Origin of the sequence: Pseudomonas sp. A34-9 (assembly GCF_029543085.1) — a bacterium.
In the GTDB taxonomy this organism is placed as follows: Bacteria; Pseudomonadota; Gammaproteobacteria; order Pseudomonadales; family Pseudomonadaceae; genus Aquipseudomonas.
Genome location: NZ_CP119967.1, coordinates 4,947,054 through 5,061,900 on the forward strand (window position 1 = coordinate 4,947,054; position 114,847 = coordinate 5,061,900).

Genomic DNA, 114,847 nt, shown 5'->3' on the forward strand with positions numbered 1-114,847 from the left:
AAAGCTACTTACTTTTTCTGTCAGCCGTATTGAAGCTATCTTTCGCCGCCTCCGCCAGCCCCCTTGGCCATCGAATCTCAAGCAAGAGGCAAATCTGCATGCAAGGCGTCAAACGCAAACTGGTCTATGTGTCGCTCTATGAAGTGATCGGCATGACTTTCTCCGCCCTCGGCCTGGCGTTGTTGTCCGGCACCTCCCCGGGTAGCACCGGGCCGCTCGCGGTGATCATCACCACCATCGCGGTGACCTGGAACTTCATTTACACCTCGCTGTTCGAGCACTGGGAGAGTCGGCAAATTTCGCGCACTCGCACAGTTAAACGACGTATCGCCCACGCCGTCGGCTTTCAACTGACGCTGATCGTGTTCCTGATTCCGTTGATCGCCTGGTGGATGAACATCAGTCTGGTGCAGGCATTTCTGCTGGATCTGGCGCTGATCATTTTCATCCCGTGCTACACATTCGCGTTCAACTGGTTGTTCGACCGGATCTTCGGTTTGCCAGCCTCGGCGCTACCGGATTCGGCGGCAGCGGCATAAATCGTTAATTCGTAAACAGATATTGCAAGAAATCAGCGGTTTACCCGAGTAATCCGCTGATCTTCACAATCCATAGACTCCGATAGCAGGCTAAGCTTTTCCATCAATAAAAAATGGACCCGCCCATGACTGCTCACACCCCCGCCGCCGCGCAAAGCGACGGTATCGACCCGGTACGCGCCGCCGAGATTTCCGCCCGCATCGACCGTCTCCCCGCCGTCGCGACGATTTGGCGGCTGGTGGCGCTGCTGTCGATCGGTGGTTTTTTCGAACTCTACGACCTGTTCCAGACCGCCTACATCAGCCCCGGCCTGATCCGCGACGGCATCTTCGCCACCGGCAATCAAGGCGTGTTCGGCTTCTCCGATCAGGCGGCGTTTGCCTCGGCGACGTTCCTCGGTCTGTTCCTCGGTGCCAGCCTGCTCAGCCCGTTGGCTGATCGCTTTGGTCGTCGCGCGATCTTCACCTTCGCGCTGGTCTGGTACACGGTGGCGACGGTGCTGATGGGCATTCAGAGTTCGGCGTTGGGGATCATCTGCATGCGCTTTCTGGTGGGTATCGGTCTGGGCATCGAGCTGGTAACCATCGACGCCTACCTCTCGGAACTGGTGCCCAAACGCATGCGCAGCTCGGCGTTTGCCTTCGCGTTTTTCGTGCAGTTCCTGTCGGTACCGGCGGTGGCGTTGATGTCGTGGTGGCTAGTGCCGCAGGCGCCGTTCGGCATCAGTGGCTGGCGCTGGGTGGTATTGGCCAGTGCGGTGTTTGCGCTGTTTATCTGGTGGCTGCGCAAGCGTCTGCCGGAATCGCCGCGCTGGCTGGCTCAGCATGGTCGCTTTGATGAGGCCAACCGGATTCTCGATGGCATCGAAGCACGATGCGAGAAAGATCACGGCCAACCGCTGGACGCCCCCGAAGCCGTTCCGGTCGACGTCGAAGGCAAGGGCCGTTTCGCCGACATCTGGCAGCCGCCCTACCGCCGCCGCGCGTTGATGCTGATCGTTTTCCACATCTTCCAGGCCATCGGTTTCTTCGGTTTTGGCAACTGGTTGCCAGCGCTGCTGTCCGGTCAGGGCGTCAGCGTCACCCACAGTTTGATGTACGCCTTCATCATCACCCTCGCCTACCCGCTCGGGCCGTTGCTGTTCGTCAAGTTCGCCAACCGTTTCGAGAACAAATGGCAGATCGTCGGTTCGGCCCTCGGCGCCATGACCTTCGGCACCTTGTTCGCTCTGCAGACCAGCGCATTCGGCCTGATCTTCTGCGGGGTGATGATCACCTTCTGCAACGCCTGGCTGAGCTTCAGTTATCACTCGTACCAGAGCGAACTGTTCCCGACCAACATCCGCGCCCGCGCCGTCGGCTTCTGCTATTCGTTCAGTCGTTTGTCGACGGTGTTCAGCAGTCTGTTGATCGGCCTGTTTCTCGACCACTTCGGCACGCCCGGGGTGTTGGCGTTTATCGTCAGCAGCATGCTGATCGTGATGTTGACCATCGGCTGGTTCGGCCCGCGCACACGCAATCTGGCCCTGGAGAACATTGCCCATCGCTGACGGGCGCAACGGTCATCCTCTGCCGCTTATCGGCAAGGGATGACCGCTGGAAAACCTTTATGGCTGTCTAACGCCTTGAAATAACAGCGATCAGCTGACAGGCACGGTAATTGCTCCGATTCAGCAGTCAGCAATTACCTACAGGTCCAATCATCATGTTGGTCAGTGCCAAACAACAGCCAATCATTCACCTGCCCAAAGCGCTGAATGACGATGCCACCACCACGGCCGCCGCCGGTCTGCAGGGTGGTCTGCACGGCGCCATGCTGCAAACCCTGCAAAACCAGACCCAGGCGCAAACCGCCGAAGCCACCGCCAAAGTGCAGGACTCGGCCACGCAGATCGCCACCCAGCAAGTCAGTGAAGCCACGCGCATCAGCGACAACGTCGATGAGGCGTTTGCCAAGACCCGCGTGGGCCTGCAATCGACCGACGCCACCACGGCCTCGGCAAAATCCGCCACCGACGAATTCAAGGATTACATGAGCAAGACGCCTGAACAGCGTCTGCGCGACAGTATCCTGCAGTCGATGGGGCTGACCGAAGACGACATCAAAGCCATGCCGCCGGAGAAACAACTGGCCATCGGCAAAGAAATCGCCGAGCGCTTGCAGGACAAGATGAAATTGGCACAGGCCGAGAAAGACAACGATGTGAAGGACAGTGACAAGCAGGCGGGCAAGTTTCTCGCTGCGCTCTGAGAGTCCTGAATTCCTGGCCTCCGCACGGTATCCCTGTAGGAGCTGCCGAAGGCTGCGATCTTTTGATCTTGCTTCTAAAAGATCGCAGCCTCGTTCCACTCGACAGCTCCTACAGGTCACTGTGGAGTCAGTTCAGTTGCAGGGTCTCATTGAACTGGCTGATCGCATCCACCACATGCCGGGAGCCCTGCTGAATCTCCAGAATCACCTCCCCCGCTTCATTCGCCAGTTCCACCCCAAGTCCGGTACGGCTCAGGCTTGATTGCATGCTCGACACCGCGCTCAGCGACAGGTCGTGGTTCTTGCGCACCACCTCGACAATCTCCAAAGTCGCCTGACTGGTTCGCGCCGCGAGGCTGCGCACTTCATCCGCCACCACTGCAAACCCCCGCCCGTGTTCACCGGCGCGCGCTGCTTCAATCGCAGCATTGAGTGCCAGCAGGTTGGTCTGGTCGGCAATCCCGCGAATGGTCTGGACGATGGTGCCGATGATGTCCGATTGTTTGCTCACCGCATCGATGCTGGCGGCGGCTTCGTTGAGGTCGCGGGAAATGTCCTGAATGATCTGCACGGTTTGCTGCACGACCTGCGAGCCCTTTTGCGCACAGGCGTCGTTTTGCACCGAGGTGCTGTGGGCCGACTCCGCGGCGTTCTGCAACGTGGTCATCTGATAGGTGATATCACTGGCGAACTTGACCACTTTGTACAAGCGACCCTTGGCGTCGAACAGCGGGTTGTACGACGCTTCGAGGTAAACCATTTGCCCCGACTTGTTCTTGCGCTCGAAACGGTGCGAGTGATATTCGCCACGATTGAGCGAGGCCCAGAAGGCCTTGTACTGCGCAGACTCGGCTTCGGCACGGTGGCAGAACAGGCTGTGATGATGGCCGACGATTTCGTTGAGCGAGTACTGCATGGTCTTGAGGAAGTTGTCGTTGGCGGCAATGACGTTGCCTTCCGGGGTGAATTCGATCACCGCCATGGAACGGCTGATCGCTGCCAACATGCTTTCTTCTTCATGTTCTTTATGCACCCGAGCGGTGATGTCGGCAGCCACTTTGATCACACTTCTGACTTGCTTGTCCGGCCCATACACCGGCATGTAACTGGCTTCGAGCCAGACTTCCCTGCCGGCCTTGTTCAGGCGCAGAAACGTGCCGCTGATCGGCTCACCGCGAGCCAGGTCGCGCCACAACTTCGCGTATTCCTCGCTACGGTAAAAGGCCTCTTCACAAAACACCCGATGATGTTTGCCGCGCACTTCATCGGCGCTGTAGCCCATGGTCTTGCAGAAGTTATCGTTGGCATCGAGAACGATGCCGTCAGGGCTGAACTCGATCATTGCCATGGAACGGCTGATCGCAGCCAACTTGGCGTTGGCCTCGGTCAGGGCGCAGCTGAAGCGCTCGATTTCCTGCAGGTCAGCCTTGTGATGTAGGTTGAACATGGTTGTATCACCTTCCGCGCGGACTTTTGATTTGATGAAAGTTCAGTTCTTTCAAGATCCACCACTACGTTCCACAGAACAGGCACACGCATTCCTCCACGGGAGGAAGTTGTCAGGTGATAAATGATGATCAATCGGAGAGTCCATGCAGCGACGCTCTAATCAAGACATCCTTCTCTTGATAGCCCGCACGCGGGCCAGCCCTAACGTGTTGAAGAACTTCCATTTAAGTGACGCTCCTTGTTGGTTCAGTGTCGGTGCCTCGGGTTGCGCACTCTGGCAGCATGAATTCACGGACCAACCCTGCGTTTCATCCATGTTTTGACATGACGGTCGACATAGTTAGTTACGGGAAGCATAGCCAGCGGCAGGCCTTGCGCAAGGCCACTAGTCGGCCAGTATCTGGCACTTTTTGCACAAGAAACGGTTCAGCGCGGGGCGTTGTATCGGGGGATGGCCATCGCGAGCAGGCTCACTCCTGCATTTGACCTGCGATGTTCACACGATCAAATGCAGGAGTGAGCCTGCTCGCGATAGCAATAGTCGTCGCACTACCAAAACATCAGGAAAAATCTACAAACCTGCACTCACCTTGGCCGCCACCTCCCCCGGCACCCAAGGCTTCCAGACCTGCGGCTGATCACGCAAAAACGCCTCTGCCACCAACCTCGGCTGCAAACGTTTTTCACTCATGCCAGCCAATGTCTGGTTCAACAGATCAATCGGCAGATCGACCTTTTCAAAGAACGTCACCAGCTCCGGATACTGCGCCTTGAACGGCGCTGATACGCCAATGGCCAGGCTCGCCGGCATCGAGCGGGTGCCCCTAGGGTTCGGGTTGTTGGCATCGGCCAGGGTCTTCCAGGCTTCGGCATCGAACGGCGGCTCATCCAGTTTGACCAGTTTGAATCGGCCAAGCAGCGGCGTCGGTGACCAGTAGTAGAACAACACCGGTTTACCGCGTTTGATCGACGACGCCACCTCGGCATCCAGCGCGGCGCCGGAACCGGTGCGGAAGTTGACGAAGCTGTCATTTAGCGCATAAGCCTTGAGCTTCTGACTGTTGACGATCTCCGAGGTCCAGCCGGTCGGACTATTGAGGAAACGCCCGCGCGACGGGTCTTCCGGGTCGCGGAACACGTCTTTGTAGCGCGGCAGGTCCGCCACTGATTTCAACTCCGGCGCCAACGCTTTGATCCCGCGCTCAGGGTCGCCCTTGATCACATACTCCGGCACCCACCAGCCTTCGGTAGCGCCTTTGACCGTGTCGCCCAAACCAAACACCTTGCCTTCGGCGGCCGCCTTGACCCACGCCGGACTGCGCCCGGCCCACTCTTCGCCGATCACCTGAATATCGTTTTTCGCCAGCGCCGCCTCTAGGCTGACCGTGCTGCCCGGCAGTGTATCGGTTGGGTAGCCATAGCCTTTCTCAACGATCAGGCGCAGCACTTCGGTGATGAAACTGCCGCTCTCCCAGGTGATGTCGCCGAAGTGGATCGGCGCGGTTTTCTCCGTAGCCGAAACAGCGCCAACGCTCAGGCTCAGAGCCAGCAACGATGTGCCGAGCAGGGTTTTGATCGATCTCATGCAGACCTCTTGTTTTCCAGAAATTGGTTGGCGCTGTGGCGATCGCACAGCGCTTGGGAACGGCTCATGTACACGCTGACCGAACGCTGGGAGATGCCCAGTTCACTGGCGATCTGCGGGTAGGTGAGGCCGTCGATGCGGGCGAGCAGAAACGTCGCGCGGACTTTGCCGGGCAAGCGCTGCAAGCTGTGATCGATGCGGTTGAGGGTTTGCGACAGCGTTACGAGGTCTTCAGGCGAAATGGCGTAATCGACATCGATGTGCTGGCGATGGTGACGCTCCAGATCACCGCGTCGCCAGCGCTGATAAAGCAGGCGTTGGGCAATGGTCGTCAGCAAGGCGCGGGGTTCGCGGATGGCTCTCAGCGCTGGGGCTTCGAGCAATTGAGCGAAGGTTTCGGCGGCGATGTCTTCGCTGCTGGCCGCGTCATGCAGATGACGGCGCAGATAAGCACAGAGCCAGCGATAGTGGGCGCGAAACAAGTCGTCCACGGTTTTGCGATGGGAAATTTCGGCGCCGGACATAGGGGCTCCTTGATGAGGGGTCGCTGAATGTCCGGTGTTCCGGTGGCGCGATCGTAGCAAGGCGCCTTATGCATTAATAATATTTAAATCTTATTCTTATATTTCTTTTTGGAATTTAAGATCAAAAGATCGCAGCCTTCGGCAGCTCCTACAGGTTGAATGCATTGCCCCCAATGTAGGAGCTGCCGAAGGCTGCGATCTTTTAGCGCAAGCGGCTGTAGCCGATTTCTTCAGCCTCACGCTGATAATCGAGCAGGATCTGATAATCGCTCTCGCTGGCCGCAAGCACCTCAGGCAATCCCAAGGTCTGCACCACATCAGGGAGTTCACCCAACGCCTGATTCATCACCTGGCGCAATGTCTCAACCTGCTCATCCGAAGCACTGGCGACCGTAATGAACGGCAGGGTCGGACTGAACGCGCTGCGCGCGACCACCCGCAAGGCGCAGACTTCTTCAGGTACATGCCGGGCGAGGTAGGCGTAGGTGACGCTATCGATAGCGGCCAGATCAGCAAGGTTTTCGCGCAACCAACGCAGGCTCTCGCGATGGCCGCCGCTGATGCCGACCGAAGCGAAGAACTGCCCGTTTTGCTGCAACGGCGCCAGACGCTGACGCAGCAGGTTCATGCCACTGTTGGAGTCTTCGCTGTTGATCACCCCACGACTGTTGTGAAAGTCCGCCAGCGTTTTGCGTGAGTCATCAGCGCGGCCGAGAATCAGGCTGCAATGGTTGCCGGCGCTGGCATCGGGGAGTTCGTAGCGTGGACGGCCGACGATCCGCACCTGGCCGCGCAAGGCGGTCATCAACGGGTAGCCGCAAGTTTGTGTGAGCAGTAGATCGGGGGAAAGCCAGAGTTCGGGCAGTGACAGGCCTTCTGCACTCAGGCGACTGTGGCCAAGTTGCTCAAGAATGCGCGCAATCCAGCGCTCATTGGCGGCGCGGATCGGCTCGGGGGCGACGTACATCAGGAGTTCGGTGTGGTGTCGGGTCATACATTTCCCCCCGGGCTACACATATCCAATGTAGGAGTGAGCCTGCTCGCGATGGCGGTGTATCAATGACATCTTCGCTGCCTGACACACCGCTATCGCGAGCAGGCTCACTCCTACAGGGTATTTTTGTGTTCTTGGGTTAATGATAAGGATGCTCGGGACTGTCGATCGGCTTGAAGCCGTTGCGCCGCCAGAACTCGCCATACCCTTGCACCAGAAACCCGCCACTGCGCGCGATCCATTGCTCGCGATGCATCCGGTAAACCGTCGGCAAGTCGTACCACGAAAGCTTCGGCAAGTCGTGATGCACCAGATGGAAATTCAGATTGAGAAACAACCAGCGCCATGGCCAACCGGCCTCATTGAGCACCGTGCGTTGTTCCGGTTGCGCGTGCGGGCGATGTTCGTAGTAGGAGCGAATCATCGCGATCGACAGCGCCGGCACGCTGATCAGCAGCAGGTAATGCCAGACCGGCAGCACGCTGACACGGGCGACAAACCACAGCATCAATAATGTAAACGCACCATGAGTCAACCACATCAGCCAGGCCTGGCGCTCGCCGTTTTTAAGCCGCAGCAACTCTTCTTTGGCCAACGCTATCAGCGCCAGCGGGGCGCCAATCAGGAAGCGGCCGAGCACGGTTTTGTTCAACCAATGCAAGCTGCGCTCGAACAGGGAACGGCCCTGCCAGCCAACGCGGGTCAGATAGCGGCTTTCCGGATCGACGCCGGGCACGGTGAGATCCTCATCACGGTGATGCAGCAAATGGCTGTCGCGATACAGCGTGTACGGATACCACACTGCGAATGGCGCATAGCCGAGGATTTTGTTGAGCACGTTCCAGCGCGTCGGGTGCCCGTGCAGCAACTCGTGCTGCACCGACAGCCACAACACCAGCAGCGGGATCAGTAACAGCGTGCTCAAGGCACGGCCCAGCCAATCACTATTGAGAACAATGGCAAACCAGGCGCCGTAGACGCCGATCAGCAACAGCCAGGTCGGCCATTCCGTGCGGGCGGTAAAGCGTTGGCGCAGGGTTTCGATCTGCTGACGATGGGCGGCGTCGAAGTAATGGGACATGGCATTGCTCGGAACGGGATTCTTCCCCTTCTGTGCAACGACGACGCGCAATCTTGCAGATTATTTCCAGGTAAAGGCAGGAGCCCGAGAACCGGGCTCCGGAGAGGCCTGATCAGTGACCGAAGATGTCGACCTTTTTGGCTTTCTTCTCTGCGCGCTTTTCAATCGCGGTCTTGGCCGGTTTCTTCTTCGCGGCTTTCTTTGAATCCATACCTTTGGACATGATGGGTACTCCACTCACAGGGATGTAGGCTCAGGTATACACCTATCCTGTTGCGCGCGTTCTTTTATAATCGCCGCTTTCAGCGCCGACAGTCCGATCCCATGCCCGACACCCAATACAGCCTGCTCGACGAGTCGTTATGGCCGTTGATGAACAAGTTTTACCGCAGCCACCAGTCCTCGATGAAAGCGGTTCGCGATGCGCAATTGTGGGTCGCGCGGCGGGGCGAGATTGTGGGCGCGTTGTGCTTGCGGCCAGTGTCCGGCGGGCAATGGTTGACCGGGCTGTTTGTTGATCCCGGGTGTCGTGAACAGGGCGTTGCCGCGCAGCTGATCGCGGCGGCGGTGCAGGATGTGAGTGAGCCGGTGTGGCTGTTCTGCCATCCGGATTTGCGCGAGTTTTATGAGCGGCGCGGGTTCACGTTCGACCCGGCACTGCCCCAGGCGATGGCCGAGCGGTTGAGCCGGTATGCGCGGAGCAAGCCGATGATTGCGATGGGGCTTGTTTAAAGATCAAAAGATCGCAGCCTTCGGCAGCTCCTACATCGATCCCTGTAGGAGCTGCCGAAGGCTGCGATCTCCTGATTTTGATCAATCGTCGGCGCTTGGATCAAGATCCGGAAACATCACTTCGGTAAAACCGAACTTGCTGAAGTCGGTGATGCGCGACGGGTACAACCGGCCGATCAGGTGATCGCATTCGTGCTGCACAACCCGTGCGTGGAAACCCGCAGCGATGCGCACAATCGGTTCACCCTTCGGATCAAACCCTTCGTAGCGAATCTGCTGATAACGATCCACCGCACCGCGTAAACCCGGCACCGACAGACAGCCTTCAAAGCCCTCTTCCGTCAGCGGACTCAACGGTGTGATCAGCGGGTTGATCAGGATCGTCTGCGGCACCGCTTCAGCGTCCGGGTAACGTTCGCTGTGTTCGAAACCAAAGATCACCAATTGCAGATCGACACCAATCTGCGGCGCAGCCAGGCCGACACCACCGACACTTTCCATGGTCTGGAACATATCGTCGATCAATTGCCACAGCTCAGGGCTGTCGAACATTTCGGCCGGCACGGGCGGGGCGATGCGCAGCAGGCGCTCGTCGCCCATTTTCAGAATTTCACGAATCATGATCAGACTTCGTCAGTGTCCGGCTTGAGCGAATGATCGCGGCCCAGGCCCGAGACGTGTTGTTTGGGATGTTCATCGAGTTCGCCGGGGACTTTCTCGCCCTCGTCTTTGCCTTCGCTGGACATATGCTCGATCACCGCGTTCATCTCGGCGCCGAGCAACAGCACTGCGGCGGAAATGTAGAAGTACAGCAACAGCACGATGATCGCCCCGATGCTGCCATACATTGCGTTGTAGTTGGCGAAGGTTTTCACGTAGAACGCGAAACCCAACGAAGCGATGATCCACACCACCACCGCCAATACCGAGCCGGGTGTGATGAAGCGGAATTCCTGTTTGACGTCCGGCATCACGTAGTAAATCAGTGCCACGGCCACCATCATCAGGATCACGATCACCGGCCAGCGCGCGATGGTCCATACGGTGACGATGACCTCCTCCAGCCCGACCTGCGCGGCGATCCAGCCCATCACCTGCGGCCCGAGCACCATCAATGCGGCAGCCACCAGCAGCATGCCGGCAATGCCGACGGTGTAGAAAATCGACAATGGGAAACGCTTCCAGACCGGTCGCCCTTCGACCACGTCGTACGCCGCGTTCATCGCACTCATCATCAAGCGCACACCGGCGGATGCGGTATACAGGGCAATGACAATACCGACCGAGAGCAAGCCACCCTTGGACTGCTGCAACTGATCGATCACCGGGTTGACCTGCTCCAGCGCCTGTGGCGGCAGGACCAGTTCCGATTGCAGGCGCAGCCAGGAGAAAAAGTCCGGCAGGTGCAGGAAACCGATCAGGGCGATCAGAAACAGAATGAACGGGAACAGCGAGAACAGCATCTGGTAGGCCAGTGCCGAGGCGTAGGTCGACATCTCGTCGTCGACGAATTCAGTGACCGTGCGCACCATCACCCGGTGCAGGGGCAGACCTTTCATGTCCGGGAAAATCATTCGCGTCTCCTTTCGCCGCAATACAGGTTGAAGTCGTGGCGACTCAGGGGCCGTTTTTTACATCAAGGTAGCCTGTTTGGCGAACCTTGCCGGGTCTCAGCAGAATTTCGATACAAAAACGGCCATCCTTGGATGGCCGTTCGTGTCTTTCGTTCAAGGCTGAATTACGCCTTGTCGACGCCTTTCTTGATCGCGTCTTTGGCTTTGCCGACTGCTTGCTGGGCTTCGCCTTTTTTCTCTTGAACCTTGCCTTCGGCCTGCAGCTTGGTGTTGTCGGTGGCTTTACCGACGCCTTGCTTGACGTTGCCGACCGCTTCGTTGGCCATGCCTTTTACTTTATCGCCTGTGCTACTCATGGTGTTTCTCCTTGGTGCAATTAGGGGGAAAAGTCAGTACGTAATGATTGACTGGTCGGGTTTGCGCCAAGTTTCATTTATTTTCAGCGGCTCATTTCGTCGCTGCGTGCAGGTTGGGCTTTATGTTTGCAGCCCAACCCACGAGAATGCCCACCATATGGGCGCCAAGCGCCAGGAACCGATCCCGCAGGAATGTTATGAAACTCGATAAAAAGCAGGCCATCGCCCGTCGTAACCAGGAACTGGGCGGCGCCGTGCTCGGCACCAACAACTGCCACTTCGCCGAACTGAATCGCAACCGCAACATCTGGTGGTTCGACCTGCCGGTGACGCGTCTGGCCGTTGGTCAGTACGAGTGGATTCACTTGCTGATGCACACGCCGGCCACTGACGAACTGCTGCACCTGAAAGTGCCGACGGTGTTCCTGCGTGAAAAGCTTGAAGGACTGGTGATTCGCAACGAAGGCAAGCGCAAGGCGGCGTTGAGCCTGGAATTGAGTGCGGACAAGGATTCCTATCTGCAGGACATGCGTCCGGCGGGGACCAACGTGAATTTTGCGCCGTTCCGTCAGTAATATTGGCGGCGCCCCTTGCCCTCACCCTAACCCTCTCCCAGAGGGAGAGGGAACTGACCGAGGTGTTTGGGCAAGGTACGCCGACCTGAGATTCCTGAGTTGAACTCAGGTTCTGAACTGCGTGAAGATCTGCTCCCTTTCCCCCTCTCCCATTGGGAGAGGGCTGGGGTGAGGGGCTGGTTTAACCGAACAACAGATATCTCAAACCCTGCTGCACCAACAAAAAGCCCCGCATCTGCGGGGCTTCGTGTTTTTAGGCGGCGGACTTGGCCTTGATCTTTTTCAGCTCTTCATCACGCAACTCGCGGCGCAGGATCTTGCCGACGTTGGTGGTCGGCAGCGCATCGCGGAATTCCACCGAACGCGGCACCTTGTAGCCAGTGACGTTGGCGCGCATGTGCTCCATCACCGTTTCCTTGGTCAGCGTGACGCCCGGTTTGGCGACGATAAAGATCTTGATCGCCTCCCCCGACTTCTCGTCCGGCACGCCGATGGCCGCGCACTGCAACACGCCCGGCAGAGTGGCCAACACGTCTTCCAGCTCGTTCGGATAGACGTTGAAACCGGAGACCAGAATCATGTCTTTCTTGCGATCGACAATGCGCATGTAGCCGTCCGGCTGGATCAGCGCGATGTCACCGGTCTTCAACCAGCCTTCGCTGTCGAGCATTTCGTCGGTGGCTTCCTGACGCTCCCAGTAGCCTTTCATCACTTGCGGGCCCTTGACGCACAGCTCGCCGATCTCCCCCAGCGGCTGCTCGACACCGGCATCGTCGATGACTTTGCACAGGGTCGATGGCACCGGAATACCGATGGTGCCGATCTGGATGTTCTGGATCGGGTTGACTGTGGCCACCGGGCTGGTTTCAGTCATGCCGTAACCTTCGCAGATGGCGCAACCGGTGACCGCTTTCCAGCGCTCGGCAGCGGCCAGTTGCAAGGCCATGCCGCCAGACAAGGTGACTTTCAGCGCAGAGAAATCCAGCTTGCGGAAACCTTCGTTATTGCACAGCGCCACAAACAAGGTATTCAAACCGACGAAACCGCTGAACTTCCACTTCGACAGTTCCTTGACCATTGCCGGCAGGTCGCGCGGGTTGCTGATCAGGATGTTGTGGTTGCCGATCAGCATCATCGCCATGCAATGAAAGGTGAACGCATAGATGTGGTACAGCGGCAGCGGCGTGATCAGGATCTCGCAACCTTCATTGAGGTTGGAGCCCATCAGCGCTTTGCACTGCAGCATGTTGGCGACAAGGTTGCGGTGGGTCAGCATCGCGCCTTTGGCCACACCCGTGGTGCCGCCGGTGTACTGCAGCACGGCAACGTCGCCGCTGTCCGGATTGGCTTCGGCCACCGGCTGGCCCTGGCCCTTGCTCAGCACGTCGTTGAACTTGACGGCTTTGGGCAGATGATAGGCCGGCACCATCTTTTTCACGTACTTGATGACGCTGTTGATCAGCAGGCGCTTGATCGGCGGCAGCAGGTCGGCAACTTCGGTGACGATAACGTGTTTGACGCCGGTTTTCGGCACCACGGCTTCAGCCAGATGCGCCATGTTCGCCAGGCAAACGAGGGCTTTGGCACCGGAGTCATTGAATTGGTGTTCCATTTCCCGCGCGGTGTACAGCGGGTTGGTGTTGACCACGATCAGCCCGGCGCGGATCGCACCGAAGACGGCCACCGGGTACTGCAGAACGTTGGGCAGTTGCACGGCGATTCGATCACCGGGCTGCAAATCGGTATGCTGTTGCAGATACGCAGCAAACGCACCGGACAATTCGTACAATTCACCGTAGGTGATTGTCTTGCCCAGGTTGCTGAATGCCGGTTTGTTGGCGAAGCGTTGGCAGGATTGCTTCAACACTGCCTGAATGTTCGGATACTCGTCCGGATTGATGTCGGCAGCAATTCCAGCCGGGTATTTATCCTTCCAAAAGTCTTCGATCATGGAAGCCCACTCCTCAGCAACGCGAATTCTTCACCGCATTTGATGCGATTATTATTGGTGTGTGTTTGGTATTGGTGAATCTGGCTTTTACAGAGGCCGAGAAGTCACAAAGCGCGCCGAGAGTAGCAGCTTTGCCAAGGGTCGACTAGAGCCAAAAGCGGCCCCTACAGTCATATTCATGACTCAAGACCACCTAGCAGTCATTTTAGAGCAAAAATCCTAGAGCACCTTGAAAGCCCCGGTTTTCGGGGACTCAAAGCAAAAGATCGCAGCCTTCGGCAGCTCCTACCTTGGAATGCGTTCCCTGTAGGAGCTGCCGCGGGCTGCGATCTTTTCGCTTCTGATCTTCAGGCGATATCGCGCAACTCACGCCGCAGAATTTTCCCGACAGGCGTCATCGGCAATGACTCACGCAACACGATGTGCTTCGGCACTTTGTACGCGGTGAAATTCTCCTTGCAGTAGGCCTTGAGTTCTTCGAGGCTGACCCCGGTTTCCCGCGCCACCACAAACAGCTTCACCGCCTCCCCCGAACGCTCGTCCGGCACACCGATCACCGCACAGTTGGCGACTTTCGGGTGCGCCATCACCACGTCTTCAATTTCATTCGGATACACATTGAAACCGGAGACGATGATCATGTCCTTCTTGCGGTCGACGATTCGCACAAAACCGTCCGGATCGATCACCGCAATATCGCCGGACTTGAACCAACCCTCGGCATCCAGCACTTCGGCAGTGGCTTCAGGTTTGTGCCAGTAACCCTTCATGATCTGCGGGCCCTTGATGCACAACTCGCCACGCTCGCCCATCGGCTGCTCGACACCGTCATCGTTGATGACTTTTAGCAGTGTGCCCGGCACCGGCAAACCGACCGTGCCCAGCCGCGACTGATCGCCATACGGGTTGGTGCAGGCCACCGGAGAGGTTTCGGTCAGGCCGTAGCCTTCGGTGATGCGGCAACCGGTCATCTGCTCCCAGCGCTCGGCGGTGGCTTTGACCAGCGCGGTGCCGCCAGAGTTGGTGAGCTTGAGGCTAGAGAAATCGAGGGTCTTGAAATCCGCGTGATCCATCAGCGCCACGAACAAGGTGTTCAAACCCAGCAACGCCGAGAAGCGCCAGTTCTTCAGCTCTTTGATGAAACCGGCAATGTCGCGCGGGTTGGTGATCAGCACGTTGTGGTTGCCGGAGACCATCATGCACATGCAATTCGCGGTGAACGCATAGATGTGGTAGAGCGGCAGCGGCGCGATCATCACTTCCTGACCTTCGCGCAACAGCGGCTGGCCGTCCGGGCCGAGTTGCGCCAGGCAGGCGCGCACTTGCTGCATGTTCGCCACCAGATTGCCGTGGGTCAGCATCGCGCCTTTCGCCAGCCCGGTGGTGCCTCCGGTGTATTGCAACACCGCGATGTCGTCGAGGCTGACCTTCAGCGGCTTGATCCCCAGGCCGCGACCCATGCGCAGCGCACTCTTGAAGGAGATCGCCTGTGGCAGCGAATAGGCCGGGACCATTTTCTTCACTTTGCTGACCACGGTGTTGACCAGCCAGCCTTTGGCGGTGGGCATCAGGTCGCCCATCTTCGCTTCGATGAGGTATTGAATGTCGGTGTCGGGCAGCACTTCCTGGACTTTCTGGCCGAACATGTTCAGGTACACCAGCGCCCGTGCGCCGGAATCCTTGAACTGGTGGCGCATCTCCCGCGCGGTATACAGCGGGTTGGTGTTGACCACGATCAGCCCGGCGCGCAACGCACCGAACACGGCGATCGGGTAATGCAGAACATTGGGCATCTGGACGGCAATGCGATCCCCCGGCACCAGATCGGTATGCGCTTGCAGGTAACCGGCGAACGCAGCGCTGTGGTGCTCTAGTTCGGCGTAAGTCAGGGTGATGCCCATGTTGCTGAATGCCGGGCGGTCGGCGAATTTTTTGCAGGAACGTTCGAACACCTCGATCACCGACTTGAACTCAGCCATGTCGATGTCCAGCGGTACGCCGGCCGGGCGCTTGTCGTTCCAGAAATCAGGTTGCATTGTTCTTGTCCTCTTTACCTGAGCCGATCCGGGGCCGCTTTCTGTCATTTCTGAAAAAGCGGAGCTTCACGGACACTAGCAGCTATGGCCATTGAGGCAAATATGGACAAAGCCGTCATTGATCGTGTGAATCTTCCTGCCGTGGCGTGGGCTGATCAGACGCGCTATACAATGATCCGACTCTGAGCAAAGGAATCGCCATGATCCACGACACCCTATGGCTGGACGCGAGTGACCGCAGCCGCCTGTTCGTCAGTCAATGGCTGCCGGCGGCGCCGTTGAAAGCGGTGATCCTGCTGGCCCATGGCATGGCGGAACACAGTGGCCGCTATGCGCGACTGGCCGACACGTTTTGCGACAAAGGATATGGCGTGTACGCGCCGGATTTACGCGGACATGGCAAAACCGCCAGTCACGGTAGCCTCGGCCACTTCGCCGATGACGACGGCTGGTGCAAAGTACTCGGCGATCTGGCCAGCCTCAATCAGCACATCGGCCAGCAGCACCCCGGCGCGCCGATCATCCTGCTCGGGCACAGCATGGGCAGCTACATCGCCCAGGGTTATTTGCTGCATCACAGCGCCAGTCTGCACGGGGCGATTCTCAGTGGTTCAAACTTTCAACCCGTTGCGCTATACGGCGCCGCGCGGCAGATCGCCCGCCTGGAAAAACTCCGTCAGGGCGGCAAGGGGCGCAGTGCGCTGATCGAATGGCTGTCGTTCGGCTCGTTCAACAAAAAATTCAAACCGGCGCGCACGCCATTCGACTGGCTGAGCCGCGATCCGGTGGAGGTCGACAAGTACGCAGCAGATCCGCTGTGCGGCTTTCGCTGCACCAATCAACTGTGGATCGATCTGCTCGGCGGCTTGCAGCAGATCAGCAAAGCGTCCAATCTCGCCCAGATCGACCCGGGCCTGCCGCTGCTGGTAATCGGCGGCGAATGTGATCCGGTGAGTGAAGGCAAGCGTCTGACAGATCTGGCCAATGCCTTGCGCACGGCCGGCAGCCAGCACCTGCAACTGAAGATCTACCCGCAGGCGCGGCACGAATTGTTCAACGAAACCAACCGCGACGAAGTGATCGCGGATGTGCTGGCCTGGATCGACCAGGCCTTGAGCCATCCGCGCCCTCAACGCAGCGAATAATTTTTTGTGGATTCACTGAATCCGTCACAGGAATCGAGACCGATGACCCAGGTTACCAACATCCCTTACGAAGCCCTCGAAGTCGGCCAGACCGCCAGCTACAGCAAGACTGTCGAAGAACGCGACATTCAACTGTTTGCCGCGATGTCGGGCGACCACAACCCGGTGCACCTGGACGCCGAGTTTGCTGCCGCGAGCATGTTCAAGGAGCGCATCGCTCACGGCATGTTCAGCGGCGCGCTGATCAGTGCCGCTGTTGCCTGCGAACTGCCTGGGCCGGGGACTATTTATATCGGCCAGCAGATGAGCTTTCAGAAGCCGGTAAAGATCGGTGACACGCTGACCGTGCGGCTGGAGATTCTCGAGAAGCTGCCGAAGTTTCGTGTGCGTATTGCCACTCGCGTGTTCAACCAGCGTGATGAGCTGGTGGTGGATGGCGAGGCTGAGATTCTGGCGCCGCGCAAGCAGCAGACCGTGACATTGCCGACGTTGCCGGCGATCAGCATTGGCTGATTGATTTTGTTGGGTGTCAGTGGGAGCGTTTCCCCCTCACCCCAGCCCTCTCCCCCAAGGGGTGCGAGGGGGAAAGGGAGCCGATCTTCGTGCTTTTCAAAACCTGAGTTCACCTAAGATCGCTCAAGTCGGTGCATCTCCAACATCCACCTCGGTCAGTCCCCTCTCCCTCCGGGAGAGGGTTAGGGTGCGGGGCTCTTGCTTCGGCTTTCCCCCAGACATAAAAAAACGCCAGACTAGCTGGCGTTTTTTCTACCCGACGAACGCTTACGAACGAGCGCGAGCCTGGTTACGCAGGGCTTTCACCTGGTCGTGGTTGCGCTGTACGCCGTGGTATTGGCGTTCAACCAGATCACGAATACCCACCAGATTGTGCTTGGTGATTTTCTCGAGGGCTTCTTTGTAGGCCTTCAGTGCATGGTCTTCACCGCGCTCGGCTTCGTTCAGCACAGCCTCTTCGTCTTTGCCGGTGAACATGGCTTTGACGTCGACCCAGCGGCGGTGCAGGTCACCGCTGACGCTGGTGGAAGTTTCCGGATCGCCGCCCAGCTTGCGAACTTCGGCTTGCAGTTCAGCAGCAGCGGTGGCGCAATCGGCGGAACGCGTCACAAACAGGGTTTTCAGTTCTGGATGTTTGATGTCTTCAGCGCAAGTCTTGAACCCTTCCTGACCGTCCTTGCTGGTTTCAATCAGGTCATTGAGTACAGAGATGGCTTCTTTGTTTACGTCGGTCATTTTCCAATTCCTTGCGGTTGGTTAAAGATGCAAGGAGTATTGCAGTGTGCGTGCCAGCTTTTTCCAAAGAATAAAAACGTTATTAATCAATAGGTTAAAGTTAAATGAACTATCTGTATCGCGGTAATTTGCATGATCTGTCATTTGGCCTGCATGCAGAATGCCTGTATTTTCCCAGTTGATTTGAAGACAGACGATCTCACTGATGAATCCCGAAAAACTCGAACTGCTGATCACCCGCGAAATGCCTTTCGGCAAGTACAAGGGCCGGATCATTGCCGACCTGCCGGGGCCGTACTTGAACTGGTTTGCCCGCGAAGGTTTCCCGCACGGCGAACTCGGTGGCTTGCTCGCGCTGATGCAGGAGATCGACCATAACGGCCTGTCGGACTTGCTCGAACCACTGCGCGCCAAACACGGCAAACCTGCCCCGCGCCACTGAAGTGCCCTCCTCTCTCAGAGTCAGCCGACCATGCCCGATAACACCCGCCGTGCCCGTGACGAAGCCTTTTGGCAAACGTTCGCCGACCGTTACGACGTTCAATCCGGTCCCGTCAACCTGGAAAACGGTTACTTCGGGCGCATGTCGCGCACGGTGATCGAGGAGTACCAGCGCAATATCGAGCTGATCAACACCAGTAACTCGGTGTACGTGCGCCAGCGTTTCGAACAGCACGACAATCTCGATATCCGCGCACAGCTGGCCGAGCTGATCGGCGTACGCGCCCAGAGCGTGGCGTTCACCCGCAACGCCACTGAAGGCCTGCAATCGCTGATCCGCAACTACAACCGGCTGGAGCCGGGCGATCAGGTGCTGATCAGTGACCTGGAATACGACACGGTCAAAGGCGCCATGCGCTGGCTGGCCAAACATCGCGGTGCCGAAGTGATCGAGATCGCCCACGCGCACCCGGCGAGCCACGACAGCCTGGTGGAGACTTACCGCGAAGCCTTCGTCGGTCATCCGAAGATCAAGCTGATGGCCCTGACGCACGTCACTCATCGCACCGGTCTGGTTATGCCCGTGCAAGCCATCGCCGCGCAGGCCAAAGCGCATGGCGTCGATGTCATCCTCGACGGCGCCCATGCACTCGGCCAGATCGAGTTCGACCTTGACGCCCTCGGCATCGCTTTCGCCGGGTACAACCTGCACAAATGGATCGGTGCACCGCTCACCCTCGGCTTCCTCTATATCGCGCCGCAACGCCTGGCCGACATTGATCCGGACATGGGTGAAATGCATTACCCGGTGAATGACATCCGTGCGCGCACCTCGTACAGCACGGCTAACATTCCGGCGCTGATGACCTTGCCGTTGGTGTTCGAAGAGCACCGCTCCCTCGGCGGCGCACCGGCCAAAGGCGCTCGCCTGAATTATCTGCGCAACCTGTGGGTCAGCGCGGTGCGGAACTTGCCGGGTATCGAGGTGATGACGCCCGACGACCCACGACTGTATTGCGGTATCACATCGCTGCGCTTCACCCGGCACGGCGATCAACAAGCGATGGCCGAGCGCCTGCTCAACGATTACAACCTGTTCACCGTGGTGCGTAACGGCGCCGCCAGCGGACCGAGCATCCGCATCACGCCGGGGCTGACCACCACCGCCGCCGATATGCAGTTGCTGGTGCGCGCGCTGAACGAGATGCGCTAAAACACGGTGATCAGGTATTTGTCGTAGCCCGCCACGCCGATCTGCGATGACAGTGCAAAGGTGTCGACGCCGATCGTCAGGTTGCCGAAGAAACCGTCCTCCGGGCCATCGTCCGTGATCGGGCGTAACGCCAGCCGAACGGCATCGTTATCGACGGCTGTGCAATTGCAGACACCGGGCAAATGCAGGCGCCCTGCCCAGGCCTCTTGGTACAACTGCGGCTGTTGATCGTCATTGGCGATGGCGACGCTCAGAGCGATGCACGAAAAGGCAGTTTGCCGATCCGGGTAAAGGCTGGTGAAACGAACGATGCCTTTACTGTCGGTCGACTGACTGCCGCACAGTGTGTCGGTGCCGATGTGCTGCTCGATGCGGACCACGGCGCCGCTGACCGGCTCGCCGGTCATGGCATCGACCAAGGCCAGCCGCAATAGAAGAGGCAAGCCTTCGATGCCCGCACTGATGTTGCGCACCTTGCCCTTGCTGTTGTGCCAATCGAAACTGCCAACCACGGGCAACTGCCGCGGGCGCACAGCGTTGATTGATAAAGCGACAGATTGATGGTCGTCCATGAGGCGTTCTCTCTTCCGTAAGATGAACGCAGATTAGCGCCACGCAAACGCGGCTGTGCGGTAACTATGTATCGCGTCGTAACGGTGACGATGCAGGTGCTGCCGAAGGCTGTGATCTTTTGATGTTGGCGCTCAAGAGTAAGGTCAAAAGATCGCCGCCTCTTTTTTACTCGACAGCTTCTGCATAGCGTCTACACAGCCATTTTCAGGCAAAAAAAAACGGTGCACCGACCAAGCGCACCGTAAAGCCGTAGAACACACAACGAAGTGTCTGGTAACAATCAGTCCAGCAGCGCCAAGGCCTCGGCGGTGCATTCCTGAATACGGGCCCAGTCGCCGTTCTTGATCCACTCCGGATCGAGCATCCAGCTACCGCCCACGCACATGACGTTTTTCAATGCCATGTAGCTCTTGATGTTGGCCGGGCCGACGCCGCCAGTCGGGCAGAATTTCACTTCGCCGAACGGGCCGCCGAGGGCCTTGATTGCCGCCACGCCACCGCTGACTTCAGCCGGGAACAGCTTGAAGCGGCGATAACCCAGACCGTAGCCTTCCATGATGCCGGAGGCGTTGCTGATGCCCGGCAACAGCGGAATCGGGCTGTCGACGCTGGCTTCGAGCAGGTCACGGGTGATGCCCGGGGTGACGATGAATTGCGAGCCAGCGGCTTCGGCAGCCGCGAGCATGTTGCGATCGAGTACGGTGCCGGCACCGGTCATCAGTTCCGGACGCTGCTCGCGCAGGATCTGGATCGCCTTGAGGCCGAATTGCGAACGCAGGGTCACTTCCAGCGCGGTCAGACCACCGGCGGCCAGGGCGTCGGCCAATGGCAGCACGTCCTGCTCGCGAGCGATGGTGATCACCGGCAGGATCCGCGCCTTGGCGCAGAGGCTGTCGATCAGGGCAACTTTGTCCGCCATGGAAACGGTCGGGGATGGGGTTGTCATAGCGGCTGTTCCTTGGCTCATGGGCACCAGTAAATCTCTAACGTAGGTTGCAGAAACGCGCGAACCGGCATGGCCGCGACGTCGTCGGATGCCAGTGCGGCATTCAGGGTGGTCAGTTTCGACTGACCGGAAATCGACAGAATCTTGTGCTTGGCCGACGCGAGCAGCGCACGGCTCATGGTCAGGCGCTGACGCGGCACGCTCGGTGCCAGCATCGGCCAGCAACGGCGAGTGCCATCGGTTTGCAGCGCTTCGGTGAGATTCGGGCTGTCGGGGAACAACGACGCGGTGTGGCCGTCATCGCCCATGCCCAGCACCAGTACGTCAATCGGCGGCAATTCGGCAAGCAAGCGGTCAGCCTGTTCAGCCGCTTGTTCAACGTTGGCCGCTGCGCTGTAAAGGCTGAGGAACTGCGCTTTCGCCGCCGGACCTTTGAGCAGGTATTGCTTGAGCAGGCCGGCGTTGCTGTCGGCGTGTTCAACCGGTACCCAGCGCTCGTCGGCGAGGGTCACGATGACCTTCGACCAATCCAGTTCCTGCTTGGCCAGGTGCTGGAAAAACGCTACCGGGCTACGGCCGCCGGACACCACCAGCACCGCGTTGCCGCGTGCTGCGATGGCATCACTCAGTTGCTTGGCCACATTCAGCGCCAGACCTTCGGCCAACAGCACCGGACTCTTGAACTCGTGGGCATTTACGCCCGTGGGCAGTTGCACATTAGATATCGCCATACCACGACCTCCCGTCCCGCGTGATCAATGCAATGGAGCTCATCGGCCCCCACGACCCGGCCGCATACGGCTTGGGCGCGTCACCGGATTTTTTCCATCCGGCGATCAGCTGGTCACACCATTTCCACGCGGCTTCGATTTCATCTTTACGGACAAACAGGTTCTGATTGCCGTTCATCACTTCCAGCAACAACCGCTCGTAGGCATCGGGGATTCGCGCGCTACGCCAGGTGTCGGAGAAATTCAGTTGCAGCGGGCCGCTGCGCAGTTGCATGCCTTTGTCCAGGCCCTGCTCTTTGGTCATCACACGCAAGGAAATGCCTTCGTCCGGCTGCAGGCGAATGATCAGTTTGTTGCTGATCTGCAAGCGCTGTTCAGGGGCGAAGATGTAGTGCGACGGTTCCTTGAAGTGGATGACGATCTGCGACAACTTTTGCGGCATGCGTTTGCCGGTACGCAGGTAGAACGGCACACCGGCCCAGCGCCAGTTGCGGATGTCGGCACGCAGGGCAACGAAGGTTTCGGTGTCGCTCTGGGTGTTGGAATTCGGTTCTTCGAGGTAACCCGGTACGGATTTCCCTTCGCTGTGGCCAGCGATGTACTGGCCGCGCACCACTTGCGTGGTCAGGCCTTCCGGGCTGATCGGCGCCAGCGCCTTGAGCACTTTTACCTTCTCGTCACGGATGCTGTCGGCGGACAGGTCGGCCGGCGGGTCCATGGCGATCAGGCAGAGCAACTGCAACAGGTGATTCTGGATCATGTCGCGCAGCTGGCCGGCCTTGTCGAAGTAGCCCCAACGGCCTTCGATGCCCACCTTCTCGGCCACGGTGATTTCCACGTGGGAGATGTAATTCTGGTTCCACTGGGTTTCGAACAGACTGTTGGCGAAACGCAGGGCGATCAGGTTCTGGACGGTTTCTTTGCCCAGGTAATGGTCGATGCGGTAGGTGCGGTTCTCCGGGAAGAACTGCGCCACGGCATCGTTCACCTTGCGCGACGATTCAAGGTCGGAACCGATCGGTTTTTCCAGCACCACACGGGTGTTCTCCGCCAGACCGACTTTCGCCAGGTTCTCGCAGATCGCGCCGTACACCGCTGCCGGTGTGGCGAAGTAAGCAATCATGCGTTGCGCGCTGCCGGCCAGTTCGGCCAGCGCCACATAATCTTCAGCCTTGAGGAAGTCGACGTGCAGGTAGGTCAGGCGTGCGAGAAAACGCTCGGCGACGGCTTCGTCCAGCTCTTTGCCTACATAGCGGCGCAGTTCGGCGGCGATGAACGCCATGTGCTGCTGCTGGGAACCTTCTTCACGGGCCAACGCGATGATGCGCGTGTCCTCGTGCAGCAGGTCGGCGCCATCGAGGTGATAAAGGGCAGGAAACAGCTTGCGCAGGGCCAGATCGCCAAGCGCGCCGAACAAGGCAAAGGTGCACGGTTCAACCGTAATCGAAGGCATGATGTTTGTTCTTTTATCAAGTTAAGCTACAAATACCTTTTTTCAAGGCATCACTCAAGGGAAAATGTAGTAATAACCACAACATTTTCGCAAAATACAGATTCCGAGTGGTGGTCGGTCGGAGCCATCAGTAGGATAGGCCACCGTTACGGGCCATATCAAAGGCCCAATTTGCATAGCCCGGCGCACCTTTGCGCAGGTGAATTAGGAATTCCATATGGACCGCGTGCGAAATTTACTGGAACAGATCCAGAGTCGCCTTGAAGACCTGAACAAGGCCGAACGCAAAGTCGCCGAGGTGATCCTGCTCAACCCGCAGCAGGCCACCCGCTTCAGCATCGCCGCCCTCGCCCAGGCAGCCTCGGTGAGCGAGCCGACGGTCAACCGTTTCTGCCGTTCGTTCGGTGTCAGCGGCTATCCCGAACTCAAGCTGCAACTGGCGCAGAGCCTGGCCAGCGGCGCGGCGTATGTCAGTCGCGCGGTCGAGGCCGATGACAATCCCGAGGCGTACACACAGAAGATTTTCGGCAGCGCCATCGCGTCGCTGGACAGTGCTTGCCAGGCGCTCGATCCGAACCTGATCAGCCGCGCTGTCGACCTGTTGATTCAGGCGCGGCAGATCCACTTCTTCGGCCTCGGCGCTTCGGCACCGGTGGCGCTGGATGCGCAGCACAAGTTCTTCCGCTTCAACCTCGCCGTCACCGCGCACGCCGATGTGTTGATGCAGCGAATGATTGCTTCGGTGGCGCACACCGGTGAGCTATTCGTGATTATTTCCTACACCGGCCGTACCCGTGAACTGGTGGAAGTGGCGCGCATTGCTCGCGAGAATGGCGCTTCGGTGCTGGGTCTGACGGCGGAAAATTCGCCGCTGGCCAAGGCGAGTACCTTGAGCCTGAACATTCCGCTGCCGGAAGACACCGACATTTATATGCCGATGACGTCGCGGATCATTCAGTTGACGGTGCTGGATGTGTTGGCGACCGGGATGACCTTGCGTCGCGGGGTGGATTTCCAGCCGCATCTGCGCAAGATCAAAGAGAGCTTGAATGCCAGCCGGTATCCGGTTGGGGATGAATTCAACTAAAGATCAGAAGCACCCTCACCCCAGCCCTCTCCCGGAGGGAGAGGGAGCCGACCGAGGTGTCTTGCGCGGTACATCGACCTGAAACACCGAGTCGATTATGGATTCACCGACATTCGTTCAGGTCGGTGAATCTCTCGAATATCCCCGATTCGGTCCCCTCTCCCTCCGGGAGAGGGCTAGGGTGAGGGGCTACGAGGTGAGTGACACACTCAAGCCGCCGCCCACGCCTGCAAACTCAAATGCGCCTTCTCCCCCGGCGCCAGATGCAAGCTGTCAGTCCCACCCGCCGCCGCTTCCACACAGACAAACTCGGAAATCTCATCCCACGTCACGCCCAACAACGGCCGCGCTCCCGGATGCCACACCACCGTGTCCGCGCTGTCACCGGTATCGATGCACAACTCGCGCTGCCAGGCGTGATCCTTGAGCTGCAATTCGCCGTCATGCTGGAATACCCGCTGACAGCCGCCATCGACCCGCAACTCGCCTTCCTGCTGGCAAACCTGCCGATTCAACTGGTCATAACCCTGCGCACCTTCGAGCCCAGACAGCGCTATCTCGCCGACATCGCCAATACGCCAGTAAGCATGCAAAGCCTGGCTCAACTGGCAAGGCATGTCGTCCTGATGCTCGGTGCTCAGGCGTAACTCCATGCGTTCGCCCAGATGTGCATGCAGATCAACCTGCCAGTCGCACAGCTGCAATTGCCAGTGCAGGCGCACGCCGTCGTCAGCGGTGCTGCTGTCGAGCAACTTCCAGTCGAGCAGCCGCGCCCAACCATGGGACGGCCAGGCGTTTTCGCTCGGATGACGGCCATACCACGGCCAGCACACCGGCACGCCACCGCGAATGGCACCCACGTGCGGCCACTTCGCCGCACACCACAACCACGGCTTTTGCCCACGCGGCTGAAAATGCAGCAACTGCGCGCCCTGACGACTGAACACCGCCTGACACAGCGGGTGATCGATCACCAACACGTCGCGCATCTGATAGCGCTCCCAGGCGAACACCGGTTGTTCACGCAGGGATTTGAAGAAGCGTTGTAGCGGATGCTCATGCATTTGCCACGATCCTGAACTCGACTTTCACAGGGCGGCGCTTGCCCCAAAAAAAAGCGGACAGCCTAGGGGGCGTTCTCAATTGTTTTTCCCACCGCGCCGGGTCTGCTGTTGTGCAGGGCAAGGCGCGAGAAGCGTAGTTTGGTCATTCCAAATAAGCTTCGAGCAACGCAGCCCTGCACAACAGCAGGCCCGGCCCTTCGGGTTGTGCCTTAAAGCGAGCCAGGCTGCGTTGCAGGCCTTGGAAAGGGAAAACCATTCCCATCGGCCTGCGCCTTGCCTGGCTCGCTTTAAGGCGACAACGCGGCGGGTAAAACAATTGAGAACGCCCCCTCGCTGTCCGCAAATATGCGCACATAGAGAGGAGCTTATCGCAGACGCGTTAGAACGTAGACTGAATTTTCAGGCCTGCGACCAAAGCGTTGTCCACTTCATCCACACCGCCCGGATGAGTGATGTATTGCAGGTTAGGACGTACGGTCAGCCAGTTGGTGACATGGAAGCCGTAGTTGATCTCGTAGTTGTATTCGGTTTCACGAATCGGCGAGAACACCGGGTTGTCGTAGTCCGAGACACCGTTGGAAGCATTCAGCAGTTCGGCGTTTTTCTTCACGTCATCGTTAACGTGGATACGTGCCGCGCCAATGCCGACGTCATCCTTCGGACGCGCGTCGAACGGGCCTTTGTAGACAAACATTACCGACTGGTAGTTGTCGATGAAGTTGGTGTCTTTGTCGTGGAACGTGGCGTTAGCCGCGATGTTCAGACCGCGCGATGCATCACCGTTGTGGCTGGTAAGTTGCTGTTGCGCGACGAACCAGTAGCCGTGTTTGCTGCTGTGAGTTTTGTAGGCGTCGCCAGTGGTAGCAGCATCGAAGCCGTTGACGTCTTCACGGACGTCGCTGGCATCAGCGGTGCTCTTGTAGTAACCGACACGGTATTCGCCCGGCAGGCTATTGACCTTCGGCGACCAGACCAACTCGACCGGCAACACAGTACCGGCGGTGCCGCTGCCGCTGAGTTTGAAGCCGTTGCCATGTTCCAGCTGCGACGGGTTCTGGTTGTACGCACCGATCTGCGCGTAAAGCTCGTCGTTGATGTTGTATTTGACGCGGATCGCGGCCTGGCTAACCGGCCAGTTGTACCAGATGTTGGTTGCCCAGTTACCCACTTGCGAGCCGCAGAACGCCAGGTTCTGGAAGTCGCACGGGAAGGTGTTGAAGTCTTCGCCTTCACCGAAGTAACCGGCCTTGACGTCAAGTTTGTTGTCGAAGAACTGGTGCTGAATCCACAACTGGGTCAGACGCACCATGTGGCCACGGCCATACACTTCTTGCGAGGAGCTCAAGGTGCCGGCACGCGGATCGCCAACGCGGTCGTTGGAGATGTTGTAGCCGTTACGGTTGGTCAGCTGGATCTTCGCCTGGGTGTTATCCCAGCCCCACAGCTTTTGCAGATCGAGTGCCACGCCCAGACCGAACTGGTCAGCGTAACGCGCGGTCTTGTCGTCGTTATAGCCACCGTGCAGGTTGCCACCGACTTCCCCAACGTAGTCAGCCTTGATGTCGATACCCTGCTCGATCAGCTTGGTACGCTCGCCACCCCAGTCGCCGGTCATCCATTTCGAATCGGAACTGAAGGCATCCGCCGCCATGGCGTTACCGGCCAGCACCAAGGCCGCCGCAGCCGACACTTGGCAGATCAACCGGGCATTGACGTGTTTCTTTTTCATCCCTACATCCTCGTCTTTATTGTTATTAACTGTTTTTATCTAACGCGGTTTACATAAAGTGCGATGGATTACAGGCAATCCACCGCGTGCTCCTTTGTGAGAGTGAGCCTGCTCGCGATGGCGGTTTTACATTCAACATCTCTGTCGACTGATACACCGTCATCGCGAGCAGGCTCGCTCCCACATTTATTTCTCAGCGGCCTTTGAACTGCGCCACGTTCGCAGACCGCGCATCGGTCTGTGGTTGCCCGGCAGTGCCGAGGCGCTCGCCAGTCTTGGCATCGAACAACAACACTTTCGACGGATCGAATTGCAGCGTCAGGTTCTCGCCCACCTGCGGCGCCACGTCCGGCGCCAGACGGCAGCAGACTTTGGTGTCATTCAGGTTGACGAACACCAGGGTGTCCGGGCCGGTCGGTTCGGTAACCTGCACTTCGGCACGAATGCTCGGCAGGCCATTGCCCTCGCCGTTCGCCAGCACAATTTGCTCAGGGCGCAGGCCGAGGATCACTTCGCGATCTTCGAGGCCGGCGTCCTGCATGCTCATCGGCAGCTCACAACGCGCCTGGCCGCTGTCGAGCAGTGCCAGCAGACGACCGTCCTTGCGTTGCAGGCGCAGCGGAATGAAGTTCATCGGTGGCGAACCGATGAAGCTCGCCACGAACAGGTTGGCCGGGTCGTTGTAGATCTCTTTCGGCGTGCCGAACTGCTGGATGATGCCGTCCTTCATCACCGCCACCTTGTCGCCCAGGGTCATCGCTTCGATCTGGTCGTGGGTCACGTAGACCGTGGTGGTTTTCAGGCGCTGGTGCATCAGTTTCATTTCGGTGCGCATCTCGACGCGCAGCTTGGCGTCGAGGTTGGACAGCGGTTCGTCGAACAGATAAATCTTCGGTCGACGCGCCAGCGCACGGCCCATCGCCACACGCTGTTGTTGACCACCGGAAAGCTGACCCGGCTTGCGATTCAGCAGGTGTTCGATTTGCAGCAGTTTGGCCACGCGCGCGACTTCTTCGTCGATCGCCGACTGCGGCATCTTGCGAATCTTCAGGCCGAACTCGATGTTCTCGCGCACGCTCATGGTCGGGTACAGCGCGTAGGACTGGAACACCATGGCGATGTCGCGATCCTTCGGGCTCATACCGCTGACGTCCTGGTCACCGATCATGATCGCGCCGCCGGTGATGGTTTCCAGACCGGCGATGCAGTTCATCAACGTCGATTTGCCGCAGCCCGACGGGCCGACGAGGATCAGAAACTCACCGTCCTTGATCGACAGTTCAATGTTCTTCAGGGTGTCCGGCAGGCCGGCACCGTAGGTCTTGTTTACGTTGCGAAGTTCGAGCGTTGCCATGATTACCCCTTGACTGCGCCGGCCGTCAGCCCGCGCACGAAATACTTGCCTGCGACCACATAGACCAGCAGGGTCGGCAGGCCGGCGATCATCGCCGCTGCCATATCAACGTTGTATTCCTTGGCGCCGGTGCTGGTGTTGACCAGGTTGTTCAGCGCTACCGTAATCGGCTGCGAATCTCCGCTGGAGAACACCACGCCGAACAGGAAGTCGTTCCAGATCTGGGTGAACTGCCAGATCAGGCAGACCATGATGATCGGCGTCGACATCGGCAGAATGATCCGGCGGAAAATCGTGAAGAAACCCGCACCATCCAGGCGTGCGGCTTTCACTAGCGCATCGGGAATGCTCACGTAGTAGTTACGGAAGAACAGCGTGGTGAACGCCAGACCGTAAACCACGTGGATAAACACCAGACCGGTGGTGGTGCTCGCCAGGCCCATTTTGCCGAGGGTGAACGAGGCCGGCAGCAGCACGGTCTGGAACGGCAGAAAGCAGCCGAACAACAGCAGACCGAAGAACAACTGCGAACCGCGGAAGCGCCAGAACGACAGCACATAACCATTCAACGCGCCGATGGCGGTGGAGATGACCACAGCTGGAACGGTGATCTTGATCGAGTTCCAGAAGTAACCGTCGACCGTGGCCCAGGCCTTGACCCAACCGATGCCGCTGACCACGGTCGGCCAGCTCAACAGGTTGCCGGTGCTGATGTCTTCCGGGGTCTTGAAGCTGGTCAGCAACATGACCACCAGCGGTACCAGATAAAGCAGTACGGCGAGGATCAGCACCGCGTAGATCGCGATGCGACTCAGGCTGATAGCAGGTTTGGCAGCGAGACTAGTCATTGCGCTTGGTCCTCAGCTCGGAATACAGGTAAGGCACGATGATCGCGAGGATCGCACCGAGCATCAGAATCGCACTGGCCGAGCCCATGCCCATCTGGCCGCGACTGAAGGTGAAGGAATACATGAACATCGCCGGCAGGTCGGAGGAATAACCCGGGCCACCGGCGGTCATCGCCGCGACCAGGTCGAAGCTCTTGATCGCGATGTGCGCCAGAATCATCACCGCACTGAAGAACACCGGACGCAGGCTTGGCAGCACCACTTTCCAGTAGATCATCGGCATACTCGCACCATCGATCTGCGCAGCACGGATGATCGATTGATCGACGCCACGCAGGCCGGCGAGGAACATCGCCATGATGAAGCCCGAGGCTTGCCAGACAGCGGCGATCACCAGGCAGTAGACCACGCGATCAGGGTCGATCAGCCAGTCGAGACGGAAGCCTTCCCAGCCCCAGTCACGCAACAATTTGTCCAGGCCCATGCCCGGGTTGAGCAGCCATTTCCACGCGGTACCGGTGACGATCATCGAGAGCGCCATCGGGTACAGGTAAATGGTGCGGATAAAGCCTTCGCGACGGATGCGCTGGTCGAGGAACACCGCCAGCAGCACGCCGATCACCAGCGTGATACCGATGAACATGCCACCGAACACCGCGAGGTTTTTGCTCGCAACCCACCAGCGGTCGTTGTCGAACAACCGTGCGTATTGCGCCAGACCCGCCCACTTGTAAGTCGGCAGGAAGGTCGAGGTGGTGAACGACAGCACGAACGTCCACAGGATGTAGCCATAGAAGCCCACCAGCACGATGAACATGCTCGGCGCCAGCACCAGTTTGGGTAGCCAGCGCTGCAATGCATCGAACGGCGAGGCCTTGCTGAACACAGCAACAGAACTCATGGGGAAATCCAGTACAGGGAATTAGGGTTGCAAACGGGTTCCCTGTGGGAGCCAGCCTGCTGGCGATTGCGGTGTGTCAGCCGACGGATGTAGCAACTGACACAACGCCTTCGCGAGCAGGCTCGCTCCTACAGGTCCAAGGATTACTTGGACGACTTGACGGCCGCACCCAGTTTCTTGGCCGTGTCGGCAGGGTCGGCTTTCGGGTCGTTGATGTAGTTGGTCACGACATCAAAGAACGCGCCTTGCACCGCCAGCGTGGTCGCCATGTTGTGCGCCATGCTCGGCTGCAGGCCGCCGGACTTGGCGTCCGCCAGGAAATCCTTGGCAGCCGTTTGTGCGCAGGAGTCGAAACCGAGCTTGTCCATGTTGTTCAACATGTCGTTGCGAACCGGGATCGAGCCTTTGTTGATGCTGAAGACTTTCTGGAAGTTTTCACCCAGCACGACTTTGGCGATGTCCTGCTGACCGGCCGCAGTGCCTGCGTCCTTCTGCTTGAACACGGCCAGCGAGTCGATGTTGTAGGTGAACGCCTTGTCGGTGCCCGGGAAGGCGACGCACTCGTAATCCTTGCCGGCGACTTTCTTGGCGGCAGTCCATTCGGACTTGGCCCAGTCACCCATGATCTGCATGCCGGCCTTGCCGTTGATGACCTTGGCCGCTTCCAGATTCCAGTCCTGGCCTTTGCCGTCGGCGTCCATGTAGGTCGCGACTTTCTTCAGCTCGGTCAGCGCCTTGACCATTTCCGGACCGGTCAGCGCGCCGTTGTCCAGGTCAACCAGGGCTTTCTTGTAACCATCGACACCCATGACCGAAAGCACCACGGCTTCGAACACGGTGCTGTCCTGCCAAGGCTGACCGCCGTGAGCCAGCGGGATGAAGCCCGCAGCCTTGAGCTTGTCGCCAGCGGCATAGAATTCTTCGAGGGTGGTCGGGTTCTTGGTGATACCGGCTTTCTTGAACACTTCCGGGTTGATCCACAGCCAGTTCACGCGGTGAATGTTCACCGGTACCGCCACGTAATCACCGTCGTACTTCACGGTATCGGAGACTTTCTTGTCGAGCAGGCTGTCCCACTTTTCCGACTTGGCGACGTCTTTCAAAACGTCGGTGTCGAGCAGGCCGGTCGACGCCCATTCCTGGATGTCCGGGCCTTTGATCTGAGCGACGCCAGGCGGGTTGCCGGCGACTGCGCGGCTTTTCAGCACGGTCATGGCAGTCGCACCGCCACCACCGGCGACAGCGCCGTCTTTCCAGGTGAAACCGTCTTTTTCGACTTGGGCCTTGAGCACATCAACAGCAGCTTTTTCGCCACCGGACGTCCACCAGTGCACGACTTCGACCGAACCTTTGGATTCGGCAGCGGAAACACTGAGAGGCAGAATTGCGAGCGGGAACAGGGAGGCGACAGAAATGACAGTAGCGAGGCGAGAAATCGCATTCATCTGAGATGTACCTTTCTTGTTGTTATGCATGCAAGTCTGGTGCTTGCGCTGCACAGGAGTTTAAACAGGACGTTTCCCTTCGCAGGTAACGAAGGGACGCGCGAATGTCACCACATGGTTACACAGGAACGCTCTGGGACAAGTGCGCCAAGGCAGTCGCCATACTGGGTGACAAGGGTAGACGAGGAATCAACACCGCTTGCCAGGCGTGATACAGGTCGGGCTTACCCGCCCAGATATCGGCGCTTGGAACGTTTTGCGGATTGAGTTCGTGGTGCCAGCTGCCGTCGCAACGGTCGATGAAATTCATCTCGCAGAATTCCCAGAACAGCCGGTACCAGGTTTCGTATTGCGCATCGCCGGTGCGTTTGAGCAAGGCACTGGCAGCAGCGCTGGCTTCGGCGTGCGTCCAGTGCAGGCGATGGCGGACGATGGCCTTGTTGCTCCAGTCGAGGGTGTAGACGATGCCCGGCAGACCATCGACGTCCCAGCCGTTGCGGCAGTTGTTTTCGAACAGTTTCTGCGCGTCGGTCGCCAGCCAGCCGGGGGTCAGCATGCCCGCCTGCACCCGCGCCGCTTCGAGGTGTAACAGCAACCGCGCCCACTCGAAACCGTGGCCCGGCGTGGTGCCGAACGGGCGAAAACCGTCAGCAGGTTTGTCCTGGTTGTATTCGCGCAGCGGTTGCCAGTCGCGGTCGAAGTGCTCGATGACCATGTAACCGTTGGCGGCGGCGTGACCATGGATGAGGCGCTCGACGATGCGTTGCGCGCGCACCAGCCAGCGCGGATCCTCAGTGACATCAGCCAGTGCGAGGAATGCTTCAGTGGCGTGCATGTTGCTGTTGGCGCCGCGATAGGCTTCTTCTTCGCTCCAGTCGCGGTTGAAGAATTCGCGCATGGCGCCCTCTTCTTCGCTCCAGAAATAGGTGTCGATGATGTCGATGGCGTCGTCCAGCAACGCTTGGGCGCCGGGGCGCTGTGCAACCACGGCAGAGCTGGCGGCCAGTGCGACAAAGGCATGCAGATAGGCGTTCTTGCCGGTGTTGCCGTCGCGGTGTTCGGCGACGGCGAACCAGCCGCCGTGCAGTGCATCACGCAACGGCCCGCGCAGGGCGGCGATGCCGTGATCGACCAGTTCGGCAAAACCCGGCAGGCCCTGAATGTGGGCCATGGCGAAGCTGTGAGTCATGCGCGCGGTGTTCATGGTTTCGGCTTGTGCGTTCGCCCGCAGACGGCCGCGTTCGTCGAGGTTACCGAACCCTTCGGGCAGCTTTGATGCCTTGGCGAAATCCAGCAGACGCAGGCCTTCGGCGGCGAGCCAGTGCTGGTGGGCAGGGGCGTTCAGCCAACTGCTGAAGCCTGGGTGAAAGGTGTCCATGGAGTGGCCCTTTTTTGTTGTTATGACTGCGGGCAGTCTAAACAACGGGCCGGGGCGGGCTTGTAACGAAGGGGGCGGGGTTTGTCACCAGTTCGTGACAAAGAGCAGCCCTCACCCCAGCCCTCTCCCGGAGGGAGAGGGGGCCGACCGAGGTGTAATAAGCCTTCCGCCGACCTGAAATACCGAGTCGATTATGGATTCGGCGCAACACTTTCAGGTCGGCGTATTTATCCAGCATCTCCCAATCGGTTCCCTCTCCCTCCGGGAGAGGGCTAGGGTGAGGGGCTCTTCTGATCGTCAATCCGCCGAACGCGGCAGCTGCAAGGTGACCCGCAACCCACCCTCACGCAAATTCTGCAACGTCACTTCCCCACCATGACTGTGGGCAATATTGCGCGCGATGCCCAAACCAAGCCCATATCCCTGCTGCTGCCCGGCCAGCCGAAAGTGCGGCTCGAACACCTGCTCCAGGCGCTGCTCCGGCACACCCGGCCCTTCATCATCAACGTGCAGGACAAACGCGCTGTCATCGTCATCGATGTGCAGATGCGCGTTCTGTCCGTACTTCAAGGCATTGTCGATCAGGTTGCCAATGCAACGCTTCAACGCCAGAGGCTTGCCCGGATAGGCTGCCAGCGCACGCCCGTGCTGAGTCACGCGGCCATTGCCGTTCGGCGCCAGATACGGCTCGACCAGACAATCGAGCACATGGTTGAGATCCACCGGCTCGATGTTCTCGTGGATGTCAGTGTCCTTCACGCATTGCAGCGCACCTTTGACCAGCAACTCCAGCTCATCCAGATCGCGGCCGAACTTGGCTTGCAGTGTTTCGTCTTCCAGCAATTCGACGCGCAAACGCAAACGGGTGATCGGTGTGCGCAGGTCATGGGAGATCGCGCTGAACAACTGGCTGCGCTCGGTCAGGTAGCGGCTGATGCGCTCGCGCATGGTGTTGAAAGCACGGCCCACTTCCACCACTTCGCTGCCACCCCCCTCGGCCACCGGCTCGACGTCGGCGCCCAGCGACAGATCCCGCGCTGAGCGCGCCAGACGTTTGAGCGGCCGGCTTTGCCAGTGCACCAGCAGGCCGATGAACAGCAATAGAAAAGCACTGGTGAGAACGATGAACCACACCTGCTGCGAGGGCAGGCCTTGTTCTTCAAGACTGGTGTACGGCTCGGGCAACAGCGAGGCGATGTACAGCCATTCGCCCGGCGCCATTTGAATCTGCGTGACCAACACGGGTGGATTCACCGGCTCCAGGGTCAGCGCGTAATGCGCCCACGAGCGGGGCAGCTCATCGAGCTTCAGCCCGGCGTTGAAAATCCGCAGATCTTCGGGGCTGACAAAGGTCACCGAAATATCCGTGTCATTGCCCAAGGTCTGACGCAGCACTTCGTCGACCGCTTTCATCACCGCCGCCTTACGCGGCGTGACCGGCAGCACGTCCATGCCCAGCGGCTTGTCGTTGAGCGTCACAACGAAACGGGTGCCGCCCATGCTGCGCAACTGGTCGAGCACCAATGGTCGATAAGCCACCGGCAATGAGCGGAAATAGCTGACGCTGGCGGTCATTGAATGGGCGAGGCTGCGGGCACTGGTGACCAGGCCTTCGAGCTGCGTGGCGCGTAATTGCGAGACCCAGATCACGCTGGATAACGTCTGCGCGAACAGCACCGCGAGCAAGGTCAGCAGCAACATCCGCCCGAGCAGCGAACGCGGCACAGGCACCTTGGCAGCGAATCTGCGCAGGGACTCAATGACCATTGCCGGCAACCACATTGGCTGCCAGTTGGTAGCCGCTACCGCGCACGGTACGGATCAGCCTTGGCGGTTTTTCCGTGTCGCGCAGACGCTGGCGCAAACGGCTGACGGCCATGTCGACAATACGATCGAGCGGCATCAGGTCGCGGCCACGGGTGGCGTTGCCGATGGTGTCGCGGTCGAGGATTTCCTGCGGATGATCGAGGAACAGCTTCAGCAGGGCGAAGTCGGCACCGGAGAGAATCACTTCTTCGCCGTCAGTGTGAAACAGCCGGTGGCTGACCATGTCGAGCCGCCATTCATCGAAGGCCAGCACGTCACTGCCACTGCGCTCCTGGCCGAATTGCGCACGCCGCAGCAGGGCTTTGATCCGTGCTTGCAGTTCGCGTGGGCTGAAGGGTTTGCCGAGGTAATCGTCGGCGCCGAGTTCCAGACCGATCACGCGGTCGGCTTCGTCGGAACTGGCGGTGAGCATGATGATTGGCACCTGCGCCTGACGCGGATGCTGACGTACCCACCGACACAGGCTGAAGCCGTCTTCGTCGGGCAACATGACATCGAGGATCACCAGATCGCTCGGCGCCTCGTTGAGGGCCTGGCGGAAACTGGCACCATCGGCGGTGGCCCGCACCTGAAACCCGGCGCGGGTCAGGTAGGTTTCCAGCAACTCGCGTATTTCCTGGTCGTCATCGACCAACAATATCGACTTGTTGACTGAGCTCACTTCGAAGGCATCCTTGTTGTTGGAATTGGGGCGGATTATGCCTTAAGCATCGAACTTACAAACACCACAGAACCACTGTGGGAGCGAGCCTGCTCGCGAATCGGTTTAAACATTCAACAGATCTGTTGACTGACACACCGCTTTCGCGAGCAGGCTCGCTCCCACAATTGGATTGCATTTCAGGTTGGGGTTGATTGGTCCAGGGCTACGCCGGCGCCAACGAGGCCGGAATACGGCGCTGTCACCAGCCACACCGGGATCCCCTTGAAGTAATCGCTCATGCAGCCCTTGTCAGCAAAGCTGCGGGCAAAACCGCTTTCGACGAAGAAATCGGCAAACCGCGGAATCACCCCGCCAACGATATACACCCCGCCACGCCCACCCGTGGTCAGCACATTGTTACCCGCCACACGCCCGAGCCAGCAGCAGAACTGCTCAAGCACTTCCAGCGCAATCGGATCACCCGCCAGCCCGGCGGCGGTAATCGCTTCCGGCGTGTCGAGTTTGGGCTCATGCCCGTCCACCGCGCAGATCGCCCGATAAACCCGTGGCAGACCGCCGCCGCTCAATGCGGTTTCGGCGCTGACATGGCCGATCTCATTGTGGATGTGCTGCCACAGCTGCGTTTCACGCGGGCTGCTCAGCGGCAGATCGACGTGACCGCCCTCCCCCGGCAACGCCGCGAAACGCCCCTCGCCCAAATCGAGCAAGGTGCCGACGCCCAGGCCAGTGCCCGGGCCAATCACCACGGCAGGACGCAACGGCTCCGGCGTGCCCTCGCAGACCACGCGAAATTCGCCCGGCTGCAAACGGGTCATGCCCAGCGCCATCGCCGAGAAGTCGTTGACCAGCAACAACTGCTCGACCTGCAAGGTTTGGCAGAACGCGGTGCGACTCAGCCGCCAATGGTTGTTGGTGAACTTGAATTCATCACCACTGACCGGCCCCGCCACCGACAGGCACACCGAGCCGATCGAACCCGGCGCCAGACCGAGCCCGCTCAGGTAGAGGCTGATGGCCTCTTCCGGGCTGGCGTGGTCGGCGGTGGCCAAGACCTGAACCGATTCCAGTTGCTGGTTTTTCCACAACGCGAACCGTGCGTTGGTGCCTCCGATGTCACCGACCAAAGCCAGTTTCAATTAAGCGTCTCCAAGGCGGAAGTGAAGGCGCTGGCGCCCTGCTCCGCCGAGCTGAAGGCCATGCGCATGAAGCCAAACAGTTCGCGACCGCTGCCGATGTTGTTGCCCAACAGGCCTTTGGCGGGTTCGCGCGCTGCAAATTCTGCGGCGTCGACCTTGAGTTGCAAAGTGCCTTTGACGCCATCGACGCGGATGATATCGCCCTCTTGCACGCGCGCCAAAGCGCCACCGACATAAGCTTCCGGGCTGACGTGAATCGCAGCGGGGATTTTCCCCGAGGCGCCGGACATCCGTCCGTCAGTCACCAGCGCCACTTTGAAGCCGCGGTCCTGCAGCACGCCGAGGAACGGCGTCATCTTGTGCAGCTCGGGCATGCCGTTGGAGCGCGGGCCCTGGAAGCGCATCACCGCAACGAAATCCTTTTCCAGCAGACCGGCCTTGAACGCGTCGGCCAGATCCTGCTGATCCTGGAACACCATCGCCGGTGCTTCGACGATCTGGTTTTCCAGCGCCACCGCAGAAACTTTCATCACACCGCGACCGAGGTTGCCTTCCATCACACGCAGACCACCCTCCTGCGAGAACGCACGGGCGACCGGGCGCAGGATGTTTTCGTCGAGGCTGTCGGTCGGACCTTCACGCCAGACCAGTTCGCCGTTATCGAGGAACGGCTCTTTGGTGTATTGGCTCAAGCCGTGGCCGAGCACGGTGTTGACGTCTTCGTGCAACAGACCGGCGCCGAGCAGCTCACGGATCAGGAATGACATGCCGCCCGCGGCCTGGAAGTGGTTGATGTCGGCTTTGCCGTTCGGGTAGACGTGGCTCAGGGTCGGCACGACTTCGGAAAGGTCGGCCATGTCTTGCCAGGTCAGCTGAATGCCCGCGGCCATGGCGATCGCCGGCATGTGCAGGGTGTGGTTGGTTGAACCGCCAGTGGCGTGCAACGCGACGATCGAGTTGACCAGCGATTTCTCGTCGACGATTTCGCCGATCGGCATAAAGTTGCCGTTCTGCTTGGTCAGGCGCGTCACTTGATGCGCGGCTTCACGGGTCAGCGCATCACGCAGCGGCGTGTTCGGGTTGACGAAAGAGGCGCCCGGCAAGTGCAGGCCCATGACTTCCATCAGCAACTGGTTGGTGTTGGCGGTGCCGTAAAAGGTGCAGGTGCCCGGGCTGTGGTAGGACTTCATCTCCGATTCCAGCAACTCTTCGCGGGTCGCTTTGCCTTCGGCGTATTTCTGCCGCACGTCGGCTTTTTCCTTGTTGGAAATCCCCGAGACCATCGGCCCGCCCGGGACGAAAATCGTCGGCAGGTGACCGAAACGCAGCGAACCCATCATCAGGCCCGGGACGATCTTGTCGCAGATGCCGAGCATCAGTGCGCCGTCAAACATGTTGTGCGACAGCGCCACCGCCGTGGACATGGCGATCACTTCACGGCTCGGCAGGCTCAGTTCCATGCCCGGCTCGCCTTGGGTCACGCCATCGCACATCGCTGGCGTACCGCCGGCGAACTGGCCGACCGAGCCGATTTCGCGCAGGGCATTCTTGATCTGTTGCGGGAAGACTTCGTACGGCTGGTGCGCCGAGAGCATGTCGTTATACGAAGAAACAATGGCGATGTTCGCCGAGTTCATCATCCGCAGGCTGTGCTTGTCTTCGCTGCCGCACCCGGCCACGCCGTGGGCAAAGTTGGCGCATTGCAGCTTGCCGCGCATCGGCCCGTCGGTTGCGGCCCCGCGAATCAGTGCAAGGTAAGCCTGACGCGTGGCGCGGCTGCGGGCGATAAGCCGTTCGGTGACCTCAAGAACGCGGGGATGCATGTGTAGAACTCCAGGCTAACGGATGTGGCGACCTGATTGTCTATGCTGATCAAACGCCGTTGTTGTTGGAATGACAGACGGCTTTTTTGACCATTCGGACCAGTTGATTCAGGTCACTCGTTGTAGATAAAACAAAATATTGCCACTAAAAAGGCTTGTTTTCTATTTTTATGCGAATAATCTTGTAATTCCAACAACAAAACGACGGCGGCGCTGTTCCATGACTCTTCGAATCGCAATCAATGGTTTTGGCCGCATCGGCCGTAATGTCCTGCGCGCACTGTATACCCAAGGCTATCGACAGGATTTGCAGATCGTCGCCATCAACGATCTGGGCGACAGCTCGATCAATGCTCATCTGCTCAAATACGACACCGTTCACGGCACGTTCGACGCTCAGGTCGAGCATGACAATGAAAGTCTCACCGTCAACGGCGACCGCATTGCGGTCAGCGCAATTCGCAACCCGGCCGAGTTGCCATGGGCGGCGGAAAAGATTGATGTGGTGTTTGAATGCACCGGTCTCTTTACCGATCGCGCCAAAGCGGCCGCGCATATTACTGCCGGCGCACGCAAAGTGATCATCTCCGCCCCGGCCAAAGGCGCCGACGCCACCGTGGTTTATGGTGTGAACCACGACATTCTGCGCCAGTCGCACCAGATCATCTCCAACGCTTCGTGCACCACCAACTGCCTCGCACCGGTGGCGCAAGTGCTGCACCGCGAACTGGGGATCGAAAGCGGTTTGATGACTACCATCCATGCTTACACCAACGATCAGAACCTCACCGACGTCTATCACACCGACCCGTACCGCGCGCGTTCGGCCACGCAGAACATGATCCCGAGCAAGACCGGCGCCGCTGAAGCGGTAGGCCTGGTGCTGCCGGAACTGGCGGGCAAACTGACCGGCATGGCCGTGCGGGTGCCGGTGATCAACGTATCGCTGGTCGACTTGACCGTGCAGCTGAAGAAAGAAGCCAGCGCCGAAGAAGTCAACGCGCTGCTCAAGGCTGCGAGCCAGCATTCGAAAATATTGGGTTACAACACGTTGCCGCTGGTTTCCAGCGACTTCAACCACAATCCGCTGTCGTCGATCTTCGACGCCAACCACACCAAATCCAGCGGCAAACTGCTGAAAGTGCTGGCCTGGTACGACAACGAGTGGGGCTTCTCCAACCGCATGCTGGATAACTGCCTGGCGCTCTGCAACGCCGAGTAAGTTGTCCCGTCCCCCCTGTAGGAGCTGCCGGAGGCTGCGATCTTTTGATCTTGTTTTAAAAGCAACATCAAAAGATCGCAGCCTGCGGCAGCTCCTACATTTCGATCCGCACAAGACCTTTACCGTTCTTTGACAAATCAAGGCTTGACCATACGACTAGATGATAAGCATTATCATTCGCTCAAAATGGATCAGGTCCTCCCGTGAGTCAATCGCGCTTCAACCACGTCTTCCTCACCCAGCGCACGTCCTTGCTGCGAACGCTGGAACGGATGGTCAACAATCACAGCACCGCTGAAGACCTGCTGCAGGAGACCTACCTGCGCGTGACGCGGGCGTTGAGCGAGCGGGCCATCGATCACCTCGAACCTTTTGTCTTCCAGACCGCGCGCAATCTGGCGCTGGATCATTTGCGCGCGCGCAAGATCCATTCGCGAACCATGGTCGATGACGTGCCGCAGGAAGTCGTGCACAGCGTCGCCGCCCCTGCCAGCAGCGCCGAAGATGCCGCCCACGCCGAACAGATGCTGGAGCGCCTGAACGTGAGCCTCAGTCAACTCAGCCCCCGCCAGCAGCAGATTTTCATCCTCAGTCGTTTGCACGGGAACAGTTATCAGGAAATCGCTGATGAGCTGAACGTCTCCCTCAGCACGGTGCAGAAAGAATTGAAGCTGATCATGACCATTTGCATCGGCGTCGCCGAACGACACGACAGCAGCGGCAAGCTGTAAGCTTCAAGCTCCAAGCTCCAAGCTCCAAGCTCCAAGCTCCAAGTAAAAACGAAAAGCAGTACACGCATCAGGCTTGCAGCTTGCAGCTTGACGCTAGAAACTGCTTCGCCAGAAGCCCGAGGAAACACCGTGACGGACACCCACCGCTCGCCTTCGCCGGATTCGGTGCAGGACGCTGCAAACGCAATGGACCAGGCTCTGGACTGGCTCATCGTGCTCGGCAGTCCGGACGAGGAGCAGACCCGGCAGTTCCATGCCTGGCTGGCGGCCGACCCGCTGAATGCCGAGGCGTTTGCCAAGGCCCAGGCGATCTGGGACGGCCCGCAAGTCGCCCAGTGCGCACAAAGCCTGGCGGCCAAGCCTGCGAAAGTCACCGTGCTCAAGCGTCTGCGTCCGCACTGGAAACCGTTGGCTACTGCAGCGGTGCTGATCCTCGGTCTGTTCAGTTTCAGTAACTTGCCGATGCGGATTCAGGCCGATCATCTGACCGTCGTCGGCGAGCGCCAGCGTCTGCAACTGGAGGACGGTTCGAAAGTCCTGCTCAATACCAATTCGGCATTCTCCAGCACCATCAATGATCAGCAGCGCGTTGCCCGGTTGTTTCAGGGCGAAGCGTTTTTCGAGATCGCCAGCGGCCGCAGTCAACCGCTGGAAATCGATGCCGGCCCGGTTCGCGCCAGCGTGCGCGATACTGCGTTCGCGGTGCGTTATCTCGATGGCGTGGCGCAGGTCAACGTGCAGCGAGGTGATGTCGATCTACAGGCAACGCATAACGACGCTCGCGTACGTCTGACGGCGGGTGAGAGTATTCGTATCGGCCCCAACGGCTTCGACCGCCCGGCCAAACTCGACGTCAACACTGACCTGGCCTGGGTGCAAGGTCGGTTGGTGTTCGAGAACTGCCCGTTGAATCAGGTGCTGGCCGAATTGCGCCGCTACTATCCAGGCTGGATCATCAACACCAACGAGCAATTGGCCGACGTCGCCGTGACCGGCAATTACCGCCTCGATCAGCCGCTCGACGTGGTTCGCTCCCTTGCTCACATAACCTCGGCGCAACTGAAAGAATTCCCTGCCGTGGTCATCCTGAACTAAATGAGAATTATTTTTACTCGATAGCCCGCGTCAGTACGTCTCGTTATAGCCAATGCAATTGATTCGCAACACGCGAAGCCAATCAGCCCCTATAAAGATTCGTGCGACACGGAGCGCTATCGATGTCCTCACGCCTTACCCGCCAGACTGCTTCCCCTTCCCGCGTATTGTCGCTGTTGACCGCTGCCATTCTGATTGCCGGCACTGCACCGCTGATGGCTGCCACCGAGCAGCCCGCGCGGAACATGGGTGATTACTCGTTCTCCATCGGCCAGCAGCCGCTGGTGTCGGCACTCAATGCCTTCACCGCCGTAACCGGCTGGCAAGTCGGCTTGCCGGCAGAACTGGGTCAGGGCGTGTCGTCGCCGGGCGTGCGTGGCTCGCTGCCAGCGGAAAAGGCCCTGGAGCGCCTGTTGGTGGGGACCAACCTGAGCTTCCGCAAAATCAGCAACAACAACGTCGTACTGGAAAAGCGCAACGCCAGCGGCACGCTCAATCTGGATCAGGTGACCATCAGCGCCACCCGTCAGGAGCAGTCGGTCAACAGCGTGCCGGCCACCGTCACCGTGCAGACCCGTCAGGACCTGGACCGCAACAACGTCAATACCATCAAGGATCTGGTGCGTTATGAGCCGGGTGTTTCCGTCGGCGGCGCCGGTCAGCGTGGCGGTATCAGCGGCTATAACATTCGCGGCATCGACGGTGATCGCATCCTCACCCAAGTCGACGGTGTCGAAGTGCCGGACGGTTTCTTCAACGGCCCGTACGCCAAAACCCAGCGCAATTACGTTGACCCGGAAATCGTCAAACGCGTGGAAATCCTCCGTGGCCCGGCCTCGGTGCTGTACGGCAGCAACGCCATCGGCGGCGCCGTCAGCTATTACACCCTCGATGCCGACGACATCATCAAGCCCGGCAAAGACGTCGGTGCGCGTCTGAAAACCGGTTACAGCTCTGCCGATGACAGCTGGCTGAAGTCCGCCACCGTGGCCGGTCGTGCCGAGCAGTTCGACGGCTTGCTGCACTACAGCCAACGCGACGGCCACGAAACCGATTCCTACGGCAGCAACAACGGCACCGGTCTGGAACGCACCGCTGCCAACCCGGAAGACGTCAACGCCTACAACGTCTTGGCCAAGATCGGCTGGAACTACAACGAAGACTCGCGTCTGGGCCTGACCTACGAAAAGTACAAGGACGATCGCGACACCGATCAGAAAAGCGCCTACGGCGGCCCATACTTCAACGGCGCACCGACCATCCCCGACAGCGTACTGCCCGGCGGCATGTACCAATGGCGCACCGGTAACGACACCATCACCCGTGAGCGTTTCGGTATCGAACACCGCTTCGCCCTCGACAGCCTGCTGGTCGACAACGTGAAGTGGAGCCTCAACCACCAGATCGCCAAGACCGACCAGAGCACCACCGAGTTCTACTACCCGATCACCCGTAAGGTGCTGCGGACTCGCGACACGATCTACGAAGAAAAACAGTGGGTGTTCGATGCGCAACTGGACAAGGCGTTCGCCATCGGCGACACCGATCACGTGCTGACTTACGGCACCACCATCAAGCAACAGAAAGTCACCGGCTCGCGCAGCGGCGACGGCACCTGCCTGGCCGTCGGTCGCGGCTGCACGGCCATCGGGGCAACCAGTACCGCTGACGTGTTGGCCAAAGCCACCGACTTCCCGGACCCGACCATCAACACCTACAGCGTGTTCGCGCAGGATCAGATCAGCTGGAACAACTGGACCTTCCTGCCGGGACTGCGCTACGACTACACCCAGCTCAAGCCGCACATCACTCAGGAGTTCCTCAACACCGTAGCAGCTGATGGCCAAGGCACGGTCAGCGACGAGAACAAGACCTGGCACAAAGTCTCGCCGAAGTTCGGCCTGACCTACGCCCTGACCGAGCACTACACCTGGTACGGTCAGTACGCCGAAGGCTTCCGCACGCCGACCGCGAAAGCCCTGTACGGCCGCTTCGAAAACACCACCACCGGCTACAGCGTGGCGCCGAACCCGGACCTCGAACCGGAGAAAAGCAAAAGCTACGAAACCGGTCTGCGCGGGAACTTCGAGCAAGGCTCGTTTGACGTAGCAGTGTTCTATAACAAGTACCGCGATTTCATCAATGAAGACGCCGTGACCCCGGGCCGCAACGAGCTGACTTTCCAGTCGGCCAACATCAAGCACGCCACCATCAAGGGCGCGGAAATCAAAGGTCGTCTGAACCTGGACGCGTTCGGCGCTCCGCAAGGCCTCTACACCCAGGGCTCGATTGCCTACGCCTACGGTCGCAACAACGATAACGGCGAGCCGATCAACAGCGTCAACCCGCTGACCGGCGTGTTCGGTCTGGGTTACGACCAGGACAACTACGGCGGCCTGCTGAGCTGGACTGTGGTGAAGAAAAAGGATCGCGTCGACGACAGCAACTTCAAGTCGCCGGATGGCGTCAGCAGCCAATTCAAAACCCCGGGCTTCGGCATTCTTGATCTGGCCGGGTACTACAAAGTCACCGACGACGTCACCGTCAGCGGCGGCATCTACAACCTGACCGACAAGAAGTACTGGCTGTGGGATGACGTGCGCGGTTACGACAGCGTCGGCGAAGCCTCGGTGACGCAACCGGCCAACCTCGATCGCCTGACCCAACCGGGTCGCAACTTCGCGATCAACCTGATCTGGGACATCTGATCCGGTCGACCTCACTGCGCCTGTTCAGGCACCGCGTAGTGAGGTTTTTTTACGCTTGAACGGCGTCTGGTTCGTCTCGTTATCAAGCGCCTCTTTTATCAAGGACATGTCATGACCACTTCGGAAAAAGCCCTGCGTTCACAACGCCTGAACCAGATTACCCATGAGCCGCACAGCAAACTGGATGCGCTGGTGAAGGCTCACGCGCCGTTCGAGACTCGCGCCAACTTCGCCCGTTTTGTCGTCGCGCAGTACCTGTTCCAGTCGGAACTGGTCGACCTGTACAACAACGCCGAACTGACCGCCATCGTCCCTGACTTGCCGGCCCGCTGCCGCGCCGAAGCGGCCAAGGCTGACCTCGCGGACCTGGAAACCGAAGTGCCGGCCCCGGTAGCCGGCGCGGTGAAGAACCCAAGCAAGGCCCGTGCACTGGGCTGGATCTTTGTCTCCGAAGGCTCGAAGCTCGGTGCGGCGTTCCTGATCAAACGCGCCGTGGCCCTGGAGCTGAGCGAAACCTTTGGTGCCCGTCACCTGGGTGAGCCACAAGGTGGCCGTGCCGAAGGCTGGAAGAGCTTCGTGCGCACCCTCGATTCGCTGCCGTTCAGCGCTGAAGAGGAAGCCGAAGTGGAGCAAGGCGCGATCGATGCGTTCAACCGCTTCACCGTGCTGCTGGAACAGGCTTACGCGATAGAAGCCGAAACGGCCTGAAGCAACACATACCCTCCCTGTAGGAGCTGCCGCAGGCTGCGATCTTTTGATGTTGCTTTCAAGATCAAAAGATCGCAGCCTGCGGCAGCTCCTACAGGGGAACTGCAACAACCTGTAAGATCTCCATTCCGCTTCAGAAGCCACCGCTGAGCCCATGCCGCAACCCGCCTCCTCGAAACTCGCCCGCGTGCTGTTCGGCCTGCTGGCCTACGTCAGCCTCGGCATCGGCTTGATCGCCATTGTCGTGCCCGGCCTGCCGACCACCGAGTTCATCCTTCTCGCCGCCTGGGCCGCGACCCGCAGTTCGCCGCGCCTGAGTGCCTGGCTGGAAAACCATCGCTTGTTCGGGCCGATCCTCAGCAATTGGCGCAACGGCAAGATCATCGCGCGCAAGGCCAAGGTCAGTGCGACGCTGAGCATGCTGCTCTGCGCGACGTTGATGCTGGTGATGCTTGATCACGGCTGGCCGATCTATCTGGCGATTGCCGGGATGAGCCTGGGCAATCTGTGGATCTGGTCGCGCCCGGAATCGATCACTGTGCGCATCGATCCTTCTTCACGCTGAAACATCCCTGTAATTAATCCATTTTTCAGCACATTCTCCTGCGCAAACGTTTAGCGGTGACCGTCCGTCGGCACGCGCCTCATGCCCTCTGCTTCCACGCCGATGAGCATTGAATGGCGCTGAATGGATTTGGCGAACCGGATAGTTCATGTCCGCATGCCACCCGTTTATTCATTCGCGAGATCGCCCCATGTTCGACGCTCTGTCCATACGCCTGAAAATCGTCCTGCTCTCCGGCCTGTGCCTGCTCGGTGTGGTTGCGCTGATCGTCGGCATGAACATCTACCAGACCAATCAGAACGACGAACTGGTCAGTGACTCCAGCAACAAGCTGCTCACCGCCAGCGTCGAGAATCTGTTGCAAGCCAAAGCCGCCGAACAAGCGGTACGGGTGCAGAAAACCTTTGGCGAAAGCCTGTTGGTGATCACTGCCCTGGCCGACCAGATCAAGGACATGCGGGTGATGGCCGCCAAGCGTTCGCTGGACGCCGGTGCCTTGCGGGAAGAGTTGAACCTGAGCCTGAAAACCGCCTTTGAGCGCAACGACAAAGTGCTCGGCATCTGGCTCGCCTTCGAGCCGAATGGCCTCGACGGCAAGGACAGCGAGTTCGTCAACGACGCCGCGCGCCAGTCCAACGAAGCCGGACGCTTCGCCACGTACTGGAGCCGTGCGGCCGGCTCGGCGCTGAACACGATCATGGTCGAAGAAGACATGACCAAGACCACCCTCAGCCTCAGCGGCACGCCGTACAACAGCTGGTACACCTGCCCTCGCGACAACAAGCGCACCTGCCTGCTCGACCCGTATGCCGACACCGTGGGCACCAAGGAAATGCTCATGACGACCATTTCCGTGCCGTTGATCGTCGACGGCAAGGCCATTGGCGTGGTCGGTGTCGACATCGCCCTCGACGCCCTGCAAGCGGCAGCCGTGGACTCCCAGCGCAACCTGTTCAACAACGCCGGGCACATGCTGATCGTTTCCGGCAGCGGCGTGCTCGGTGCCGACAGTTCTGACGCCAGCAAGGTCGGTAAAAAAATCAGCAATACCCTCGGCGCCGATGGCCAGGATGTACTGCAACTGCTGACCTCCGGCACACCGAAAATTCTCGAACAGGGTGATTTGATCCGTGCCGTTTACCCGGTCGACCCGATCGGTAACTCACGCGCCTGGGGTGTGGTCATCGACCTGCCGAAACAAGTGCTGCTGGCCGACTCGGTCAAGCTGCAAGCGGTACTCGATGATGCTCAGGAAACCGGCGTGCTCACCGCGCTGCTGGTCGCCGTGGTTGCCGGTCTGGTTGGCCTGTTGTTGATCTGGCTGACCGCGTCCGGCGTTACTCGCCCGATCAATAGCGTTGCCGAGATGCTGAAGAACATCGCCAGCGGCGAAGGTGATCTGACCCAGCGCCTGAACTACAGCAAAAAGGATGAACTGGGCGAACTGGTCAACTGGTTCAACCGCTTCCTCGACAAGCTGCAACCGACCATCGCGCAGATCAAGCAGAGCATCACCGAGGCGCGCGGCACCGCCGACCAGTCTTCGGAAATCGCCCGCCAGACCAGCGAAGGCATGCAGGTGCAGTTCCGCGAGATTGACCAGGTGGCCACCGCCTCCAACGAAATGAGCGCCACCGCTCACGACGTCGCCAACAGCGCATCGAACGCAGCCAATGCCGCCAAAGGTGCCGATCAGTCGGCCAAGGACGGCATGTCGATCATCGAGCGCAGCACCCGCGACATCAACCAACTGGCCGAGGAAGTCAGCAAAGCGGTCACCGAGGTTGAAGCGCTGGCGGTCAACAGCGAGCAGATCGGCTCGGTGCTGGAAGTGATCCGCAGCATCGCCGAACAGACCAACCTGCTCGCCCTCAACGCCGCCATCGAAGCGGCCCGCGCCGGTGAGAGCGGGCGTGGGTTTGCCGTGGTCGCTGACGAAGTGCGCAACCTCGCCAAGCGCACGCAGGATTCGGTGGAAGAAATTCGCGTAGTCATCGAGCGGATTCAGACCGGCACCCGTGGCGTGGTCGCGACCATGCATTCGAGCCAGACCCAGGCGCACAACAACGCCGGGCAGATTCGTCAGGCGGTCGATGCGCTGGGCAAGATCAGCGATGCGGTGACGGTGATCAGCGACATGAACCTGCAGATTGCCAGCGCGGCCGAACAGCAAAGTGCGGTGGCTGAAGAGGTGAATCGCAACGTCTCGGCGATTCGCACCGTGACTGAAACCCTGACCGAGCAGGCCACCGAGTCGGCGGCGATCAGCAGTCAGCTGAATGCTTTGGCCAGCCAGCAGATGAAATTGATGGATCAGTTCCGCGTCTGACGCGAAGAGATCGTTCCCACGCTCTGCGTGGGAATGCAGCCCGGGACGCTCCGCGTCCCAATCGGAAGCTGGAACGCGGAGCGTCCCTTGATGCATTCCCACGCGGAGCGTGGGAACGATCCTCCTCGTGCTTTTTTGCACTATCATCGCCCTCTCTCCCGGAGGGCCTTCGATGAACGATTTGCTCACGTCCATTCAAGCCGCACTCGGCTTGCCCCACACGTCGATTCCGTTCACCAGCAGCGGCGCCCTGCCCTCCGCGTTCGCCGTCACCGACCTGGCCTGCGCCAGCATTGGCGCAGCCGGGCAGGCCGTCGCCGAGCTGCTCCGCCACCAGACCGGGCACGTGCCCGCTGTCGAAGTCGACCGACGACTGGCCTCGTTCTGGTTCTCGAGCTCGCTACGTCCGATGGGCTGGCAGGTGCCACCGCTGTGGGATCCGGTCGCTGGCGATTACGCGACCCGCGATGGCTGGATCCGCCTGCACACCAATGCCGCTCATCACCGCGCGGCTGCCGAAAGCGTGCTCGGGGCCTGCGCCGACCGCGCGGCGATGGCGGCGAAAGTCGCGCAATGGGCGAGTACGGATCTGGAGCACGCGGTGGTCGAGGCCAAGGGCTGCGCTGCCGAAATGCGCAGTTGGGCGCAGTGGCAGCAGCATCCGCAAGGGTTGGCGGTGAATGCCGAGTCGCTGGTGCATTTCCTCGCTGCGCAGGATGAACGCAGCCAAGCGTGGCAAGGCTCGCTGGCGCAACCGTTGGCCGGGCTCAAGGTACTGGACCTGACGCGCGTGCTCGCCGGCCCCACCGCCAGCCGTTTTCTCGCTGGCCTTGGCGCCGATGTATTGCGCATTGATTCACCGACCTGGAACGAGCCCGGTGTCGTTCCGGAAATGACCCTCGGCAAACGCTGCGCGCGGCTGAACCTGCATGATCAGGCTGATCGCGCGGTGTTCGAAGGGTTGTTGAAAGACGCCGATATTCTGCTGCACGGTTACCGCGCCGATGCGCTGGAGCAACTCGGTTTCGGCGTTGAGCGCCGGCGCCAGCTCGCACCGGGGCTGATCGATGTCGGCCTCAACGCCTACGGCTGGAGCGGCCCGTGGCAGAACCGCCGTGGCTTCGACAGTCTGGTGCAAATGAGCAGCGGCATCGCCGAGGCCGGACAGCGCTGGAAGCAGGCCGATAAACCGACCCCGTTGCCGGTGCAGGCGCTGGATCATGCGACCGGTTATTTGATGGCGGCGAGTGCGCTCCGCCTGTTGACCGAGCGTTTGAACACGGGTCGAGGTGGCTCGGCGCGGTTGTCGCTGGCGCGCACGGCAAAGTTGTTGGTCGAGCATGGGCCGGGGACAACGCAAGCGCTGCGTGCCGAGGATGAACAGGATCAATGTGCGCGGTTGGAGCAGACCCCGTGGGGGCCGGCACATCGGTTGCAGGTGCCGGTGGAGATCAGCGGCACACCGATTCAGTGGGCGTTGCCAGCTACAGAATTGGGTTCCCGTAACCCACAGTGGGCCTGAAAAGCCCCTCACCCTAACCCTCTCCCAGAGGGAGAGGGGACTGATTGGGGGATCTTCAAGAAATTCACCGATTTGAAAGATTGGCTGTGAATCCATAATCGACTCGGTCTTGCAGGTCGATGCACAGCGCATGACATCTCGGTAAGTCCCTCTTCCAGAGAGAGGGGACTGATTGGGGAATATTCGAGAAATTCACCCAACTGAAAGATTGGCTGTGAATCCATAATCGACTCGGTCTTGCAGGTCGATACACAGCGCATGACATCTCGGTAAGTCCCTCTTCCAGAGAGAGGGGACTGATTGGGGAATATTCGAGAAATTCACCCAACTGAAAGATTGGCTGTGAACCCATAATCGACTCGGTCTTGCAGGTCGATGCACAGCGCATGACATCTCGGTCGGCCCCCTCTCCCTGCGGGAGAGGGCTGGGGTGAGGGCTGCCATTTCAAGCCGAGCGATGATGTCTCAATCAGCCCGGTTCAGGGATGTCCGCTACTCAAGCGCCAACCTCACAACGACAGCAATCCGCTGTACAAACCATAAGCCGCCAGCCCCGCGCCGATCACCACGCAGGTGAAAATGCCCTTCTCAACGTGGGTGAACAACGGCTCGCCCGCCTCATGCTTGGCCTTGGCAAACAAAATGACCCCCGGCGCATATAAAAGCGCCGACAGCAGCAAATACTTCACCCCGCCGGCATACAACAACCACACCGCATAGCACAGGGCGATGCCACCAATCAGCAGATCCTTGGTGCGTTCAGCCGAGGCGTGTTCGTAGGTTTCGCCACGTCCGCTGAGCAACACCGCGTAGGCCGCCGACCACAGATACGGCACCAGGATCATCGACGAGGCCAGATAAATCAGGCTGGTGTAAGTCCCGGCCGAGAACAGCGTGATCAGCAGAAAAATCTGGATCATCACGTTGGTCAGCCACAACGCATTGACCGGCACATGGTTCTTGTTTTCCTTTTTCAGGAACGCCGGCATGGTCTTGTCCTTGGCCGTGGCGAACAGGATCTCCGCACACAGCAGCGCCCAGGACAGCAACGCACCGAGCAGTGAAATCGCCAGACCGATGCTGATCAGCAACGCACCCCATGGCCCGACGATGTGTTCCAGCACCGCCGCCAGCGACGGGTTCTGCAGGGTGGCCAGTTCCGGCTGGCTCATGATCCCCAGCGACAGCACGTTGACCAGCACCAGCAACGCCAGCACACCGATAAAGCCGATCACGGTGGCGCGGCCGACGTCGCTGCGTTTCTCCGCCCGCGCCGAGTACACGCTGGCGCCTTCGATGCCGATGAACACAAACACGGTGACCAGCATCATGTTGCGCACCTGATCCATCACCCCGCCGAAACTCGGGTTGCTGCGGCCCCAGATGTCGCGGGTGAAGATGTCAGCCTTGAACGCCACGGCGGCGATGACGATGAACATGATCAGCGGCACGATCTTCGCGACCGTGGTGACCTGGTTGATGAACGCCGCCTCCTTGATCCCGCGCATCACCAGAAAATGCACGGCCCACAACAGAACCGAGGCGCAGCCGATGGCGATCGGCGTATTGCCTTGGCCGAACACCGGAAAGAAGTAGCCAAGGGTGCTGAACAGCAACACGAAATAACCGACGTTGCCCAGCCAGGCGCTGATCCAGTAACCCCACGCCGACGAAAAACCCATGTAATCGCCGAACCCGGCCTTGGCATAGGCGTAAACGCCGGAGTCCAGCTCGGGTTTGCGATTGGCCAGGGTCTGGAACACGAACGCGAGAGTCAGCATGCCGATGGCCGTGATGCCCCAACCGATCAGGATCGCCCCGGCATCGGCGCGCGCGGCCATGTTCTGCGGCAACGAGAAAATCCCGCCGCCAATCATCGAACCCACCACCAGGGCGATCAACGCACCAAGGCGCAGCTTTTGCGTGGTTTGCGACATTCCAGTCTCCCCGGAAACAACTGCTGAAGTTTATTTACAGCCCGTATTAACTAAACGGATAAAGCGCCACGACGTTTATTGGATAACACCGAAAAACGCCAACTTATATATAGCCGATGACGCTAACGCGTAGCACGTTAAGACAGTTTTGTGCGCTGATCCTAATAAATCAATTCTGTACTGAAAACAGATGGCGAAAATTTGCCAAACCCGGAAAAAGAACTAGCGTGATAATTCGAAAGTAATAATAGCCATTCCCAAAAACTCATAGCAAACCCTTCTAGGACGGGGCTTCCAGACAATAGCCTTATGCCTGCACCCGAGCCCTAAGTCATTCATTAACAATGGAATGTGGCCATGCACTGATCTATGTCAGTTGTTCGAACAGTAAACAGTCCTACGCTGTGAACTCTTCTCTCCTGCAATGGAGTCATGCAATGTCTGAAGCTCCCGGAAAACTACGATTAGGTGCACTGGTTGCATTGGTAGTCGGCTCGATGATCGGTGGCGGGATATTCTCTTTGCCACAAAACATGGCCGCCAGCGCCGACGTCGGCGCGGTGCTGATCGGTTGGGCCATCACCGCTGTCGGCATGCTCACCCTCGCTTTTGTCTTCCAGACCCTCGCCAACCGCAAGCCTGACCTGGACGGCGGTGTCTACGCCTACGCCAAGGCCGGTTTCGGCGACTACATGGGTTTCTCGTCCGCCTGGGGTTACTGGATCAGCGCCTGGCTGGGCAACGTCGGTTACTTCGTGCTGCTGTTCAGTACTCTCGGCTACTTCTTCCCGGTTTTCGGCGAAGGCAACACCGTTGCTGCGGTGATCGGCGCATCGGTGCTGCTCTGGGCCGTGCACTTTCTGGTGCTGCGCGGAATCAAGGAAGCGGCGTTCATCAACCTTGTGACTACGGTGGCCAAGGTCGTACCGCTGCTGCTGTTCGTGTTGATCGCGCTCTTCGCCTTCAAACTGGACATTTTCACCGCTGACATCTGGGGCGTGAAAAACCCCGATCTGGGCAGCGTGATGAACCAGGTGCGCAACATGATGCTGGTCACCGTGTGGGTGTTCATCGGCATCGAGGGCGCGAGCATCTTCTCCGCCCGTGCGGAAAAACGTTCGGACGTCGGTAAAGCCACCGTGATCGGTTTCATCACTGTGCTGCTGTTTCTGGTGCTGGTGAACGTGCTGTCGCTGGGCATCATGACTCAGCCGGAACTGGCGAAATTGCAGAACCCGTCAATGGCAGCCGTGCTTGAGCATGTGGTCGGTCACTGGGGTGCAGTGCTGATCAGTGTCGGTCTGATCATCTCGTTGCTGGGGGCGCTGCTGTCGTGGGTGCTGCTGTGCGCGGAGATCATGTTCGCTGCCGCCAAAGACCACACCATGCCGGAGTTTCTGCGCAAGGAAAACGCCAACCACGTACCGGTCAACGCCCTGTGGCTGACCAACGCGATGGTGCAGATTTTCCTGATCATCACGCTGTTCTCGGCCAGCACTTATCTGTCGCTGATCTACCTCGCCACCTCGATGATTCTGGTGCCGTACCTGTGGTCGGCGGCGTATGCCCTGCTACTCGCAGTGCGCGGCGAGACCTACGAAGGCTTCGCCGCCGAGCGCCGCAAAGACCTGATCATCGGCGGCATCGCGCTGATCTACGCGGTGTGGCTGCTGTATGCCGGCGGGGTCAAGTACTTGCTGCTCTCGGCCCTGCTCTACGCACCCGGCGCGATCCTGTTCGCCAAGGCCAAGCTGGAACTCAAACAAGCGGTTTTCACCAACGTCGAGAAGCTGATTTTCGCCGCGGTGGTCGTCGGTGCCCTGGTGGCAGCCTACGGTCTCTACGACGGCTTCCTGACCCTGTAATTGCCCAAAGTTTTATCTCTGGAGGATCACTGCAATGACCACGGAAAAAGTTAAGTACGGCGTCCATTCCGAAGCCGGCAAACTGCGCAAAGTCATGGTCTGCTCCCCTGGTCTGGCCCATCAGCGGCTGACCCCGAACAACTGCGATGAACTGCTGTTCGATGACGTCCTGTGGGTTGCCCAGGCCAAGCGCGACCACTTCGACTTCGTCACCAAGATGCGCGAACGCGGGATCGACGTGCTCGAAATGCACAACCTGCTGACCGACATCGTCGCCATCCCTGAGGCGCTCGACTGGATTCTTGATCGCAAGGTCACCGCCGACTCGGTAGGCCTGGGCCTGATCAGTGAAGTGAAATCCTGGCTGAAAAGCCTCGAGCCACGGCACATCGCCGAATACTTGATTGGCGGCGTGTCTGCCGATGATCTGCCGGACAGCTTCGGCGGCAAGACCATCCAGATGTTCCGCGACTTCCTCGGCCACTCCAGCTTCATTCTGCCGCCGCTGCCGAACACCCAGTTCACCCGCGACACCACCTGCTGGATCTACGGCGGCGTGACGCTGAACCCGATGTACTGGCCGGCGCGCCGTCAGGAAACCCTGCTGACCACCGCGATCTACAAATTCCACCCACAGTTCACCAACGCTGATTTCGAGATCTGGTACGGCGACCCGGACAAGGACCACGGCAGCTCCACCCTTGAAGGCGGCGACGTCATGCCAATCGGCAACGGCGTGGTGTTGATCGGCATGGGCGAGCGTTCGTCCCGTCAGGCCATCGGCCAACTGGCGCTGAACCTGTTCAAGAACAAAGCCGTGGAAAAAGTCATCGTTGCCGGCCTGCCGAAATCCCGCGCGGCGATGCACCTCGACACCGTGTTCAGCTTCTGCGACCGCGACCTCGTGACGATTTTCCCTGAGGTGGTCAATCAGATCGTCGCCTTCACCCTGCGCCCTGACGAAAGCAAACAGGGCGGCATCGACATCCGCCGCGAAGAAGGCACTTTCCTCGACACCGTGGCCAAAGCCCTCAACCTGCCGAAACTGCGCGTGGTGGAAACCGGCGGCAACAGCTTCGCCGCCGAACGCGAGCAATGGGACGACGGCAACAACGTGGTGGCTGTGGAGCCGGGCGTGGTCATCGGCTACGACCGCAACACTTACACCAACACCCTACTGCGCAAGGCCGGTGTGGAGGTCATCACCATCAGCGCCGGTGAACTGGGCCGTGGCCGTGGCGGCGGCCACTGCATGACCTGCCCGATCATCCGCGACCCAATCGATTACTAATCTTTGAGCCTTGGCCGTGACTTATCGAGCGCGGCCAAGGGGATAACCGAAACCCAAGGAGATCCATCATGGCTTTTAACATTCACAACCGTAACCTGCTCAGCCTGGAACACCACACCCCACGTGAGCTGCGTTACCTGCTCGACCTGTCCCGCGATCTGAAACGCGCCAAGTACACCGGCACCGAGCAGCAGCACCTGAAGGGCAACAATATCGCCCTGATCTTCGAAAAAACCTCGACCCGTACCCGTTGTGCCTTCGAAGTCGCCGCCTATGACCAAGGCGCCAACGTCACCTACATCGACCCGAATTCCTCGCAGATCGGCCACAAAGAAAGCATGAAAGACACCGCCCGCGTGCTGGGGCGCATGTACGACGCCATCGAGTACCGTGGTTTCAAACAGGAAATCGTCGAAGAGCTGGCGAAGTTCGCTGGCGTACCGGTGTTCAACGGCCTGACCGATGAATATCACCCGACGCAAATGATCGCCGACGTTCTGACCATGCGTGAACACGCCGACAAGCCGATCCATGAAATCAGCTACGCCTACCTCGGCGACGCGCGTAACAACATGGGCAACTCGCTGCTGCTGGTCGGCGCCAAACTCGGCATGGACGTGCGCATCTGCGCGCCCAAAGCCCTGTGGCCGCATGACGATCTGGTCGAGCGCTGCCACAAATACGCGGAAGAAAGCGGTGCGCGCATCACCCTGACCGAAGACCCGAAAGCCGCAGTCAAAGGTGTCGACTTCATTCACACCGACGTTTGGGTATCGATGGGCGAGCCGGTTGAAGCGTGGGCCGAGCGTATCCAGCAATTGCTGCCGTACCAGGTCAACAAAGAGCTGATGAAAGCCACCGGCAACCCGCGCACCAAGTTCATGCACTGCCTGCCGGCGTTCCACAACAGCGATACCAAGGTCGGCAAACAGATCGCCGAACAGTATCCGCACCTGGCCAACGGCATCGAAGTCACCGACGACGTGTTCGAGTCGCCGGCCTGCATCGCCTTCGAGCAAGCGGAAAACCGCATGCACACCATCAAGGCGATTCTGGTCTCGACCCTCGCTGATCTGTAACTGCAACAGCTCCCACTGAAGGAACCGGTACCAAAGGTGGGAGCTAGCCTGCTAGCGAAAGCGGTGGGTCATTCAACAGAGATGTCGACTGATCTGACGCCTTCGCGAGCAGGCTCGCTCCCACAGGGGATCCCGGTTCCGACAGGAAGATCGAGTTGTTTGCCTCTTCTCTGATTAAAAGGACATGCACCATGCGTATCGTCGTAGCGTTGGGCGGTAACGCCCTGCTCCGCCGTGGTGAACCGATGACCGCTGACAATCAGCGCGCCAACATCCGCATCGCCACCGAGCAAATCGCCAAGATCCATCCCGGCAACCAACTGGTCATCGCCCACGGCAATGGCCCGCAAGTCGGCCTGTTGTCGCTGCAAGCGGCGGCCTACACCTCCGTCACCCCTTACCCGCTGGACGTGCTCGGTGCTGAAACCGAAGGCATGATCGGCTACATCATCGAACAGGAACTGGGCAACCTGCTCGACTTTGAAGTGCCGTTTGCCACCCTGTTGACCCAGGTTGAAGTCGACGCCAACGACCCCGCGTTCAAGAACCCGACCAAGCCGATCGGCCCGGTCTACGACAAGGCCGAAGCGGAAAAACTCGCCGCCGACAAAGGCTGGGCGATTGCCCCGGACGGCGACAAATTCCGTCGTGTGGTGGCCAGTCCACTACCAAAGCGCATCTTCGAAATCCGCCCGATCAAGTGGCTGCTCGACAAGGGCAGCATCGTGATTTGCGCCGGTGGCGGCGGCATTCCGACGATGTACGACGAGAACCGCAATCTCAAAGGGATCGAGGCGGTGATCGACAAAGACCTGTGCTCGTCGCTGCTCGCCGAGCAACTGGAAGCCGACTTGCTGGTAATCGCCACCGACGTCAACGCGGCGTTCATCGATTACGGCAAACCAACGCAACAAGCCATCGCCGAAGCGCACCCGGATGAACTCGAACGCCTCGGTTTCGCCGCCGGTTCCATGGGACCGAAGGTGCAGGCAGCCTGCGAATTCGCGCGCCATACTGGCAAGGTCGCGGTGATCGGTTCGCTGGCGGACATCGAAGCCATCGTTCAGGGCACCGCCGGTACTCGCGTGAGTACGGCGAAGCCGGGCATCAGCTATCGATAATTAGAAACTGCGGGGGCAGGCCAAAGGTCTGCCCTTCTCCCATGCCTTGAAAGGAGAAAACCATGGCCCAGTTTGAACCTGGTCATTTGCATATTGAGCGGCACGCGTTGACCGACGATGACGTCAATTACAACGTCTGCCTCGACTATGAAGTGTTCACCGATCCGCAAAAAGGCAAAGGGATACAGTTCACCCTGCACGGCAATATGCAGGGCAAGGACATGAACGAAACGTTTTTCCTGCCCAAGGAAGAGGCTTACAACTTCGCCCGCGACGTGACCCGGATCGCCGAGAAGTACGGGATTCCCAAGGCTCACAGCCAGATCGGTTCGGTGCACAAGCATTACGACTTGATGTTTGAAGACATCCGCAAGCAGTTGAATATGCAATCCGGGGATCCGGTCAATCCTGAGCATTTCGAATAACCCGCAAAAGCCCCTCACCCTAGCCCTCTCCCAGAGGGAGAGGGGACTGACCGAGGTGTACGCCGGCAGACATCGACCTGGAAGACCGAGTCGATTATGGATTCACAGCCGTATTTTCAGGTCGGCGTATCTCATGAGCATCCCACAATCGGCCCCCTCTCCCTCCGGGAGAGGGTTGGGGTGAGGGTGTTTTTGATTTAAGGCATACTTGCCACCCTCCGCAATCCAGAACCCAAAACCGCCCCATGCGTATCCACGTCAGCTTCATCGACCGCGTCGGCATCACCCAGGAAGTCCTGGCTATCCTCGGTGGGCGCAACCTCAATCTGGATGCGGTGGAGATGATCCCGCCGAACGTCTACATCGACGCGCCGACCCTGAGCCCGCAAGTGCTCGAAGAGCTGAAGGATGCGTTGTTTCGTGTGCTCGGCGTGGAAGCGGTGACGGTGGTCGACATCCTCCCTGGCCAACGTCGGCACTTGCAGCTCGATGCATTGCTGGCGGCGATGACCGACCCGGTGCTGGCACTCGACAGCGCCGGCAAGGTGCTGCTGGCCAACCCGGCGTTGATCGCGTTGTATGGTCGCGAACCGGCCGGTGAAAGCGTTTCGGAATTGTTCAACGATTCAGCCCTGCTCGACACCCTGCTCGAACACGGCTTCCGTCTGCCGCTGCGCGAGATCACCGTCAACAGTCAGACCTGGTTGCTCGACGCCACGCCGATCACCGACGCCGGCGCCCTGCTGACCTTGTATCAACCGAACCGTATCGGCGAGCAACTCTCGGCATTGCACCACGACCACGCCGAAGGTTTCGATGCGCTGCTCGGCGAATCCCCGGCGATCCGCACCCTCAAGGCGCGTGCGCAAAGAGTTGCCGCCCTTGATGCACCGCTGTTGATCCAGGGCGAAACCGGCACCGGCAAGGAACTGGTCGCCCGTGCCTGCCACGCCATCAGCGCTCGCCACAGTGCACCGTTCCTCGCCCTGAACTGCGCGGCCCTGCCGGAGAACCTCGCCGAAAGCGAACTGTTCGGCTACGCCCCCGGCGCCTTCACGGGAGCAGCGCGCGGCGGCAAACCGGGGCTGATGGAACTGGCCAACCAGGGCACGGTGTTTCTCGATGAGATCGGCGAGATGTCGCCGTACTTGCAGGCCAAGCTGCTGCGCTTCCTCAACGACGGCAGCTTCCGCCGGGTGGGCGGTGATCGTGAAGTAAAGGTCAACGTGCGCATCCTCAGCGCGACGCACCGCGATCTGGAAAAAATGGTCAGCGAAGGACTGTTTCGCGAAGACCTGTTCTATCGCCTCAACGTGCTCAACGTTGAAGTGCCGCCACTGCGCGAACGCGGGCAGGACATTTTGCTATTGGCCCGCTATTTCATGCAGCAGGCCTGCGCGCAGATCCAGCGCCCGGTCTGCCGCCTCGCCCCGGGCACCTATCCGGCCCTGCTCGGCAACCGCTGGCCGGGCAACGTGCGGCAATTGCAGAACGTGATCTTCCGCGCGGCGGCGATTTGCGAGAGCAGTCTGGTGGATATCGGTGATCTCGACATTGCCGGCACCTCGGTCGCGCGTCAGACCGACAGCGATGTCGACAGCCTTGAACAAGCGGTCGAGTCCTTCGAAAAAACCCTGCTGGAAAAACTCTACGTCAGCTACCCCTCGACCCGGCAACTGGCCAGCCGCCTGCAAACCTCGCACACCGCGATCGCGCATCGCCTGCGCAAGTACGGCATTCCCAACAAACCGTAAGCCGAACGCGGTTCCCTGTAGGAGCTGCCGAAGGCTGCGATCTTTTGACTTTGGATGGGTATTGTCCGGGACAAGATCGCAGCCTTCGGCAGCTCCTACAGTCCGGGTTTCCAATCCGACATTGGTATTTCCTGCTTAAAAGCGACCTTAACCTGTACTGAAAGCGCTACAGTGGAACGATATCGCTACACCCTCCTCCGATCACTGCTGTGCAAGGCTTTGATCCACTTCAGCTTTTATCCGCGCCCCATGCTGTAGCGATTTCGCTACACATGCAGTCTGAACAGACCTTCGATAACGATACAAGCCATTGATTTATAACGATAAATCAACATTGGCCGCGTTCTTGCTAATCATCCCCTCATAAATAAGGGCCTTCGCGCCCGACTATTCCACCGCGTCCACCAGACGAGTCTGGCCCCCTGAGGAGTTTCCATGAGCGAGTTGCGTTTTACTGAAGATCACGAATGGCTGCGCACCGAAGCTGACGGCAGCGTTACTGTCGGCATCACCGCTTTCGCGCAGAACGCCCTGGGCGACGTGGTGTTCGTGCAACTGCCTGAGCTGCAGGCTTACGAAAAAGGCGCCGAAGCCGCCACCGTGGAATCGGTGAAAGCCGCCAGCGGCGTGTACATGCCTCTCGACGGCGAAGTGCTGGAAACCAACCCGGCGCTGGAAGACGCTCCGGAACTGGTCAACGAAGATCCGCTGGGCGAAGGCTGGTTCTTTCGCTTCAAACCTAGCGACGCCGCCGCTGTCGGCAAATTGCTCGATCAAGACGCGTACGACCGCCTGATCAAAGCCCAAGCCGAAGCCTGAGGAACACCGACATGACTCAAGTAAACCTTGGCACCGCCAACGAATTCATCGCCCGTCATATCGGCCCGCGCGCCGGTGACGAGCAAGCCATGCTCAACAGCCTCGGCTTCGATTCGCTCGAAGCCCTGAGCGCCAGCGTCATTCCGGAAAGCATCAAGGGCACCAGCGTGCTCGGCATGGACGACGGCCTGAGCGAAGCCGATGCCCTGGCGATGATCAAATCCATCGCCGGCAAGAATCAGCTGTTCAAGACCTACATCGGCCAGGGCTACTACAACTGCCACACACCGTCGCCGATCCTGCGCAACCTGCTGGAAAACCCGGCCTGGTACACCGCTTACACCCCATACCAGCCAGAAATTTCCCAGGGCCGTCTCGAAGCGCTGCTGAACTTCCAGACGATGATCAGCGACCTCACCGGCCTGCCGATCGCCAACGCATCCTTGCTCGACGAAGCCACCGCGGCTGCCGAAGCCATGACCTTCTGCAAACGCCTGAGCAAGAACAAAGGCAGCCACCAATTCTTCGCCTCGATCCACAGCCACCCGCAAACCCTCGATGTGCTGCGCACCCGTGCCGAGCCGTTGGGCATCGACGTTGTTGTCGGTGACGAGCGCGAGTTGACCGACGTGACGCCGTTCTTCGGTGCGCTGCTGCAATACCCGGCGAGCAACGGTGATGTGTTCGACTACCGCGAACTGACCGAACGCTTCCACGCCGCCAATGCACTGGTGGCCGTGGCCGCTGACCTGCTGGCCCTGACCTTGCTGACCGCGCCGGGCGAATTCGGCGCTGACGTCGCCATCGGTTCGGCGCAACGCTTCGGCGTGCCGCTGGGCTTCGGTGGCCCGCACGCCGCTTACTTTTCCACCAAAGATGCATTCAAGCGTGATATGCCGGGCCGTCTGGTCGGTGTTTCGGTGGACCGTTTCGGCAAACCGGCGCTGCGTCTGGCCATGCAGACCCGCGAGCAACACATCCGCCGCGAGAAGGCCACGTCGAACATCTGCACCGCACAGGTGCTGCTGGCCAACATTGCCAGCATGTACGCCGTGTACCACGGCCCGAAAGGCCTGACGCAGATCGCCAACCGCGTGCATCACCTGACCGCCATTCTGGCCAAGGGCCTGACCGCGCTGGGCGCGCAAGTCGAACAAGCCAGTTTCTTCGACACCCTGACCGTCGCCACCGGCGCGCAAACCGCCGCGCTGCACGACAAGGCGCACGCTCAGCAGATTAACCTGCGCGTCATCGACGCCCAGCGTCTGGGCCTGTCGGTCGACGAAACCACCACTCAGGCGGACATCGAAACCCTGTGGGGCCTGTTCGCCGACGGCAAGACCGTGCCGGACTTCGTGGCGCTGGCCGCTTCGGTGCAAAGCACCCTCCCGGCTGCGCTGGTTCGCCAGTCGCCGATCCTCAGCCACCCAGTGTTCAACCGTTATCACTCGGAAACCGAGCTGATGCGCTACCTGCGCAAACTGGCGGACAAGGACCTGGCACTGGATCGCACCATGATCCCGCTGGGCTCGTGCACCATGAAACTCAACGCCGCCAGCGAAATGATCCCGGTGACCTGGGCCGAATTCGGTGCCCTGCACCCGTTCGCTCCGGCCGCACAAAGCGCCGGTTACCAACAACTGACCAACGAGTTGGAAGCGATGCTCTGCGCCGCCACCGGTTACGACGCGATCTCGCTGCAACCGAACGCCGGTTCGCAAGGTGAATACGCTGGCCTGTTGGCGATCCGCGCCTACCACCAGAGCCGTGGCGATGAGCGCCGCGACATCTGCCTGATCCCGTCGTCCGCCCACGGCACCAACCCGGCCACCGCCAACATGGCCGGCATGCGCGTAGTCGTGACCGCGTGCGATGCCCGTGGCAACGTCGACATCGAAGACCTGCGTGCCAAAGCCATCGAGCACCGCGAACACCTCGCCGCGCTGATGATCACTTACCCGTCGACCCACGGCGTGTTCGAAGAAGGCATCCGCGAAATCTGCGGGATCATTCATGACAACGGCGGTCAGGTGTATATCGACGGCGCCAACATGAACGCGATGGTCGGCCTCTGCGCGCCGGGCAAGTTCGGCGGCGACGTCTCGCACCTGAACCTGCACAAAACCTTCTGCATCCCGCACGGTGGTGGCGGCCCGGGCGTCGGCCCGATCGGCGTCAAGTCGCACCTGACCCCGTTCCTGCCGGGCCATGGCCAGATGGAACGCAAGGAAGGCGCCGTCTGCGCGGCACCGTTCGGCAGCGCAAGTATTTTGCCGATCACCTGGATGTACATTCGCATGATGGGCGGCGCGGGTCTCAAGCGTGCTTCGCAACTGGCGATCCTCAACGCCAACTACATTTCCCGTCGTCTCGAAGAGCACTACCCAGTGCTGTACACCGGCAGCAACGGTCTGGTGGCGCACGAGTGCATTCTCGATCTGCGTCCATTGAAGGACAGCAGCGGCATCAGCGTTGATGACGTCGCCAAGCGCCTGATCGACTTCGGTTTCCACGCGCCGACCATGTCGTTCCCGGTGGCGGGCACGCTGATGATCGAGCCGACCGAAAGTGAATCCAAGGAAGAACTGGACCGCTTCTGCGACGCCATGATCCGCATCCGCGAAGAAATCCGCGCAGTGGAAAACGGCACGCTGGACAAGGACGACAACCCGCTGAAAAACGCTCCGCACACCGCGGCAGAGCTGGTTGGCGAGTGGACTCACCCGTACAGCCGCGAGCAGGCCGTGTACCCGGTAGCGTCGCTGATCGAAGGCAAATACTGGCCACCGGTCGGTCGCGTCGACAACGTGTTCGGCGATCGCAACCTGGTGTGCGCCTGCCCGTCGATCGAAAGCTACGCTTAAAAGAATGAGGGGCGGTTCGTCGGCCCCTCCGCTCGACCGCTTTATCGCTTTACCTGTAGGAGCTGCCGAAGGCTGCGATCTTTTGATCTTGATCTTGTTTCTAAAAAACCAGGATCAAAAGATCGCAGCCTTCGGCAGCTCCTACAGGGGAATGTATCAAGCCTGATATTCCGCCAATTCCTATAACAAGAAACCGGAGAACCACTCATGTCGTTAAGCGTGTTCGACCTGTTCAAGATTGGCATCGGCCCCTCCAGTTCCCACACCGTCGGCCCGATGCGTGCTGCTGCGCGTTTCGCCGAAGGTCTGCGACGTGAAAATCTGCTGAGCAGCACCGCCAGCGTTCGCGTTGAACTCTACGGTTCTCTCGGCGCCACTGGTAAAGGTCACGGCAGCGACAAAGCCGTGCTGCTCGGCCTCGAAGGCGAACATCCGGACACCGTCGATACCGAAACCGTCGCCGCGCGCCTGCAAGAGATTCGCGGCAGCGGCCGACTGAATCTGCTCGGCGAGCACAGCATTGCGTTCAACGAGAAAGAACACCTGGCAATGATCCGCAAACCGTTGGCCTATCACCCCAACGGCATGATCTTTCGTGCCTTCGATGCGGCGGGCCTGCAGATTCGCAGCCGCGAGTACTACTCGGTCGGTGGTGGTTTTGTCGTCGATGAAGACGCGGCCGGTGCCGACCGCATCGTCGAAGACGCCACGCCGCTGACCTTCCCGTTCAAAAGCGCCAAGGACTTGCTCGGTCATTGCGCCACCTACGGTCTGTCGATCAGCCAGGTGATGCTGACCAACGAAAGCGCCTGGCGCCCGGAAGCGGAAACCCGCGCCGGCCTGCTGAACATCTGGCAGGTGATGCAAGACTGCGTGGCTGCAGGTTGCCGTAACGAAGGTATTTTGCCGGGCGGTTTGAAGGTCAAACGTCGTGCGGCAGCGTTGCATCGGCAACTGTGCAAGAACCCGGAATCAGCGCTGCGCGATCCGTTGTCGGTGCTCGACTGGGTCAACCTCTACGCCTTGGCGGTCAACGAAGAAAACGCCAACGGCGGGCGTGTGGTTACCGCACCTACCAACGGCGCGGCGGGGATTATTCCGGCGGTGCTGCATTACTACATGCGCTTTATCCCCGGTGCGAATGACGACGGCGTCGTACGGTTTCTGCTGACGGCGGCGGCCATCGGCATTCTCTACAAGGAAAACGCCTCGATCTCCGGCGCCGAAGTCGGTTGTCAGGGTGAAGTCGGCGTGGCCTGTTCGATGGCGGCCGGCGCGTTGTGCGAGGTGCTCGGCGGTAGCGTGCAGCAAGTCGAGAACGCGGCGGAGATCGGCATGGAACATAACCTCGGCCTGACCTGCGATCCGATTGGCGGACTGGTGCAGGTGCCGTGCATCGAGCGCAATGCCATGGGTTCGGTGAAAGCCATCAACGCGGTGCGCATGGCCATGAGAGGCGACGGCCAGCATTTCGTCTCCCTCGACAAAGTCATCCGCACCATGCGCCAGACCGGCGCCGACATGAAAAGCAAATACAAGGAGACCGCCCGCGGCGGTCTGGCGGTCAACATTATCGAATGCTGAACCTTATATAACTCCGCCTCCCTCAGGGAGACGATCGTACTTAGCCCCCTCTCCCTCCGGGAGAGGGCTGGGGTGAGGGGCTTTTGATCTTGATCTCAATCTTGCCCCTCAGCCCAAACTCAAATTTTCAAGGAGCCACGCATGTCCACCGAACAACTGTCGAAAACCCCGCTGCACGCTCTGCACCTCGAACTCGGCGCCCGCATGGTGCCTTTCGCTGGCTACGACATGCCGGTGCAATACCCGCTCGGCGTGATGAAAGAACACCAGCACACCCGTGAGCAGGCCGGGCTGTTCGACGTCTCGCACATGGGCCAGATTCGCCTGACCGGCGCCAACGCCGCCAAAGCCCTGGAAACCCTGGTGCCGGTGGACATCATCGACCTGCCAGTGGGCATGCAGCGCTACGCGATGTTTACCAACGACAACGGCGGCATCCTCGATGACCTGATGGTCGCCAACCTCGGCAACGATGAACTGTTCCTGGTGGTCAACGCCGCCTGCAAGGATCAGGACCTGGCTCACCTGCAAAAACACATTGGCGATCAGTGCACCATTACGGCGCTGTTTGAAGAGCGTGCCCTTCTGGCGTTGCAAGGTCCGGCAGCCGTCACCGTGCTGGCGCGTCTGGCGCCGGAAGTAGCGAAGATGACCTTCATGCAATTCAACCGCGTGTCGTTGCTGGGCGTGGATTGCTTCGTCAGCCGCTCGGGCTACACCGGTGAAGACGGTTTCGAAATCTCGGTGCCGGCCGCCGCCGCAGAAAAACTCGCCCGCGCCCTGCTCGCCGAACCGGAAGTCCAGGCTATCGGCCTCGGTGCCCGCGACTCGCTGCGTCTGGAAGCCGGCCTGTGCCTGTATGGCCACGACATGAACACCGAGACCACACCGATCGAAGCCAGCCTGCTGTGGGCAATGTCCAAGCCTCGCCGCGCTGATGGCGCGCGCGCTGGCGGTTTCCCGGGTGCAGAACACATTTTCGCCCAGCAACAAAATGGCGTCGCACGCAAGCGCGTCGGCCTGCTGCCTCAAGAACGCACGCCAGTGCGTGAAGGCGCAGAAATCGTCAACGAAGCCGGCCAAATCATCGGCAGCGTGTGCAGTGGCGGTTTCGGTCCGACCTTGGGTGGGCCGTTGGCAATGGGTTATCTGGACAGCGCTTATGTAACGCTCGACACACCGGTCTGGGCTATCGTTCGTGGGAAAAAGGTGCAAATGCTTGTAAGCAAAATGCCATTTGTTCCACAACGCTACTATCGTGGTTGATTGACTGTTTCTATAAGTAACGCGATTGCGTTATGCGTGCACTAATGTGTAACGCAATCGCCACAAAAAAGTGCATTTTCTAACAATCGATTCGAATATGAACTTTGCTTATAACGTTCGAAAACAATTGAACAAGGCATTCGTCTAAGCCCGCACTAGTGGACCGACTAACTGGCTCAACCTCAGTAAAACCGGGGACTTCACGGGGCTTGTTTTTTCTCCTGTAGTTGGCGTAGAGTTTGTCCACTGTGTTTGCATGGGTCAGCTTGGAATCGTGACCTGGGCAGTAGCCTACAAGTTAGCTACATCCCGTTCGACGTCTTCTTACTCTCCTGCAACCAGCCCCAGTACTCTTTCATGAGAAAGAGACTGTCATCAATTTATTGCGTCAAAGGAAATAAGAAATGTCCCAACGTCAGAGCGGTACCGTCAAGTGGTTTAACGACGAGAAAGGTTTTGGTTTTATCACTCCAGAAAGCGGTCCGGATCTGTTCGTACATTTCCGCGCCATTCAGGGCAACGGCTTCAAAAGCCTGAAAGAAGGCCAGAAAGTGACCTTCGTTGCTGTGCAGGGCCAGAAAGGCATGCAGGCTGACGAAGTACAAGCAGAAGCCTGATTTTCTGTTACGAAAAAGCCCCTGATATTGATATCAGGGGCTTTTTTGTGCGCGCGAATCCGTAAAATGGCGCTTCATTCTGCGTCCAGAGGCTGCCATGTCGAAAAACCTGCTCACGCCCCAAGGGGACTTTCCTCCCGTTGGCCTAGGTCGTCGCCTGGCAGCGATGTTCTATGACTTTCTGCTGTGTACTGCCCTGCTGATCGTGACTGGCTTCGTTTACAAGCTGATCCAGGCCGCAATCATCGGCGAAGAACGCCTGCGCGTGATGACCGATGCCGGCAAGCTCGACGGTGATCCGCTCTACTCCACCGTACTACTGTTGGTGCTGTTTGGGTTCTTCGCCAAGTTCTGGACCCACGGCGGGCAGACACTGGGCATGCAGGTGTGGGGCATTCGGGTGCAAAACGCCAATGGCACGGCGATCAGCCTGTGGCAGTCGCTGTTGCGGTTTATGGTGTCGATTGCGTCGTGGCTGTGCGTGGGGCTTGGCTTCTTCTGGTCGCTGTATGACAAGCAGAAGCGCACGTGGCATGACATCTATTCCGATACCCGCGTCGTGCGGATCCCAAAACGACAAAAGTAAGCACCCATAAAAAAAGATCGCAGCCTTCGGCAGCTCCTACAGAGATCAGTGTAGGAGCTGCCGAAGGCTGCGATCTTTTGCTTTTAGGCGTTGCCGGCCAGTTTCATCCGCGCTGCCTGGGTGAAATCGAGCATGCGCTTCAACGGACGGATCGCCTGCGGAATCAACGCCGGATCAACAAAGATCTCGTTCGTCCCTTCCTTCAAGCTCTTGAGCGTGCGCTCAAGGGTGTTCATGGCCATCCACGGGCAATGCGCGCAACTGCGGCACGCTGCGCCGTTACCGGCGGTTGGCGCCTCGATGAAGACCTTGTCCGGGCACAGCTGCTGCATCTTGTAGAAGATGCCACGGTCCGTCGCGACGATCAGCGTCTTGTTCGGCAACGACTGTGCAGCGGCAATCAGCTGGCTGGTCGAGCCCACGGCGTCTGCCAGCTCAATCACCGAAGTCGGCGACTCCGGGTGCACCAGAATCGCGGCGTCCGGGTACAGCGCCTTCATGTCTTCGAGCTGCTTGGACTTGAACTCCTCGTGGACGATGCAGGCACCGTCCCAGAGCAGCATATCGGCGCCGGTTTTGCGCTGAATGTACGTACCCAGATGCTTGTCCGGCCCCCAGATGATGGTCTCGCCGTTGTCCATCAGGCTTTCGACGATTTCCAGCGCGCAACTCGACGTTACTACCCAGTCAGCACGAGCCTTTACCGCTGCGGAGGTGTTGGCGTAGACCACCACCGTGCGCTCCGGGTGCTGATCACAGAACGCCGAGAACTCATCGACCGGGCAACCCAGGTCGAGCGAGCAGGTCGCGTCCAGCGTCGGCATCAGCACGCGTTTTTCCGGGTTGAGAATCTTCGCGGTCTCGCCCATGAACTTTACGCCGGCGACCACCACGGTCTTGGCCGGATGGGCGTTGCCGAAGCGGGCCATTTCCAGGGAGTCAGAAACGCAGCCACCGGTTTCTTCGGCCAGAGCCTGAATCACCGGATCGCAATAAAAGTGGGCCACCAACACCGCGTCCTGAGCCTTGAGCTCGGCGGCGATGGCAGAACGGTAATAAGCCTCTTCCTCGGCCGTCAGCGGTTTGGGCTGTTTGGCATCGAGGTGGGCTTGAACCAGAAGGCGTTCGGAAATCTGCGTCATGTTCGCAAGACCTGCAGGCGCTTTCGCGCGAAAGTCGAGTATACACCCGGCTCCGGACCGCTTGAGGGTACCGCCGGGAGAGTGAGTATTATCAGGCACGGACAGCATTGAAGCTGCGCAAGGCTACAGAATATCCCGTTGATACAAAAGATGATTCTGACCTGCGTCAGCGCTGTTCGCACTGAGACAGCGCATGGCCGAATTGCGGGCAAAAAAAAACCCGGAAATCCTCACTTTCGTGGGCCTTCCGGATTTTCTAAACCGCCAAATATGGTGGGTCGTGTGGGATTCGAACCTACGACCAATTGGTTAAAAGCCAACTGCTCTACCAACTGAGCTAACGACCCGCTGTGTGGTGGCGCGTATAATACTGATTTTTAAGGACTATTCAACACCTTTTTGAAAATAATCAAAAATAAGGTGTTGGATCGTCTACACCAGCTGCCGCGAAGCCTTCTGCGCGCAGGCGGCAGCTGTCGCATTTACCGCACGCACGGCCTTCATCGTCAGCCTGATAGCAGGACACGGTGAGGCCATAATCAACACCGAGCTTCACGCCAGCCTGAACGATTTGCGCCTTGCTGAGGTTTTGCAGTGGCGCCTGAATGCGGAAGCCATTGCCTTCGACGCCCGCCTTGGTCGCCAGATTGGCCATGCGCTCAAACGACTCGATGAACTCCGGACGGCAATCCGGGTAGCCGGAATAGTCCACTGCGTTCACGCCGATAAAGATGTCGCGCGCGCCGAGCACTTCTGCCCAGCCCAACGCCAGCGACAAGAACACCGTGTTACGCGCTGGCACGTATGTCACCGGAATGCCTTCGCCCAGCTCTTCTGGAATGTCGATGCTGCTGTCGGTCAATGCCGAGCCGCCCATACCATTCAAATTCAGGCCAATCACCTTGTGTTCGATCACACCCAGGTCGCGGGCGACGCGGGCAGCGGCGTGCAATTCGGCATGGGAGCGCTGGCCGTAGTCGAAGCTCATGGTGTAGCAGCGGTAGCCTTCGGCGCGAGCCATGGCCACGACGGTGGCCGAGTCCAGACCACCGGACAGCAGAATGACCGCACGTTTTTCGGTGGTGTTCAGTTGTTCGGTCATATCAGCGCCCCGGCTCGTCATTCCATAGATATTTATGCAACTGCAATTGCAACCGCACCGGCAGGTTGTCCGCCACCACCCAGTCCGCCAGATCCCGAGCATTGAGATCATGGTGACTTGGGGAAAACAGCACTTCGCCGGCACGCCGATCGAGACCGTACTGAATCAGTTTGGAGACGGCCCAGTCATAGTCGTCGCGCGAGCAGATGACAAACTTCACCTGATCGTTAGGCGTCAGCAGTTCGATGTTCTCGTAACGGTTGCGATGGGCTTCTTTCGAATCCGGCGTCTTCAGGTCGACAACGCGACTGACGCGCGGATCGACAGCCGAGACGTCGAGGGCGCCGCTGGTTTCCAGCGAGACCTCGTAACCGGCATCACACAACTGTTTGAGCAAAGGAATGGCATTAGGCTGTGCCAGCGGCTCACCGCCGGTGACACAGACGTAGCGCGGACGGAATCCGGCCACTTGCTCGAGGATGTCGTCGAGGGTGCGCACGGTACCGCCACTGAAGGCATAGGCGCTGTCGCAGTATTGGCAACGCAATGGGCAACCGGTCAGGCGCACAAAAACCGTGGGCAGCCCGGCAGTCCGCGTTTCCCCCTGCAACGAGTAGAAAACTTCGGTGATTCTCAATGTGTCTTGCATAGTCGCCACGGGCGTAACAGCTAAACAGGCTGTCCGCCTCCGTCAGGCACTTCAGGCAATCGCGCCAACGCGCGGACCACAAGAAGCGTGTTTCAGAAAAAGGGCGTGAATTCTAACGAAAAAACCCGCGACAAGCGCGGGTTTCTTCCAAACGGGTCAAGCTTGCTTACATGCGTTGCAGATCGCGTTGAGCCAACTGAGCAGCCGAGGTACCCGGATATTGGGCCACGACCTGCTGCAGAATGCCTTTGACCTTGTCGGTATGACCCAGGCGGCGCTCTACATCAGCCAGCTTGTACAGCGAATCCGGCACTTTGGCGTGCTTTGGATACAGTTGCGAAACCTTGGCGAAAGCCTGACCTGCACCTTGCAGATCGCCTTTGGCCAGATTCACTTCACCCAACCAGTACTGGGCGTTGCCCGCGTATTGGCTGTTCGGGTATTTGCGCAGGAAAGCGGCAAAAGCCTGGCTGGCCTTGTCGAAATCCTTGGCTTTGATCAGGTCAAAAGCGGCATCGTAATACAGCTTTTCCTTGGCCGGATCACCCGGTTCACTGCTTGCAGCAGGTGCCTGGGCAGCAGCCCCGGCGCCAGCGGCAGCACCGGCAGCAGCACTTGCATCGCCACCGGCAGAAGAATTCTCAGGAGTCGCGGCAGGTGCAGCACCGGATCCTATGCGCCGATCAAGATCCTGGTATCGCTCCAGGGATTCTTGCTTCATGCGCGCAACCTGATTCTGCAGTTCTTCAATCACACCTTGCTGGCGCGATATCTGATCCTGCATTTGTTGCAGTTGGTTGAACAGCATGCCTTGTGCCGAGGCAGGGGCCGAAGCCGCTCCCCCGGCATAGGCGCCGTTCGTACCGTAACCTGCAGGCGGATAACTGCTCCCGCTATTGTTATAACCGGAGTTGTCATCGACCACAGGAACCGCAGCCCACGCCGCAAGCGGCGCAAGGCTGAGAGCCAGAACAGTTACAGCACGACGGCACGTTCGCATATCGAATTACTTACGCAGTTCGACGCGACGGTTTTGAGCCCAGGACTGCTCGTCGTTGCCGGTAGCAACTGGACGCTCTTCGCCGTAGGAAACCAGTTCCAGCTGAGCTGGGGAAACACCTTGCAGTACCAGGTAGCGTTGAACGGCTTTCGCACGACGCTCGCCCAGTGCCATGTTGTACTCACGAGTACCACGTTCGTCGGTGTTGCCTTCCAGAACAACGCGAGCGCCGTTTGCTTTCAGGTCTTTGGCGTGAACGTCCAGAGCGCGCATGGCTTCTGGCTTCAGGTCCGAGCTGTCGTATTCGAAGTAGAAGGTGGTGATTGCGCGCAGAGCAGCTTCTTCGCTCAGGGAACCGTCAACGGCACCGGTGTTTGCGCCGTAACCAGCGTTTGGATCAACAGCGCCTTCACCGGCGTTGTCGCCGCCTTTGGACGAGCAACCTACAGCTACAGCCATGGCCAGAGCCAGCGCAGCAAATTTACCAAACTTCAGCATTTCCATCGTGAAACTCCTAATGAACCCCAGTGTGTTAAGTAAAACGTGTAGCGCCCGCTCACTTCAGGTAAGGGGACCAGGACGGTTCTCTGACTTCGCCTTGAGCGGTAGGAAGCGGGAGCCTAACGCGTCCATTAATGGACACGAGCATCAAGACTCCCCGGCCCTGTTGGCGGGTGGCGTAGATTACCATGGTGCCGTTGGGCGCAACAGTAGGTGACTCGTCCAGAGTGCTATCAGTGAGGATCTTTACACTACCTCGCTGCAGATCCTGAGCTGCCACCTTGAAATTGGTGAAGCCATCCTGACGATGGATCATCACCAAAGTCTTTTCATCAGCCGAAAGTTTAGGGTTGGCGTTGTAGTTACCCACAAACGTCACACGCTCGGCACCACCGCCACTGGCGCTGGTTTTATAGATCTGAGGCTTGCCGCCGCGGTCCGAGGTGAAGTAGATGGTGGAACCATCCTTGCCCCAGTACGGTTCGGTGTTGATACCAGGACCTGCGGTTACGCGGGTGATCTGACGCGAGGCCAGGTTCATCACGTAGATGTCCGGGTTACCGTCTTTGGACAGTACGAACGCCAGGCGATCACCATTCGGCGACCAGGCTGGCGCACCGTTCAGGCCTTCGAAGTTGGTGATCTGCTCACGGCGACCGGTGTCGATGTTCTGCATGAAGATGCGCGGACGCTTCTGCTCGAACGACACGTAGGCGATGCGTTTGCCATCCGGTGCGAAGCGCGGCGACAGAATCGGCTCACGCGATTGCAACAGTGTCACGGCGCGAGCACCGTCGTAGTCCGAACGCTGCAGGGTGTAACGGGTGTTCTTCTCGGAGAAGCGCTCAGCCGTCACGTACAGCAGACGCGTCGAGAACGCACCTTCAATACCGGTCAGTTTCTGGAACGACTGGTCGGAGATGAAGTGCGCCATGTCGCGCAATTGCTCGGTGGTACCGGAAACACTGCCGTCTGCCACTTTTTGCTCGGTGGCCACGTTGAACAGTGCCCACTGCACCTGCAGGCGACCGCCCGCTGGCGCAATGCTGCCGACCATCATGTATTGAGCACCCACCGCCTTCCAGTCACGGAAGATGATTTCGCTCGGCTGGCTTGGCTGGCTGATCATGTTTTGCTTTGGAATCGGCGAGTAGTAGCCCGAGTTGCGCAAATCGTTACCAATGATTTCAGCCATGTCGTCCGGCAACACGGCACCGCCCTGCATGCCGAACGGTACAACGGCGATCGGAGTTGCCCGATCGCTGCCGCTGGTGACCAGAATGTTCTTTTCATCTGCCATCGCGATCCCTGCCATGCAGCAGATCACGACCAGCATTCCTCGAAGAAGGTTTCTCACAAGGCTAGATCCTCAGGTGTGAATGTCATCTTGAATGAACGATACGGAGCGAAATCGCTCGGCTTCATTCCCTGCATTTCTGTCAAACGTCCAATATTTTTGACCGCTGCCACTGCCGAAGCATCGAACGGACCGTCGCCACTGGACTTGGCCACGCTGACCGAAGTTACCGTACCGTCCGGCAACATGCCGATCTGCAACACAACCGTCATGCCTTTGCGTGCCGAAGGTGGACGCGCCCAGCCTTCTGCAGCTCGTGCACGAATCAGGTCATCGAAACTGCCCGCGACTTCGTCGCCCTGCTCATCGGCCAAGGCCTGCTGACGCTGCGGCGTATCGGAAAGCAAATCGGCCAAGGCCTGAGCCTTTTTGTCTTCGGTCGATTTACGTGCTGCATCCTGCGCTTTCTTCTTCGCAGCATCGGCAGCAGCTTTCTTCTTCGCTTCATCGGCGATTTTCTTCTTCGCCTCTTCAGCTTCAGCTTTCTTCTTGGCGTCTTCGGCGGCTTTCTTCTTCGCGTCTTCGACGATCTTCTTCTTGGCTTCTTCAGCGGCTTCTTTCTTGGCCTCTTCCTTAGCCTCTTCTTCAGCCTTCTTCTTGGCTATATCAGCCAATTGTTTCTCTTCGGCCTTCTTGGCTTCGGCTTTCTTCGCGTCGTCAGCTTTCTTGGCGTCATCCGCCTTTTTAGCTTCATCCGCTTTTTTCGCCTCATCGGCCTTCTTGGCTTCCTCGGCCTTTTGAGCCGCTTCTTCTTTCTTTTGTTCCGCAGCCTTCACCGCTTCCTGCTCGACCTTCTTCTGTTCCATCTGCTCGACTTCAGTCTGGCGCGCGGCGGATTTCTTCGCCTCACCCGCAATCTTCTGATTGGTCTGGGTGGTTGCCTGACTTTTCGATTTCAGTTGGTACAGGGTCGCCTGGACAATCGGTTTGGCCGGCGGCAGCTCTGGTGTGAAGGCAAAACTGACGAACAGCATGCCGAACACCAGCACGTGCAGGACAATTGCCAGAACACTAGGCCAGAAGTAGCTTTCCGAGGCGGACGGCTCTCGCTGTTGCTGCATCAGGGGGCCTCGGTAATCAAACCAACATTACCGACCCCGGCTTTCTGCAACCCGCCCATGGCGCCCATGACGGAACCATAGTCGACGGTCTTGTCACCGCGGATGAAAACCTGGGTACGCTTGCCGCCTTCGGTGCCGGCACGAATGATCTTGGTCACCGCGTCGGTCATTTGCGGCAGGGTCATGGCCCTGTCCTGTTGCTTCTCGGTGTCGACTTCGCTGCCAAGGTTCCAGTAGTAGGTCTTGTCAGCCTTGATCGAAATGGTCAGGACCTGCGTGTTGTTGTCCTGCGGCAAGGCTTCGCTGGAAACCTTGGGCAGATCAACTTTCACGCCCTGATTGAGCATCGGCGCGGTCACCATGAAGATGACCAGCAGTACCAACATCACGTCGATGTAAGGCACCACGTTCATCTCGGCGACCGGCTTGCGCTTTTTGCGAGCTCGAGCGATTAAAGCCATTGGAAATTACCTGCTTATTCTTCGCTGGTGTGCACTTTGCGGTGCAGGATCGCCTGGAATTCATCGGCGAAGGTGTAGTAGCGGCTCAGCAAGGTTTCGCTGCGGGCAGAGAAACGGTTGTAAGCGATAACTGCCGGGATTGCCGCGAACAGACCAATCGCGGTGGCGATCAGGGCTTCGGCGATACCCGGGGCCACAGTGGCCAGTGTCGCTTGCTGGGCGCTGGCCAGACCGCGGAAGGAGTTCATGATGCCCCACACGGTACCGAACAGACCGATGTACGGGCTGACCGAACCCACGGTGGCGAGGAACGGCAGGCTCTGCTCCAGCTTCTCTTCTTCGCGGGAAATGGCGACGCGCATGGCACGGGCCACGCCTTCCATCACCGCTTCAGGGTCGACGCCTGGCTGCTGACGCAGACGGGAGAATTCCTTGAAGCCGGCACGGAAGATCTGCTCCACGCCCGAATCCGGATCCGGGTTGCTGCCCGCCTGACGGTACAGCTTGGACAGGTCGATACCCGACCAGAAGCGCTCTTCGAAGCTCTCCAGGGCGCGTCGACCGGCGCGCAGCAGATTGCTGCGCTGAAAGATCATGATCCATGAGGTCACCGATGCGGCCACCAGGGTCAACATTACCAACTGCACCACGATGCTGGCATTGCTGACCAGGCTCCACATGGAGGAATGGTCGACGACGTTAGCTTCCACGCTTTATCTCCTGCTTTGAGTGTGTACCCGGGCCGACCGCGTCGGCGAAGGCCGCACGCAAGTCTTCGGGAAGGGCCCGGGGTTTCAAACTGTTAGTGCGCACACAGGCCACCAAAAACTGCCCCTCACAGAGCAGCACATTATCCGTTGCCCGCCTGACCTGCTGCTTGAAACGCAGGCTGACCCGGTTCAATTCGATTACATCAGCGCTTACCAGCAGTTCGTCGTCCAGTCGCGCCGGCGCGTGATAGCGCGCTTCGCTGGAGTGCACGACAAACAACAGGTCCTCCCCTGCCAGCTGCGATTGGGCAAAGCCCAGCTCGCGAAGCCGCTCGGTTCGAGCCCGTTCCATAAACTTGAGGTAATTAACGTAATACACGATGCCGCCCGCATCGGTGTCCTCGTAATAAACGCGACAACGATGTGCGAACGGCTCAAGCCCGTTTTGCGCGCGCATACTCTAGTGCTTACTCCTCAGGTTGCCAATCCGGCCAGGCAACTGTTTTTCATGGTTTCAGGGCATTACGGCAAAAGTACTGTCCTCTGACCGTACAAACCCTGAATAAATCGACAACAAATGTGTATTAGTCGTCCACAGCATCAAGAAACTCGTCTGCCACGGGCATTTCGCCCATTCGTGACGGAATGTTTAAACCGAAGTGCAGATACGCATGCCGCGTCACCACCCTGCCCCGTGGCGTGCGCATGATGTAACCCTGCTGGATCAGGTACGGCTCCAGCACATCCTCAATCGTGTGGCGCTCTTCGCTGATCGCCGCGGCGAGACTGTCGATGCCGACCGGACCACCATCGAACTTCTCGATCATGGTCAGCAGCAGACGTCGGTCCTGATGATCAAAACCGTGTTCGTCGACATCCAGCAGGTTCAACGCCAGGTCCGCCACCGCTTTGGTGATATGGCCTTTGGCACGGACCTCGGCGAAATCGCGCACCCGGCGCAGCAGACGATTGGCGATCCGCGGCGTACCACGGGCGCGACGCGCGATCTCGAACGAACCTTCCGGATCCAGTGGCAGACCGAGAATCGCCGCCGAACGGCTGACAATCGTCGCCAGGTCAGCCGTGCTGTAGAACTCAAGACGCTGGACGATACCGAAGCGGTCACGCAACGGGTTGGTCAGCATGCCGGCGCGAGTGGTGGCGCCAACCAGCGTGAACGGTGGCAGATCAAGCTTGATCGAGCGCGCTGCCGGCCCTTCGCCAATCATGATGTCGAGCTGGAAATCTTCCATCGCCGGGTACAGCACTTCTTCAACGATCGGCGACAGACGATGGATTTCGTCGATGAATAGCACATCGTGCGGTTCAAGATTGGTCAGCAACGCGGCCAGATCACCCGGACGCTCCAGCACCGGGCCGGACGTGCTCTTGATCGACACGCCCATTTCCTGGGCGATGATGTTGGCCAGCGTGGTCTTGCCCAGACCCGGCGGGCCGAAGATCAGCGTGTGATCGAGGGATTCGCTTCGGCCACGGGCGGCCTGGATGAACAGCTCCATCTGCTCGCGCACGGTCGGCTGGCCGATATAGTCGGCCAGACTGACCGGGCGAATGGCCCGGTCCTGGACTTCTTCGCGCTCACGCGGGCTGTGCGCGGCGGTGATCAGACGATCAGCTTCAATCACTTAAATCATTCCCTTCAGGGCACGGCGGATCAGGTCTTCACTGCTCAAATTCTTATCCTTGATGGCGGTAATCGCCTTGCTCGCTTCCTGTGGTTTGTAACCCAGGGAGATCAGTGCGCTGACCGCATCGTTCTCGGCGGTGTTGACCGGCGCCGGGCCATCAGGCTGATTCGGCACCAGCGCAAACATCGCCGGCGAAGTTTCCCAAGCCTTGAAGCGGTCTTTCAACTCAACCAGCAAGCGCTCTGCGGTTTTCTTGCCGACTCCCGGCACCTTGGTCAGCGCCGAGGTGTCTTGCGACTGCACACAGCGGATCAGCTCGTCGACTTCCAGGCTCGACATCAACGCCAAGGCCAATTTAGGCCCGACACCATTAAGACGGATCAACTCGCGAAAAAAGTCTCGCTCCCGCTTGCCGGCAAAACCATAGAGTAACTGCGCGTCTTCGCGTACGACCAAATGGGTGTGCAGGGTCAGCGGTTCACCGACCGACGGCAGACGATAAAGGGTGGTCATGGGCACTTCCAGCTCATACCCGAGGCCGTTTACATCGAGAATCAGGTGCGGCGGCTGTTTCTCAGCCAGGGTGCCGCGCAAGCGTCCAATCACGTTTCAGATCCTTGAGCGTTGGCCAGCCGTGGGCTGGCGACTGTCGAAAGGCGAATTTCGCGCCGACGACTCAGGCACAGGAAATCCGCTTTCAAGAAAATTGATGCTGATGCTATCAGAGACGCAGGCGCCCGCCACGACTGCGTGCCGTTCCCAAGCCGTGCGGCAACAGACTGGAGCGTGTGTGTGCGTGACAAATGGCGATAGCGAGGGCATCCGAGGCATCGATTTGCGGTTTGCTGGTGAGCTTGAGCATGTGCATGACCATCATCTGCACTTGTTCTTTATTGGCGGCGCCGGTACCCACCACGGCCTGTTTGACCTGAGTGGCGGTGTACTCGGCAATCTCCAGGCATTCTTCAGCGCCGGCGACAATCGCCGCGCCGCGCGCCTGCCCGAGCTTGAGCGCCGAGTCGGCATTTTTCGCCATGAAGACTTTTTCGATACCCATGGTCACCGGGCCGTAAGTCTGAATGATTTCGCGCACGCCGCGATAAACGATTTGCAGACGCTCGTGTAGCTCGCCAGCACCCGTGCGAATACAGCCTGAAGCCACGTAGATGCAGCCACCCCGCCCGGTATCACGAACAATTCCGTAACCGGTAATGCGCGAACCGGGGTCGATACCAAGAATTAAAGTCATAACGCCTGCAGAAATTGGTGCGAAAGCTGAGGGTACAGGGAGGAGCTGCCGAAGGCTGCGATCTTTTGCTCTTTTAAAAACACAAAGATCGCAGCCTTCGACAGCCCCTACAGGTGAAGTGTAGAGCCAGCAAAAACTGCGACCTTTCTATTTGCATCAACCGAGCTGGGCGGCCACGTCTTCTGGAATGTCCGCGTTGGAGTAAACGTTCTGCACGTCATCCAGATCCTCAAGCATGTCGATCAGCTTGAGCACCTTCTCCGCACCTTCCAGATCCAGTTCGGCGCTGGTGGTCGGCTGCATGACGATTTCCGCGTCATCGCCTTTGAAACCGGCAGCTTCCAGCGCGTTACGCACCGCGTAGAAACTGGTGAACGAGGTAAACACGTCAATCGAACCATCTTCATGGCTGACCACGTCGTCGGCGTCGGCTTCCAGCGCCGCTTCGGTCAGTGCATCTTCATCGACGCCCGGCGCGAAGCTGATCTGGCCCTTGCGTTCGAACAGGTACGCCACCGAACCATCGGTGCCGAGGTTCCCGCCACACTTGCTGAACGCATGACGAACGGCTGCCGCCGTGCGGTTGCGATTGTCGGTCATGCACTCGACCATCACCGCGACACCACCCGGGCCGTAACCTTCGTAGGTCAGCTCTTCAACGTTGTCCGCTTCGGTGGCACCGGCGCCACGCGCGACGGCGCGGTCGATGATGTCGCGGCTCATGTTGGCGCTCAGCGCCTTGTCCAGCGCCAGACGCAGACGCGGGTTGGAGCCGGGATCACCGCCGCCCTGACGGGCCGCAACGGTCAGTTCGCGAATCCACTTGGTGAAGATCTTGCCTCTCTTGGCATCCTGACGTTCTTTGCGGTGCTTGATGTTCGCCCACTTGGAATGACCTGCCATAACTCGCTCCGAATTCTCTTTGAAACGTTGCCCGCCCTGCTCATGCAGCGGCCAGCACACAAAAAATCTCGACCTGCTCTCTATAGAAAGAAAAAAGGCGCATCCGAAGATGCGCCTTCAGGCCCGTCTTACTCAGCCTTTGGCGTTTCGCGCAAACGAATGTGCAGCTCGCGCAGTGCCTTGGCATCTACCACACCCGGGGCTTGCGTCATGACGTCCGCAGCGCTCTGGGTTTTCGGGAAAGCGATCACTTCACGGATCGACTGGGCGCCGGTCATCAGCATCACCAGGCGGTCCAGACCGAAGGCCAGACCACCGTGTGGCGGTGCGCCGTACTTAAGGGCGTCGAGCAGGAAGCCGAACTTCTCTTCCTGTTCCGCTTCATTGATACCCAGCAGACGGAACACCGCTTGCTGCATTTCCTTGCGGTGGATACGGATCGAACCGCCACCCAGCTCGGTGCCGTTCAGGACCATGTCGTACGCACGGGACAGCGCGCCGGCCGGATTGGCTTCCAGCTCTTCAGGAGAGCACTTCGGTGCGGTGAACGGGTGGTGCAGCGCCGAGAAGCTGCCATCGTCGCTCTCTTCGAACATCGGGAAGTCGACGACCCACATTGGCGCCCACTCGCAGGTCAGCAGCTTCAGGTCGTGACCGAGTTTGATACGCAGCGCGCCCAGGGCTTCGCTGACGATCTTGGCCTTGTCGGCGCCGAAGAACACGATGTCGCCATCGACTGCGCCAACGCGATCGAGGATGGCGTTGAGGTTTTCCAGCGGGATGTTCTTCACGATCGGCGATTGCAGACCGTCAACACCGGCAGCACGCTCGTTGACCTTGATGTACGCCAGGCCCTTGGCACCGTAGATGCCGACGAACTTGGTGTAATCGTCGATCTGCTTGCGTGGCATGCTCGCCCCGCCTGGAACGCGCAGCGCAGCGATACGGCATTTCGGATCGTTGGCCGGGCCGCTGAACACTTTGAAATCGACTTCCTTGAGTTGATCGGCAACGTCGACCAGTTCCAGCGGGTTACGCAGGTCTGGCTTGTCGGAACCGTAGCGGCGCATGGCTTCTTCGAAAGTCATGTGCGGGAAGTCGCCGAATTCCAGACCCAGCACTTCCTTGAACAGGTTGCGGATCATTTCTTCGGTCAGGCCCATGATCTCTTTTTCATCGAGGAAGCTGGTCTCGATGTCGATCTGGGTGAATTCCGGCTGACGGTCGGCACGCAGGTCTTCGTCGCGGAAGCACTTGGCGATCTGGTAGTAACGGTCGAAACCGGCCACCATCAGCAGTTGCTTGAACAGCTGCGGCGATTGCGGCAGGGCGAAGAACGAACCGGCGTGAGTACGGCTTGGCACCAGGTAGTCACGCGCACCTTCAGGGGTGGCACGGGTCAGGATCGGCGTTTCGACGTCGAGGAAGCCGTTCTCGTCGAGGAAGCGACGGATGCTGGTGGTCATGCGCGAACGCAGACGCAACTTCTCGGCCATTTCCGGGCGACGCAGGTCAAGGAAGCGATAGCGCAGGCGGGTTTCTTCGCCAACGTCGGAGAACTCGTTCAGCGGGAACGGCGGGGTTTCCGACTCGTTCAGCACTTCCAGTTCGTAGCCCAGTACTTCAATCATGCCCGACGCCATGTTGGCGTTGGTCGCACCGGCCGGACGCAGACGCACCTTACCGGTGATTTTCACGACGTATTCGCTGCGCACGCGATCGGCAGCGGCGAAGCTTTCGGCGCGATCCGGATCGAATACCACTTGGGCCAGACCATCACGATCACGGATATCGAGGAAAATCACCCCGCCGTGGTCGCGACGACGGTGAACCCATCCGCAAAGGGTAATTTCCTGGCCTTCCAGGCTTTCGTTCAGTTGGCCGCAATAGTGGCTGCGCATCATGATAATGGTTCGCTTCTCGTCATTCGATATTCGGTGGAGATTCCGCCGCACTGAAGCGGTCCGGAAACTCACGCGTGTCGTTCAACCCGGGGTTGAACCCTAGTCAGATTTGTCGCCACCGGCCAGGTTCTTCTTGGCGCCGGTCTTGAAATCGGTTTCGTACCAACCGCCGCCACTGAGGCGAAAGCCTGGCATCGACAGTTGCTTCTTGAGCTCTGGCGCCTGACAGGCAGGGCAGTCGACCAGCGGTGCCTCGCTGATCTTTTGAATGGCTTCCAACTGATGACCACAGGAAGCACATTGATAATCGTACATCGGCATGGGGGGTGTCTCGGCGATCAGATTGCCACCGCGCGCAGGGCTTTGCGGCGAAAGAGCGGGATTATATCGATTAAATGCGGCCTGTGCAGCCGTAAGACTGCACAGGCCGCGACCTCGTTTGCAAACGCCGTTTCAGAGCGATTCGGCAGGTGTAGCTTGCTTGACGCCGCTCATGACGCACACCACCCGCACCAGCGCGCTGAAATTTCTCACCCCGCCATGGCGCAGATGCACTTCACGGTCGACGTGGGACAACAGCGAACTGATCGAACAGCCGTTATCGGCAGCCATATTGCCGAGGATGTTCCAGTAGACGCGTTCCAGCCGCAGGCAGGTCGCATAACCGTTCAGACGCACGGATCGTGACGATGGCTGAACCAATGCCATGTCGAATTCGTTGACGAACGGATCGACTTTCAATTCATGTGGCAAGCCGACAATCCTGTCGCCTCGCCTGTCTCCCTCTACCATATCGGTGACACTCCTTTGCCATCTTTGCTTGTTTGAAAAGTCACATCCTGTGGCTTTCATAAAAGCGCAGACACAAAGTTATAGCCAGACGACTTATTGACCGACAACGTAGGATAAGCCAACGGCACAGGTAGGAATGCGGACAACGCGCGAGCCTTGTGCTGCTGGCCCGCGCCCCCGGATTTTTACGCTTCCAGCAAGGCGCGCAGCATCCACGCGGTTTTCTCGTGAACCTGCATGCGCTGGGTCAACAGGTCTGCGGTCGGCTCATCGCTGACCTTGTCGAGCAACGGGAAGATGCCACGCGCCGTGCGGGTCACGGCTTCCTGGCCGTCGACCAGTTGTTTGATCATGTCTTCGGCGCTCGGCACCCCCACTTCTTCCTTGATCGAAGAAAGGCGTGCGTAGGTGGCGTAGGCGCCTGGCGCCGGAAAGCCCAAGGCGCGAATACGCTCGGCAATCAAATCAACGGCCAGCGCGAGCTCGTTGTATTGCTCTTCGAACATCAAGTGCAGCGTCCGAAACATCGGACCGGTGACGTTCCAGTGGAAGTTGTGGGTTTTCAGATACAGCACGTAGGTGTCCGACAGCAGACGCGATAAGCCTTCGACGATGGACTTGCGGTCTTCTTCACTGATACCGATATCGATTGCCATGTTTACCCCCTAACGGCGATTGAATTCATCCAACAGGTGCAGACCCACTCTAGCAAGGCTGTCGACACCCCGCAGCCCCGATCAGGTGCACACGCTGCGACAAATCGACCGAGGCGATGCCGCTGGCCGGGCTGATTTGAGTAGCTGCAGGCTTTGCTGTTAAATAGACAGTGTGTCGCCATGCCCCATTTTTCGGGGCGTTGCGCATAGGCTGATGCCGTGAACGTGTCCACCGCCTCTTATTTTGTTCCGAAGCGAACCGTGCGCCTTCAGCTCTTCCTTGTGAGCCGTCATAAACGTGAGCCAATCAAAATGTTGAAAATCGTCCACCTGCTAATGGGCGCAGCGGCCTTGCTGCTGTCGTTCATACCCAGCTTGAAATCCGAAGCCGTTCCTTACCTGCAACAACCCGATGCACTTTACCTGGCCTTTTTCGGCCTGCTGAACCTGGTGATTGCCCCAGTGATTCCTTTCTGGAACAAAGGCCCTCGTCAGCATCTGCAAAACCTGGTCAGCGCTCTTCTGGTACTGACCGTTGTCCTGCAAACCTTGACCCTGATCGCCCCGATGCCGGTCATCGCCGGCCAGCCAGCCGTACTGTTCACCCTGGTGATCGCGCTGGTTGCCGTGGTCCTGCACCTGGCCGTCAGCTTCTATCGTTCTTCACCGGCTGCCGCTCCAACCAGCTATGACATGACCAATCGTGATACCGGTACCGTCAAGTGGTTCAACACCTCCAAAGGCTTCGGCTTTATCTCCCGGGATTCCGGCGATGATATTTTCGTGCACTTTCGCGCGATCCGTGGCGAAGGCCACCGCGTCCTGGTCGAAGGCCAGCGCGTGGAGTTCTCGGTGATGAACCGCGACAAAGGCCTGCAGGCCGAGGACGTGATCGCCGCTCTGCCGCGACGCTGATCCAAGGCATAAAAAAACCGCGAGCAGCGTGCTGTTCGCGGTTTTTTTACGCCTGATGAAAAGTGCCGCCTCAGTAGTGCGGCGGTGGCGCCTCATCCTCGAAGGACTCGAACTGGCCGACCATCTCTTCCTGACGCTTGAGCAGCGCCGCCATCTGCAATTGCAGGCGCTCGACCACGCGCTGCTGGGCCACCAGAACATCGTTCAGCGCCTGAATGGTGTCATCCTGGAACGCCAAGCGGCTTTCCAGATCGGTAACGCGTTCTTCCAGACTCATGACTCAGCCCTCCACAAAGGTGAAATGCTCGGTCAGGACCAGTCGCAACCGTTCGCGAATGGCGGCGACCTGCTCGGCACTGTAAGGCCTGGCCGGGTGCTTGCCCCAGACCGGCGCGGGCCAGGCTGCGTCATCACGTTTGCGCACAATCACATGCATGTGCATCTGGCTGACGACGTTACCCAGTGTTGCAACGTTGAGCTTGTCGGCGTCAAACAGATCCTTGAGCAGCTCTGCCAGCGCGGTGGTTTCCTGCCACAGCTGCTGTTGATCGGCGACATCCAACTGAAACAACTCGCTGATATCGTCGCGACGCGGCACCAGGATGAACCAAGGGTAGTTGGCGTCATTGGACAGCAGCAGTCGGCAGAGAGGGAAATCACCGATGGTCAGCGTGTCCTGTTGAAGTCGTGAATCTAAAGCAAACACTGCGCGCACTCCCGGCTGATCTTCATTATTCAGCTTAGCGGCGATCCCTAGAGACAGCGTACCAAGCGACAGGACGGCAGCATACCTGCGAATGCGCCCGCCTTCACGACGACGGTGTACCCCACCGCCCTGCGAACGCCCCGACATGTGACATTTGCGAGCACAACGCACCAGCATCGACAATCAACCCGACAAAATGACCGAAAACAGCGGAGACGTTCAGCATCATCGCCCGCGCAAGCTGTATGAATTCAGAACAGCTGTAAATTTTTTTGCACCAAAACCGCACAGTGCGTCTACGCTCACTGCGTCGGGCATCCGCCAAATACTCACTGACGGGGTGAACCGGTAACGTTTTTGGTTGTCACGCGCGCTTTTCGACGTGGCAACACCATAGGAGAAATGGCGTCAAGCATTGAAAAAATCAGGCTTGAAGCCCAGCTTTCACGAGGTTTTCACAAGCTCAGGCGGGTGTTCAGAAAAATAACCGCAACGAAATTGCGGTTTGTGCACGCTTGTTGCATTCGTACCCATATGGACTATAAGCGCACCACTGGAAGTGGATGCCTTAAGCCCCATAAGAACAGTGGCAGGGTTGCCCGATGGAGATTCAAGTGTTTTGCCAGGGACTCTTTTTTACCGATGCAAAAAGGCCCAGAAACAGCGAGAAAGTTGTCAGTCCGGCTGCGTCGGTACTGTGAATTTGCGACATCCACCACGCCATTTGCGACACCGTCGTAAAGATGCTGAAAGGTTGGATTAGCAAGTATCGCCAACATTGTCGGCGTGATATAAGTTTGCGCCGACACAAAAAGAAAGAGCCGCCCAGATAATAAAACAGGTGGGACGGCAGTACTCTTCTAAAACCAAAGGAGCAAATCACGATGCGCGTGATGAAGTGGAGCATGATCGCACTGGCAGTTGCTGCAGCCGCCAGTACTCAAGTGGCTACGGCCGCACCGTTTGTAAGTGACCAGTCTGAAGCCAAAGGTTTTGTTGAAGACGCGAAACTCACCGAGACGTTGAAGAACTACTACTTCAACCGCGACAACAAGAACGGCGGTCACGACCAGAAAGACTGGACTCAGGGTTTCCTGGGCAACTTCACCTCCGGGTACACCCAAGGTACCGTTGGTGTTGGTATTGATGCATTCGGTTACCTGGCCTTGAAACTCGATGGCGGTGACGGTACTTCCGGTTCGGGCAACATGAGCCGTAGCGATACCATCAAAGCCAACGGTTACGCCCGCGACGTCAATGACAGTCAAGGTAAAGCCGGCGCAGCCATCAAGTTCCGCGTATCCAAAACCGAGTTGAAAGTCGGCGATATGCAGCCAAGCACTGCACCAGTGTTCGCTGTTGGCGGTTCCCGCATCCTTCCGCAAACGGCCAGTGGCTTCCAGCTGCAAAGCAGCGAAGTCAAAGACCTTGACCTCGAAGCCGGTCACTTCTACTCGGCCACCAGCCAGGACAAAAACGCCCGTGATGGCGAGTTGTGGGCCACTTACGCCGGCGTCAAGGCTGACTCCATCGACTACTTCGGCGGTAAGTACGGTATCACTGACAATCTTTCCGCTTCGCTGTATGGCGCCAAGCTGGAAGACATCTGGAACCAGTACTACGCCAACCTGAACTACACCATCCCGATGGGTGGCGATCAGTCGTTGAACCTGGACGGTAACATCTACCGCACCACCGACACCGGTCGTGCTGAAGCAGGCGAGATCAGCAACACTGCGTTCTCCCTGGCTGCTGCGTTCTCGTTCCTGAAAGCTCACACCTTCACCCTCGCCTTCCAGAAGGTCAACGGCGATACTCCGTTTGACTACATCGGTGTCGGCGGCCACGGTCCTTCGAACCGCGGCGGTGACTCGATCTTCCTCGCCAACTCCATCCAGTACTCTGACTTCAACGGTCCTGGCGAGAAATCCGTTCAAGCCCGTTACGACCTGAAAATGGCCGAATACGGCGTTCCTGGCCTGAGCTTCATGGTCCGTTACGTCAATGGCTGGAACATCGACGGCACCAACACTCCGACCGTCAGCTCTTATACCGGCGCTTACGGCGAAGACGGCAAACATCACGAAACCAACTTTGAAGCCAAGTACGTTGTTCAAAGCGGTCCGGCAAAAGACCTGTCTTTCCGCATTCGCCAAGCGTGGCACACTGCTAACGCTGACGAAGGCGAAGGAGATGTCAAAGAGTTCCGCCTGATCACCGAATACCCACTGAACATCTTGTAATCGTCAGTGGTTAGTTTGGAAGCATAAAAAAAGGCCCATCTTGCGATGGGCCTTTTTTATTGCCTGTCACTTGCAATAGTTGCCTGACCGACAAGTCAGGCAATTAATTAGCAACCTATCATTGTGTTACCGAATCCTGCACCACACGAATCACGCGTTGCGGAAAAGGAATATCAATGCCGGCAGTCTTTAAACGATCACGCGACTGTTCGTTAAACATGAACATCACGTCCCAGTAATCTGCAGTTTTAACCCACACACGCAGCGAAACAGTGATCGAACTGTCGCCCAAGGTCGAAATCACGGCCTGTGGCGCCGGGTCCTGCAGCACGCGTTCATCCTTGGCCAAATCCAGCAACACCTGACGGGCCTTTTGCAGATCGGCCTCGTAATCCACGCCGACATCAAACACAACCTTGCGAGTCGGCTGACGGTTGGTGTTGGTAATGATGCCGTTCGACAGGTTGCCGTTTGGCACGATGATGGTTTTGTTGTCGCCGGTACGCAGCACGGTGTGGAAAATCTGAATGCTGTCGACCGTACCCGACACACCTTGCGCTTCGATCCAGTCGCCGATCCGGAACGGACGGAACAGCAGAATCAGCACGCCACCGGCGAAGTTCGCCAGGCTGCCCTGCAAGGCCAGACCGATGGCCAGACCGGCAGCACCGATCGCGGCAACGAACGAAGTGGTTTCGACACCGATCATCGAAGCGACGCTGACGATCAGCAGCACTTTGAGAATGATGTTCGCCAGGCTGCTGATAAAACCTTGCAGCGCCAGATCGGCGTTACGCAGGGCCAGCAGACCACCGAGTTTTTGCGTGACCTTGTTGATCAGCCACCAGCCGATGGCCAGGGTAATCACTGCCAGCAGCACGCGGCTGCCGTATTCCATGATCATCGGGATCCACGCCTGGGATGCCTTGACCAGGTTGTCCACCTCAGCATTCAAATCCATGTTCTATCTCCTGATTTCCGGCTTCCCGGGCTGTAAAAAATCAGCGGCAGAAAGACCGAACCCACTGGGGCTCAATCGTTTCTGCCGTTGCTTGGGCCTCGGACGCTGAAAACGCCGAGAGGTTCCCCGACCGGAAAGCTTAGTCGCGGAAGTTGTTGAACTGCAGTGGCATGCCGAACTCTTTGGCCCGCAGGGCAGCGATGGCCTCTTGCAAGTCATCACGCTTCTTGCCGGTCACACGCACTTGCTCGCCCTGAATGGCGGCCTGCACTTTGAGTTTGGCGTCTTTGATGTGGCCGACGATCTTCTTCGCCAGCTCCTTGTCGATGCCTTCCTTGAGGATGGCGTCCTGCTTCATCAGCTTGCCCGAAGCGTACGCATCTTTGACTTCAAGGCACTGCACGTCGATCTTGCGCTTGACCAGCGCCAGCTTGAGGATTTCGATCATCGCTTCCAGCTGGAACCCGGCTTCGGCAGTCAGGCTGACGGTCAGGTCCTTTTCCTTGAACTCGAAGCTGCCTTTGCCTTTCAGGTCATAACGACGATCGAGTTCCTTCACGGCGTTCTCGACCGCGTTGGTGAGTTCGTGTTTGTCCAGTTCGGATACCACGTCGAACGACGGCATGTAATCTCTCCAATAAAAAGGCGCGCTCGATGTGGATGGAGCGCGCTTGGCTTGCGGTTAAAATCGGGCTCATTATAACGGGTCTTTTCCCACCGATACGGCGAGCCGCACATGCCTGTACGCAATCGAGCAAAAAACTGATGTCCACTCCCTGGCATGTATTGGGCGCCGGCAGCCTCGGCACGCTTTGGGCCACACGTCTGGCCCGGGGCGGTTTGCCGGTCAGACTGATCGTGCGTGACACCGAGCGCTTGCGCAGCTATGAGGCGGCGGGCGGATTGACCCTGGTCGAACAAGGGCAGGCCAGCACCTATGCGGTGCCGGGCGAGACACCGGACAGCCCCGAGCCGATTCGCCGTTTACTGGTCGCGTGCAAGGCCTACGACGCCGAAAGCGCCGTCGCACGCCTCGCCCCGCGCCTGAGCGCCGACGCCGAGGTGATCCTGTTGCAAAATGGCCTCGGCAGTCAGGACGCCGTGGCCACGCGAGTGCCACAGGTGCGCTGCATCAGCGCCTCCAGTACTGAGGGTGCGTTTCGCGATGGCGACTGGCGTGTGGTGTTTGCCGGCCACGGCTTCACCTGGCTCGGCGACGCTGGCCATCCCGTCGCGCCGATCTGGCTGGACGATCTGGATGCCGCGAAAATCCCCCATGAATGGAGCACCGATATCCTCACGCGGCTGTGGCGCAAACTGGCGCTCAACTGTGCGATCAATCCGTTGACGGTAGTGCATAACTGCCGCAACGGCGGATTGCAGGAACATCACTGCGAAGTCGCCACGCTGTGCGGCGAACTGGCCGAGCTGCTGGAGCGTTGCGGCCAGCCGGCCGCCGCCGACAATCTGCAACAGGAAGTCGAACGGGTGATCCACGCGACCGCCGCCAACTACTCGTCGATGTATCAGGACGTCGCCAATCAACGCCGCACCGAGATCAGCTATTTATTGGGCTATGCCTGCAAAGTCGCCGCGCGCCACCAGTTGAACCTGCCGCACCTCAATCAATTGCAGCAGCGCCTGGTCACTCATCTGCACAGCCGCGGATTGCCCAGCGACTGAGCAGCGGCTACGCTGGCCACTTGTTCCTTTGTTGCGATAAACCTGATGCCATTGCGCCAGCGTCTCGAAAACCTGCCGGTCGGCCAGAAACTGCTGGCCGCCCTGTTGGTGCTGTTGACCACTGTTCTGCTGGTCGCCAACCTGACCTTTATCAGCGCCGCCTATTACATCTCTCAGGAAAGCATGGCCCCGCAGGCCTTGCAAACTATCGGCCGGCTGATTTCCAACCCGAGCCTGGTCAGCGAAGCCCTGCAATCACCGCAAAGCGCCGAGCGTCTGCTCAAGGAACTCGACAGTTACTCGCCGCTGCGCGCCGCCGCGCTGTATGACGGCAAGGGCGAACGGCTGGCGCAAGTCCAGCGTGGCGAGAAGCTCAACCTGCCGGAGCGCTATCGGCACATTGAAGCCTGGCAACTGACTGAATTTCGCAGCAACCAGTTGATCACCCTGCCCCGCCCCGGCACCGCGCCGGGCCATCTGTTGCTGGTGGCCAGTAGCGAACTGCCGATGGCGTTCTACACCGGCACCCTGACGGCGAGCCTCGGCATCCTGATTTTCAGCGTGCTGTTGTGGCTGGTGATTGCCCGGCAGATCAAACGCCTGATCACCCGGCCGATTCATCAACTCGAGGAATTGTCGCGCCAGGTGACCCGCGAGGAGAACTACGCCCTGCGCGCTTCGCGCGGCAACCATGACGAAATCGGCAGCCTCGCCGAAGCGTTCAACACCATGCTGTCGCGCATCGAAGCCCGCGAGCAGCAGCTCAAGCGCGCCCGCGATGACTCGCAAGCCGCTTATGATCAGGCGCAGGGTCTGGCCGAGGAAACCCGCCACACCAACCGCAAGCTGGAACTGGAAGTCCAGGTGCGCAGCAAGATCGAGAAGAAGCTCACCGGTTTCCAGAACTACCTCAACAGCATCATCGACTCGATGCCCTCGGCGCTGATTGCCCTCGACGAGCAACTCTACGTCACCCAGTGGAACCAGGAAGCCAGCGCCCTCTCCGGCACGCGACTCGACGAGGCGCTGAACCAGCCAATTTTCCTTGCCTTCGAACCACTCAAGCCGTTTCTGCCGCAGCTCAAGCAGACCGTCGAGCAGCACACCGTGGCGAAAATCGAGCGAGTAACCTGGCTCAAAGACGACGAGCCCAAGCATTACGCGCTGACGTTTTATCCGCTGATGGGCGGTGCCGGGCGTGGCGTGGTGATCCGCATCGATGACATCACCCAGCGTCTGTCGCTGGAAGAAATGATGGTGCAGTCGGAGAAAATGCTCTCGGTCGGCGGTCTTGCCGCCGGCATGGCCCACGAAATCAACAACCCGCTAGGCGCGATCCTGCACAACGTGCAGAACATCCGGCGGCGCCTGTCCGCCGATCTGCCGAAGAACCTCGAAACCGCCGAGCAACTGGGCATCGAACTGGACACCGTGAACCGCTACCTGCAGGGCCGGGAAGTGCCGCAACTGCTCGATGGCATTCAACAGGCCGGCGCCCGCGCGGCGAAAATTGTCACGCACATGCTCAGCTTCAGCCGTCGCAGCACCCGACAAATGGCGCCGTGCGATCTGCCGGCGCTGATCGATCAAGCCGTGGAAATCGCCGGCAACGACTTCGATCTGGCCATCGGTTTCGACTTCAAGGGGCAAGCGATCATCCGCCAGTTCGACCCGGCGCTCGGCCCGGTGCCGGGCACTGCCAATGAACTGGAACAGGTGCTGCTCAATCTGCTGAAGAACGCCGCGCAAGCGATCCACCAGCGCGAAGATAGCCGCGAACCGGGGCGGATAATCCTGCGCACCCGGCTCAATCCGCCCTGGGCCGAAATTCAGGTCGAGGACAATGGCATCGGCATGAGCGAGAACGTGCGCAAGCGCACCTTCGAGCCGTTCTTCACCACCAAGGAAATCGGCCAGGGCACCGGGCTTGGCTTGTCGGTGTCGTACTTCATCATTACCAACAATCACAAAGGGCAGATGGAGGTGCAGTCAGCACCGGGCCAGGGTACGTGTTTCACCTTGCGCCTGCCGCTGACGCAACCGCTGCCCATCGCTGCCGAAACCAATCCATTATCGAGGTAACCCATGGGCTTTCGCCTGTCGAAAATCTATACCCGCACCGGTGACAAAGGCGAAACCGGCCTGGGCGATGGCCGCCGCGTCCCCAAGGACCACCCACGCATCGAAGCGATTGGTGAGGTCGATACGCTGAACAGTCAGGTCGGCGTGCTATTGGCCGGGTTGATTGCCGAGCGTGAGGCCTATCCGGGACTGAATGAACTGATCGAGGTGCTGGCGCCTTGTCAGCATCGGTTGTTCGATCTCGGTGGTGAGCTGGCGATGCCGGAATATCAGGCGTTGAACGCGGCGGAAATCGAGCGGCTGGAAACGGCGATCGATGTGTGGAATGAAGAGTTGGGGCCGCTGGAGAATTTCATTTTGCCGGGCGGGTCGATGTTGATTGCCCAAGCGCATGTGTGTCGCAGTCTGGCGCGCAGTGCCGAGCGGCGTTGTCAGCATTTGAATGCACTTGAGCCGTTGGCAGGCGTTGGGCTAGCGTATATCAATCGGTTGTCGGATTTGTTGTTTGTCGCGGCGCGCTTGATTGCGCGGCGGCAGGGGGTTGCGGAGATTCTCTGGCAACCGGCGGCCAGGCCCGCAGAAAAGTAGCGTCTGACAGGCCGCCTTCGCGAGCAAGCTCGCTCCCACAGTGGATTGCGTTCCTTCAGCTTGAATGCAGTCGAATGTGGGAGCGAGCTTGCTCGCGAAGAGGCCAGCAGCCTTTACAGTGATTCAGGCCAGAAGGCGCGAATCCCGGCTACACCTTGAGCGCCATGATTCCAGGCCTTCTCCCGCTCCGCCGGACCAACCCCGCCCAACAGAAACACCGGCTTACTGAAGCCCTCGATCAACGCCTCAGCCTGCTCCCAGCCCAAGGGCTGCGCATCCGGGTGAGTCAAGGTTGGTTGCACCGGCGACAGCGTGACGAAATCCACGCCCATCTGCTCGGCCAGCGCCAACTCTTCAGCGTTGTGGCATGAAGCCGCCAACCAGCGTTCCGCCGGCAGCGGGCGCCCGGCCGCCGCATATTTGCGCAGTTGCGCGGCAGTGATGTGCCAGCCGGCAGACGGGAAATCGCCAAGCCATTCGAATGGCCCCTTGATCATCAACTGCGCCTTGCCCGCACACAGGCCGGCCGCATCGACCGCCAGGTCGCGATACTTGGGGTCATAACCATTCGGCGCACGCAGCTGAATCAACTTGATCCCGCCGGCAATCGCCTTCTGGATACCGCGCAGCAACGCCGGGGTTTCCAGGTCCTCAGGGGTGATCAGGTACTCCGCCGGCAGACGCGCTGCTGCGACGATGGGCTGGTTGGCGGCCGGGAACTCGTAGTTCGCCAGTTCTTTCGCCGTGACCCAGACCAACGGCTGCCCTTCGGCACCGTGGGGTTCACCGGTGAAGGTCGACACTTCCCAGACATCCAGCAACACCTGTTTGTCGGGGTAATCGTGACGCACTTTGATCAGCGGTCGGGCGGCTCCAACGACGATGCCCAACTCTTCGTGCAGCTCACGGGCCAGTGCACTTTCGACCGACTCGTCGGCCTCGACCTTACCGCCGGGGAACTCCCACAGACCACCCTGATGCTGGGTGTCGGCGCGGCGGGCGATGAGGATTTTGCCGCTGTCGTCACGAATGACAGCAGCGGCGACGTGTACACGTTTCACGGATTCAACTCCTCCAGTCCAGCCTTTTGCCACGCCTTGAAGGCAGGCCATTGGTAGACGGTTTCAACATAGGCTTCATCGGCGGCCGGCAGCTTCACCTGATAAGTGCGCAGACGCACGGCAATCGGCGCGAAGAAGGCGTCGGCCAGACTCACACGGCCAAACAGGTAGGGGCCGCTTTCGGTGGCAGCGGCACGGCACTCGGCCCACAGCGCGAGCATGCGCTCGATATCAACCTTGACCTCCGGCGGAACCGGATTCAGTGGCGCGTCATGGTTGAGGTTGAACGGCATGTGATTGCGCATGGCGAAGAAGCCGCTGTGCATTTGTGCGCAGGCGGATCGGGCCTGGGCGCGGGCGAATATATCCGTCGGCCAGAGCTGCTCGGACGGGAACTGCTCGGCGAGGTACTCGGCGATGGCCAGCGAGTCGGCAATGGTCCCGCGTGCGGTTTGCAGTAGCGGCACCTTGGCGGTCGGCGAATGTTTGAGCATCAGTTCGCGGGTGTCGGGCCTGCCGAGTTTGATCAGCTCTTCGGTGTAGGGCGCACCGGTCAGCTCAACGGCCAGGGCGGCGCGCAGGGACCAGGAGGACAGCAGTTTGTCGCCGATGATCAGGTGCAGGGACATAAATGTGGCGCCTTTTCGTCAGGAGAATCAGGCCAGAATTCCTGGTGCCTGATGGGTCGTCATCGCGAGCAGGCTCACTCCTACAAGGGATCTGTGGCGTTCACAAAACTCCTGTAGGAGTGAGCCTGCTCGCGATGGCATCGACTCGGTCTCAGGTTAGATCAAGTGCGGTACTCAGCGTTGATCTTCACATACTCATGCGACAGGTCGGTGGTCCAGATGGTTTCGCTGCAGTCGCCGCGACCCAACTCGATACGGATGGTGATCTCTTCCTGCTGCATCACCGCCGAGCCCTGGGCTTCAGTGTAGGTCGCTGCGCGGGCGCCACGGCTGGCAATGCACACGTCGCCAAGGAACACGTCGATCTTGCTCACGTCCAGATCCGGCACGCCGGCACGGCCGACAGCGGCGAGGATGCGGCCCCAGTTCGGATCGGAGGCGAACAGCGCGGTCTTGATCAGCGGCGAGTGCGCCACGGTGTAGCCGACGTCGAGGCATTCCTGATGATTGCCGCCGCCATTGACTTCAACGGTGACGAACTTGGTCGCACCTTCGCCGTCACGCACGATGGCCTGGGCCACGTCCATGCACACTTCGAACACCGCTTGCTTCAGTTTGGCGAACAACTCGCCTTCAGCGCGGGTGATTTCCGGCAGTGCAGCCTTGCCCGTGGCGATCAACATGCAGCAGTCGTTGGTCGAGGTGTCGCCGTCGATGGTGATGCGGTTGAACGATTTATTGGCGCCGTCGAGCATCAAATTGTGCAGCACGTCGCGGGAGACTTTGGCGTCAGTGGCGATGTAGCCGAGCATGGTCGCCATGTTCGGGCGGATCATGCCCGCGCCTTTGCTGATGCCGGTGACGGTGATCGTCACACCGTCATGCTCGAACTGGCGGCTGGCGCCCTTCGGCAGGGTGTCGGTGGTCATGATGCCGGTGGCTGCGGCTTCCCAGTTGTTTTCCGACAGATCATCCAGCGCCGCTTGCAGTGCGCCTTCGATCTTCTCGACGGGCAGCGGCTCGCCGATCACACCGGTGGAGTACGGCAGGATCTGACTGGCATCGACGCCGGTCAGCTCAGCCAGTTTGGCGGTAGTGCGTTCGGCAGCGGCCAGGCCCGGCTCGCCAGTGCCCGCGTTGGCATTGCCGGTATTGGTCAGCAGATAACGCACGGCGTTCTGTACACGCTTCTTGGCCAGAATCACCGGCGCAGCGCAAAAGGCGTTCAAGGTGAACACGCCCGCCACGGTCGAACCTTCGGCGCAGCGCATCACAACGACATCTTTGCGCCCGGGGCGCTTGATGCCGGCCGAGGCGATACCGAGTTCAAAACCGGCAACCGGGTGCAACGTTGGCAAAGGACCAAGACCAACAGCCATGAATGCGCTCCTTACTCAATGATGTCAGCACCGCCACGCGCAGCGACGGTGGTTTAAATGGCAAAACGCCGCGACGGCAGAAGCCGGTCGCGGCGCGGGTATTTCAGCGATTGAAACGGGTTTTACTGGATCTGCCCGTGGCAATGCTTGAATTTCTTGCCCGAACCGCAGTAGCACAGTTCGTTGCGGCCCAGCTTCTGCTCGTTGCGAACCGGCGCGGTGGCGAGGGCCACATCGACCTCTTCACCGAGTATTTCCGGTTGCTCGAGACCTGGCGCTTCGGCGTGTTCGAACTGCATGCGGGCGGCCAAAGCTTCAGCTTCCTGACGCAGACGTTGCTCCTCGGCTTCCGGATCTTCGCGGCGCACCTGAACGTGCGACAGCACACGGATCGAGTCGCGCTTGATCGAATCGAGCAGTTCGGAGAACAACGTGAACGACTCGCGCTTGTATTCCTGCTTCGGGTTCTTCTGAGCGTAGCCACGCAAGTGGATACCGTGACGCAGGTGATCCATGGTCGACAGGTGGTCTTTCCACAGATCGTCCAGCACGCGCAGCACGATTTGTTTCTCGAAGGAGCGCAGTGCGTCGGCACCGGCCTGATCTTCTTTCTCGTTGTACGCCGCCATCAGCTCGGTCATGAGCTTCTCGCGCAGGGTTTCTTCGTACAGGTGATCGTCTTCGTCGAGCCATTGCTGGATCGGCAGTTTCACGCCGAAGTCGCTGGCAATCGACGCTTCCAGACCGGCTACGTCCCACTGCTCAGGCAGCGATTGCGGCGGAATGTGCGCGCTGACGGTGGCGTTGAGCACGTCTTGACGGAAATCGGCGATGGTTTCACCGATGTTGTCAGCGGCCAGCAACGTGTTACGCATGTGATAGATCACTTTACGCTGTTCGTTGTTGACGTCGTCGAACTCGAGCAGTTGCTTGCGAATGTCGAAGTTACGGCCTTCAACCTTGCGCTGCGCCTTCTCGATCGCGTTGGTCACCATGCGGTGCTCGATCGCTTCGCCCGGCTGCATGCCCAGGGCTTTCATGAAGTTCTTCACCCGGTCAGAGGCGAAAATGCGCATCAGGCTGTCTTCCAGCGACAGGTAGAAGCGGCTCGAACCGGCATCACCCTGACGGCCGGCACGGCCACGCAGCTGGTTGTCGATACGACGGGATTCGTGACGCTCGGACGCGATCACCTGCAAACCGCCGGATTCCAGCACTTGCTGGTGACGCTTCTGCCAGTCGGCCTTGATCTGGGCGATTTGCTCAGGGGTAGGGTCTTCCAGCGACGCAACTTCCACTTCCCAGTTACCGCCCAACAGGATGTCGGTACCACGACCGGCCATGTTGGTGGCGATGGTCAGGGCGCCCGGACGACCGGCCTGCGCGATGATCTCGGCTTCTTTTTCGTGGAACTTGGCGTTCAGAACCTTGTGCTCGATGCCTTCTTTCACGAGCAATGCGGACATGTGCTCGGAGGTTTCGATGGTGGCAGTACCCACCAGCACCGGACGACCGGCCGCCATGCTTTCCTTGATGTCCGCAACGATCGCCGCGTATTTCTCTTCGGCGGTCAGGAACACCAGGTCGTTGAAGTCTTTACGCGCCAACGGTTTGTTCGGCGGAATGACCATCACTTCCAGACCATAGATCTGGTGGAATTCGAACGCTTCGGTGTCAGCGGTACCGGTCATGCCGGACAGCTTGGTGTACAGACGGAAGTAGTTCTGGAACGTGGTCGAGGCCAGGGTCTGGCTCTCGGCCTGGATGTTCAGGCCTTCTTTGGCTTCGATGGCCTGGTGCAGGCCTTCGGACAGACGACGACCCGGCATGGTACGACCGGTGTGTTCGTCGACCAGTACGACCTGGCCGTCCTGCACGATGTATTCGATGTTGCGATTGAACAGCTTGTGCGCACGCAGCCCGGCATACACGTGGGTCAGCAGGCCCAGGTTATGTGCCGAGTACAGGCTCTCGCCTTCAGCCAGCAGGCCGACGCGGGTGAGCATGTCTTCGATGAACTGGTGACCGGCTTCGTTGAGTTCGACCTGACGGGTCTTCTCGTCAACGGTGTAGTGGCCAGCCTTGGTGACTTCGCCTTCGACTTCTTCAACGTGCAGTTCCAGCTGCGGGATCAGTTTATTGATCTCCATGTACAGCTTGGAGCTGTCCTCGGCCTGACCGGAGATGATCAGCGGGGTACGCGCTTCGTCGATGAGGATGGAGTCGACTTCGTCGATCACGGCAAAGTTGAGTTCGCGCTGGAATTTTTCTTCCATGCTGAACGCCATGTTGTCGCGCAGGTAGTCGAAACCGAATTCGTTGTTGGTGCCGTAGGTGATGTCGGCGGCGTACGCCAGACGTTTCTCTTCCGGCGGCTGGAACGGCGTCACGACGCCGACGGTCAGGCCGAGGAATTCGTACAGCGGGCGCATCCAGTTGGCGTCACGACGCGCCAGGTAGTCGTTCACCGTCACAACGTGCACGCCCTTGCCGGACAGTGCGTTGAGGTAAACGCCCAGGGTCGCTACGAGGGTTTTACCCTCACCGGTGCGCATTTCGGCGATCTTGCCTTCGTGCAAGGTCATGCCACCGACGAGCTGCACGTCGAAGTGGCGCATACCCATGATGCGCTTGCCGGCTTCGCGGGCGACCGCAAAGGCTTCTGGCAGCAGCTTGTCGAGGGTTTCCCCTTTGGCGATGCGGGCCTTGAACTCATTGGTCTTGGCGCGCAATTGATCGTCCGAAAGGGCCACCATTTGCTCTTCGAAGGCATTGACGAGCTGCACCGTCTTGAGCATGCGTTTGACTTCACGCTCGTTCTTGCTTCCAAAAAGTTTCTTTAACAAAGGCGCAAACATATCGGCAGGATCTTCCACACTAAAGGGATGGAGGGCGGCCCCGTGAGCGTCGCCCGTGCAGCCCTCATGGCCGCATGCGAACGAGCATTCTACCCGGAAACGGAAGTGAGGAAAGTGGCGATATTCCACGATGCTGGCACTGCGCTTTGACGGGGCTCACTTAAAATAGGGGCGTTTTGCTCAACTTCAAGTCATACAAGGCAGAAGTTAGTCGTTGATTTAATGGGTAAAGCGGGGGCAAAAGCAATGGGCGAGTGAGTTTGGCCTTTCTGCTACCATGGCGATTCTGTTACTTCAGGTGTTCGATCATGGCATTTCGCCCTCTTACGGCCAAAGCACCCGCCGTTCTCTTGCGCGAAGCCAAGCCGCTCAAAGCCATCCTCGGCCATGCCCAGCGCCTGGGCCATTTACAACGCCTGCTCGAAAGCCAATTGCAGCCCGCCGCCCGCGAACATTGCCATGTAGCGTCGTGGCGTGAGGGCAGTTTGTTGCTGATCGTCACCGACGGCCACTGGGCCACGCGTCTGCGTTACCAGCAAAAACGCTTGCAGCGGCAATTGCAGATGTTTGATGAGTTCGCCAGTCTGACGCGGATTCTGTTCAAGGTGCAGCCGCCGACGGTGCAGCGCGGCGCGACCGGGCATACGATGGATTTGTCGACGGATGCAGCGGCGACCATTCAGGCCACGGCGGACGGAATCACTGATCCTGGGTTGCGCGCGGCGCTTGAGCGCCTGGCCGCGCACGCGAAAGACAAATCCTGAAAGCAAAGTCAAAAGATCGCAGCCTGCGGCAGCTCCTACAGGAGAAATGCATCCCAACTGTAGGAGCTGCCGAAGGCTGCGATCTTTGCTTTTAGCGGCGCTTGCTGCCGCCGAGCAAGGAGCCCATCAGGCCACGCACCAATTGTTTGCCCAGGTTGTTGGCAGCCTGGCGCATGGCCGATTTCAGCGCCTGCCCCGCCGCCGTACCGAGAAACTCTCCTGCCCTGTCGGCCAGGCTTGGCTCCTCAGCCGCAGGCTTCCCTGCCGGTGCTTCGGCCTCCGGCGCCAGCCCTTTGCGTCCCATCAGAATTTCATACGCCGACTCCCGATCGATCGGTTTGTCATAGCGCCCCTTGAACGGCGAACCGGCAATCAACACCGTGCGCTCGGTTTCGGTCAACGGCCCGATCCGCGATTGCGGCGGCGCGACCAGCACGCGCTGAACCATTTCCGGCGTGCCTTTCTCGGTCAGCGTGCCGACCAGCGCCTCGCCAATCCCCAGTTCAGTCAACACCGACAGGCTATCGAACGCCGGATTCGGCCGGAAGCCGTCCGCCACCGCACGCAGGGATTTCTGTTCTTTAGCGGTGAATGCACGCAAGCCATGCTGGATGCGCAGGCCAAGTTGCGCGAGCACATCATCGGGCAAGTCCGCCGGCGACTGCGTGACGAAATACACGCCAACGCCTTTGGAACGGATCAGGCGCACCACTTGCTCGAGGCGCTCCTGCAAGGCCTTGGGCGTATCGCCGAACAACAAATGCGCCTCATCAAAAAACAACGCCAGCAGTGGTTTGTCGGCATCGCCGCGCTCCGGCAACTGCTCGAACAGCTCGGCCAGCAGCCACAACAGGAACGTCGCATAAACCTTCGGCGCCTCGTGCACCAGACGACTGGCATCGAGCAAGTGAATGCGCCCGCGGCCATCGGCAGTCGGTTGCAGAATGTCTTCGAGTTGCAATGCCGGTTCGCCAAACAAGGCTTCGGCGCCCTGCTGCTCAAGGATCGCCAGGCGGCGCAACAGCGCCTGACTGGAACCGGTGGTCATCAACGCCGCATCTTCGCCCAGCAGTTGCGGATTGTCCTTGAGGTGATTGAGCAGCGCTTTCAGATCTTTCAGATCCAGCAGCAACAGGCCTTCGCGATCGGCGACCTTGAAGGCTGCATAGAGCGCGGACTGCTGACTGTCGGTCAGTTCCAGCAGGCTGCCGATCAGCAGCGGGCCCATTTCGCTCAGCGTGGTGCGCAACGGATGGCCGGACTCGCCGTGAATGTCCCACAACGTCACCGGATACGCCTGCGGCGTGTAGTTGAGCCACGGCATCCCGGCAATACGCTCGGCGACCTTGCCTTGCGGGTTACCGGCAGCACCGAGGCCACACAGATCGCCCTTGATGTCAGCGGCAAACACCGCGACCCCGGCGTCGCTGAACGCCTCGGCCAAACGCTGCAAGGTGACGGTTTTCCCGGTACCGGTGGCGCCGGCGACCAGTCCGTGGCGGTTTGCCAGACGCATGGCCTGAGCAATCTGCTGGCCTGCGAGGTCGGCGCCGATTACGAGTTGCGAGGAGTCAGGCATTTTGTCACCCAATGGTTAATCTTTGATTGCGCATGGCCGATAAAGAGGAGTGAGAGCCCCCGACCACAAGTCAGGCCGGACATTTCCCTAAGGAGAGACGGAAATATCAGCTTGTTTTCACCCTTGCCCATTTTGCGCGCTTCTATAAAAGCACGCCCTGGACATTAAGACCTTAGCGGAACCCCAAGCCATGAACAAAAATCTGCGCTTCAGCCATAAAATTTTGCTTGCCGCCGCCCTCATCGTCATCGCTGCCTTCGCCTCCTTTACGGCGTACAACGACTGGTTGCAGCGCAATGCGATCCGCGATGACCTGAACAACTATCTCAACGAGATGGGCGAGGTCACTGCCGGCAATATCCAGACCTGGCTCAGTGGCCGCATTCTGCTGGTCGAGAATGCCGCCCAGAACATCGCCATCAACCCCGAGCCCGCCAACGTCGCCAGTCTGCTGGAACAGAAAACCCTGACTTCGACGTTCATGGCCACCTATCTGGGCGATGCCACCGGGCACTTCACGATCCGCCCGGACACGAAGATGCCGGACGGTTTCGATCCGCGCGTGCGTCCTTGGTATAAAGGTGCCGAGAGCAGCAGCACCTCGACCCTGACCGAGCCGTACATCGACGCCGCCACCGGCCAGTTGATCATTTCCATCGCCACCGCCTCGAAAAAAGCCGGTCAGAGCGTGGGTGTGGTCGGCGGTGACCTGAGCCTGCAATCGCTGGTCGACACCCTCGCCGCCCGGGATTTCGACGGCATGGGTTATGTGTTCCTGGTCAGCGCCGACGGCAAGATCCTCGTGCACCCGGACAAGGCCTTGGTGATGAAATCACTGAAAGAAGCCTATCCGCAGGACACCCCACGCATCAGCAGCGACTTCAGCGAAGTCACCGTCGATGGCAAGACCCGCATCGTCACCTTCGCGCCGATCAAAGGTCTGCCATCGGTGAACTGGTACATCGGTCTGTCGGTGGATAAAGACCAGGCTTTCGCCATGCTTAGCCAGTTCCGCACTTCTGCGGTGATTGCCACGGTGATCGCGGTGGCGATCATCATCGCGTTGCTCGGCATGCTGATCCGCATTCTGATCCAGCCGTTGCACGTCATGACCCGCGCCATGGAAGACATCGCCGACGGTGAAGGCGACCTGACCAAACGCCTGACCATCGTCAATAACGATGAATTCGGCATCTTGGGGACCGCATTCAACCGATTCGTCGAGCGCATTCACGGTTCGATCCGCGAAGTGTCGTCGGCGACCGGCCAGGTGAACGAGGTCGCCCTGCGTGTAGTCGCTGCGTCGAACTCATCGATGTACAACTCCGACCAGCAAGCCTCGCGCACCAGCAGTGTCGCCGCAGCGATTAACCAGCTCGGCGCCGCCGCGCAGGAAATCGCCCGCAACGCCGCCCAGGCCTCGAATCAGGCCAGCGACGCTCGCGGTCTGGCTGAAGACGGCCAGCAAGTGGTGGATCGCAGCATCAAGGCGATGAATCAACTGTCGAGCATGCTCAGCGCGTCGAGCAGCAACATCGAGTCGCTGAACAGCAAGACCGTGAACATCGGCCAGATTCTCGAAGTGATCACCAGCATTTCCCAGCAAACCAACCTGCTGGCACTCAACGCGGCCATTGAAGCGGCGCGTGCCGGTGAGGCCGGCCGTGGTTTTGCCGTGGTGGCCGATGAAGTGCGTAATCTGGCGCATCGCACCCAGGAGTCGGCGCAACAGGTGCAGACCATGATCGAGGAACTGCAGGTCGGCGCTCGTGAATCGGTAAGCACCATGAGCGACAGCCAGCGCCACAGCCAGGACAGCGTGGAGATTGCCAACCTCGCCGGGGAGCGCCTGAACAGCGTGACGCAGCGTATTGGCGAGATCGACGGGATGAACCAGTCGGTGGCCACTGCGACCGAGGAGCAGACTGCTGTTGTTGAGTCGATCAACGTCGATATCACCGAGATCAACACGCTGAACCAGGAAGGCGTGGAGAACTTGCAGGCGACGTTGCGAGCGTGTTCGGATCTGGAGCAACAGGCTTCGCGTCTGAAACAACTGGTTGGCAGTTTCCGCATTTAAGATCAAAAGCCACCCCCTCACCCCAGCCCTCTCCCCCAGGGGGGGCGAGGGGGAAAGGGAGCCGATCTTCAAGCCTTTCAAAATCCGAGTTCGACTCAGGTCTCTCAGGTCGGCGTATCTCCAGCATCCACCTCGGTCAGTCCCCTCTCCCTCCGGGAGATGGCCAGGGAGCCGATCTTCAAGCCTTTCAAAATCCGAGTTCGACTCAGGTCTCTCAGGTCGGCGTATTTCCAACATCCACTTCGGTCAGTCCCCTCTCCCTCCGGGAGAGGGCTAGGGTGAGGGCGCTCTTCAGCTATACCGCGCAATCCCGACCGAACATCTATTCTTGATAAGGGTCAACCAAGGGAGAACCACGCAGCGGAGGGTTGATCACCGTGCATATCGCCGACATCACCATGTTCTACGCCCCGGCCAGCGGCGGCGTGCGCACTTATCTGGACGCCAAACACCGCCGGTTGAGCGTCAAACCCGGCATTCGCCACAGCCTGTTGATTCCCGGTGCCCACTTCGGCGAACACGACGGCATTTACACGGTTCCCGCCCCCGCCCTGCCCTTCGGCAAAGGTTATCGCTTCCCTCTACGACTCGCACCTTGGCGAAATGTCCTGCAAGGTTTGCAGCCCGATCTGATCGAAGTCGGCGATCCTTACCTGACCGCCTGGGCGGCACTGGATGCCCGGCGGCAGCTGGATGTGCCGGTGATCGGCTTTTATCACTCGGACTTGCCGCTGCTGGTCGGCAATCGCATGGGCCATTGGGTCACGCCGAATATCGAGGCGTATGTCACCAAGCTGTACGGCAACTTCGACCGGGTGCTCGCACCCAGTCAGGTCATGGCCGACAAACTCACTGGCCTCGGTGTGCGCAATGTCTTCGTGCAACCGCTGGGCGTCGATCTGCACACCTTTCACCCCGCTGCCCGCAACCCGCAACTGCGTGCCGAACTGGGCATCGCCGAAGATACCCGGCTGCTGATTTTTGCCGGGCGCGGCTCGAAAGAGAAAAACCTGCCAGTGCTGCTCAAATGCATGCAACGCCTGGGGCCGCGCTATCACTTGTTGTTGGTCGGTTCGTCGATGCCGGCCGTGGTGCCGGACAACGTCAGCGTGATCAATGAGTTCTGCCCGGCGCCACGCGTTGCGCAGTTGATGGCCAGTGCGGATGCATTGCTGCATGCCGGTGATCAGGAAACCTTTGGTCTGGTGATCCTCGAAGCCATGGCCTGCGGCATTCCCGTAGTGGCAGTGGCCGCCGGGGCTTTCGAAGAGATCGTCAATGAGTCCTGCGGCCTGCTCTGCGCACCGAATAACCCGCAGGCGATGGCCAATGCCGTGCGTGAATTGTTCAGTCGCGGCTGTATGAAACTCGGCGCACAGGCGCGCCAGCATGTCGAAACACACTATGCGTGGGACACGGTGGTCGACAGCCTGTTGGGCCACTATCACGCCGTTCTCGGGCATACACTGCCACGGGTGGCCAATGGTTGAATCGATGAATAACCCCGCCGTCTTGTTGGTGCTGCACGACGTGGCACCGTCGACGTGGGCGGATTACCAGCCGTTTGTCGAGGCCGTCGCCACATTGGGCAACGTGCCGATGACGTGGCTGGTCGTGCCGGACTTCCACCGGCACAACGCCCTCGACGCTCACCCGGCGTTTTGTCGGATGCTCGGTGAGCGTGTCGCCCGTGGCGATGAGTTGGCGTTGCATGGTTACTTCCACGATGACCAAGAACCCGGCCCGACAACCCCGCGCGACTGGTTCATGCGCCGGGTCTACACCCATGAAGGCGAGTTCTATCGTTTGTCCCGCGAGTCCGCCCTCGCCCGCCTGCGCGCCGGCATCGAAGTGTTCCAACGCCACGACTGGCCACTGCACGGTTTCGTTGCCCCGGCATGGTTGATGAGCGACGGCACCCGCCAAGCCCTGCGCGAATTGCCCCTGAGTTACACCAGTGATCCGCAGCATCTTTATCGTTTGCCGGATTTCACCGCGATTGATGCCCCGGGTCTGGTCTGGAGCGCCCGCAGCGGCTGGCGCCGAGGCCTGTCGAAGCTTGTCAGCGATCAACGCCAACAGCGCTGGCGGCAGGCGCCGGTGATTCGGCTAGGCTTGCACCCTGTGGACATGCGCCACCGCTTTTCCCGCGATTACTGGCTGCACACTCTTGAACAACTGCTGGCGGAAGGACGCGTACCGATGACTAAAATCGACTGGCTGGCGCAACAGCGCAGGCAATTGGAGCGCGCCGCATGAGTCGCGGCATTCTGTTGCTGATCGGCCTGCTCGCGGCGGTGCTGATTCCGGTTGTGCTCGGCGGCAGCGAAACCTGGGCGCGCCTGCAAAGCTTTCCGCTGCACTGGCTGTTGGTGATGTTCGGCATGATCCTGCTGTGCTGGGGCATCAATACCCTGCGTTTACGCTTGTTGCTCGGCGATCAGTGCGATCGCGTCACGCCGATGAACAGTCTTGGCGTGGTCATGGCCGCCGAATTCGCCTATTGCGCGACACCCGGTGGCAGCGGCGGGCCATTGACCATCATGGCCTTGCTGGCGCGCAGCGGCGTACGCCCGGCGCGCGGCAGTGCGGTGTTTGCCATGGATCAGCTCAGCGATTTGCTGTTCTTTCTCTGTGCCCTCAGCGGCATCCTGATTTATGCGTTGTTTCAACACCTCAGCGATCGGCTGGAGTGGCTGCTGATGGTCAGCGCCGTTTCGTTGTTCGGTGGCTTGTTCAGTTGTGTATTGCTCGCGCGTTATCACCGCGCATTGATTCGCCTGAGCGGGCGCCTGTTAGCCCGGATGAACGTCGAGGCCAGCACCCGACGCCGCTGGGCGCGCAAGTTGCTGCACTTTCTCGCCGCGTTCACCGATACGCTGAAGTTGCCCTGGCAGACGCTGAGCAAAGTCTTCGCCCTGACATGTGTGCATTGGCTGCTGCGTTACAGCGTGTTGTATCTGGCTTTGCGCGGCCTCGGCGCAGACTTGCAATGGGCCTGGAGCTTTCTGGTGCAGATGCTGTCGCTGGGCGCCGGGCAATTCAGCCTGCTGCCGGGCGGTGCGGGGGCGGCAGAGCTGACTTCGGCGGCGCTGTTGGCGCCGATGGTGGGTAAATCCACCGCAGCGGCGGCAATTCTGATTTGGCGGGTGGTGACGTTTTACTTCTATCTGGTGGTCGGTGGCCCGGTGTTTCTGTTGATGCTGGGTCGGCCTTTGCTAAGGAAAATCATGAAAGTGCGTCAAGCTTAAAGATCGCCGGGTTCATCGTCCGACTCTGGCTTCACCTGCTCCCACAACTCGGCAGCGCCGGGAAACTCGGTGCCATCCTCCGGGCTCATATCGTCGGGATCATATCGGCTCAAACAGCCCTCGCCCAAAGTCGCCGGCGCTTTGGAAGTGGCTTTGTCCAGTGGATCACTCATGAAGGTTTCCTCGGGGCTGAAATGACAAAGGGTCTGGGCGATTGAACGCCCAGACCCTTCGTTTTTCAAGCCTGCGTGATTTGAATCAGAACACCACAGTCTTGTTACCGTGCACCAGCACGCGATCTTCAAGGTGATAACGCAGACCGCGCGCCAACACCATCTTCTCGACGTCACGGCCGAAACGCACCATGTCTTCGATGCTGTCACTGTGGCTGACGCGGACCACGTCCTGCTCGATGATCGGGCCGGCGTCCAGCTCTTCGGTCACGTAGTGGCAGGTCGCGCCGATCAGCTTCACGCCACGCAGGGAAGCCTGGTGGTACGGCTTGGCGCCGACGAACGACGGCAGGAAGCTGTGGTGAATGTTGATGACCTTGTGCGCGTATTCGCGGCACATGTCCGGCGGCAGGATTTGCATGTAACGCGCCAGCACCACCACTTCGGCGTCGTGCTGTTTGACCAGGCGCGATACTTCGTCGAAGGCCGGTTGCTTGTCCTGCGGGTTGACCGGGACGTGGTAATAAGGAATGCCGTGCCACTCGACCATGCTGCGCAGGTCGTCGTGATTGGAAATCACGCAGGAGATCTCGCAGTCCAGTTCATCGCTGTGCCAGCGGTGCAGCAAGTCGGCGAGGCAGTGAGACTCGCGGCTGGCCATCAGCACAACGCGTTTTTTCTGCTCGGTGTCGGTGATGCGCCAGTCCATCGAGAACTCTTCGGCGATCGGCGCAAACTTCTCGCGCAGCACTTCAATACCGAAAGGCAGCGAATCGGCACGAATTTCGTGACGCATAAAGAACCAGCCCACTTGATTGTCCGAGTGGTGGCTCGCTTCGGTGATCCAGCCGTTATGGGCTGCCAGAAAATTACTGACTTTGGCAACAATGCCAACGCGGTCCGGGCAAGAAATCACCAGCCGAAAAGTGCGCATGAGGGGGAAACTCCAGAACTTCGCAAAGGCCGCTATTCTAGCGGCTGCGCAGGAAAACTGCAGTATTGATCAGCACGCACCCGCGCCAGGCCCCGCCCTACGAATGCTTGATGGAGTCATCGTCGCCTGGGGCTGATCCTGCGGCAACGTTTGATCAGACAACTGTGAATATCTGTGATGACTCGATCACACTATTTAACTGAATATTCAATAGAGGGCAGTTTCTCGTAACTAATTTAAATAAAAACCCCGGTTAAATGTTTACTTGATGAAACAGCCTGACTATTATTGCGGCACTGTGTCCCTGTCATCCCGCACTCTACTAAGGTAGTAATCATGTCCTTGATCAACGAATATCGCGCCACCGAAGAAGCTATCAAAGAGCTACAAGCCCGTTTGAAGAACCTGTCGCAAGACGACAAACTGCAAGCCGAGCTGGAATTCGAAGGCAAACTGCGCACCCTGATGGGCGAATACTCCAAATCCCTGCGTGACATCATCGCGCTGCTGGACCCAGAAGCAAAAACCAAAGCAGTACGCGGCGGCGCAGTAAAAACTACCGGCACCAAGCGTGCTCGCAAAGTTAAACAATACAAAAACCCGCACAACGGTGAAGTCATCGAAACCAAAGGTGGCAATCACAAAACGCTGAAAGAGTGGAAAGCCAAGTGGGGCGGTGACGTGGTTGAAGGCTGGGCTACCCTGCTGGGCTAAGCCGCAACGCCTTCGCAGAGCGATCAGCGAAAAAAATAAACGCCAGCGAATGCTGGCGTTTTTTTATGCCCGGCATTTAAGCCCGGTCATGTTCGATTTCAAAGATTCAAACGTTTGCGCAATGCCTGGACATAATTCTGCCATTCATTGAGCACCTCACTCTGCATCGGCGTGGCATTAACCGCCCACTGCTCTGCCGCTTCTGTAAAAGACTTCAAGGTATTCGGCGCGCCCCATTCAGGTGCGGACAAACGCTGCTGACAAAATATTCTCCAGCGCTCTTGCTCTTCGAAATTCAACGTCTGGGGAAAGTTGCGTGCGCGATATCGAAAGAGTAATTCGGGCAAACGTTCGTCATCGAAAGGCCATTGCTCTTGCGCTAGTTGTGCGGGGTCGGCGCTCCTCACTTGCTCACATAGACGCCGGTCGCGGTCGCCGATAAATCCGTCGTACAACTGTTGTTCCGGATCCTCGCTCGGCGTGAAATCTTCACTGACATAAATCTCGGCAACTTTATCTTTCCAAACTTGTTGTGCGTCAGTTAGCCGCAGTGCTCGCTGTTGATAGAGGGCCATGTCCAACCCCAGCCGTTGCTGATCCTGCACGCGCAGAACCGAAAGCGGCGCCACCACCGGGCAACGGTTGATGTGAATCAGCTTGAGCGGCACCGGCAACTCGCCTTCCAGCAAATCATCGCGGCGCGTGTACAAACGCTGGCGTAGCGTTTGCGCGTCCAGATCGAGCAACCCCTGCGGGTCAAGGTGCAGGTCGCAGACGATCAGGGCATTCCGGTTTTTCGGGTGCCAGGCCAGCGGCAGCACCACGCCGACATAACTGCGCGCTGCCGAGAAACGCCCGGAAATATGCACCAGCGGCTGCAACAGGCGAATCTGATCCATGACCTTTTGCTTGCTGCGCAACTGGAACAGCCAGTCATACAGTTTTGGCTGTTTTTCGCGGATCAACCGCGCCAGTGCGATGGTCGCGCGTACGTCTGACAACGCTTCATGGGCATGCCCGTGATCAATATTGTTCGCGACCGTCAGGCGTTCGAGCTTTAGGGTCACCCGGCCTTCGTCGTCGGTCGGCCAGACCAGGCCGTCAGGACGCAACGCATAGGCGGCGCGTACCACATCGATCAGATCCCAGCGACTGTTGCCACCCTGCCACTCCCGGGCGTAAGGGTCGAAGAAATTGCGATACAGGCTGTAGCGGGTCATCTCGTCGTCGAAACGCAGTGTGTTGTAGCCGGCGCCACAGGTCCCGGGGGCCGCCAGCTGGGCATGCACCCGCGTCATGAAGTCAGCTTCGCTCAAACCCTTTTCGGCGAGCTGACTCGGGGTGATGCCGGTGATCGCGCAGGCCGCCGGATGCGGCAGAATGTCTTCGCTGGGCTGGCAGTAGAGATTGACCGGCTCGTCGATCTCGTTGAGGTCGTGGTCGGTGCGAATCCCGGCCACCTGCAACGGCCGATCGTTACGCGGATTGATGCCAGTGGTTTCGTAGTCGTACCAGAAGATTGAAGTCACGGGCGGTTCCTGAACTGAAGATCGGCGAAGTCTAGGCGCTCGACGGCCGTCGCGGCCAGCCTTGAAACATTCAAACACCTTGCAGCTATCGCTGTGCAATACATAGTTATGTCGTTTTCCCCCGAGAGGCTGCTAGCATCGGCCTCACTCGCACCCCGAACAGGCGAACATCAGGTAGCCCATGCTCGAGCCCACAGCACCGCCAAGGAAAGCACCGCTGGCCCCGCCGCTGGATACGCGGCATCAGGTCGAAACGCCGGAAGGCATCGACCTGCCGTTGCGTCCCGCCGGGTTGATGGTCAGGGCCGTAGCGTTTGCGGTCGATCTGGTTATTCGCGGCGTGATCATGGGTGTGCTGTTCATCGCCCTGGCGTTTCTCGGCAAGCTCGGCATGGGTCTTGGTTCGCTGCTGCTGTTTGCGATCAGTTGGTGGTACATGGTGCTGTTCGAAGTGCTGCGTCAGGGCCGCTCGCCGGGTAAACAGTGGATGGGCCTGCGCGTGGTGCACGACGACGGCACACCGATCGGCTGGTCGGCCTCGCTGCTGCGCAACCTGCTGCGCTTTGTCGATCTGCTGCCCTTCGGCTACTTTCTCGGCACCCTCAGTTGCCTGCAACACCCGACCTTCAAACGCCTCGGTGACATGGCTGCCGGTACGCTGGTGATCTACAGCGAACGCCCGCTCAGCCGTCCACAATTGCCGGACGCCGAACCGCGGCGCTCACCCGTGCAACTCACCCTCAGCGAACAACGCGCCGTGCTTGGCTTCGCCGAGCGCCAGGGAGAGTTATCGCCAGCGCGGGTCAATGAACTGGCGGCCCTGCTCGCCCAGCCCCTGCATATTTCTGCGCCCAAGGCTGTCGCTGAACTCAACGGCATCGCTCGCGGCTTGTTGGGCCCGACATGAAGCAAAGCCTTTTCGAAAGTCGCCACAAGGACGAATGGGAGCGTTTTGCCCTGGCCCTCGAACGCCTTGAACAGGGCAAGGACACCTCACAAGTCGCCGGTTTCCCCAAGGCTTATCGCACGCTTTGCCAGCATCTCGCGCTGGCACAGGAGCGCGGCTACAGCAGTTTCCTCATTGATTCCTTGCAACAACAAGTGCTGCGCGGGCATCAACAGCTATACCGCCACCGCAGTCGGCTCGGCGCCAATCTGCTGAGTTTCATCCTCGCCGACTTTCCACGCCTGGTGCGCGCCGAATGGCCCTTTGTACTGGTGGCCAGCCTGCTGTTCTTTGGCAGCCTGATTGGCTTCGGCATGCTGGTGTATGTGTTTCCCGAACTGGTCTACAACCTGATCCCCGCCGATCAGGTGCGCGAAATGCAGGGCATGTACGACCCGGTCGCCGGCCACCTCGGGCGCCCCGCCGAACGCGCGGCCAGCGAAGACTGGGTGATGTTCGGTTACTACGTGATGCACAACATCGGCATCGCCTTTCAGACCTTTGCCAGCGGTTTGCTGATGGGCGTGGGCAGTGCGTTCTTTCTGTTCTACAACGGCATGGTCATCGGCGCGGTGGCCGGGCACCTGAGCGAGATCGGTTTCGGCCAGACCTTCTGGTCATTCGTCATCGCCCACGGCGCCTTTGAACTCACCGCCATTGCCCTCGCCGGCGCGGCCGGCCTGGAACTCGGCTGGGCGTTGATCGCACCCGCACGTCTGACCCGCAGCGAAGCACTGAAACAGGCGGCGCGCAAAAGTGTGCTGCTGGTGTGCGGCGTGATGTTGTTCCTGCTGATTGCCGCGTTTATCGAAGCCTATTGGTCGTCAAAAACCAGCGTCGCCCCGCACATCAAATACTGGGTCGGTGGCGGTCTGTGGATTTTCGTGGCGAGCTATCTGCTGTTCGCCGGAAGGACCCGCCATGCGCCTGAGTGACGCAACGGTGGTTATCCGACCGCGCACGACCTGGGAAGCCATGGACCTCGGTGTGCTCATGAGTCAGCAGCATCGGCGCTTGTTGATGACCAGTTGGGCGATCATCACCCTGCCGCTGTTCACGCTGCTGAGCCTGTTGCTGTGGGATTCGCCGTCGCTGGCGGTGTTTATCTTCTGGTGGCTGAAACCGGCGTATGAACGCCTGCCGCTGTACATCCTGTCCAAAACCCTGTTTGGCGAAACGCCAACGCTCGGGCAAGCCCTGCGCGAATGGCCACGTCTGCTCAAACCGCAACTGCTGGCCAGTCTCACCTGGCGGCGCCTGAGTCTGAGCCGCAGTTTCCTGCTACCCGTGGTGCAACTCGAAGGGCTGGACGGCAACGCAAGACAACAACGCTTGCAGGTGCTGCTGCAGCGCAATGCCGGCGCGGCGCAATGGCTGACCATTATTGGCGTACACCTGGAAACGGCGCTGTGGATCGGCCTGATGGTGGTGTTCTACCTGTTGTTGCCGCAGCAGATCGAAACCGATTGGGACTGGCAGTCGCTGATCCTTGCGGCGGATCACGACTGGCGCTGGCTCGAGCACCTGACCAATGCCTTTTATGCGCTGGTGCTGGTGGTGTGGGAACCGGTTTACGTGGCCTGCGGTTTCAGCCTCTATCTGAACCGGCGCACGCAACTGGAGGCGTGGGACATTGAACTGGTGTTCCGCCGCTTGCGCCAACGCCTCAACAGCAGCGTGCTCGGCGTCTTGCTGGCGGTGTGCCTGCTGCTGCCGAATGTGCCCCCGGTCTGGGCGGCCGAACCCGACAGCAGCCCGGATACCCCGCGTTTATTGAATCAGCCGCTGACCAGTCAGGCCTCACGCGAGAGCATCAAGGCACTGCTCGAACATCCGCCGTTCAAGAACAAGGAGTCCGTCACCCGTTACCGTTTTGGCGACGACCCGGCCGACCCGGCCAGATCCGCGCAACCGGGTGAAGCGCCGACCTGGCTGAAAACCTTGCTCGACTGGCTGAACGCACGCCACTTCAATGCCTTGGCCACCTTGATTGAAGTGTTGTTGTGGAGCGCATTGATTGCCGGACTTGGCTGGTTGATCTGGCGCTATCGCGATCTCCTGCAAGCCTTCGTCAGCCGCCGCCCGACGCTGCCCGCCCGGGCCAAGAGGCCGCTGCCGCAGCGAGTTTTCGGTCTGGATCTGAACCGCGACACCCTGCCCGCCGACATCGCCGCCCAAGCCGAACAGCTTTGGTCGAGGCAACCACGGGCGGCGCTGAGCTTGCTCTATCGTGGACTTCTCAGTCATTTGCTGCATGACTTCGATCTGCCACTGAAACCCGCCGACACGGAAAATCAGGTCCTGCTGCGGATCGAACAATTGCAACATCCGGAACTCCTCGCCTTCAGCCGCAACCTGACCGCGCATTGGCAAAACATGGCTTACGGGCATCGCGTACCGGCGGCACATCTGCAACAACAGTTGTGCGATGGCTGGCGTGCCTTGTTCGGCCCCGGTGCCTCCCGTTGAGCCGGCGCACACTGTGGTGGGTCGGCGCGTTGATCATCACGCTGGCGGGTGCGTTGAGCGTTTTTCTGTACCTCACTGCCAAGCCTTATCAGCAAGACATCGATCACGGGCCTTCACCGGCGGCGCAGGCCAATCCGTATCTGGCGGCGGAAATGTTTTTGCGTGAGCGCGGCCTCAATGTCAGCCATGCCGAAAATCTGGCTGTGCTGTCGGGTATCGATCCGCGCGGGCATACGTTGCTGCTGTTCGGCGAACGTTCGCGGATGACGCCGCGTCAGGTCGATCAGGTACTGAACTGGACGCGAGCCGGCGGGCGACTGGTGTTCGTCGCCGAGTCGATCTGGGATGAGCAGACCAGACAAAGCAACGACCTGCTGCTGGATCGGGTGCAACTGCATCAGTCCTTGAGCAAGGATCTCAAGGATCCGCCCGCTGACCTTGAGCAAGACCCTTACCCCAAGTTGACCAAACTGTATCTGGAGGACGAAGACGCACCGGCCTACGCCGGATTCGACACCGACTTTCACCTCGACGACCCGAAAAACCTTGCGCAAGCCTGGGCCAACAGCGCCAGGGCCACGCACATGATGCAACTGCCCTACAGCCTCGGTTCGATCACCGTGGTCACCGATGCCGAGCTGTGGAAAACCACGGCGATCAGCGACTACGACAACGCCTGGCTGCTCTGGTATCTGAGTGCAGATACCGATGTCACGCTGATCTACAACACCGAACACGATGACCTGCTGACGCTGCTCTGGCGCTACTTCCCGCAAGCCATCGTCGCCCTGCTCGCGTTGATCGGCCTGTGGTTGTGGCAGGCCAGCGTCCGCCATGGCCCGCTTCAGGCACCGGCCCCGAGTGGGCGTCGACGGTTACAGGAGCACCTGCGTGCGAGTGCCGATTTCATACTGCGCCACAACGGTCAGCAGAGGCTGTTGCAGGCTCTGCAACAGGACGTTTTACGCCGCGCACGGCGCCGCCATCCCGGTTTCGATCAATTGAACGTTGCCGAACAATGGCTGGCGTTGTCGCGCCTGACCCGGCAACCCACCCGCGCCATCAGCCAGGCCCTGAGCCCGGTGCCGGACAAGCGCCTGTCGAGCGCTGAATTCAGCCGCCAGGTCGCCCACCTGCAAACCTTGAGGAACACGCTATGACTGAACAGATCGAGCCCGGCAGCGCCAGCCACGCCGCCCAGCAACGCCAGCGTGCCAGTCAACTGGCGCAGGCGGTGCGCAGCGAATTGCACAAAGCCGTGATCGGTCAGAGCGCGGTGATCGACGACGTGCTCACCGCGCTGATTGCCGGCGGTCACGTGTTGCTCGAGGGCGTTCCCGGGCTGGGCAAAACGTTGCTGGTGCGCGCGCTGGCGCGCTGCTTCGGCGGCGAGTTCGCGCGTATTCAGTTCACCCCCGACCTGATGCCCAGCGACGTCACCGGCCACGCCGTGTATGACCTGCAGACCGAACAGTTCAAGCTGCGCAAAGGCCCGTTGTTCACCAACCTTTTGCTGGCCGACGAGATCAACCGCGCCCCGGCAAAAACCCAGGCGGCGTTGCTTGAAGCGATGCAGGAACGTCAGGTCACGCTTGAGGGACGAGCCTTGCCGATCGCTCAGCCGTTCATGGTGCTGGCGACGCAGAACCCGATCGAACAGGAAGGCACTTATCCGCTGCCGGAAGCCGAACTCGACCGCTTCATGCTCAAGGTGCGCATGGATTACCCGGATGCCGAGCAGGAGTTGAACATGGTGCGTCAGGTCAGCCGCTCGACCCGCGCCGACATGCTCGACGTGCAACCGCTGCGCACCGTGTTGCAAGCCAAGGACGTGCAGGCGTTGCAACGCATCGCCAGTGATTTGCCGCTCGACGATCAGGTGCTCGATTACGCCGTGCGTCTGGCGCGCAGCACCCGCACCTGGCCGGGGCTGACGCTGGGTGCAGGCCCCAGAGCCTCGATTGCGCTGGTGCGGTGTGCCCGTGCCCGGGCGTTGCTGCGCGGCGGCGAGTTCGTGATTCCCGACGACATCAAGGGTTGCGCGCTGGCGGTGCTGCGCCACCGGGTGCGCATTGCCCCGGAGCTGGACATCGAAGGGTTACAAGTCGATCAGGTGCTCCAGCAATTGCTCGACCAGATTCCGGCGCCACGCTTGTGAGATTTGTAATGAGGCCAAAAGATCGCAGCCTTCGGCAGCGCCTACAGGGGATTGCGTCGCCATGAAACCTTCGCGTCTGCTGCTGATCTGGCTGGTTATGCTGCTGGCCATCGGCATCGTGCTGGGCACTTTGCAGGCATTGCAGATCGACATCCCGGCCAGTCTGCTGTCGATCAACTGGGGTTTGTTGCTGGCCCTGTTGGCACTGGCGACGCTCGATGCGCTGCGTCTCAGGCGACTGCCTGCCGTGCGGGTCAAACGACAGATGCCCGGCAGTCTCGCGCTTGGGCGCTGGGGCGATGTGCAGCTCAAGGTTGCACACGACTTTGCCGCACCGCTGCACATTCGGATTTTTGACTACGTCCCCGATGGCCTGAGCTTCGAAAACCTGCCGCTGGACGTCGAATTGCAGCCCGGCCAGAACAGCCAGATCAGCTACCGCGTGCGCCCGCTCAAACGCGGCCATTTCAGTTTCGCTCATTGCGAAGTGAACCTGCCGAGCCCGCTGGGATTATGGTCAGGTAAACGCGTGCTCGAGGTGATCGACAGCACCCGCGTCTACCCGGATTTCGCCCGCCTCTATGGCGGTGAACTGTTGGCCGTGGACAACTGGCTCAGCCAGCTAGGCGTGCGCCAGCGGCAACGACGTGGCCAGGGTCTGGAGTTTCATCAGTTAAGAGAATTCCGCGAAGGCGACAGCCTGCGCCAGATCGACTGGAAAGCCACCGCCCGCCAACGCACGCCGATTGCCCGCGAGTATCAGGACGAGCGCGATCAGCAGATCATCTTCCTGCTCGATGGCGGCCGACGCATGCGCAGTCAGGACGATGAGCTGTCGCATTTCGACCACGCGCTCAATGCCTGTCTGTTGCTCAGTTACGTGGCACTGCGCCAGGGCGATGCTGTTGGCCTGAGTACGTTTGCCAGTGATCAACCGCGCTACCTCGCGCCGGTCAAGGGCAGCGGCCAACTGAACGTGCTGCTCAACGCGGTGTACGACCTCGACAGCAGCCAGCGCCCCGCCGATTACCAGGCGGCCATCAACCAGTTACTGGCCCGACAAAAACGCCGGGCGCTGGTGGTGTTGGTGACCAATCTTCGCGACGAAGACGATGACCAATTGCTGGGGGCCGTCAAACGTCTGAGCCAGCAGCACCGCGTGCTGCTGGCGAGCCTGCGCGAAACAACCCTGGACACGTTGCGCCATGTGCCAGTGCAGACTTTGCCGGAGGCGCTGGCCTACTGCGGGACAGTGAGTTACCTGAATG

At 59.4% G+C, this 114,847-nt stretch carries 104 protein-coding genes and 1 tRNA gene (1 of these 105 running past the window's edge); 47 read left to right on the forward strand and 58 right to left on the reverse strand.

The window, feature by feature from the left end; genetic code table 11:
* Positions 1-98 precede the first annotated feature (98 nt).
* The 3 genes from P3G59_RS22095 to P3G59_RS22105 all read left to right on the forward strand — a co-directional run bounded on the left by P3G59_RS22095 (position 99) and on the right by P3G59_RS22105 (position 2,790).
* Positions 99-539, forward strand: a complete 441-nt coding sequence (locus P3G59_RS22095; protein ID WP_038362598.1) for a PACE efflux transporter — start codon at positions 99-101, stop codon at positions 537-539.
* A gap of 125 nt (positions 540-664) precedes the next feature.
* On the forward strand, positions 665-2,089 hold the full coding sequence (locus tag P3G59_RS22100) for an MFS transporter (protein ID WP_277758960.1): 1,425 nt from the start codon (positions 665-667) through the stop codon (positions 2,087-2,089).
* Between the two features lie 155 nt (positions 2,090-2,244).
* Positions 2,245-2,790, forward strand: a complete 546-nt coding sequence (locus P3G59_RS22105) for a hypothetical protein (protein WP_277758961.1) — start codon at positions 2,245-2,247, stop codon at positions 2,788-2,790.
* A 127-nt stretch (positions 2,791-2,917) separates the two neighbouring features.
* On the opposite strand, the gene P3G59_RS22110 is transcribed toward P3G59_RS22105, so the two are convergent.
* From P3G59_RS22110 to P3G59_RS22130, 5 genes are all read right to left on the reverse strand, one after another.
* Positions 2,918-4,237: a PAS domain-containing methyl-accepting chemotaxis protein gene (locus tag P3G59_RS22110; protein WP_277758962.1), complete on the reverse strand. Its 1,320-nt coding sequence runs from the start codon at positions 4,235-4,237 to the stop codon at positions 2,918-2,920.
* Positions 4,238-4,810: 573 nt separating this feature from the next.
* On the reverse strand, positions 4,811-5,824 hold the full coding sequence (locus tag P3G59_RS22115; RefSeq protein ID WP_277758963.1) for an ABC transporter substrate-binding protein: 1,014 nt from the start codon (positions 5,822-5,824) through the stop codon (positions 4,811-4,813).
* Positions 5,821-6,348: a sigma-70 family RNA polymerase sigma factor gene (locus tag P3G59_RS22120; RefSeq protein ID WP_277758964.1), complete on the reverse strand. Its 528-nt coding sequence runs from the start codon at positions 6,346-6,348 to the stop codon at positions 5,821-5,823. Before P3G59_RS22120 ends, P3G59_RS22115 begins: the two co-directional genes overlap by 4 nt.
* A 202-nt stretch (positions 6,349-6,550) precedes the next feature.
* Positions 6,551-7,342: a PhnD/SsuA/transferrin family substrate-binding protein gene (locus P3G59_RS22125; protein ID WP_277758965.1), complete on the reverse strand. Its 792-nt coding sequence runs from the start codon at positions 7,340-7,342 to the stop codon at positions 6,551-6,553.
* Positions 7,343-7,481: 139 nt separating this feature from the next.
* Positions 7,482-8,423 (reverse strand): fatty acid desaturase, encoded by a 942-nt coding sequence (locus tag P3G59_RS22130; protein ID WP_277758966.1) that lies wholly within the window; start codon positions 8,421-8,423, stop codon positions 7,482-7,484.
* A gap of 324 nt (positions 8,424-8,747) precedes the next feature.
* Here P3G59_RS22130 and P3G59_RS22135 point away from each other — a divergent pair, with 324 nt between their 5' ends.
* Positions 8,748-9,155 (forward strand): GNAT family N-acetyltransferase, encoded by a 408-nt coding sequence (locus P3G59_RS22135; protein ID WP_277758967.1) that lies wholly within the window; start codon positions 8,748-8,750, stop codon positions 9,153-9,155.
* An 81-nt stretch (positions 9,156-9,236) separates the two neighbouring features.
* On the opposite strand, the gene def is transcribed toward P3G59_RS22135, so the two are convergent.
* The 3 genes from def to P3G59_RS22150 all read right to left on the reverse strand — a co-directional run bounded on the left by def (position 9,237) and on the right by P3G59_RS22150 (position 11,085).
* Positions 9,237-9,776: a peptide deformylase gene (gene def, locus P3G59_RS22140; RefSeq protein ID WP_277758968.1), complete on the reverse strand. Its 540-nt coding sequence runs from the start codon at positions 9,774-9,776 to the stop codon at positions 9,237-9,239.
* A gap of 2 nt (positions 9,777-9,778) precedes the next feature.
* Positions 9,779-10,729, reverse strand: coding sequence for a YihY/virulence factor BrkB family protein (locus tag P3G59_RS22145; RefSeq protein ID WP_103304004.1), 951 nt, complete (start codon positions 10,727-10,729; stop codon positions 9,779-9,781).
* A gap of 164 nt (positions 10,730-10,893) precedes the next feature.
* The gene (locus P3G59_RS22150; protein ID WP_003227408.1) at positions 10,894-11,085 is read right to left on the reverse strand and encodes a CsbD family protein; all 192 of its coding nucleotides are present in this window, start codon (positions 11,083-11,085) and stop codon (positions 10,894-10,896) included.
* Positions 11,086-11,282: 197 nt separating this feature from the next.
* Between P3G59_RS22150 and P3G59_RS22155 the strand changes: the two genes are divergently transcribed.
* Positions 11,283-11,660 (forward strand): hypothetical protein, encoded by a 378-nt coding sequence (locus P3G59_RS22155; RefSeq protein WP_007969330.1) that lies wholly within the window; start codon positions 11,283-11,285, stop codon positions 11,658-11,660.
* A 253-nt stretch (positions 11,661-11,913) separates the two neighbouring features.
* Here the strand turns inward: P3G59_RS22155 and fadD1 are convergent, their stop codons facing one another.
* Both fadD1 and fadD2 read right to left on the reverse strand, forming a co-directional pair.
* A complete protein-coding gene (gene fadD1, locus P3G59_RS22160) occupies positions 11,914-13,611 on the reverse strand; it encodes a long-chain-fatty-acid--CoA ligase FadD1 (RefSeq protein WP_277758969.1) in 1,698 nt (565 codons plus the stop codon).
* Positions 13,612-13,958: 347 nt separating this feature from the next.
* Positions 13,959-15,647 (reverse strand): long-chain-fatty-acid--CoA ligase FadD2, encoded by a 1,689-nt coding sequence (gene fadD2, locus P3G59_RS22165; RefSeq protein WP_277758970.1) that lies wholly within the window; start codon positions 15,645-15,647, stop codon positions 13,959-13,961.
* 200 nt (positions 15,648-15,847) lie between these two features.
* Here fadD2 and P3G59_RS22170 point away from each other — a divergent pair, with 200 nt between their 5' ends.
* Positions 15,848-16,792, forward strand: a complete 945-nt coding sequence (locus P3G59_RS22170) for an alpha/beta hydrolase (protein ID WP_277758971.1) — start codon at positions 15,848-15,850, stop codon at positions 16,790-16,792.
* A 42-nt stretch (positions 16,793-16,834) separates the two neighbouring features.
* Positions 16,835-17,305 carry a MaoC family dehydratase gene (locus P3G59_RS22175; RefSeq protein WP_003227420.1) on the forward strand — a complete coding sequence of 157 codons (471 nt, stop codon included), beginning with the start codon at positions 16,835-16,837 and terminating at the stop codon, positions 17,303-17,305.
* A gap of 267 nt (positions 17,306-17,572) precedes the next feature.
* Here the strand turns inward: P3G59_RS22175 and P3G59_RS22180 are convergent, their stop codons facing one another.
* The gene (locus P3G59_RS22180; RefSeq protein WP_277758972.1) at positions 17,573-18,040 is read right to left on the reverse strand and encodes a PA2169 family four-helix-bundle protein; all 468 of its coding nucleotides are present in this window, start codon (positions 18,038-18,040) and stop codon (positions 17,573-17,575) included.
* Positions 18,041-18,245: 205 nt separating this feature from the next.
* Between P3G59_RS22180 and P3G59_RS22185 the strand changes: the two genes are divergently transcribed.
* Both P3G59_RS22185 and P3G59_RS22190 read left to right on the forward strand, forming a co-directional pair.
* A complete protein-coding gene (locus P3G59_RS22185) occupies positions 18,246-18,482 on the forward strand; it encodes a DUF3820 family protein (RefSeq protein WP_003227425.1) in 237 nt (78 codons plus the stop codon).
* 30 nt (positions 18,483-18,512) lie between these two features.
* On the forward strand, positions 18,513-19,694 hold the full coding sequence (locus P3G59_RS22190) for an aminotransferase class V-fold PLP-dependent enzyme (RefSeq protein ID WP_277758973.1): 1,182 nt from the start codon (positions 18,513-18,515) through the stop codon (positions 19,692-19,694).
* Here P3G59_RS22190 and P3G59_RS22195 read toward each other — a convergent pair.
* The 4 genes from P3G59_RS22195 to zwf all read right to left on the reverse strand — a co-directional run bounded on the left by P3G59_RS22195 (position 19,691) and on the right by zwf (position 23,397).
* Complete coding sequence (locus P3G59_RS22195; RefSeq protein ID WP_277758974.1) at positions 19,691-20,266, reverse strand: hypothetical protein; 576 nt, start codon at positions 20,264-20,266, stop codon at positions 19,691-19,693. The genes P3G59_RS22190 and P3G59_RS22195 overlap by 4 nt on opposite strands.
* A gap of 281 nt (positions 20,267-20,547) precedes the next feature.
* Positions 20,548-21,213, reverse strand: coding sequence for a bifunctional 4-hydroxy-2-oxoglutarate aldolase/2-dehydro-3-deoxy-phosphogluconate aldolase (locus tag P3G59_RS22200; protein WP_016773539.1), 666 nt, complete (start codon positions 21,211-21,213; stop codon positions 20,548-20,550).
* Between the two features lie 17 nt (positions 21,214-21,230).
* Positions 21,231-21,944: a 6-phosphogluconolactonase gene (gene pgl / locus P3G59_RS22205; RefSeq protein ID WP_277758975.1), complete on the reverse strand. Its 714-nt coding sequence runs from the start codon at positions 21,942-21,944 to the stop codon at positions 21,231-21,233.
* Positions 21,931-23,397 (reverse strand): glucose-6-phosphate dehydrogenase, encoded by a 1,467-nt coding sequence (gene zwf / locus P3G59_RS22210; protein WP_277758976.1) that lies wholly within the window; start codon positions 23,395-23,397, stop codon positions 21,931-21,933. The genes pgl and zwf overlap by 14 nt, the downstream gene beginning before the upstream one ends.
* A 226-nt stretch (positions 23,398-23,623) precedes the next feature.
* Between zwf and P3G59_RS22215 the strand changes: the two genes are divergently transcribed.
* Positions 23,624-24,484 carry a MurR/RpiR family transcriptional regulator gene (locus P3G59_RS22215; protein ID WP_171057240.1) on the forward strand — a complete coding sequence of 287 codons (861 nt, stop codon included), beginning with the start codon at positions 23,624-23,626 and terminating at the stop codon, positions 24,482-24,484.
* 209 nt (positions 24,485-24,693) lie between these two features.
* On the opposite strand, the gene P3G59_RS22220 is transcribed toward P3G59_RS22215, so the two are convergent.
* The 11 genes from P3G59_RS22220 to edd form a co-directional block, all read right to left on the reverse strand.
* Positions 24,694-25,548: a D-hexose-6-phosphate mutarotase gene (locus P3G59_RS22220; protein WP_034153388.1), complete on the reverse strand. Its 855-nt coding sequence runs from the start codon at positions 25,546-25,548 to the stop codon at positions 24,694-24,696.
* Positions 25,549-25,927: 379 nt separating this feature from the next.
* The gene (locus P3G59_RS22225) at positions 25,928-27,277 is read right to left on the reverse strand and encodes a carbohydrate porin (RefSeq protein ID WP_034153389.1); all 1,350 of its coding nucleotides are present in this window, start codon (positions 27,275-27,277) and stop codon (positions 25,928-25,930) included.
* Positions 27,278-27,470: 193 nt separating this feature from the next.
* A complete protein-coding gene (gene ugpC / locus P3G59_RS22230) occupies positions 27,471-28,631 on the reverse strand; it encodes a sn-glycerol-3-phosphate ABC transporter ATP-binding protein UgpC (RefSeq protein ID WP_150750344.1) in 1,161 nt (386 codons plus the stop codon).
* 2 nt (positions 28,632-28,633) lie between these two features.
* Positions 28,634-29,479 (reverse strand): carbohydrate ABC transporter permease, encoded by an 846-nt coding sequence (locus P3G59_RS22235; RefSeq protein ID WP_277758977.1) that lies wholly within the window; start codon positions 29,477-29,479, stop codon positions 28,634-28,636.
* Positions 29,472-30,380: a sugar ABC transporter permease gene (locus P3G59_RS22240; RefSeq protein ID WP_277758978.1), complete on the reverse strand. Its 909-nt coding sequence runs from the start codon at positions 30,378-30,380 to the stop codon at positions 29,472-29,474. Before P3G59_RS22240 ends, P3G59_RS22235 begins: the two co-directional genes overlap by 8 nt.
* 143 nt (positions 30,381-30,523) lie before the next feature.
* The gene (locus P3G59_RS22245) at positions 30,524-31,825 is read right to left on the reverse strand and encodes an ABC transporter substrate-binding protein (protein ID WP_277758979.1); all 1,302 of its coding nucleotides are present in this window, start codon (positions 31,823-31,825) and stop codon (positions 30,524-30,526) included.
* A 118-nt stretch (positions 31,826-31,943) separates the two neighbouring features.
* The gene (locus P3G59_RS22250; RefSeq protein WP_277758980.1) at positions 31,944-33,203 is read right to left on the reverse strand and encodes an AGE family epimerase/isomerase; all 1,260 of its coding nucleotides are present in this window, start codon (positions 33,201-33,203) and stop codon (positions 31,944-31,946) included.
* Positions 33,204-33,500: 297 nt separating this feature from the next.
* The gene (locus tag P3G59_RS22255; protein ID WP_277758981.1) at positions 33,501-34,970 is read right to left on the reverse strand and encodes an ATP-binding protein; all 1,470 of its coding nucleotides are present in this window, start codon (positions 34,968-34,970) and stop codon (positions 33,501-33,503) included.
* The gene (locus tag P3G59_RS22260) at positions 34,960-35,691 is read right to left on the reverse strand and encodes a response regulator transcription factor (RefSeq protein WP_003227460.1); all 732 of its coding nucleotides are present in this window, start codon (positions 35,689-35,691) and stop codon (positions 34,960-34,962) included. Before P3G59_RS22260 ends, P3G59_RS22255 begins: the two co-directional genes overlap by 11 nt.
* A 179-nt stretch (positions 35,692-35,870) precedes the next feature.
* Positions 35,871-36,830, reverse strand: a complete 960-nt coding sequence (locus P3G59_RS22265; RefSeq protein ID WP_277758983.1) for a glucokinase — start codon at positions 36,828-36,830, stop codon at positions 35,871-35,873.
* The gene (edd, locus tag P3G59_RS22270) at positions 36,827-38,653 is read right to left on the reverse strand and encodes a phosphogluconate dehydratase (protein WP_277758984.1); all 1,827 of its coding nucleotides are present in this window, start codon (positions 38,651-38,653) and stop codon (positions 36,827-36,829) included. The genes P3G59_RS22265 and edd overlap by 4 nt, the downstream gene beginning before the upstream one ends.
* A gap of 220 nt (positions 38,654-38,873) precedes the next feature.
* Between edd and gap the strand changes: the two genes are divergently transcribed.
* The 8 genes from gap (at position 38,874) to P3G59_RS22310 (ending at position 49,533) form a co-directional block, all read left to right on the forward strand.
* Positions 38,874-39,875, forward strand: a complete 1,002-nt coding sequence (gap, locus tag P3G59_RS22275; protein ID WP_077574258.1) for a type I glyceraldehyde-3-phosphate dehydrogenase — start codon at positions 38,874-38,876, stop codon at positions 39,873-39,875.
* A gap of 203 nt (positions 39,876-40,078) precedes the next feature.
* Positions 40,079-40,606, forward strand: coding sequence for a sigma-70 family RNA polymerase sigma factor (locus tag P3G59_RS22280; protein WP_277758985.1), 528 nt, complete (start codon positions 40,079-40,081; stop codon positions 40,604-40,606).
* Between the two features lie 129 nt (positions 40,607-40,735).
* A complete protein-coding gene (locus P3G59_RS22285; RefSeq protein WP_277758986.1) occupies positions 40,736-41,701 on the forward strand; it encodes a FecR domain-containing protein in 966 nt (321 codons plus the stop codon).
* Positions 41,702-41,823: 122 nt separating this feature from the next.
* Positions 41,824-44,409 (forward strand): TonB-dependent receptor, encoded by a 2,586-nt coding sequence (locus P3G59_RS22290; protein ID WP_277758987.1) that lies wholly within the window; start codon positions 41,824-41,826, stop codon positions 44,407-44,409.
* Between the two features lie 111 nt (positions 44,410-44,520).
* A complete protein-coding gene (locus P3G59_RS22295) occupies positions 44,521-45,117 on the forward strand; it encodes a biliverdin-producing heme oxygenase (RefSeq protein ID WP_277758988.1) in 597 nt (198 codons plus the stop codon).
* Between the two features lie 154 nt (positions 45,118-45,271).
* Complete coding sequence (locus P3G59_RS22300) at positions 45,272-45,682, forward strand: YbaN family protein (protein ID WP_277758989.1); 411 nt, start codon at positions 45,272-45,274, stop codon at positions 45,680-45,682.
* Between the two features lie 190 nt (positions 45,683-45,872).
* Positions 45,873-48,011, forward strand: a complete 2,139-nt coding sequence (locus P3G59_RS22305) for a methyl-accepting chemotaxis protein (RefSeq protein ID WP_277758990.1) — start codon at positions 45,873-45,875, stop codon at positions 48,009-48,011.
* Positions 48,012-48,183: 172 nt separating this feature from the next.
* Positions 48,184-49,533: a CoA transferase gene (locus P3G59_RS22310; RefSeq protein ID WP_277758991.1), complete on the forward strand. Its 1,350-nt coding sequence runs from the start codon at positions 48,184-48,186 to the stop codon at positions 49,531-49,533.
* Between the two features lie 509 nt (positions 49,534-50,042).
* Here the strand turns inward: P3G59_RS22310 and arcD (P3G59_RS22315) are convergent.
* A complete protein-coding gene (gene arcD / locus P3G59_RS22315) occupies positions 50,043-51,470 on the reverse strand; it encodes an arginine-ornithine antiporter (RefSeq protein ID WP_277758992.1) in 1,428 nt (475 codons plus the stop codon).
* Positions 51,471-51,907: 437 nt separating this feature from the next.
* Between arcD (P3G59_RS22315) and arcD (P3G59_RS22320) the strand changes: the two genes are divergently transcribed.
* The 12 genes from arcD (P3G59_RS22320) to P3G59_RS22375 all read left to right on the forward strand — a co-directional run bounded on the left by arcD (P3G59_RS22320) (position 51,908) and on the right by P3G59_RS22375 (position 66,741).
* Positions 51,908-53,335, forward strand: coding sequence for an arginine-ornithine antiporter (gene arcD / locus P3G59_RS22320; RefSeq protein WP_277758993.1), 1,428 nt, complete (start codon positions 51,908-51,910; stop codon positions 53,333-53,335).
* A gap of 34 nt (positions 53,336-53,369) precedes the next feature.
* Complete coding sequence (arcA, locus tag P3G59_RS22325) at positions 53,370-54,626, forward strand: arginine deiminase (RefSeq protein WP_277758994.1); 1,257 nt, start codon at positions 53,370-53,372, stop codon at positions 54,624-54,626.
* Between the two features lie 68 nt (positions 54,627-54,694).
* Positions 54,695-55,705 (forward strand): ornithine carbamoyltransferase, encoded by a 1,011-nt coding sequence (locus tag P3G59_RS22330; RefSeq protein WP_064588896.1) that lies wholly within the window; start codon positions 54,695-54,697, stop codon positions 55,703-55,705.
* A 191-nt stretch (positions 55,706-55,896) separates the two neighbouring features.
* Entirely contained in the window at positions 55,897-56,826 is a 930-nt protein-coding gene (gene arcC / locus P3G59_RS22335) for a carbamate kinase (protein ID WP_277758995.1), read from the forward strand.
* A gap of 62 nt (positions 56,827-56,888) precedes the next feature.
* Positions 56,889-57,251 carry a DUF5064 family protein gene (locus P3G59_RS22340; protein WP_277758996.1) on the forward strand — a complete coding sequence of 121 codons (363 nt, stop codon included), beginning with the start codon at positions 56,889-56,891 and terminating at the stop codon, positions 57,249-57,251.
* 245 nt (positions 57,252-57,496) lie between these two features.
* Positions 57,497-59,005: a sigma-54-dependent transcriptional regulator gene (locus P3G59_RS22345; RefSeq protein ID WP_277758997.1), complete on the forward strand. Its 1,509-nt coding sequence runs from the start codon at positions 57,497-57,499 to the stop codon at positions 59,003-59,005.
* A gap of 435 nt (positions 59,006-59,440) precedes the next feature.
* Positions 59,441-59,824: a glycine cleavage system protein GcvH gene (gcvH, locus tag P3G59_RS22350; protein WP_277758998.1), complete on the forward strand. Its 384-nt coding sequence runs from the start codon at positions 59,441-59,443 to the stop codon at positions 59,822-59,824.
* Between the two features lie 11 nt (positions 59,825-59,835).
* Entirely contained in the window at positions 59,836-62,688 is a 2,853-nt protein-coding gene (gene gcvP / locus P3G59_RS22355) for an aminomethyl-transferring glycine dehydrogenase (RefSeq protein ID WP_277758999.1), read from the forward strand.
* A 207-nt stretch (positions 62,689-62,895) separates the two neighbouring features.
* Positions 62,896-64,272 (forward strand): L-serine ammonia-lyase, encoded by a 1,377-nt coding sequence (locus P3G59_RS22360; RefSeq protein WP_277759000.1) that lies wholly within the window; start codon positions 62,896-62,898, stop codon positions 64,270-64,272.
* A gap of 141 nt (positions 64,273-64,413) precedes the next feature.
* The gene (gene gcvT, locus P3G59_RS22365) at positions 64,414-65,538 is read left to right on the forward strand and encodes a glycine cleavage system aminomethyltransferase GcvT (RefSeq protein WP_277759001.1); all 1,125 of its coding nucleotides are present in this window, start codon (positions 64,414-64,416) and stop codon (positions 65,536-65,538) included.
* A gap of 404 nt (positions 65,539-65,942) precedes the next feature.
* Entirely contained in the window at positions 65,943-66,155 is a 213-nt protein-coding gene (locus P3G59_RS22370) for a cold shock domain-containing protein (protein WP_003175786.1), read from the forward strand.
* A 97-nt stretch (positions 66,156-66,252) separates the two neighbouring features.
* On the forward strand, positions 66,253-66,741 hold the full coding sequence (locus tag P3G59_RS22375; protein ID WP_277759002.1) for an RDD family protein: 489 nt from the start codon (positions 66,253-66,255) through the stop codon (positions 66,739-66,741).
* 83 nt (positions 66,742-66,824) lie between these two features.
* Here the strand turns inward: P3G59_RS22375 and nadA are convergent, their stop codons facing one another.
* The 19 genes from nadA to P3G59_RS22470 form a co-directional block, all read right to left on the reverse strand.
* Positions 66,825-67,883, reverse strand: a complete 1,059-nt coding sequence (nadA, locus tag P3G59_RS22380; RefSeq protein ID WP_003227499.1) for a quinolinate synthase NadA — start codon at positions 67,881-67,883, stop codon at positions 66,825-66,827.
* Positions 67,884-68,154: 271 nt separating this feature from the next.
* A tRNA-Lys gene (locus P3G59_RS22385) sits at positions 68,155-68,230 on the reverse strand.
* Positions 68,231-68,292: 62 nt separating this feature from the next.
* Entirely contained in the window at positions 68,293-68,985 is a 693-nt protein-coding gene (queC, locus tag P3G59_RS22390; RefSeq protein ID WP_277759003.1) for a 7-cyano-7-deazaguanine synthase QueC, read from the reverse strand.
* A 1-nt stretch (position 68,986) separates the two neighbouring features.
* Positions 68,987-69,634 (reverse strand): 7-carboxy-7-deazaguanine synthase QueE, encoded by a 648-nt coding sequence (gene queE / locus P3G59_RS22395; protein WP_007912722.1) that lies wholly within the window; start codon positions 69,632-69,634, stop codon positions 68,987-68,989.
* Between the two features lie 166 nt (positions 69,635-69,800).
* Complete coding sequence (gene ybgF, locus P3G59_RS22400) at positions 69,801-70,634, reverse strand: tol-pal system protein YbgF (RefSeq protein ID WP_016983829.1); 834 nt, start codon at positions 70,632-70,634, stop codon at positions 69,801-69,803.
* A 6-nt stretch (positions 70,635-70,640) separates the two neighbouring features.
* Positions 70,641-71,138, reverse strand: coding sequence for a peptidoglycan-associated lipoprotein Pal (pal, locus tag P3G59_RS22405; protein ID WP_003178634.1), 498 nt, complete (start codon positions 71,136-71,138; stop codon positions 70,641-70,643).
* A gap of 52 nt (positions 71,139-71,190) precedes the next feature.
* Positions 71,191-72,471 (reverse strand): Tol-Pal system beta propeller repeat protein TolB, encoded by a 1,281-nt coding sequence (gene tolB, locus P3G59_RS22410; protein WP_016983828.1) that lies wholly within the window; start codon positions 72,469-72,471, stop codon positions 71,191-71,193.
* Between the two features lie 17 nt (positions 72,472-72,488).
* Positions 72,489-73,553: a cell envelope integrity protein TolA gene (gene tolA / locus P3G59_RS22415; RefSeq protein ID WP_141126314.1), complete on the reverse strand. Its 1,065-nt coding sequence runs from the start codon at positions 73,551-73,553 to the stop codon at positions 72,489-72,491.
* A complete protein-coding gene (tolR, locus tag P3G59_RS22420; protein ID WP_161806672.1) occupies positions 73,553-74,005 on the reverse strand; it encodes a protein TolR in 453 nt (150 codons plus the stop codon). Before tolR ends, tolA begins: the two co-directional genes overlap by 1 nt.
* 23 nt (positions 74,006-74,028) lie before the next feature.
* Positions 74,029-74,724 (reverse strand): protein TolQ, encoded by a 696-nt coding sequence (tolQ, locus tag P3G59_RS22425; protein WP_007912733.1) that lies wholly within the window; start codon positions 74,722-74,724, stop codon positions 74,029-74,031.
* Positions 74,714-75,181 carry a tol-pal system-associated acyl-CoA thioesterase gene (gene ybgC, locus P3G59_RS22430; RefSeq protein WP_007912735.1) on the reverse strand — a complete coding sequence of 156 codons (468 nt, stop codon included), beginning with the start codon at positions 75,179-75,181 and terminating at the stop codon, positions 74,714-74,716. Before ybgC ends, tolQ begins: the two co-directional genes overlap by 11 nt.
* A 127-nt stretch (positions 75,182-75,308) precedes the next feature.
* Positions 75,309-76,370, reverse strand: a complete 1,062-nt coding sequence (gene ruvB, locus P3G59_RS22435) for a Holliday junction branch migration DNA helicase RuvB (RefSeq protein ID WP_007912736.1) — start codon at positions 76,368-76,370, stop codon at positions 75,309-75,311.
* Positions 76,371-76,979: a Holliday junction branch migration protein RuvA gene (ruvA, locus tag P3G59_RS22440; protein ID WP_003227522.1), complete on the reverse strand. Its 609-nt coding sequence runs from the start codon at positions 76,977-76,979 to the stop codon at positions 76,371-76,373.
* Positions 76,980-77,094: 115 nt separating this feature from the next.
* Entirely contained in the window at positions 77,095-77,622 is a 528-nt protein-coding gene (gene ruvC, locus P3G59_RS22445) for a crossover junction endodeoxyribonuclease RuvC (RefSeq protein WP_007962095.1), read from the reverse strand.
* Between the two features lie 156 nt (positions 77,623-77,778).
* Positions 77,779-78,525, reverse strand: a complete 747-nt coding sequence (locus P3G59_RS22450) for a YebC/PmpR family DNA-binding transcriptional regulator (RefSeq protein WP_007912738.1) — start codon at positions 78,523-78,525, stop codon at positions 77,779-77,781.
* 128 nt (positions 78,526-78,653) lie between these two features.
* Positions 78,654-80,429, reverse strand: coding sequence for an aspartate--tRNA ligase (gene aspS, locus P3G59_RS22455; protein ID WP_277759004.1), 1,776 nt, complete (start codon positions 80,427-80,429; stop codon positions 78,654-78,656).
* A 99-nt stretch (positions 80,430-80,528) separates the two neighbouring features.
* Entirely contained in the window at positions 80,529-80,750 is a 222-nt protein-coding gene (locus P3G59_RS22460) for a zinc ribbon domain-containing protein (protein ID WP_007912741.1), read from the reverse strand.
* Positions 80,751-80,882: 132 nt separating this feature from the next.
* Positions 80,883-81,221, reverse strand: a complete 339-nt coding sequence (locus P3G59_RS22465) for a ribbon-helix-helix domain-containing protein (RefSeq protein WP_277759005.1) — start codon at positions 81,219-81,221, stop codon at positions 80,883-80,885.
* Between the two features lie 185 nt (positions 81,222-81,406).
* Complete coding sequence (locus P3G59_RS22470; RefSeq protein ID WP_007912745.1) at positions 81,407-81,877, reverse strand: Dps family protein; 471 nt, start codon at positions 81,875-81,877, stop codon at positions 81,407-81,409.
* 312 nt (positions 81,878-82,189) lie between these two features.
* Between P3G59_RS22470 and P3G59_RS22475 the strand changes: the two genes are divergently transcribed.
* Positions 82,190-82,792 (forward strand): cold-shock protein, encoded by a 603-nt coding sequence (locus P3G59_RS22475; RefSeq protein WP_007912746.1) that lies wholly within the window; start codon positions 82,190-82,192, stop codon positions 82,790-82,792.
* Between the two features lie 70 nt (positions 82,793-82,862).
* Here the strand turns inward: P3G59_RS22475 and P3G59_RS22480 are convergent, their stop codons facing one another.
* Both P3G59_RS22480 and P3G59_RS22485 read right to left on the reverse strand, forming a co-directional pair.
* Positions 82,863-83,069, reverse strand: a complete 207-nt coding sequence (locus tag P3G59_RS22480) for a SlyX family protein (protein WP_038366649.1) — start codon at positions 83,067-83,069, stop codon at positions 82,863-82,865.
* 3 nt (positions 83,070-83,072) lie between these two features.
* Positions 83,073-83,498 (reverse strand): HIT domain-containing protein, encoded by a 426-nt coding sequence (locus P3G59_RS22485; RefSeq protein ID WP_277759006.1) that lies wholly within the window; start codon positions 83,496-83,498, stop codon positions 83,073-83,075.
* A gap of 884 nt (positions 83,499-84,382) precedes the next feature.
* On the opposite strand from P3G59_RS22485, the gene P3G59_RS22490 reads away from it, so the two are divergent.
* Positions 84,383-85,741, forward strand: coding sequence for an OprD family porin (locus P3G59_RS22490; protein ID WP_095048216.1), 1,359 nt, complete (start codon positions 84,383-84,385; stop codon positions 85,739-85,741).
* A gap of 118 nt (positions 85,742-85,859) precedes the next feature.
* Here P3G59_RS22490 and P3G59_RS22495 read toward each other — a convergent pair whose 3' ends face one another.
* Together P3G59_RS22495 and P3G59_RS22500 are read right to left on the reverse strand one after the other, a co-directional pair.
* Positions 85,860-86,702 carry a mechanosensitive ion channel family protein gene (locus P3G59_RS22495; RefSeq protein ID WP_277759007.1) on the reverse strand — a complete coding sequence of 281 codons (843 nt, stop codon included), beginning with the start codon at positions 86,700-86,702 and terminating at the stop codon, positions 85,860-85,862.
* A gap of 139 nt (positions 86,703-86,841) precedes the next feature.
* Entirely contained in the window at positions 86,842-87,327 is a 486-nt protein-coding gene (locus P3G59_RS22500) for a YajQ family cyclic di-GMP-binding protein (protein WP_008080210.1), read from the reverse strand.
* 140 nt (positions 87,328-87,467) lie between these two features.
* On the opposite strand from P3G59_RS22500, the gene P3G59_RS22505 reads away from it, so the two are divergent.
* Genes P3G59_RS22505 through P3G59_RS22515 form a run of 3 tightly spaced genes read left to right on the forward strand, consistent with a single transcriptional unit; the run spans position 87,468 to position 91,055 of the window.
* Positions 87,468-88,385, forward strand: coding sequence for a putative 2-dehydropantoate 2-reductase (locus P3G59_RS22505; protein WP_277759008.1), 918 nt, complete (start codon positions 87,468-87,470; stop codon positions 88,383-88,385).
* A 45-nt stretch (positions 88,386-88,430) separates the two neighbouring features.
* A complete protein-coding gene (locus P3G59_RS22510; RefSeq protein WP_277759009.1) occupies positions 88,431-90,467 on the forward strand; it encodes an ATP-binding protein in 2,037 nt (678 codons plus the stop codon).
* Positions 90,468-90,470: 3 nt separating this feature from the next.
* Positions 90,471-91,055 carry a cob(I)yrinic acid a,c-diamide adenosyltransferase gene (locus P3G59_RS22515; protein ID WP_277759010.1) on the forward strand — a complete coding sequence of 195 codons (585 nt, stop codon included), beginning with the start codon at positions 90,471-90,473 and terminating at the stop codon, positions 91,053-91,055.
* A 113-nt stretch (positions 91,056-91,168) separates the two neighbouring features.
* Here the strand turns inward: P3G59_RS22515 and P3G59_RS22520 are convergent, their stop codons facing one another.
* The 4 genes from P3G59_RS22520 to secA all read right to left on the reverse strand — a co-directional run bounded on the left by P3G59_RS22520 (position 91,169) and on the right by secA (position 96,982).
* On the reverse strand, positions 91,169-92,116 hold the full coding sequence (locus P3G59_RS22520; protein WP_277759011.1) for a Nudix family hydrolase: 948 nt from the start codon (positions 92,114-92,116) through the stop codon (positions 91,169-91,171).
* Complete coding sequence (locus P3G59_RS22525) at positions 92,113-92,745, reverse strand: glutathione S-transferase family protein (protein WP_277759012.1); 633 nt, start codon at positions 92,743-92,745, stop codon at positions 92,113-92,115. Before P3G59_RS22525 ends, P3G59_RS22520 begins: the two co-directional genes overlap by 4 nt.
* Positions 92,746-92,906: 161 nt before the next feature.
* Positions 92,907-94,124 (reverse strand): bifunctional glutamate N-acetyltransferase/amino-acid acetyltransferase ArgJ, encoded by a 1,218-nt coding sequence (gene argJ / locus P3G59_RS22530; RefSeq protein WP_038366685.1) that lies wholly within the window; start codon positions 94,122-94,124, stop codon positions 92,907-92,909.
* Positions 94,125-94,246: 122 nt separating this feature from the next.
* Entirely contained in the window at positions 94,247-96,982 is a 2,736-nt protein-coding gene (gene secA, locus P3G59_RS22535) for a preprotein translocase subunit SecA (RefSeq protein ID WP_277759013.1), read from the reverse strand.
* A gap of 308 nt (positions 96,983-97,290) precedes the next feature.
* Here secA and P3G59_RS22540 point away from each other — a divergent pair, with 308 nt between their 5' ends.
* Positions 97,291-97,746: a DciA family protein gene (locus P3G59_RS22540; protein ID WP_277759014.1), complete on the forward strand. Its 456-nt coding sequence runs from the start codon at positions 97,291-97,293 to the stop codon at positions 97,744-97,746.
* A gap of 91 nt (positions 97,747-97,837) precedes the next feature.
* Here the strand turns inward: P3G59_RS22540 and P3G59_RS22545 are convergent, their stop codons facing one another.
* Positions 97,838-99,325, reverse strand: coding sequence for a helicase HerA-like domain-containing protein (locus P3G59_RS22545; RefSeq protein WP_277759015.1), 1,488 nt, complete (start codon positions 99,323-99,325; stop codon positions 97,838-97,840).
* A gap of 190 nt (positions 99,326-99,515) precedes the next feature.
* Here P3G59_RS22545 and P3G59_RS22550 point away from each other — a divergent pair, with 190 nt between their 5' ends.
* The 4 genes from P3G59_RS22550 (at position 99,516) to P3G59_RS22565 (ending at position 104,656) form a co-directional block, all read left to right on the forward strand.
* Positions 99,516-101,405, forward strand: coding sequence for a methyl-accepting chemotaxis protein (locus P3G59_RS22550; protein ID WP_277759016.1), 1,890 nt, complete (start codon positions 99,516-99,518; stop codon positions 101,403-101,405).
* Between the two features lie 398 nt (positions 101,406-101,803).
* Positions 101,804-102,895, forward strand: a complete 1,092-nt coding sequence (locus P3G59_RS22555) for a glycosyltransferase family 1 protein (RefSeq protein ID WP_277762194.1) — start codon at positions 101,804-101,806, stop codon at positions 102,893-102,895.
* On the forward strand, positions 102,888-103,664 hold the full coding sequence (locus P3G59_RS22560) for a DUF2334 domain-containing protein (protein ID WP_277759017.1): 777 nt from the start codon (positions 102,888-102,890) through the stop codon (positions 103,662-103,664). Before P3G59_RS22555 ends, P3G59_RS22560 begins: the two co-directional genes overlap by 8 nt.
* Positions 103,661-104,656, forward strand: coding sequence for a lysylphosphatidylglycerol synthase transmembrane domain-containing protein (locus P3G59_RS22565; protein ID WP_277759018.1), 996 nt, complete (start codon positions 103,661-103,663; stop codon positions 104,654-104,656). The genes P3G59_RS22560 and P3G59_RS22565 overlap by 4 nt, the downstream gene beginning before the upstream one ends.
* Here P3G59_RS22565 and P3G59_RS22570 read toward each other — a convergent pair.
* Together P3G59_RS22570 and purU are read right to left on the reverse strand one after the other, a co-directional pair.
* Positions 104,653-104,829, reverse strand: coding sequence for a hypothetical protein (locus P3G59_RS22570; RefSeq protein ID WP_277759019.1), 177 nt, complete (start codon positions 104,827-104,829; stop codon positions 104,653-104,655). The two genes, P3G59_RS22565 and P3G59_RS22570, sit on opposite strands and share 4 nt — an antisense overlap.
* 85 nt (positions 104,830-104,914) lie before the next feature.
* Entirely contained in the window at positions 104,915-105,763 is an 849-nt protein-coding gene (gene purU, locus P3G59_RS22575; protein ID WP_007912774.1) for a formyltetrahydrofolate deformylase, read from the reverse strand.
* Positions 105,764-106,099: 336 nt separating this feature from the next.
* Between purU and mvaT the strand changes: the two genes are divergently transcribed.
* Entirely contained in the window at positions 106,100-106,477 is a 378-nt protein-coding gene (gene mvaT / locus P3G59_RS22580) for a histone-like nucleoid-structuring protein MvaT (RefSeq protein WP_007912775.1), read from the forward strand.
* 98 nt (positions 106,478-106,575) lie between these two features.
* On the opposite strand, the gene sbcB is transcribed toward mvaT, so the two are convergent.
* The gene (sbcB, locus tag P3G59_RS22585) at positions 106,576-108,006 is read right to left on the reverse strand and encodes an exodeoxyribonuclease I (protein WP_277759020.1); all 1,431 of its coding nucleotides are present in this window, start codon (positions 108,004-108,006) and stop codon (positions 106,576-106,578) included.
* A 181-nt stretch (positions 108,007-108,187) separates the two neighbouring features.
* On the opposite strand from sbcB, the gene P3G59_RS22590 reads away from it, so the two are divergent.
* The 6 genes from P3G59_RS22590 to P3G59_RS22615 all read left to right on the forward strand — a co-directional run.
* Positions 108,188-108,913, forward strand: coding sequence for an RDD family protein (locus tag P3G59_RS22590; RefSeq protein ID WP_277759021.1), 726 nt, complete (start codon positions 108,188-108,190; stop codon positions 108,911-108,913).
* Complete coding sequence (locus P3G59_RS22595; protein WP_277759022.1) at positions 108,910-109,887, forward strand: stage II sporulation protein M; 978 nt, start codon at positions 108,910-108,912, stop codon at positions 109,885-109,887. The genes P3G59_RS22590 and P3G59_RS22595 overlap by 4 nt, the downstream gene beginning before the upstream one ends.
* On the forward strand, positions 109,874-111,421 hold the full coding sequence (locus P3G59_RS22600) for a DUF4129 domain-containing protein (RefSeq protein ID WP_277759023.1): 1,548 nt from the start codon (positions 109,874-109,876) through the stop codon (positions 111,419-111,421). The genes P3G59_RS22595 and P3G59_RS22600 overlap by 14 nt, the downstream gene beginning before the upstream one ends.
* On the forward strand, positions 111,418-112,581 hold the full coding sequence (locus P3G59_RS22605) for a DUF4350 domain-containing protein (RefSeq protein WP_277759024.1): 1,164 nt from the start codon (positions 111,418-111,420) through the stop codon (positions 112,579-112,581). The genes P3G59_RS22600 and P3G59_RS22605 overlap by 4 nt, the downstream gene beginning before the upstream one ends.
* Positions 112,578-113,579 (forward strand): MoxR family ATPase, encoded by a 1,002-nt coding sequence (locus tag P3G59_RS22610; protein ID WP_277759025.1) that lies wholly within the window; start codon positions 112,578-112,580, stop codon positions 113,577-113,579. Before P3G59_RS22605 ends, P3G59_RS22610 begins: the two co-directional genes overlap by 4 nt.
* A gap of 61 nt (positions 113,580-113,640) precedes the next feature.
* Positions 113,641-114,847 carry the 5' portion of a DUF58 domain-containing protein gene (locus P3G59_RS22615; protein ID WP_277759026.1) on the forward strand. Its footprint extends 125 nt past the window's final position, so 1,207 of the gene's 1,332 nt are visible here — the first part of the coding sequence; its start codon is at positions 113,641-113,643; its stop codon lies off the right edge, out of view.

Bases quoted from the DNA above. Each gene is read 5' to 3' on its own strand.
- P3G59_RS22475 (WP_007912746.1), top strand. From the start codon at position 82,190: ATGTTGAAAATCGTCCACCTGCTAATGGGCGCAGCGGCCTTGCTGCTG.
- P3G59_RS22115 (WP_277758963.1), bottom strand. From the start codon at position 5,824: ATGAGATCGATCAAAACCCTGCTCGGCACATCGTTGCTGGCTCTGAGC.
- argJ (WP_038366685.1), bottom strand. From the start codon at position 94,124: ATGGCTGTTGGTCTTGGTCCTTTGCCAACGTTGCACCCGGTTGCCGGT.
- P3G59_RS22310 (WP_277758991.1), top strand. From the start codon at position 48,184: ATGAACGATTTGCTCACGTCCATTCAAGCCGCACTCGGCTTGCCCCAC.
- P3G59_RS22240 (WP_277758978.1), bottom strand. From the start codon at position 30,380: ATGAGTTCTGTTGCTGTGTTCAGCAAGGCCTCGCCGTTCGATGCATTG.
- arcD (WP_277758993.1), top strand. From the start codon at position 51,908: ATGTCTGAAGCTCCCGGAAAACTACGATTAGGTGCACTGGTTGCATTG.
- fadD1 (WP_277758969.1), bottom strand. From the start codon at position 13,611: ATGATCGAAGACTTTTGGAAGGATAAATACCCGGCTGGAATTGCTGCC.
- P3G59_RS22300 (WP_277758989.1), top strand. From the start codon at position 45,272: ATGCCGCAACCCGCCTCCTCGAAACTCGCCCGCGTGCTGTTCGGCCTG.
- P3G59_RS22125 (WP_277758965.1), bottom strand. From the start codon at position 7,342: ATGACCCGACACCACACCGAACTCCTGATGTACGTCGCCCCCGAGCCG.
- P3G59_RS22560 (WP_277759017.1), top strand. From the start codon at position 102,888: ATGGTTGAATCGATGAATAACCCCGCCGTCTTGTTGGTGCTGCACGAC.
- P3G59_RS22465 (WP_277759005.1), bottom strand. From the start codon at position 81,221: ATGGTAGAGGGAGACAGGCGAGGCGACAGGATTGTCGGCTTGCCACAT.
- P3G59_RS22610 (WP_277759025.1), top strand. From the start codon at position 112,578: ATGACTGAACAGATCGAGCCCGGCAGCGCCAGCCACGCCGCCCAGCAA.
- P3G59_RS22150 (WP_003227408.1), bottom strand. From the start codon at position 11,085: ATGAGTAGCACAGGCGATAAAGTAAAAGGCATGGCCAACGAAGCGGTC.
- P3G59_RS22565 (WP_277759018.1), top strand. From the start codon at position 103,661: ATGAGTCGCGGCATTCTGTTGCTGATCGGCCTGCTCGCGGCGGTGCTG.
- P3G59_RS22525 (WP_277759012.1), bottom strand. From the start codon at position 92,745: ATGTCCCTGCACCTGATCATCGGCGACAAACTGCTGTCCTCCTGGTCC.
- P3G59_RS22470 (WP_007912745.1), bottom strand. From the start codon at position 81,877: ATGGCAATCGATATCGGTATCAGTGAAGAAGACCGCAAGTCCATCGTC.
- mvaT (WP_007912775.1), top strand. From the start codon at position 106,100: ATGTCCTTGATCAACGAATATCGCGCCACCGAAGAAGCTATCAAAGAG.
- P3G59_RS22245 (WP_277758979.1), bottom strand. From the start codon at position 31,825: ATGAATGCGATTTCTCGCCTCGCTACTGTCATTTCTGTCGCCTCCCTG.
- nadA (WP_003227499.1), bottom strand. From the start codon at position 67,883: ATGACGCAGATTTCCGAACGCCTTCTGGTTCAAGCCCACCTCGATGCC.
- fadD2 (WP_277758970.1), bottom strand. From the start codon at position 15,647: ATGCAACCTGATTTCTGGAACGACAAGCGCCCGGCCGGCGTACCGCTG.
- P3G59_RS22220 (WP_034153388.1), bottom strand. From the start codon at position 25,548: ATGCATGAGCATCCGCTACAACGCTTCTTCAAATCCCTGCGTGAACAA.
- gcvP (WP_277758999.1), top strand. From the start codon at position 59,836: ATGACTCAAGTAAACCTTGGCACCGCCAACGAATTCATCGCCCGTCAT.
- ugpC (WP_150750344.1), bottom strand. From the start codon at position 28,631: ATGGCAACGCTCGAACTTCGCAACGTAAACAAGACCTACGGTGCCGGC.
- P3G59_RS22360 (WP_277759000.1), top strand. From the start codon at position 62,896: ATGTCGTTAAGCGTGTTCGACCTGTTCAAGATTGGCATCGGCCCCTCC.
- P3G59_RS22345 (WP_277758997.1), top strand. From the start codon at position 57,497: ATGCGTATCCACGTCAGCTTCATCGACCGCGTCGGCATCACCCAGGAA.
- purU (WP_007912774.1), bottom strand. From the start codon at position 105,763: ATGCGCACTTTTCGGCTGGTGATTTCTTGCCCGGACCGCGTTGGCATT.
- P3G59_RS22305 (WP_277758990.1), top strand. From the start codon at position 45,873: ATGTTCGACGCTCTGTCCATACGCCTGAAAATCGTCCTGCTCTCCGGC.
- P3G59_RS22290 (WP_277758987.1), top strand. From the start codon at position 41,824: ATGTCCTCACGCCTTACCCGCCAGACTGCTTCCCCTTCCCGCGTATTG.
- P3G59_RS22555 (WP_277762194.1), top strand. From the start codon at position 101,804: ATGTTCTACGCCCCGGCCAGCGGCGGCGTGCGCACTTATCTGGACGCC.
- P3G59_RS22170 (WP_277758971.1), top strand. From the start codon at position 15,848: ATGATCCACGACACCCTATGGCTGGACGCGAGTGACCGCAGCCGCCTG.
- P3G59_RS22120 (WP_277758964.1), bottom strand. From the start codon at position 6,348: ATGTCCGGCGCCGAAATTTCCCATCGCAAAACCGTGGACGACTTGTTT.
- tolA (WP_141126314.1), bottom strand. From the start codon at position 73,553: ATGCAGCAACAGCGAGAGCCGTCCGCCTCGGAAAGCTACTTCTGGCCT.
- P3G59_RS22110 (WP_277758962.1), bottom strand. From the start codon at position 4,237: ATGTTCAACCTACATCACAAGGCTGACCTGCAGGAAATCGAGCGCTTC.
- P3G59_RS22235 (WP_277758977.1), bottom strand. From the start codon at position 29,479: ATGACTAGTCTCGCTGCCAAACCTGCTATCAGCCTGAGTCGCATCGCG.
- ruvC (WP_007962095.1), bottom strand. From the start codon at position 77,622: ATGACTTTAATTCTTGGTATCGACCCCGGTTCGCGCATTACCGGTTAC.
- P3G59_RS22510 (WP_277759009.1), top strand. From the start codon at position 88,431: ATGCCATTGCGCCAGCGTCTCGAAAACCTGCCGGTCGGCCAGAAACTG.
- P3G59_RS22515 (WP_277759010.1), top strand. From the start codon at position 90,471: ATGGGCTTTCGCCTGTCGAAAATCTATACCCGCACCGGTGACAAAGGC.
- gap (WP_077574258.1), top strand. From the start codon at position 38,874: ATGACTCTTCGAATCGCAATCAATGGTTTTGGCCGCATCGGCCGTAAT.
- P3G59_RS22130 (WP_277758966.1), bottom strand. From the start codon at position 8,423: ATGTCCCATTACTTCGACGCCGCCCATCGTCAGCAGATCGAAACCCTG.
- pgl (WP_277758975.1), bottom strand. From the start codon at position 21,944: ATGGCGATATCTAATGTGCAACTGCCCACGGGCGTAAATGCCCACGAG.
- P3G59_RS22460 (WP_007912741.1), bottom strand. From the start codon at position 80,750: ATGCCGATGTACGATTATCAATGTGCTTCCTGTGGTCATCAGTTGGAA.
- P3G59_RS22105 (WP_277758961.1), top strand. From the start codon at position 2,245: ATGTTGGTCAGTGCCAAACAACAGCCAATCATTCACCTGCCCAAAGCG.
- P3G59_RS22225 (WP_034153389.1), bottom strand. From the start codon at position 27,277: ATGAAAAAGAAACACGTCAATGCCCGGTTGATCTGCCAAGTGTCGGCT.
- P3G59_RS22180 (WP_277758972.1), bottom strand. From the start codon at position 18,040: ATGACCGACGTAAACAAAGAAGCCATCTCTGTACTCAATGACCTGATT.
- P3G59_RS22600 (WP_277759023.1), top strand. From the start codon at position 109,874: ATGCGCCTGAGTGACGCAACGGTGGTTATCCGACCGCGCACGACCTGG.
- gcvH (WP_277758998.1), top strand. From the start codon at position 59,441: ATGAGCGAGTTGCGTTTTACTGAAGATCACGAATGGCTGCGCACCGAA.
- pal (WP_003178634.1), bottom strand. From the start codon at position 71,138: ATGGAAATGCTGAAGTTTGGTAAATTTGCTGCGCTGGCTCTGGCCATG.
- P3G59_RS22100 (WP_277758960.1), top strand. From the start codon at position 665: ATGACTGCTCACACCCCCGCCGCCGCGCAAAGCGACGGTATCGACCCG.
- P3G59_RS22490 (WP_095048216.1), top strand. From the start codon at position 84,383: ATGCGCGTGATGAAGTGGAGCATGATCGCACTGGCAGTTGCTGCAGCC.
- ybgF (WP_016983829.1), bottom strand. From the start codon at position 70,634: ATGCGAACGTGCCGTCGTGCTGTAACTGTTCTGGCTCTCAGCCTTGCG.
- arcC (WP_277758995.1), top strand. From the start codon at position 55,897: ATGCGTATCGTCGTAGCGTTGGGCGGTAACGCCCTGCTCCGCCGTGGT.
- P3G59_RS22190 (WP_277758973.1), top strand. From the start codon at position 18,513: ATGCCCGATAACACCCGCCGTGCCCGTGACGAAGCCTTTTGGCAAACG.
- P3G59_RS22480 (WP_038366649.1), bottom strand. From the start codon at position 83,069: ATGAGTCTGGAAGAACGCGTTACCGATCTGGAAAGCCGCTTGGCGTTC.
- def (WP_277758968.1), bottom strand. From the start codon at position 9,776: ATGATTCGTGAAATTCTGAAAATGGGCGACGAGCGCCTGCTGCGCATC.
- P3G59_RS22570 (WP_277759019.1), bottom strand. From the start codon at position 104,829: ATGAGTGATCCACTGGACAAAGCCACTTCCAAAGCGCCGGCGACTTTG.
- P3G59_RS22185 (WP_003227425.1), top strand. From the start codon at position 18,246: ATGAATCCCGAAAAACTCGAACTGCTGATCACCCGCGAAATGCCTTTC.
- arcD (WP_277758992.1), bottom strand. From the start codon at position 51,470: ATGTCGCAAACCACGCAAAAGCTGCGCCTTGGTGCGTTGATCGCCCTG.
- P3G59_RS22450 (WP_007912738.1), bottom strand. From the start codon at position 78,525: ATGGCAGGTCATTCCAAGTGGGCGAACATCAAGCACCGCAAAGAACGT.
- P3G59_RS22255 (WP_277758981.1), bottom strand. From the start codon at position 34,970: ATGGTCATTGAGTCCCTGCGCAGATTCGCTGCCAAGGTGCCTGTGCCG.
- P3G59_RS22495 (WP_277759007.1), bottom strand. From the start codon at position 86,702: ATGGATTTGAATGCTGAGGTGGACAACCTGGTCAAGGCATCCCAGGCG.
- edd (WP_277758984.1), bottom strand. From the start codon at position 38,653: ATGCATCCCCGCGTTCTTGAGGTCACCGAACGGCTTATCGCCCGCAGC.
- P3G59_RS22145 (WP_103304004.1), bottom strand. From the start codon at position 10,729: ATGATTTTCCCGGACATGAAAGGTCTGCCCCTGCACCGGGTGATGGTG.
- P3G59_RS22095 (WP_038362598.1), top strand. From the start codon at position 99: ATGCAAGGCGTCAAACGCAAACTGGTCTATGTGTCGCTCTATGAAGTG.
- P3G59_RS22175 (WP_003227420.1), top strand. From the start codon at position 16,835: ATGACCCAGGTTACCAACATCCCTTACGAAGCCCTCGAAGTCGGCCAG.
- P3G59_RS22500 (WP_008080210.1), bottom strand. From the start codon at position 87,327: ATGCCGTCGTTCGACGTGGTATCCGAACTGGACAAACACGAACTCACC.
- ybgC (WP_007912735.1), bottom strand. From the start codon at position 75,181: ATGCGCGCGCAAAACGGGCTTGAGCCGTTCGCACATCGTTGTCGCGTT.
- arcA (WP_277758994.1), top strand. From the start codon at position 53,370: ATGACCACGGAAAAAGTTAAGTACGGCGTCCATTCCGAAGCCGGCAAA.
- P3G59_RS22200 (WP_016773539.1), bottom strand. From the start codon at position 21,213: ATGACAACCCCATCCCCGACCGTTTCCATGGCGGACAAAGTTGCCCTG.
- queC (WP_277759003.1), bottom strand. From the start codon at position 68,985: ATGACCGAACAACTGAACACCACCGAAAAACGTGCGGTCATTCTGCTG.
- aspS (WP_277759004.1), bottom strand. From the start codon at position 80,429: ATGATGCGCAGCCACTATTGCGGCCAACTGAACGAAAGCCTGGAAGGC.
- P3G59_RS22545 (WP_277759015.1), bottom strand. From the start codon at position 99,325: ATGCCTGACTCCTCGCAACTCGTAATCGGCGCCGACCTCGCAGGCCAG.
- queE (WP_007912722.1), bottom strand. From the start codon at position 69,634: ATGCAAGACACATTGAGAATCACCGAAGTTTTCTACTCGTTGCAGGGG.
- P3G59_RS22595 (WP_277759022.1), top strand. From the start codon at position 108,910: ATGAAGCAAAGCCTTTTCGAAAGTCGCCACAAGGACGAATGGGAGCGT.
- P3G59_RS22250 (WP_277758980.1), bottom strand. From the start codon at position 33,203: ATGGACACCTTTCACCCAGGCTTCAGCAGTTGGCTGAACGCCCCTGCC.
- P3G59_RS22505 (WP_277759008.1), top strand. From the start codon at position 87,468: ATGTCCACTCCCTGGCATGTATTGGGCGCCGGCAGCCTCGGCACGCTT.
- P3G59_RS22590 (WP_277759021.1), top strand. From the start codon at position 108,188: ATGCTCGAGCCCACAGCACCGCCAAGGAAAGCACCGCTGGCCCCGCCG.
- P3G59_RS22550 (WP_277759016.1), top strand. From the start codon at position 99,516: ATGAACAAAAATCTGCGCTTCAGCCATAAAATTTTGCTTGCCGCCGCC.
- P3G59_RS22375 (WP_277759002.1), top strand. From the start codon at position 66,253: ATGTCGAAAAACCTGCTCACGCCCCAAGGGGACTTTCCTCCCGTTGGC.
- zwf (WP_277758976.1), bottom strand. From the start codon at position 23,397: ATGCCTTCGATTACGGTTGAACCGTGCACCTTTGCCTTGTTCGGCGCG.
- tolB (WP_016983828.1), bottom strand. From the start codon at position 72,471: ATGCTGGTCGTGATCTGCTGCATGGCAGGGATCGCGATGGCAGATGAA.
- gcvT (WP_277759001.1), top strand. From the start codon at position 64,414: ATGTCCACCGAACAACTGTCGAAAACCCCGCTGCACGCTCTGCACCTC.
- secA (WP_277759013.1), bottom strand. From the start codon at position 96,982: ATGTTTGCGCCTTTGTTAAAGAAACTTTTTGGAAGCAAGAACGAGCGT.
- P3G59_RS22155 (WP_007969330.1), top strand. From the start codon at position 11,283: ATGAAACTCGATAAAAAGCAGGCCATCGCCCGTCGTAACCAGGAACTG.
- P3G59_RS22540 (WP_277759014.1), top strand. From the start codon at position 97,291: ATGGCATTTCGCCCTCTTACGGCCAAAGCACCCGCCGTTCTCTTGCGC.
- P3G59_RS22330 (WP_064588896.1), top strand. From the start codon at position 54,695: ATGGCTTTTAACATTCACAACCGTAACCTGCTCAGCCTGGAACACCAC.
- P3G59_RS22135 (WP_277758967.1), top strand. From the start codon at position 8,748: ATGCCCGACACCCAATACAGCCTGCTCGACGAGTCGTTATGGCCGTTG.
- P3G59_RS22295 (WP_277758988.1), top strand. From the start codon at position 44,521: ATGACCACTTCGGAAAAAGCCCTGCGTTCACAACGCCTGAACCAGATT.
- P3G59_RS22370 (WP_003175786.1), top strand. From the start codon at position 65,943: ATGTCCCAACGTCAGAGCGGTACCGTCAAGTGGTTTAACGACGAGAAA.
- P3G59_RS22195 (WP_277758974.1), bottom strand. From the start codon at position 20,266: ATGGACGACCATCAATCTGTCGCTTTATCAATCAACGCTGTGCGCCCG.
- P3G59_RS22340 (WP_277758996.1), top strand. From the start codon at position 56,889: ATGGCCCAGTTTGAACCTGGTCATTTGCATATTGAGCGGCACGCGTTG.